The following is an 84,375-nucleotide window of genomic DNA, read 5'->3' on the forward strand; positions in this document are numbered from 1 at the left end:
ACGTTCTGGTAGTAAGCTCCATCAAGTGATTCAACTACTGTCTCGCCCTGAAGGGGCCACCATTTTACAGGTTGCAGAGCAGACGGGCTGGCAGCAACACACCATTCGAGGCACACTGTCTGGTGTGTTGAAAAAACGACTGGGCTTAGTTGTCGAATCTACGAAACTGGAGGGGGTGGGACGGGTTTACAGGATTATTTCTGAAGTAGAGGCTTCATAATTTGCCTTGTAGAATTAATGTCAGAGAGGGGGAGTTTACTGCCTACTGGCTATCAAGCTAACCAATGGCCACTGGATGCTATCCCGCCTTAACCGCTCAACCCAAGCTACATTAGGAAAGCTGAATGCTTGGTACCCACGATTTTTTGATGCATTGGCGCTTTTGCAAAAGGGAAATCTGGATTGGCTGGAGGGTCGCGGTGTTGTTGCTATGCATCGAGACTATGGTGGGCCATGGCATGAGCATCAGCCTCGTTTTGTTTCTACGAATCAAAAACTGTTGAGTTTTGCCAAGCAGCAAGAAGTTATGCGGGTTTTCTGCTTTGAGATATCTCGGTCAGGCTGGTATTTAAAAACCTTGGGTTGAGCAAAAATTCATCTCGATGGCTCCAATTGGCTTCAGGATAACTGGAGCTTCTATACTTCGGCTTTATTCTGGTAGCTCTCCCAGTATTCCAGTTCCTTGTCATTTAAGCGGTAATATTTCTTCAGTTTTTCGGGCGAGAGGGTGGCAATATCCTCTTCAATCAACTTCTTAATGTTTTTTCGATAAATTGACTTTACTCTCGGTGAAAGAAGGGCATCAATGCTTTTCTCTATAGGCCGTTCGGGGTGACTGATCACAAGTCTCATGACTCGGTTATGAATAGAGAATGAGGTAGTTGATGTGATGAATACTCCAGTATTAGATGGATCCTCCACCAGTATATAACGGCTTCCCTTGGTGTTTCCTTGGCGCACAATAAGACCCAGTTTTACAAGTCGGTGGAGCCAGCGTTGCAGAGTCCGTTTTGGCAGATCAGGATAGAGAGCCTGAATTTTTTTCAGTGTTAGTGGCCTGGTGGTTTCTCGAAATGTATCGAGAAGCTGTTCCAGACTATGGCTGTGGTGGCGAACAGTGTAGTCATTTGTAAGGCTGATATTCATGTGGCGCAATTCCCCGATAATTGCGCCACTGCTGGTCGAAGACCAATTTCAGACGACAGTTATTTGTTTTTGGCAGAATTCTGAGCAAGTTTCTTGTTGGGTTTTATAGAAGCCAATCACTTAGAGATTTTAGCAAAAGTCAACCAGGTTGACGCGCTGGTTGACTTTTCTAATCCGGCTGTAACCGTTGTCGTTACAGGCTTTCTTGAATTTTTGGCACCTAAAGTGTCAACCAGAGTCAACCCCGATTTTTGCTCTGTCACTAGTGTTATTTCGCGCGTCTGCACCCCCGCAAACCACAAGTGTGCCAGGGGCCCCCGGCGCAGCGCGGCCATGTGCCGGGGGAATAGGCTTTGAGCTAATACACGGCAGTCTGCCCCAGAGAGGCGGATGACATGTTGAACCAGACATTGGGGCTGCTGTCCGGGCAACGCTTCATCTGAAAGCCACAGGTGAGGGCAGCTGCGATGAAGGTACCGTTACTGACATACCTCTGGATGCTGTGCTCAGCATGATGCTTCATGCGATAACTGTGTGCTTCTTCATTGATTGACGGTAACGGTTCAATGCATCTTAACCATATCATTGTCTCCCTGTAGCTCTCGATGGCTTGGCAAAGTGCTTCGCGCCTCTCGGCAAGCTTGTGGTGATACTCTTCCCAGGTTCGGCTGTCCGAGTTGTATTTGGTGAGAAAGCCGGTATCCGTGAGTGTTGGGTAGTCTGCCATCACAGACTCAAGGCTGGCTCTAATGACTTTATTTTCCTGATTTACGTTCATCATAATCCCTCCCTGGGATGCACTGATCAGTTTGTTAGCTCTGATTGAGAGCGTTCATGGTTTGTCATCAGTCTTCGCGTCATCACTCACCCTTTCCTTTAAGGGAAAGGGGGTGAGTGATGACGCTTCAGTAAGGCTTGTGATGACGAATGATGACGTTTTGAAGACGATAATAATGACGGGTGATGACACTGGCCGGTTTTTTGGGACCCATGTGACGGTAAAGCCACATGACAGGTACCACAAATAATAATGATGAATGATGACGCTCTCATATCTCGTTGTCCTGTGTCTTCAGGTAAACATAGGGTGGCTGGAGCTGAATTTGGCCATGCTCCACCAGCGCCTCTTTAATACGAGTGAAGTTGTTACGGGTTTTGAGCGGCTTGTCTTTTCCTACACACGCATTACGCCAGTCATCAATGCGCACCCGGGCACCCTCGGGGGAATATTCTGCGTCAGAGAGTTTTGCCTGGTGTTGGTCGTAAAGCTGTTCCAGCTCTTCCAGGCAACCGCGTTGGGTTTTGCCGATGCGCTTGCCAGAGTCCGTCTCCAGTTTTGCTGCCACTGGTTTCAAAACGCAGCTACTTTCGTGTTCGCCGTCCTCATTGATGTCGGGCAGCTGGATGGTTATCAGTTCAAACGATTGCGGAGCTGGCTCCTGGGTATCTTTCATTTTGTGGGTGGTCAGAGTCAGAACATCATCGGTGCGCTTCAGGGCGTACTCAGCATCCAGTGCCCCTTTTAAGGCAGAGTTGCCTCTAGCCCGGTTCTGGGTGGAAACGCCGGTATGGTGCACAACATGAACACAGCAGCTCCACAGCTTGCGAAAGTGCTGATCAAGGTGGGCAATAAACCGGTTCATATCCTGCGTGTTGTTTTCATCGCCGGGGCCAAAGTTGCGGGCCAGGGTATCGATGACCAGCAGCACTGGTTTTGGGCCATCCCCCACCTGCGCTTCAATGCTTTGGCAAATTTGTATGGCCTGTGTGGTTTCCATCAGGCGGGCTGAGTGGGCACTGATATATATGGGCGATGTGCCAAGTTGCGTGTTGTTGGCAATCTCCCAGGCTTTAAAGCGACGAGCCAGACCATTGTGGCCTTCTCCGGCCAGATAAAAGACCGGCCCAGAACACCTAATCGCGTGCCCATGCAACAGGCAATATCAATAGTCAGAAAGGATTTGCCCGTCCCGGGTTCTCCAAAGAGCATGGAAAGGCTGTTGGTTTCCAGAAAACCTTTGACCAGCCAGTCCACCGGGCGCACGTTGCTGAGTAGCTCTCCGATCGAGAGGAAGGGAAACCCCGGCGTAATCGGACTCGCTTCTATGACTGTGTACTTTTGTTGCTTCAGCCAGGCTGGAATATCCAGACCTTCAGCAATGGCATCGGCAGCATCCCACTTGGTGGGGAGATCGTCGGGAAGTACCAGGATGCGCGCAGCTTTGGCCCCGGCCTTCACAATGGCTTGGGCAGCGCGTTCCGCATAGGTCTTGCCGGGATCATCATTGTCGGGCCACAGAGTGACCATTTTACCGGTCAGAGGAGACCAGTCTGTTTTCTCAACAGGTGCCTGGGCACCACCCATTGCGGTGGTTGTGGGTATGCCAGACTGTTGCAAAGCTTCTGCGCACTTTTCTCCTTCCACCAGCAATACATGATCAGCGTGTTTAATCTCAGGTTGTTGAAACAATGGACGAGGGGAGGGCATTCTGGTTTTACGCGTTTTTACATCCCAAGGCCGAAACTCTTTTCCGTGTGGTGTGTCATATCGGTACAGGCAAGCTAACAGTTTGTCCTCGCCATCAGCGTATCGCCATGTTTGTGAAGGTGCTCCCAGTTCATCTATGGGAGCAGATCTCTTTGTGTTCTGTACTTGTTGCGGTTGGGTTGCTTCCCCCAGCCAGTGCTCACACCACCTAAGCACTTCGGGAAAATCTTCCGGGAGGTTCATATTCTGGCTGTGGGCAATTAACTGAAAAAGGTCTCCACTGTCATTGGTCGAAAAATCATTCCAGCAGCCTGCATGTTCACCATCCAAAGTGATTTTGAGACTTTGGCCCCGTTCGCCGTTCAAACTTCCAACCTGAAAATGCCCACTCCTGATGCACCCTTCAGGAAAGAGAGTGGAGAGCAGGGGCACTAATCGGCTCAGTAGGTCCCGGTTAATGACATCACGGGATTGGCGTTTTTGCATGGTAGCAGTCTGTGGAGCTGCATCGTTGAAGTCCTGCCATGAACTGGATGTCGCAGCTTCGCTGTTCATTGGGCTGTCGCCTGTTTGGGCGCTGGGATCTTCACTCATTATTAAGGTGCGCTTCGGCTGGACTTATTACTGTTTTGATTACTGTGCAGAATCTCATGGGCAGTTACTCGGCCATTGGTAACCTCTTCAATGGCGATAATCTGATCGGCAGGAATTCGGCCGCGACGTTTCCAGTTATTGATGGCTTGTGGTGAAACTTTGAGAACACGTGCCAGTCGTGCAGGTCCACCAGCCAATAGGCAGGCTTGTTCCAGAGCATCCATGTCAACAAATCCTTTATGAAAATAATTAATGTTTGATTGTTTTTAGTAAACCTAAGGTTTATTGTTTTGACAATAGTTTGAAAAAATTAGTTATTCAGGGAGTGAAATGTATGCAGGAGCTTAGAGATCGTCTGGTTGAAGCTGTCAAATCATCCGGCTTGTCCCAGCGGGCAATTGCTGATGAGGTTGAAGTGTCGGCCCAGGCTGTTACCCGCTGGCTTAAATCTGGAAAAATCAGTAAGGAGAATTTGATTGCTCTGGCCAGTGTTACGGGAGTGTCTTTGTCCTGGTTGTTAGGGCAGCAGGATGAGCTTCTGGAAAAGACCTCGTCATCCCTTTTATCTCACGACATTGGTAGGCACCCCACACTGGCTTTGCCTGCTGTTGGCATGGATCAGCTCGGTGATTTTGTGGCTGCAGATTACCACCCTCAGTTTACCGGGAATGCTCCCTACTATTATGCGATAAACCAGGTTGACCCTTCAGTGAAAGCCTTTGCTACAGCTGTTGAGGGTGAATCCATGATCAGCTCAAAACCAGGCCTGGTTACTTTCCTGCCAGGCTGGACTTTGATTGTTACTCCCAATATGACTCCGCGTTCTGGCGATTTTGTCGTTGCTCTGGTTGGAGATTCCAAACAAGGAATCTTCAGGCAGTATGTCAAGGATGGTCACTGCGTTTGGCTGAAGCCTCTGAATACTCAATACCAAATGATTGAATGCACCGAAGAGGTATTGGTTTGTGGTGTCGTTCAGGATGTCCATATGCGGGGTCGATTTCATAATGCTTTTTTCTGAACAAAAAAATAAACAATAGGTTGACATTTCCTGTCTTCTTGTTTTCTATAAATAAACCAAAAGTTTATTTTGTGATTCACAGGGAGTGTGAAAATGGTACCCAGAGGACACTACATTGCTCATATTGAGAAGGTCGTGAGGTGGAGGTATCAGACATCTTCAGTAGAACGATTGATCTTGACCTGGCGGATTGATAAAGGATTATGGCCATGGAAAGGACAAACAATCACGAGCCAGCACACATTACACAGCAACAGGGATTTGTACCTCACGGGGAAAGCACAGAATAAGCTTCAGGCTATAGAGGAATGTATGCTGAATTCTGGGAAAAGCTGGCTGCGTTTTTTTGATATCTCCTGTCGTATCACTGTTAGCCTCACAACCGATGCAGCTGGAATTGCTCACAATAAAATCTGGTACTGCAAACCTCTTATAAATGACACTGCAACCACCAATACAGACTGGCTTTCTCAGGGAAATCGAGCCTTCATAACACTCCCCAAAACAACGGATAAGGAGAGTGTTTGTGCCTGAGAAAGACAATACCTCAGCCTCTGGCTCAATGATTCGCACACTGGCGGGCTTGCCCCGCTTAACAAACCCACAGCTCCATAAACTCTGGCGGGATCTTTACAACAAGGAGCCTCCCAAAATTGCCCGGCCCCACCTGATTAGACTATTGGCCTGGCGTATGCAGGAAATCAAGCATGGAGGGCTGGATGCGGAAACCAGAAGTCGCCTGAAAAAAGATCTGGCCATATTTCAAAGAAGAGGGCGTGTACCGGGGAATATCCTTAAACCCAAGGTCGGTGTGCGTTTTGAGCGACTCTGGCGGGGGGAGAGATACTGTGTCGTCGTGCAGGAAAATGGTTTCGAGTGGGAGGGGCGGTTATACCGAAGTTTGTCTGCGGTCGCCAAGGAGATAACGGGTAAGTCGGCAATTTCCGGACCACGTTTCTTTGGACTGGAAGGGGCAGGTTATGAAAAGAAACGATAACAGTTTTATGGGAAAGGGCTTTGATGCCAAGGGGCCTGTACGATGTGCTGTCTATACCAGAAAGTCCACCGAGGAAGGGCTGGATCAGGAATTTAACTCCCTTGATGCTCAGCGAGAATCAGGCGAGTCCTATATTCATGCACATAAGGGAGAAGGCTGGATTCTTGTGCCCGAGGCTTACGATGATGGTGGTTTCTCTGGTGGCAATACTGAGAGGCCAGGTTTGAAACGTTTGCTGGTGGATATCGAGGCAGGAAAGATTGATGTTATTGTGGTTTACAAGGTCGATAGGCTCACGAGGAGTCTAACTGATTTTGCGCAGCTGGTCGAAGTTCTTGATCGAAAAGGCGTGTCGTTTGTATCAGTGACCCAGCACTTTAATACGCGAGATAGTATGGGGCGGCTGACGCTCAATATCCTTTTGACCTTTGCCCAATTTGAGCGGGAAGTCATTGGCGAGAGAATACGAGATAAGTTTTCTCTGTCCAAGAAAAAAGGCAAGTTTATGGGAGGTCATGTCCCGACCGGATATTATGTCAGTGACCGTAAACTTTATCCTGATCCACACTATGCTCCGATCATAAGAGAGATCTTTGAGCTCTACCTGAAAAATCATTCTCTCACAGCCACTTGCCGGATATTGGCGGAAAAGGGCTATCGAACTCCGAGTCGTACTACTCGGGCGGGAGACCAATTTGGAGGGAACCCCTTTTCAATCAAGGTTATTCGCTATGCCTTGCGCAATCGTGTCTATCTCGGAGAAGTTCCTCACAAAGGGCAGTGGTATCCGGGTGAGCATGACCCTTTAATTTCTCAGGAGCTCTGGGATCAGGTCAGTGCCATCTGGCAGCGCTCAAGTCTTGAGAAGAGTCGGGATACGCGTGCCCAGACATCAGGAAGCCCTCTGGCTGGTCGTATTTTTGGTCCGGATGGTGCTGCTCTGGTGCCTTCATCCACCCGCCGACGAGGGCGTTGTTATCGCTATCTGGTCAGTAGTACAGCACAGCGTCATGGGTATAAAAATGCGCCCGTGCCGCCTATAGCGGCTGGACGCATTGAAGAGATCGTGTTGAGTGGCATGGGTAATTTGCTCAAAGCTCCTGAATATGTGGTGGAAGTTGAACGCTTGCTGCGAATGCATGTTCCAGATGCTATGCCATCTCGAGAGGAGCTATGCCAGTTGTTAAATAACATGGGAGAAGTTTGGGAGCATCTTTTCCCGAATGAGCGTAAACGCCTGTTTGAGTTATTGGTAGAGCGGGTAAATGTCAGTATGGAGGACATCACCATACAGTATCGGCTCAACGGTTTACATTCGGTGCTGGCGGATATTCATCGGCCAGAAACAGCGGAGGGTTGGTTATGAGTGTGGAGATTAAGGAAGGCATCCGACTGCATCACGTAGAAGAAAAAGACATACTTGAAGTGCGAATACCTGTTCGGTGGCACAGGCTCAAGGGGCGTAAGACGCTTTCTGTGCCCGGCTGTCTCTATCGTGACAAGGCGGAGCCATCTGTGAAGGATGCTTTGGTGCATGCGCATCGCTGTCAGCGACGGCTGCTTAATGGGGAAGCCACCAGCATACTTGCACTTTCCAAGCAGGAGAAAGTTGATAAAAGTCAGTTGTCAAAGGTTATGAGATTGACCTCTTTGGTCCCGGATATCCAAAAAGATATTTTGCACGGGCAGGGGCGGTGGCCCCTGACACTCCAACAGATTATGAAGCCTTTCCCGTTGGAATGGCATAAGCAGCGGTCACATTTTAAAGCTCTGCTTGAGTGTTCAGGGTGATCCAGATTCGCAACCCCATACCAGTGGCCTTGGTGGCGGACAACCTCAAAGCCGGATACTGGGCTGACACCTTCTGGCCTACTGACTGCTTTTCTAATTTGCTCACTTAAGCTCATGACAATTGAAGAAGAATGCTTGGCCCTTCATACATGCAAGTTTATGCCTCCTGATGGTGTCTATATCGAACAGGAGGAATATGAAGATGGTAAACATTGTTGGTGGCTTGTGATTTATCGAGAAGCCACGGAGGAAGATCTGGAAAATAACCATTATCTGGATATGGTCGGTGACACTATTTGGAGCACAACTGTTGAAGTAGCGTTTTGCCCCTACTGTGGCGAATGGTTGTTACCTGAAAAGTCGGGTGTGGACTCTGTAAATCCATCACACGAGGATTTCAGTGGGTGGCATGCGGTGAGGTCATAGATGAGAGTTCTTTTCTGCAGCTCTCCCTCTGCTTTTTTGACGTGAAATGGTAATGGTGAGACCCTTGAGGTGACGTTTCTGGATAGGTAAAGGGGATTACCATGCACCATGGATCGTTATCACTTCCAACTGCTCGAAAACTGCAATATTTGCGACAACGAATAAAAGAAGCAGGAATTCCTCCAAGCAAGCTTGATGAAAACCTGATTATTGGTACCTGGAATATTCGTGAGTTTGGAAAATCTCCTCGCAGAGATGATGCGATACATCTCATTGCTGAAATTATGGGGCAATTCGATGTTCTGGCTATTACGGAGCTGAGAGATAATCTTGAAGATCTGGAGCGAGTTAGAAAACTGCTCGGCCCCTACTACAAAGTTGTTTTTTCAGACTACCGGAATGACGCTGCCGGTTTTCAGGAGCGTATAGCATATCTCTATGACAAGCGAGCTGTTGAATTTACGGGACTGGCTGCAGAAGCAGATCCCATGCGAGTTAAGGGGATAGATGGAGAGTACCAGCAGGTTTCACCGGATTGGTGGCGCTCACCTTATATGGCTTCGTTTCGTGCCGGGAATTTCGATTTTGTTATGCTTACAGCCCATATTCGCTGGAGTGGGGGAGTTAGAGCCAGAGCAAAGGCACTAAAGCAGTTAGCGGATTGGGTTGAAGAGCGCAGGTCTTCAGAGTTTCTGGTTGACCGTGATTTTATTGTTCTGGGTGATTTCAATATTCCCAGCCGAAGAAGTAGCGCTTACAAGGCCATTACCAGTGGTAGCCTGCAAATTCCACCAGCACTTCTCAGTGTTCAGGGAACAAATCTCACTGAAAAGGCGACCTATGATCAAATCCTTCATAGCCCGACACGTTATGAGAGGTTCACTGGAAAGGGGGGAGTGATTCGCTTTTATAAGGAGTCACATAAAGAACTGTACCCTGATCTCTCTCTGGGAAAATTCAAAAATCAGCTGAGTGATCACTTGCCCCTATGGTTGGAAGTTGACACCTGGATTGATGATGAACTCCTGGAAAAAGTACTACTCCAGGATGAGTGAGAAGGGATCTCTGCAGGTCTTCTAACCTGTTCCACAAGTAAAAAACGAACCGGAATTTACTGTCGTTTATCGCTTCTGTAACTGACTGGATTTAAAACAGAAAAGAGGGGAAAGGTTTTATAGTTATTTCCCTGTTTTTAGAGCATAGAGTCGGCAGTAGTGGCGATATTGCTAAAAAAGGGGAGAAATATTCAAAGTGATACTTCCCTGTTAATCGCGAAAAGTCCGCACCAGAGCGGTTGGTTTAATGGAGCTGGTGGATTAACAGATACGTTTCTGAAGAGAAAGTGGCAGGCCACGAGAGAATCGAACTCCCAACCCCCGGTTTTGGAGACCGGTGCTCTACCAATTGAGCTAGTGGCCTGCAGAAGACGGTGTAATTTATACCCCAGAGAGTTTTGGAAGTCTATGTTCTTTAAAGATTTTTTTGGTTTATAGCGAAGCCTGGCCCTTATTTTCCTTGCTTCATTTATATAGGAGCAGAGAGGAGAAGATTCTTTAAGAAAATGTAACCTGGGCTCTTGACACTGAAACGTCATATCCATAATATTCGCCACGCATTCCGGCACTGCTCTGCTTGTTCAGTTGCTGGTTGATGTGGGGCCTTAGCTCAGCTGGGAGAGCGCAACACTGGCAGTGTTGAGGTCAGCGGTTCGATCCCGCTAGGCTCCACCAAATTTTCTTCGAAAGTCTTTTGAAGAAAATCATTGCGTCCCGTTCGTCTAGTGGCCTAGGACACTGCCCTTTCACGGCAGTAACAGGGGTTCGAGTCCCCTACGGGATGCCATTTTTAAGCTTAATAAGCTCTGTTTTGTTGCGGGAATAGCTCAGTTGGTAGAGCACAACCTTGCCAAGGTTGGGGTCGCGAGTTCGAGTCTCGTTTCCCGCTCCAAATTAAAAAGCCCTGATCGAAAGATCGGGGCTTTTTGCATTCTGATTATCAATTTCTGTTTTTCTTTCTTTTGTAACAATCAGTTACTTTAAACATTTTCCTTTTTCTGAACGGAACCGGGTGTAGTCCATGCTGTCCAAGCCGGTATGCTTTGCAATACCCACCAAATTAAAATCCTGTTTCTAAAAGGGAAAGTTCTTCTTTCAGCACTTTTGCTTGTGGCAATTGTCTGCTCGTGTCCGTTGGCTAATGCTCAGGATGAAAAACCTGGTCACATAGTGAACGCCTCCGGAACTTATATTCGTACCGGTAACGGCTATATCTATGCGGCCAATGTGCAGCCGGCAGCAGCAGTGGCGAATATTCTGAGTAATGGAACGATTGGTGCCATCCGGGGCGTGGTTGTTTCAACTTTTGTGTTGAGTATGGCTTCTGCCATTCCCCAGGCTCATCTGGCAATAGCTGCCAAATACCTTTGGCAATATCGCATGGTGGCTTATTACTGGGATTATTATCTCAATACCATTGTTGAAAGCTGGAATTTCAGAACGAACAGAGTGGGTCATATGCCGGTCTACCTGTCCTCCCGTCAGATTGATGAGCAGGTTCTGATTCACTGGCTCTATCCTCTGGACGATGAAAAGCCGGTCCAGCTGGAAGTTACCCTAATGCCGGTTGAACCTCCTGATAAGAGAGAGCAGGGGGAATACTCTCCAACAGAAAAGGCACTTCAGGCGCTGGTTGACAGATTGCGCGCACGTAAGGCTCTGCGTATGAAGGTCTGGCTAGATGAACAAAACCTGCAGATTGCCCTGCAGGAGAATGATGGTCGCTGGTTCTACAGAGCAGTTCCTCGGCCTGCAAAGGTTCTTTTAGAAGAAGCTGTTCGGAACTGGGAGGGACGTCCGCAAATGCCGGTTGCCTCTTCGCTGTTAACACCCAGTTCTTTGCAGTACGTTGCCGACAGTCTGGTATGTCAGGAAAGTCTTCGAGATGGATGGCGTTCTTCGGCTGTCAGCGTGGCCGAGTCGGTTGCCAATTCCCTGTTTGAGGTGGCCAGAACGGAAGATGGCTCCTGTGACTATCTGGCAGTCTCTGATATGAGTTCCAAGGTGATGGGCTTTGCCGGGTATCAGCATCTTCGTACCGGAGTCAGCTGCGGTGTAGCACCGCTGCTGCTTTCACGCTATACAAATTCAGGCTATCAGGATCTGCTCTCCAGTAAAGCTCATAACAGCATGCTGCCAGCCTGGGCCAGCACTTTGTTTTTCCGTATTCTGGAGGAAGGGCTTGCCATAGGCACCCGCTCTGCAGCGGATTATTTCTGGAATACCTATGCGCCGTCTGATAATCCTTTGAACCTTGCAGCAAAGTGGGGAACTCAGCAAGGCGAAGATGTTATCCCGTCAACAGAGCCGGAACCCCTGACCATCAAGGTTCTTTCACAAGCCAGGGAACATGCGCCCAAGGCGTTAACAGTGGTTGCGCCTATAAATGAGGAAGTAAAATTCTCATCTCCCATGTGTGTCTGGAAAATATCTCCTCAGTAAGCTCCTGCCCACTCTTTTGAAACGTAAAGATCAGTTAGGATGTCTTGGTTTCAGGAATCTTGTTTATAAGATTCCTGGCTCTGGCTGTTTATAATGAAAATGCCCTTCGTATTTTCTTTTTTCGGTGTGGGCATTTCCCGCTTATGGCTGTTTGGCAAGGATTGTCATCTGATGACTACTGCATCTTTAATCTTCTTCTCTATCAGCGTTCTCTGTATTTTGTTTGCCTCGGGCATCTCGTGGCGACTCGCATCAATATTCACCCGGAACCGGATTCAGGCAGAAGAACGGGATCGGGGGCAGAACCGCATTCAACAGCTTGTTGTGGCAGAACAGCAGGTGAGTGTTTTATCGGATACCAGCAGTCAGCTGAAAAAGCAGCTTGGCGAGCTGGAAGGTAAGCTCAGTGTTCGCGAGAAAACCCTGGAAGAGCGCACGGTTGCTCTGGTCGCAGCAAAGAAAGAGCTGGAAGCTGCGGCCGACAAACTGAAGCTGCTCGAACAGTCTGAGCAGCGGCTGGGCCAACAGTTTGAAAATCTCGCCAATAAAATCTTTGAACAAAAGGCCAGCCGTTTTTCTGAACAGAATAAAGAAGCTGTTGCCAGTATGCTGAGCCCATTCAAACAGCAGTTGTCTGATTTCCGCCAGCAGGTTTCCCAGGCCTATGACAATGAAGCCCAGCAGCGTCGTTCATTGAAAGATGAAATATCCGGCCTCAAAGAGCTCAACCAGCGCATGAGTCAGGAAGCGTTGAATCTGACCAGGGCGTTAAAAGGTGAGAAGAAAACCCAGGGCAACTGGGGAGAGCTGGTTCTGGACAGAGTGCTTCAGGAATCCGGTTTGCGTGAAGGGCATGAATATATCAGGCAGGTTTCCCTGCGTAATGAGAGCGGGGAACGCCAGCAGCCTGATGTCATTGTGCATCTGCCCGATGGCAAGGATGTTATTATTGATTCCAAGGTGTCCCTTATCGATTACAGTCGTTCCGTTGAGGCAGATAATGACGCTGACCGTGAACGAGCCATGGCTGTCCATGTGCAGTGTCTGCGCCAGCATATTCGGGGATTAAGTGATAAGAGTTATGAGAACCTTGAGGGTTTGCGCACGCTGGATTATGTACTGATGTTTATTCCGGTGGAAGCGGCATTTTATGCAGCCATTGAGCATCAGCCCAAACTGTTCCAGGAAGCACTTGATAACAACATAATGCTGGTCAGCCCTACCAATCTTCTTGTTACCCTGCGCACGATTGAGAATATCTGGCGTTATGAACACCAGAACCGCAATGCTCAGTTGATTGCAGATAAGGCCGCTTCTCTATACGACAAACTGCGTGGGTTTACCGAAGATATGCAAAAGCTGGGGCTGCAGCTTGAGACTGTGCGTAAGTCGTATGATGGCGCTATGAACAAGTTCGCTTCAGGCCGAGGCAATGCTGTACGCCAGGCTCAACAATTTGTTGAACTGGGTGTCAAAGTGAAAAAGCAAATGGCAGCAGATTTGCTCGATCGAGCAAATACTGAAGTAAACGTGTTGGAAAATGCTGAAAAACAGCAGTGAAATTCGATCATGTGATTGTCGCAGGTAAAGTAGGTGTAAACACCTAGCTTGTGTTGATACTTATCAATATTCTCTTTGCGCAGAGGAGTAAAGTCGAAACCAGACATCAGGGGGGAGAGCGATAATAAGAAAGCAGGCTAGGCCAACGTTCACAGAAACCGATGTCACCGCAGAATAACCGCATCAGGGAATAAAACAACAACCGGGATGAATCAAATAACCATCCGATCAAGCCAGCGTCATGAGGGGGATGCTGGCGTTTTTTTATCCATTATTCCCACCGCATTAATTATTCTTTAATTGTCTAAAAAACGTCACCTTTTCATCTCTTGCATTCGTTTCAGGCCTCTATTCTTGACCTGACAAATTCGGCAGGAGTTCCTTTATGTCAGAAAAAAAAAGACAGTCCGAGCAGCCGGTTATTCTGGTAACCGGAGGTGTCAGGGGAATTGGCCAGGGGGTTGCCCGATACCTTCTTAAGGAAGGGTACCGGGTCGTCATCATGGATTGCCTGCGGGAAGAGGGTGAAAAACTGGCCCGCAGTCTGGCATGTGATGGCGATATTCGTTTTATCCGGGGGGATGTCAGTGATGAACACCAGGTTCAGAAGGGAATCAGCCGGATAGGCAACTGGTTTGGTCGGCTTGATGGGGTTGTGAATAATGCAGCAATTGCTGAGCCGTATAGCGGGCCGTTCGAATATCTTGCTCTTGAGGACTGGCAGCACTATCTCAATATCAATCTGACCGGTGCCTTCCTGGTCTGTCGTGAGTCGGTTGAACTACTGCGTCAGAGTAAGGGAGCCATCGTCAATGTTGCATCAACGCGCTGGCTACAGTCAGAACCACAGTGCGAAGCTTATGCCGCCAGCAAGGGAGGGCTGGTAGCACTCACTCATGCCCTGGCCATAACATTCTCCGGACAGGTACGTGTCAACTGCATAAGTCCTGGCTGGATCGAAGTCAGCCACCTGCGTGGCGATGAAGGTATGAAACCTGTACATCTGACCGAAACCTGCCACAACCAGCATCCTGCCGGAAGAGTAGGGCAGGTCAGGGATGTCGCCGGTATGGTGGAGTTCCTGCTTTCAGATAAAAGTGGATTTATCACCGGTCAGAACTTTGTAGTTGACGGTGGAATGACACGAAAAATGGTTTATGAATAATTCTTTTTGCGAGCCGGAGGGGTAGGCCTCCGGCTCATTAGAAATCCTACTGCTCCTGTAAAATGGCTCGAAAACCTTCCATATCAAACTCGTCAAGACAATTTGCCAGCCGAAGCGCAATACCACAGAACTCTTTGTTTGCCCGTAATTTCAAAACATAAGACTGCAGTCCTTCAACATCACCAAGGTCAAGCATCTCCATAATGATCTGTCGTTCACTCTCAGGAAGAGGGGTTTCTTTAACCGGTGGGGAATCTGACTGTTGATCAGGCTGAACTTCCTGCGGCTTTTCAGGATGAACATTAAGCAGGGTATAGATGGTTTCAAACAGACGGCTGAGGTTGCAGGGCTTAGCCAGGAAAGCCTTAAAGCCGGAAGACAGAACCTTGCGTACCTGCTCTGGGAATACACTGGCAGATACCGCCACAGCCGGGATATCTTTCAGAGGGTTGTCAGCCTTCAGCGCTTCAATAAATTCGTAACCGTTCATAACCGGCATACGCAGGTCGGCCAGAATCATATCCACTTTATTTTCATGAAGAACTTCAAGTGCGAGCTTGCCATTCTGGGCCGACAGTGTTTTGAATCCCCCCAGTGTCAGCCACTGGGTCATAACATCACGGTTTGATTCCCGGTCATCAATCACCAGAACTGTGGGCGGATTTTCCAGTTGCAGTGGAATGAGTTGAAACTCTCTGGTTTCACTTTGCTCTTCTATGGATTCTGCTTCTTCACAGGGTAGAATAACGGTGAAACAGCTGCCTTCTCCCTCGTGGCTTGTGGCTGTGACTTGTCCACCGAGCTTGGACACAATGCGCTGGGTAATGGATAAACCGAGACCGGTTCCCTCAACAGCATGGTGTTGTTCAAGTCGTTCAAAAGGCCGAAAGATGCTATCCAGTTTTTCCCGTGGTATTCCTGCTCCCGTATCTCTGACTGTGAAGTGCAGATGACCATCAACAAGTGAAACATTGAGAGTTATCTCCCCCTGTCTGGTAAATTTCACGGCATTGTTAAGAAGGTTGATCAGGATCTGGCGGAGTCGCGTGGCATCATTTTTGATATAACCTGGCAGGTCGTCTGTTGTATGCAGGGCGAAAACCAGATCTTTTCCAGAAGCCAGTGGTGAAATAACTGATTCGACTTCACTCAGCAGTCGATAGAGAGCCATGGGCTTTAACTGCATTTCCAGTTGCCCGCTTTCGATTTTGGCCATATCCAGCACATCATTAATCACTGCCAGCAGGTGGTCACTGCACTGCTTCAGTGAGTGAAGGTTGCGGGCTGCCTGACCAGAGAGAGACAGCTCATGGGATAGCAGCTGGGCATAGCCAAGAATGCCATTAAGTGGAGTACGCATTTCATGGCTGACATTGGCGAGGAAGGTGCTCTTGGCAACATTGGCTTCTTCAGCCTTGATTTTTTGTTCCAGAAGGGCCTGCTCGGTCTTTACTGCTTCGCTCACATCAAGGGCGACGCCGGTAAATATTTTGTCCTCGCTGCCTTCAATCGGGTCAACCTGTGTGTGAACTTCTATGGTGATCTCCTTTCCGGAGTCAAACTTGCGATAGCCAAACCGGATACACCGTGATTCCATGGCTGTTATGGATTGCATGATGCTGTCATGGTGGTGCTTCTGATCTTTCTCGATAATATTATTAATAAATTTTTGACTTTCCGGTAAGCGGCTGTCTTCGGGTAGCCCAAGTAATTTATGAAACTGCTGACTCGAAAAGACAAAGATCATCTGACCATCTGGCTTGATGTGGGTCTGGTAAATACCACCCGGTATTGTGTTGATGATCTTATCCAGCCGTTTTGATGTATTGAGAAGGTTCTTCTCCAGCCGCTGTTCGTGGGTAACATCAATAAAGAAACCAGCACGCAGAATGGTGCCATCGGGCTCTGTTCGAAATGGCCGTGAATCCCCCCTGATCCATTTCACCTGACCGGTCGGTGTGATAATTCTCCATACTACATGCATCATGCCGTTGTAACGGAATGAATTTTCCAGTCTTGTTGAAAGCATGTCCCTGTCATCAGGGTGGGCATAATCCAGGATCAGGCGGCTGTTTGCCTGAAGCTCTTCAATTGGCCGCTCAAACAGGTTAGCTGCGGCCTCGCTCATAAACGGGTAGGTCCAGACGCCAGTGTTATTGTTGCGTTTGACAAGGTAAACACACCCGGGCACCACTTTGAGAATATCCCTGAGCATCTGTCTGGCTTCTGTGACATCGCCCTCAAGCTGCCTGCGGGATTTTTCCAGATCTTTTTCCCGGGTGACATTCATGCAGACACCAACCCGGATAATGCTTCCGTCTGAGAGAGTCGAGAAATGTTTGGACTGCCCCCTTAGCCAGATAATGGTGTTTTCATCCGGGCAGGTACGCCAGGTGTGATCCCAGTCTTTGTGATAGGGAATGGTGTCATCCAGACTTTTTTGCATTCCCGGAATATCTTCCGGATAGAAACGGGCCCACATGGTGCTGCCATCTTCAAGCATGGTCTCACGGGTAATACCGAGAATATCTTTGACGGCTTCGGATAAGTACAGGAACGAAATTTCACCATTTGGGTGGTGCCTGGCCTGGAAAACAATACCGGGCACAACATCAATCATCTTCTGGCGGGTTTCTTCGCTGAGCTGCAGAGCGTGCCTCTGATAGGAGAGCGCCTCTTCCAGCCGATGCTCCTTGGTGGTGTCTGTGATTATGCCGGTCCATAAGCAGCTGCCATTGTTGAGTTTTACTGGCGACTTGGATTCATCCTTGATCCACTTTAACTGGCCACTGGGTGTACGTATTCGCCATGTTTCACACCATGGGGTCAGAGTACGCATATTCTCACTGAGTTTATTAAGAACCTGATCACAGTCTTCTGGGAGTGAGTATTTCCATAACAGATCTGCATCCTGCATAAGTTCTTTTGGGGAGCACTCCAGCAGGGCCCGGCTGCCTTCACTGGCATAATCGAAGAAGCACTGGCCATCAGGAAACTGGCGGTACTGGTAGAGCATACCAGGCACCAGATCTGCGACTTCCTTGAGTGTGTGTTCTTTGGTGACGTCGGTGATGTAGCCATCCCAGGTATAACTTCCATCCTCCACTTGTGTAGGTGGACGGCACTCTGATTTGATCCAGATGATTTTTCCATCAGGGTGGCAGACCCGCCATTCGAAACACCAGGGGGTCAGGTCCTGAATATTTTTCTCCATTTTTTTAAGAATCACCGGCCTGTCCTCGGGGTGCATCACCTTCCAGGTGATTTCACCATCGGCCATAAGTTCTTTGGGTGTGTAGCCAAAGATTTCCTTTACCCCGGGGCTGACAAAGTCAAAATAACTTTTGCCTTCAGGCGTCAAGCGATAACGATAGACAAAGCCTCTGAGTGCATTGACGACTTCTTTGGCAATTGAAGGCAACGTTGTCGCTCTGCTCTTGGGCAGGCATTGAAAGATCCCTGACCAGGTCAGTCCGCCATCATCATGTTCGGCGGTAATAACCGCCAGCCCTTTGATATGCCGTGTGTAGCCACCGCCTAATTGAATATTCCATTTTGCCTGCCAGGGGATGTGTTTTTTCCTTGCCTCTTCCATTGCAGCAAAAACATTTCTGCGTTCATCGCGGTTGCACTGGAACCAGAGGGTTCGGTGATCACTCATAATCGAGTCGGATGGCAGGTCAAACAGGGAAAGCGTATCACCATCCAGTTGGGTAAAGTGGCCGGTCCCTTCGGGTGTGGTGCGATAGCAAAACGAGACGCCGGGAAGATTGGCCAGCAACTGAAGTAAGGCATCCTGGTTTGCATTAGCAAAACACCCGCTCATGACTGATCCCTTAAGTTTTAGTGTGGGGCTGTATTCAGGCGTCTAAAGAATAGGTGCTTCGCTTGAGATTGCATGAGCTTGCTTTCCCGGCTTGCAAAACTGCTGGGGTGAACAATAGTTACTCCGGTTTATTTATTTGCTCAGGAATGCTTCGTGCTGACCTTTACGGTTATTGCTCAGCCTGATGATGCCAGTCTTATTGACTCTGTTCTGGTTGTGCCCGAGCAGGGTGGAGATATTGGGCGCAGTGAAAATTGTGAAATTCTTCTACCCGACAATAGTCGTGAAATATCGCGGCGTCATGCAGAGCTGACCAACCATGGGGGCAGCTATTTTATTCGTGACTGGAGCAGTAATGGATTAAAAGTCAACGAGGAAACAATGAGCCGGGGTGTTGAAGGGCAGCAACTGTTAAGGGATGGCGATATTGTTTCACTTGGCAAATACCGGCTTCTGGTCAGTCAGCCTGACAACAAGCCTAAAACCCAGGCTGCGGCCAGCCATGATGCTGCTTATGAAGGGCAGTTAGAGCCCCAGTTCTCTCAGGAAAATGGAATAAGTCCGAAAACAGAGAAAGAGGCTCCCGTGACTATTCCTGGCGAATACTCTCCTCTGGATAATGAACTGTCCTCATCGACCACAAATCCTCCCCTGCTAACAGAAGCCGTTGATATGGAATCCAAACCTGGTCGACTTTATGCCTCTAGTGAAATGTCTTCGCCGCCGTATTCGTCTGCAGCTTGTTCAATGGGGTCGTCAGGCTTATCCCCTGGAGAGTTGTTATCTCCTGAGTCCATGAGTTCAACCAGCCCTGTCCAGGAATACCGGCTTCAGTCTCAGCCTGGTTTCCAGGCCGCTTCCAGTGAAGGTCTGGCAGGGATTAATGCCCTTGCCGATGAAATTCTTAAGGAGTTTGATCCCGATCATCTGCAACATATCCTGCGGCCCTGGCGCAAAAGGTTTCTGCACCGAGCCTCCTGGTGGACCCTCTACCGCCGTTATCACCAGCAGCTGCAGCGCACAGGAGAACTACATGTTCGTTTGCGCGAGTGGAGTCTTCGTGCTGGTGGACTGGGACGTGGTGGCTCCTGATGTTGAAGTCATCACCTGTCCATAGAGGTGTAATGTCGCTTATGTTACCTCTTGTATTGATACTTTCTCTTGCAATGGGGGGCTGCAGTTTCTTTGGGGGAGACAAGAAGAAAGCTGGTGATGATGAAACACCTGTTCTGTCTGGAATTGTTGCCTTAACGGTACGGGTTGCAGATTTTGTCAATCCCGATATTTATGGCCGCCCCTGTCCTGTTGAAGTCCGACTTTATGAGGTTGAGGACTGCCAGACCTTCCGTCAGCAGCGCTTTCTGGATTTATATAACCAGGCTGACCGTTTTCTTGGAGCACAACTTCTGAAAACCCATGAGCTTTACTCACTGAAGCCTGGCCAGACCCTGAATATGAATCTCCCGATTATTAAAGGAACCAAGTGTCTGGCGGCACTGGCTGGCTACAGCCAGTTCCGGGATGGCTCACCAACGTCCACCCTTGCCATCAGCGGTTCAGAGAATGTCAGGTTAACCCTGGAGGGTTTACGGGTTGTGCTGGTGCGGAGTGATTAGCGGTGTCTGACCACAATATTGTCTGGCTGGAAGGGATGTTTATCACTCCCCAGCATTTCCAGCAGCATGACCGGTATTTTCACTCTCATGTGCGGGACTGGATAACAAGCTGCTTTGGCGATATCTGGGGCCTGAAAAAGCTGGAAATTGATCAGGAACAGTACAGGGTCGGGCGTTTGCGAATCATGTCGGTATCGGGCGTTTTTCAGGATGGTACTCCCTTTCATTCTGATCAGGAGCTGTCATTGCAGATTCCCGCTGGAACGGTCAACAAGAAAGTTTATCTTGCCTTGCCTTTATACCGCCCAGCACAGGTGAATGTGGCCAGAAATGCTCCGCCGACTGTCCGTCATACAAGTTATGCGGCCGATGTCATTGATGAGGCATCTGGTGACAATGATATTGTTCAGGTTGAACACTCCCGCCTGAACCTGTCCCTCCACCTGGAGGGAAGCCAGCTGACTGCCTATACGCTTCTGCCGGTTATTCATGTCCGTGAACTGCACAGTGACGGATCGTTGATCATAGACGGAAGCTTTATTCCTCCGGCTCTGGATATTGCCGTATCGCCGGTTCTTCAGGAGCAGCTGTCCGAGCTGACAGCCTTGATGACACAGCGTTCCCGGCAGTGCTGCCAAAGGTTGCAGGGGGGAGCCGATGCCGAGAGCCGGCAGATGCGGGTACTGGATCTCTTCTGGCTACAGACTCTGAATCGCTGGCTGCCCTGGTTTGGCACTGTCGCCAGAGATGCCGGTATGTCAGCCGGAGCCATGTTTCGTGAACTTGGCATGTGTCTTGGAGATCTTCTGGCACTGTTATCGGAACCTCTGCCGGAGTTACCCTATTTCGATCACAGTAATCCAGGTCCCTCTGTCTCTGTGCTGTTTCGCAGCCTGCGCCGGGTACTCAGTAGTGTCGCGGATGACAGGGTTGTAGTGATTAACTGGGATAACACTGAGTTTGCTAACCGTCGTCTTATGCTTCTGGAAGATCCAGATCCTGAGCGCATGCAGTCAGGTCGTATTGTGCTGGGGGTTCAGTCCAGTCTGGGTGTTGTCGCCACAGGGCAAAGGTTTGTCAATGCCAGCAAGCTGGCTGGCAAGCGTCGTATAGATACTCTGGTCTGCAGTGCCCTTCCAGGAATACGTATGCTGCAGCTGCCGATGGCACCCGGCGAGCTGCAGCCAAAGCAGGATGTTGTCTATTTCGAAGTTAATCGCAGTGATCCCCTGTGGCAGGAGCTGATTTCCAATGGCGACCAGCTGGTTATTCATATCGATGAACGGCTGCCGGATGTGGAGCTGACGCTCTACGTAATTCGTGGCGGAGAGAGTATCTGATGCCGGATGATGACGTTACTCTGGTTGTTGAAGGGTATGGCAGCAGAGCCCATGTTGTCAGTGATGGCTACAGCCAGGGGAGACAGGGAGAGGCTGTTGCCGGCATGGCGGCTCTTGATGGTGCCGGTCAGGAGAATGCACTGTTGCGCCTGGGGGCAGATCTGTTGGCACTGCTGGCTATGATCCCGCGCCTGGGAATGCCTTCGGATGTCACTGCTCTTCGGGAGCATGTACAAAACAAACTGACACAATTACGCACGGAAGGTGCGTTTCTGGCCTGTCACCCCTGGGCGCTCGAGCAGTGTGGGCCGCTGTTCTGCCTTGTTCTGGATGAGGCCATTTTACGAACCCGCTGGGGACAGAAATCAGGCTGGGCCAATGATACCCTGCTAAGCCGTCTCTACGGTGGCCGTAATGGGGGTGAGCTGTTCTACCAGTTACTGGGGCAGGCCCAGATGCAGCCGGAAAATCTTGCAGAATTTCTCGAGCTGCAATACATCATGCTGAAGCTTGGTTTTGAAGGACGATTCCATGACCAGCCTGGTGCCCGTGAAGAGATCTGTTTCCAACTGCATCGTACCCTGCAGCGGGTTGCTCTGCGGCAGCCCCTTGAGTGCCTTCATATGCCTGCAGTCAGGGTAAGGCACCGGCTGAGTCGTTTTCGTTTTGGTCTGGTCAACAGCATGACTTTGGTTGTGATTCTGGCGATGACCCTGATTGCCGGGTATCGCTACTTCGGCCAGATGCATACCCAGATCATGGCGATTGAGCAGACTCTGGCGGGTGAAAAATTATGAATCCGTTGCAGCTGGTTCTAATTATTGTCAGTGGTGGTGTCGGTGCGCTTGGACTGCTGTGGTTACTGTTAAGACAGTTTGGCTGGTGGTCGGTGTCCCTGTTCCTGGCCATTATGATTGCCGTCGTGGTTGTTGCCCTGATACGCCGGACATGGAAAACAAGGCAGTCAACCAAGAAAGCTTCAGACGATGCATCGGCTGACAAAGAGTTTGAGGGCCAGTTTTACCGGCTGCGGGAAAAGCAGATAATGGCGGCTCTGAACTCCATGTATTCCCTGTTGCAGACCCGCTACAGGGCCGAAGCCTACAGAATGCCACTTTATCTGATGATCGGGCCTGAGGGAGGAGGCAAATCCTCGCTCCTTAAATCCTTTGGCCTGCTGCGGGTCAGGACGCAGGAACTGGAAGAGGCTTCAGAATATCTGCAGGTTTGGTGCAGTGAAAACCTGGCAGTTATTAAACTCTGGGGGCGGCTCTATGAACAGACCGGTGGTGAACATGATGAACGGTTATGGCATCAGGCTTTAAGGCGGCTCCTTAAAGAACGACCTAGGCGTGCGTTGAATGGTGTTCTGGTGGCACTGCCTGTGACGATTTTAACCGAACCGGCCGGTGAAGCCCGTGAACTGCAGGTAGACAGCCTCCGTCGTCGGCTTCATGAAACTGTTCAGACCCTGGGCCAGTCTTTACCAACCTACGTAACCGTTACCCAGTGTGACCGTCTGGTTGGGTTTTCCGGAGCCTTCCATAAACCTTTCTCCGGAGAAATTGAGCAGAGCCTCGGTGCCTTGACAGAAGGAAACGAACTTAGCCGCCAGTATCGACGGGACTGGTTTGAACGCTCATGGGAGGTTTTGCGAAGCAAGGTGCAGCAGCGTATTACTTTGGCGTTGCATGAAGAAAATGAAAACACAAACAAAATTGATATTGTCATTCTTTCATGGCAGCTACAGCTACTGGGCCCCAAGTTAGATGAATTGTTAGGTAGTGTATTTCGCCATTATCCCCTGGGCGCAGCTGTCTGCTTGAGGGGGTACTTTCTTACCGGGCACGGTGGAGGGTCTCCGAGTGAAGACCTCTTATTACGCTATCTCTGCAATCGTTATGGTTTCTCAGGAAGCAGCCAGCCATCGCCAGTCAGTAATTCCCTGAATTTTTTCAGTCGCGGTTTCGTTCCTTCTATTCTTTTGCCGGATGCCGGTCTGGCGGGTGTGAATCAGTACCGGGTATGGAGGTGGCGGGTGCTGTGCAGCAGCTGGTTGGTTATCAGTGCTCTGCTTATTGTTTTTTCAGGAGTCTGGCTCTACAGCAATGTCAGATACATGGAAAAGCAGGGCAAGATCATGCTGACGACTTGGCGAACACTGGAGAGTGCACCACCGGATCAAAGCAGTTTTATCGGGCGGGTGAAGTGGTACCAGTCGCTGGATGAAGTGATTCAGGAGTACGAGAAACCGGGGCCGTGGTACATAGTTTCCTCTTTGATGAGAGGAGGGACTGGAGAAAAACTTCGAAATGCCTGGCGTGACCAGTTGCTTCAGGGATTGCAGCCGCTCCTGCTGAAGGAGCTTGAGCAGGCAGTTATTAAGTCACGAATGATGCAGCGAAGGGATCGTACGGTTCTCTATGTACAGCTGTACTTTGCCCTGACCGGGCGACGTTCTCTGTCACCAAATAATGATACCCGGCTTTTTATTGTTCGTGAGTTGTTGGGTGACAACGCCAACAGGAGAAATTTGCTGGAAGCCTTTGATCATCAGCTGCAGGTCATGATCAGCAACCCCAGCGACCCGGCCAGTCGCAGCAGTGACTTTCTGGAATTTATGAAAAATACCTGGGCCCGGGGCGGTGACAGTTATGTGTTGCTTTATAACTTGGCAGATATTCTTGGTTTCAAGAATGTTCCTTTGTCTCAGATATTCAGCAGCCCTGTGATTAATACCTTCCGTATTGAGCCTTCACTGGTTGAGCATGGTTTTCCTTCCAAATACACAATGAAAGCAGCAAACCGTATGGAGTTCCGTGCGGACAGCTACATCATAAAAATCTTCCTCGGTATCAGGCAGGCTCTTTTCCACCCGCAGTTTCCAGATGTGCATGATGCAGAGAAGAAACAGATTCTGCAGTCGGCAAGGGAGTTCTATTTTCTTGAGTATGCTGAGTTCTGGCAGAAACTGCTCTCTTCCATTGCTCTTCTTCCTGTTAATACCCATGAGCAGCTGGCGAAAACATTGCTGCATTTTTCGTCTTCGGTGAATTCCCCCCTGGCCTCGCTGGTCAACACCGTGGTCAGCAATACCCAGTTTGAAACTGAAAGCTCAAATAATGCTGAGGATGCCGACTCTACACCTCAGGGTGCAGATATTAAGAAACCGGATAAGAAGGCAGCAATCAAACAGGTCAGCTCCCTGGCAAAGGCGAAAAAAGAAGATATTTATAATCCTACCTGGGAACAGAAAGAAGAGGTCACCGATCAGTTTTCCATCTACCAGCAGCTTCAATCCCCCAATGAGCAGGAAGGTGTCAGTGCCGTCACATCCCGTGTTGCCCAGCTGTTTGATACCCTGCGTCCGGCACTGTTCGGTGTGGACTCGAATGGGCAAGCATTTGCTTTGATGGCAGATCTTGCTGAAGGAAAAAACGACTTTTTCACTGATCTGGAAGCTGTTATCGAAACACTGCCGGAAGATCCCCGCCGGATAATGAAGAACCTTAATGATGTCACCCTGAAGATTTTGCTGGCCAGTGCAGCCAGTGAAATTGACAGACATTGGCAACGGGATGTTATGCCCCTGTGGCGTTCGACCATGGTTGATTATTACCCTGTCAAGAGCAGTAGTCACAAGGATGCAGATCCCGCTGCCGTTGAGAACTTGCTTGCCACAGGAGGGGTGATCGACCGGTTTTTCAACAAGTACCTGGCTCCATTCTCTTCGACCAACAGTGTCGGGCTGACACCAAGACCGGTTAAAGGGCAGATGCTGCCGCTCAATCACACCATATGGGAACAGCTCAGTATTGTTCAGGATATCCGCAAGGTACTGTTTGCCAAGGACAACCGCGTCAGTATCGATATGGCATTGCGTATTGTCACCATGAGCCCGGAAGTCACCCGGCTTCGTCTTGAAAGCGACAGTGGTGTTTTAACAAGCCTGCACGGACCATCACTTTGGCAGACTTTCCACTGGGATGGTATGGGGGCGACCGATGCACTTCTGACACTGAGCTATTACAGCGACGATTTGCTGCTCGCCGAGCAGGAATGGAAAGGCCCCTGGAGGTGGATGCGTATGCTTCAGTCTGGAGTCAGCAAACCCCGAGAACTTGGTGAGTTTGAGCTGAAATTCAAGGCCAGGGAATACCAGGCTGAAATAATAGCCCGGCTGCCCGGGGCGACCCGTGTCGGATTGATTTTTAACAAACTGAATCTACCGGAACAGTTGCAATGAGCAGGTATCAGCTGTCGGGCCCGGTTTTCGGTCGTTTTACCAGGGAAGTCAGGGATACTCTCACCGGATGTCGTCTGGTTATGAAGGGCCCTTTTTCTCCTTCCCCTCTTGAAGAGCGGTTTGCCCATGAGAGCAAGGTTTTGTCGCAACTGAACATTGAGGGAGTTGTGGGTTTACGCAACTGCCTCCGGGCTCCCAGGCGCTGTTGGTTGATCATGGATCGCCTGCCTGGCAACTCCCTTGATAAGGTATCAATCGCTCCCGAGCGTGCAGGCTGGCTGATAGCCAGGATCGCGCGATTACTCGCTCTGTGTCATCAAAAGAGCTGGGTTCATGGTGATATTTGCCCGGGAAATATTCAGGTAAATGGACGAAAGGTCTGGCTGCTGGATTTTGGTGCCGCGCTTCCACTCGGAAAGAGATATCCGGTTAAACGGCAGATGCGGCCGGTCTGGAGCAGTCCAACCCTGATAAATGGTTCCGGGAAAGTTTCTACAGGTGATGATGTCTACAGCCTTATGCTGCTGGGATGCTCTCTGCTTTCAGGCTCCCGGCGAGCCTGTCCCAAAGTGCATTCCGGTTGCCGCTGGCAGCGCCCTGGGCGTTTGAGCAGACGGCAGTGGCGTTTTATCTCTCAGGGGCTTGAACGTCCAGAGACTATCCATATACACGATCTCGTTACTCAGGCATTGGGTTGGTAAGGATCATCGACTTCCGTGAGCTATATTGATCGCTTTTTCAATAAAAACCAGATAGCGCTCGTCCGCCTTTAAACCATCCGGGAGAATAGCGGCCAGGTTAACGGCCCCTGCAATTGCATGACAGTAAAGAAAGGGAGGCGGAGATATCACGGGAGTGCCTGGTGCAGTCATACTGCCACCAGTCCAGAATACAGCCTGGGCAACCCACCCTGGTGCCGTCTGAAGTTCTGCTTTATTAGCGGCACGTTCAGCATCACGGCGATTTTTTTCGGTGGGATTGATATACCACTCTTTAGCCGTAGCCAGCGCGACTTTCTCTGCTGGTACACAGTCATCAATGATTTCCTGGATACATTGAATTGCCCAGCCAATTCCTTCACGAGGGGGAAGGCCATGGGCCATGAACATCACAAGATCAGCAAAGTTCTTCTCAGCGTTAAGTTCACCAATCAGCTGTTCGGGAGTAGGGTTATTCTCCAACAGAGTTTCAACCTCAGGTGATGGCTGATAACGTTGGGTGATGTCCTGCGCGGTTAAATAGGGAAGTTTGGAGTACATATCGGCTTCACATTCAGTCAACAGAACCTAATTAATTTTGGCAATGGCACCTTGAATCTGCACCATTGCTCCGGCCTTCACCTCGGTCATGGCCTGGCCATTCAGAGAGGCCAGAGCTCCTGAGACTTCAACCTTTCCAGATCCCTTCACCGTTGTCATAACTGAACTGAGTTCTGCTGTTGTCTGTCCTTTGACAGTGACCTGTGGTGCGCTGATTTCGATACTGGCAGGTCCGATACTGATCTTGCTGCCACCGACTTTCAGTTCAATGCTGGTCTGCCCTTCAATACTGATTTGTGGGGAAGTCAGTTTCAGGCTTTTCTTGGCATCATATTTCCCATCAGTACCGGCTTCCAGGCTGAGAGCCTGGCTGGCCTTACCGGTCCAGTCGGCACTGGATTCAAGGGTCATGGCATCGGTGGACTTGATGTCCAGAGTCTTGTCAATGGTGAGGGTCATTTTATCCTTACCGCTCCAGGTGCACTCTCCGGTTACCTCTAGAATGTCGTTTGCTTCTACCGTACGGGTGTAGTCATTGCGAACCAGAGTTGTCATATCCTTTTGTGCCTGAAGATAAAACAGCTCCTTGTCTTTGTTATCATCAATACGAATCTCCGAAGCCATATCACTGCCACCTTCGGCAGTGCTGCGTGACAACAGGCCGCTGGTGGCAGGACTCGGGTCAGGTATCTTGAGTTTGCCGTTGTAGAGGCATCCTGTGACGACTGGCTGGTTTGGGTCACCCTCCAGAAAACCAACCAACACCTCCTGACCAACTCTGGGCAGGGTATGGCAGCCGAAACCATCACCGGCCAGGGGTTGTACGACACGCAGCCAGCAACTGGAGTGATCATCAGGGTTATCCTCCCTGTCCCAGTGAAAGCGCACCATAATCCGGCCTTCGGCATCGGTATGGGTTTCACTGTTATCAGGTCCGGTTACCTGAGCAGTCTGAAGACCGTAAACCCTGACAGGTCTGGCGGGTTTGGGACGATATGGCCACTCTTCAGGCTGGCAGGTGAAGGTGTTTAGGTACTCGTAACCTTTCTGGGTTTCGGTGTTAAGAATTTCATGCTTGACAGACAGCAGCAGATAGTCCCGCACCTGACTGCGGTCAGGGTGGCGTGACAGGCGGAAGCGGCCTCCTGCGTGCATCTCTGGCTCAGCTGATTCTCCAGTGACCTGCAGGTATTCACTGTCGTGTGATTCCATCCAGTAACGGGCCTGATCAGTTGCCATATTTCTGTCACGGCCATGGCCCGAATAGCGAAATGCCTCCAGCTGCATACTGGTCTTCCAGTTGTGGCGGCTGTTAATGGCATTGCTGGTAATGGTCTGGGCCTGTTCATCCTGATAGCTGCCGGTACTGCCCGACTTGGGCTGGAGCTGTAGCTGGGGCTGCCAGCGGGTCAGGGCATTTTCGAGATCCGTTGCATCCCGGTAGTACTCCAGATCATCGCAGCACTTGGTAAATGACTGGTTGCTGTCACCAATAATCAGCCGGTGATGCCCATCTTCATGCTGGAAGTACCAGTGCTGCCCCTCCTCCCGGGTAAGGCGGTTGATAAAGTCGTAGTCTGTTTCATTGTATTGCACGCAGTACTCACGCTCGGCCGGCGTACCATTGAGGTTGAACTTGCATTCACCACTTAAACCATGTTCCTGCAGCAGGGCGGAGATGATGTCTTTACTGCTTTTGGTCTGAAAAATACGACAGTTGTCTCTTAGATTAAGAAGCTCCAGCCATGGGCGAAGAATGACCCGGAAGGTCTGGATATTTCCACTTTCCTTTCCATGCATCTGGGTTATGGAGGCCACGATTCCATGGAAGCTGCGGACATTATGGCGATTGCTCTGAAGCCCCGGTCTATAGTTAACCGTCATCGGTTGACCCAGCAGTTCCGGAACACCGGGTTGGTCATGGAGCACGTCGGCCTGAATAACAAATGGGCGGCAGACAGCTTCTTCAACAACCAGCCGGCTAAGCAGCCATTGCTTGCCATCATCGGATGTTGCGGTGAGCGGCCGTATATCCGGGGTCAGTGATCCTGCTGTGTTCGCCATATCAATCAAGCCGGTTTGGTGATGACTGAAGCGAGAGCATAGATGAGCCTGCAGAAATTAACGTCCTGCTTTGCCTGTTTAATGAGTGTGGTTATTTTCGCTGGTCTGATAATCCTGGCGGGCTGTTCATCAAAACCAAAGGTTGTACTGCCTGAGTCTCTGCTGGAAGAACAGTTGGAATCTGTGCCACTGGTTTTCCCCGGCTTTCCTGTTGCCAGTCATTCCCTGGATACCAAAGAATCCCCTCGGGAATCCTGGCGGAGCTGGATTCAGTGGTTGAATGAATTTCCCCTGCCGTCACCGGTTGCTCCGGTTCCTCTGGTTGAGATTGATCAGCAGTCATTGCACAAGGCTGGGGCCGTGTGGATTCCATGGTTGAAGGGAAAAGCCGATCAGGGTGATATCACCGCGCAGGTGGTAATGGGACTTATGCGACAGCAGGGTGGTTTTGCCGAGATCAATAGAAAAGATGGCATTCATTGGCTGGACAAGGCGGCCTCTGGCGGTAACTCTTTTGCAGCCTGGCAGAGAGCACTGACCATGTTACACGACCAGAATCATAAAGATGCTGTCCAGCTGGATAAGCTGTTGAACCAGGCCGTACAGGAAAAGAATGGCTATGCGGAACTGGTACTGGCGCGTTTGTACCGTGATGGAAACAGGCTGGTGCAGGATGTGGTCAATTCTGAAAAGTGGTACCGGAAGGTCTTGCAGCAATCTTCTAACAAAGCACTGCAAAACAATTCTCGCCTCAATATTGGCCTGATTGAATGGTTTGGTATTGGCAGGAAAAGAAATACGCTGGCAGCAGTGAAAGAGTGGAAGCAGTCGGCAGAAGCCGGTGATGCAAGAGGAGCACTGTTAGCCGCACTTGGGCAAAGTGATGGAGAGAGTGAAGCGTTGCTTAAGCAAGCGGCCAGTGCCGGAATCTCTCTGGCGTTTAACCAGTTTGGCCTGATGAACTGGAAACAGGAAAACTACCTGCCGGCAGCATCTCTGTTTGACAAAGGACATCAGAAAGGAGACCTGCTGGCTTCCTATAACCTGTCAGTAGCCTTTTATTCCGGGAATGGGCGACCCCCCAATTTTCATAAGGCGCTGGTCATGATGTCTGAACCTGCTGCCCGGGGCGACAGAAATGCGCGACGGCTGCAGGGTTTCCTTTACTGGCAGGGGCCTGGGCCGGTTGCTGTTTCATACACCAAGGCTCGCAAGGCTTTTACAGATGCGGCGGATCAGGGTGACCTGTATAGCTATTACGCTCTGGGGCTTATGGCTGCCATCGGACAGGGCGAACCAAGAGATCTGGTAACGGCCTGGGCCAACCTTGCTGTTGTCGCCGCCTGGGGTGTTCCGGAAGCCGCAACACTCAGGGATATTGTGGTTGGCAAAATGACTGACCAGGAACAGGCTGTGGCCAGAAAACGTGCCCAGACCTTATTTGATAACTGCAAGACGAAGGCTGTCTATCTGGATGTAGACCGACAGTCGTCGCCTGTTAAAGCAACTCTGGTAAAGACTCAAAGCTGATCTATGCTCTTCTGGCCTGATGATATCGGATAGGTAACCCGGGTTGGACAGAGCATGTCCCAAGTGTCTCTGGAGTACTTTCTTACACCTTTCAGGCTGTGCAAGTTGTAAAACAACCGGAGATGCTGGCTCTTCATGTTCCTGCAGCCGTTAGTGATCGACAGTATTTTGCGCCCCTGTTCTGACAAGTATCAGGCAGGAAGTGATTTACGTCTGGATCGCAGCCGGTTTCGCCCACTTCGCAATCAGTACAACGTTGCCCGCACAGGTTTCCGTCAACTGCTTCAACAGCCCGATGCCAGCGAACGCGACCAACTGGTGAAAACCAATACCCAGAACTGGGAATCACTGTCGGAAAATCTGGTCGAAATCCTGACCCGCGATACCAAGGATCTGGAGCTGGTGTCGTGGCTCTGTGAATGCCAGCTGTTCAGCAAGACTCCCTGGCAATGTCTTTTAACTGCACTGAAAACCCTTTCCAGAATTATTGAGCTTTACTGGCAGGACTGTCATCCGGGGGGCATATCTGAAACAGAAGGGCGTGATGTCCCTGATATAACTCGGCGTGTCGCAGTCCTGAAAACACTTTTTGGTGAGGGAGGAGATAGTGGTCTGCTGGTTATGCCTTCCCGCCTTTGCCCTCTGATTGGTGAAACAACTCTGGGCGACTGCATGGCGGCAGACCGGCGGGGGGATTCCCTGACCCTGAAGAGTGAGCTGATAACTCTTCTGCCACAGGAAGCCGATACCCTGAAGCGGCGGATACAGACACTGTTTGATATGCGTCGAACAGTAAAAGAGATTGATGGGCGGCTGGCTGATGTCTGTGAGGGAAACTGGATCGCCGGATGCCAACCCTTGCTGGATATTATCGAGACAGTTATTCGCTGGCTTGATTTTATCTGTGCCGAAGAGATCAATGACTGGCCAAAGGATCAGTCAGAACAGGGTGCCAGTGATAGCTATGCCGGGAGTGACACGGCAGAACAGGTTGTGACCGATGAAGTTCCTGAAGCTGCCGAGAGCAATGGTAATGGCAATAATTCTGTCACTGAAGAAGCTGAACAATGGAATATCGGTGCCCGGCAGACAATCAGCAGCACCGGCGCTGTCGGCAGCCGGCTCGAAGCATACCGTTTACTGCAACAGCTGGCTGATTATTTTCGTACTGCAGAACCCCATAGCCCGGTTACCTGTCTGCTTGACAGAGCAGTGACCTGGGGACAGATGTCTCTGGAAGAGTTAATGAAAGAACTGCTTTCCGGACATCAACGTGCCTTGGATCGGGTCAGCGATCTGACCGGATTGCTGGCAACCAGTGCCCGCCTGCCAGATATATCACGGTCGATGGGAAATGGTTCCCCATCTGGTTTCTCCAAACCACCGTCAACATTCCCCCTGGGGGATATGGACGCGACCCCGCCTTCAGAAAAGGCCACTGAAACAGACAGTTCCCAGACCCAGTCATCAATTTCAACTGCTGATATGTCGGATGTCGGTAGTGCAGATCAGGCAGAGGATGATCAAGAAACTGAGTCCGCTTCATCGGGTGGATTCTCTCAACAACTGATGTAGGAGATATTGCATGGCCAGCCTTTATATGCGCATTGGCACCGAAGAGGTGAAAGGGGCAGCCACGGCTGATTACACCGGTGGCGATGATATGAGCAAACAGGGATGGTTTGCCATCAAGAGTTTCTCTTGGGGCGCTGTCCGTTCAGTGGGCATGGACATCGGTAATGGCATGAACCAGGACTCCGGCATGGTGGCCATGAATGAGCTTTCAGTCACCAAAGAGGTCTGCGGTGCTTCGGAAAGCCTGCTCTCTTCCCTTTATATGCCTGGTGATGAAGGGAAAACAATTGATCTGATCTGCACCAAGCCTGACCGATCCGGTGAAGGTTCACAGGTATATCTGCAGGTCAAACTGGAGAAGGCACGACTGGTGTCTTATAGCGTCAGTGGCAGTGATGGTGGCACGCCTTTCGAGAGTTTGGCTATCGCCTATAACACCATCAAGATCAAGCACTGGCATGAAGCGGAAGGTGGCAAGCTTGAGCCAGGAGGCCTGGTTGCATACGACCTGCCTACCGGAAAAGTCATCTCCGGCAAGAAATAACGGAGGGTTCTAGCAATGGCTGTCAGTTCTCAACATAAAAGGGTTCGCAAGAATCGCGTCAGTATAACCTACGATGTCGAGACTAACGGTGCCCTGGAAACCAAGGAGTTGCCTTTCGTCGTGGGCGTTATCGGCGACTTTGCCGGCTCCAAACCGGAAGATCAGCGCCAGCCCCTGGAGGACAGGGAGTTTACCCAGATTGATAAGGATAACTTCAATGAAGTGATGGGCAGGATTGGGCCGGAGTTGAGCGTCAAGGTTGACAACAAGTTGGCGAAAGAGGGAGAGCAGAGTGATCTGCAGGTGGATCTCAAGTTCAACACCATGAAGGATTTTGAACCTGAGCAGATCGTTCAGCAGGTTGACCCTCTTCGCAAACTTCTTGATACCCGTAATCAACTCAAAGTTCTGCTCAGCAAGGCGGATCGTTCTCGGGATCTGGAGAAACTGCTGCAGGATATCCTGCAAAACAACGATGCTCTCGGGGATCTTTCCAAAGAGCTGGGAATTGAAGTGCCTGAGAAAGAGGGTGACTGACTATGGCAGAAGCGAAAGAGCAGGCGGCCGGTGAAGCTGGTGCAGCTGAGGAAGTTGGCTTTTTGGACCAGGCCATTGCTGCAACCAGTTACACCCCACCTGATGCAACCAAGGAGATGCTGTCTGCTTTTACAGAGCAGGCACTGGAGGGCTCTGTTGTCTGGGATCGTAATCTGACCCAGACCATAGAGTCTGCCGTGGCTGCCATTGATGCCCAGATTTCACAACAGTTGTCGGCTATTATGCACGCAGATGATTTCCGGGAACTTGAGGGAAGCTGGCGCGGACTGAACAAACTGGTGAAAGAGTCCGAGACCGGTTCAGACCTTAAAATCAGGGTTTTTGACGTCGGCAGGGAGGAGCTTCTGGATCAGTTCGAGAGTGCTCCGGCCATCGATCGCAGCCTGTTCTTCAATAAGTATTACCAGCATGAGTTTGGTACCGCAGGGGGGGAGCCGTATGGTGCCTTGATAGGAGATTTCTACTTCAGCCACGACGAGGAAGATGTCGCCCTGTTGCGATATCTTGGCGAGGTCTGCGCGTCCAGTCACTGTCCCTTTATTACCGGAACCAGCCCGAAGGTTTTTGAATACAGTGATTACCAGATGTTCAATGAGGGTCGGCCTGTGGCTGCCGGCTTCGATGCACCGGCCTACGCCAGCTGGAATGCCTTCCGGGGCTCTGAGGACTCACGTTATATCTGCATGACCCTGCCCAAGACCCTGGCACGACTGCCCTACGGAAAGGCAACCTCACCTGTTAAATCATTCGATTTTGAAGAGTTTCAACTGGATGCAGCAGGTGATCCAATTCCCGGCAGTCAGGATGATTTTGTCTGGAGTAACGCGGCTTGGGCCATGGGACTGAACCTGACCCGTGCCTTTACTCGTTTCGGATGGTGTACCGCCATTCGAGGGAAAGAGAATGGCGGTATGGTCGAGAACCTGCCCAATTTCCTCTATACATCGGAAGCCGGGGATCGTATCCAGCAGTGTCCTACAGAGGTGAATCTGACCGATGAGCGGGAGAAAGAGCTGAGTGATCTCGGGTTCCTGCCTCTGGTGCATTATAAGAATTCCAATTATGCGGTTTTTATGGGTGCGCAGACTATCCAGAAACCAAAGACGTATACGGATCCTTCCGCTACGGCAAACGCGGCTATTTCTGCGCGACTACCCTACATAATGGCAAGCAGCCGGATAGCCCATTACCTGAAAGTGATGGGCAGGGATCAGATCGGCTCTCATAAAACACCGGAAGATGTTCAGAAATATCTGTCGACGTGGATGGGCCAGTATGTCAATGCCAATGCTCTGGGAGATGAAGCAAGAGCAACCCATCCGCTACGGGAAGCCAAAATCAGTGTTGTTGAACAGCCCGGTCGGCCCGGCAGCTATTCCGCTGTCGCTTATATGCGCCCGTGGCTGCAGATGGAAGAACTGACCACATCCCTGCGTATGGTCGCGGAAATTCCGGGTTAAGCTCGGAATGTCCGCCGCCCAGCAATACAGGGATACCACTGACTGTGATGACAGAGCCCGTGTCACTATAGAGCGACTCATAGCTGAAATCGATGAGCTGGTCAGTGCCCAGCTGGATGCCATCCTGGTGCACCCTGTGCTTCAGGATCTTCATGGGCGCTGGCTGGCACTCTGGTCGCTGGTGGATCTCCATCTGGATCACCGTCTGGTTCTTCTTAAGATTATTAACTGCCAATGGGATGAGTTAGCTGAAGAATTAAACCGCTCGGTGGATATCGAGAGTTCCTGGCTCTATGACAGGGTCGGGCGCAGGGAATTGAATACTCCTGGTGGATTGCCCTTTGGCCTTCTGTTGGCGGATTACCTGCCTTCCTCTGATCCGGGAGGTTTGCTGACCCATGGTGATGATCTTTACACCCTGCAGCTTCTGGCAGCAGTGGGAGCCACGGCTCTTTGTCCCGTGGTGGTTTCGGTAGACGATGGTTTTATGGGAAGCCGGGATGATCGAATGCTGGCTTCGTTGCAGAGACTGGAGCGGGTGATGGCCAGTGATGATTTTGTCAGCTGGCAACTGTTGCGTCGTTTGGGAGAGTCTGCTTTTTTGGGGGTGGCTTGGCCCATGCTTCTTTACCACCACGAGCAGGAACGTTTGTGTCGGGGTTTTTGTTATCGCTCACAGGATGCTCAAAGCGGTTATCTGCGTGTGGGAGCTGCCTGGGCTTTTGTCTGCATTGTTATGAGGGAATTTGACCGGTGTCGCTGGTTTGGATTTCTGCGTAACTGCGAGCCAGGTATTGAAGGTGGTGGCCATGTCAGTGGAGGCACGGGAACGGCCAGCAGTAATTTATTTAACCGGGCAGTGGCCAGTATCCGTCTGGGAGAGTATCTGGAGAACTGCTATCACGGCCTGGGCTTTCTTTCGCCAGGGACAACGTACCTGTCGGATAGCCTCTCTTTCCACACCAATAACTCGGTTATGCAGTGTGGTTCGGGAACCGATGAGCAGATTCATGGCCTTCTTCAAAGTACCCTGATCGGCTGTCGTTTTGCCCACTATCTTAAGGTGCTGGTCAGAGACCGGATCGGATCATTTGATACTGTCGGTGATTGCGAACGTTATCTGAGTCGCTGGCTGCAGAAGTATGTCAGTGATGTTGATTATGGTGAAGACAGTATTATGGCGCGGTTTCCTCTCAAGCATGCCCAGGTACGTCTTGAGGCGGATAGTCGGCATCCCGGCCGTTATCGCTGTGTCGTCTACCTGCAGCCACAATATCAGTATGATCAGATGGATTCTGAAATCGTACTGCACACGGATCTGGCAACGGATGCCGTGGGAGGTCAGGTATGAGTGAAAGCCTTATGCAGGCCTTTGCCGGGAATTTTGTCCAGGTATCCGGCGACAGTGTTCGTAACTCCGTCGTTATGGCTCTGCTGATGCTTTTAGGTTCACGTCCGCAGGATCGTTTTGGTCTGCAGCTGCATCCTGATCTTGAGTACACCATTCTGGGATTCGGGGTGAATGATCTCCACCAGCTTCGCAATAACCGTCAGGTTGAGAGTTACTGTGAAGATCTTGCCCAGAAGATTCAGAACTTCGATTGCCGCCTTTCAGGGGTCACGGTAAAACCGGATAAAAGCGAAGAAGCGGGCAGAGATACCCTGCGGTTATTGATCACGGCCCGTCTTGCCGATCATGATGATGTGATTGGTCTGTCAACGGATATCCGCCTGATTGATGGTAATTGTGAGATCAGGGAGACAGGTGGTGACTGACTCTCTGTTGCAGTATTACAGCCGTGAACTGGAATTTATCCGTCGCAGAGCCAGACAATTTTCGGAAGCACATCCGGGAACAGCAAGCCGATTGGGTATGGCCGGCGAGCATATCGCCGATCCCCATATGGAACGGCTGTTGGAAAGTGTGGCTTTTCTCAATGCCAGACTGGAGATGAAGCTGGATGACAGCTATCCGCAGCTGGCGGAAAGCCTGTTGAAGATTATGTTTCCTCACTATCTGCGCAGCTTCCCCTCGATGGGGCTGGCTCATATCTCTCCGGATAAAACACTCAAGCAGATTTCCCATTTGCCAGCAGGCACCCGTCTGGAAGCTCGGGGTGAAGATGGCTCGCTTGTGTTCACTACGGCGTGGGACATGCAGTTAACACCCTTGTCTGTGACTTTCGCTGAGTTAAAACAGGCTCCCCTGGATTTCTCTCCCAAGGTTTCAGCTTCGGCCATGCTTCATCTGCGGCTGTGTGCGGCAGATACAGATCTTCATCTGGCAACCCTGGGGCTGGACTCTCTCTCGTTTCACTTTGATGGTGAACCGGCAATACGAAGGGCTTTGAATGATCTGGTTCACGGTCAGCTGGCCGGAATCATTATAAGCGGCAGTGGTGCAGGCGAGGGGCGTTACCTGCCGGTTGAGAAGCTGGCACCGGTGGGTGGGAGCAGGTATTTGCTGCCAAAACCAGCTGTGAGTTTTGGTGGTTATCAGCAGTTAATGGAGGTGATGGCTTTTCCTGATCCTTTTCTTGGTTTTACCTTAAACGGTTTAAAAAATCTGATTACCACCATGGACTGTCAGGAACTGAATGTTTACCTGCTGCTCAGGGAGGCTCCCCCGGAATTTTCACGCTCGGTTTCTGCACAGCGCTTTCGCACCGGATGTGTGCCAGTTGTGAATCTGTTCAAGTGCCAGGCGGAGCCCCTGATTCTGAATTACGGTCGTATGCGCGATAAGGTGATTCCTGATGCCCAGGCCGGGGATACCCTGGAAGTGTGGTCTATCGAGAAAGTGACGGATCTGACTCACCATGATCATAAAGTTGTTCCGCCCCTTTACGGACATAACTTCAATGCCAGCGAAACAGGATTGTATTGGCTTGATGTTGGTGGCCGTGATCCGAGGGGAACATTTCATACCTATCTTTCGATCTCAGATGTGAACTACAACCCGCTGGTGGATGACCGCCGCGTCTTTGCCATTGATACCTGGTGCAGCAATGGCAATCGTCCACGTGCACTGGCATCGGGTACTCATCTGGAGTGTATAGACAATATTGAACTGCCGGGTATTGTTAGACTTATGGACAGTCCGACACCCAGAAGATTGTCACCGCAGGGGTATGAAGCCGCCTGGGCATTGCTTTCACATTTGCAGCTGAATTATGAGGGGCTGTTTGCTTCAAATTCCCCGGAACAGAGCATGCGTTTGTTGATCAGGCTCTATATGAGGGGACAGTGTCCGGATGGCAATGCCTGGATTGAGGCCATTCGAACAATTGCGGTCGAACCGGTAACCGCCCCTGTCTATCTTGGTGGAAGGCACTGTTTGAGTCGGGGGCGAAGAGTTCTGATTACCCTTGACCCGGAGCCGCTAAGAGAAACGTCCTTTCAACTGTTTATTCAGACTCTCGATCAACTGGCTGCAAGCTACGCCAGCTTTGACAGTTTTCTTCAGGTTGCTGTTGTTCTGCAGGGCCAGCACGGAGTTCACACCCAATGTCATCGGCATCAGGCCCGGCAGGCCGGACTGTAATCAACCGGCTGCAGTCAAAGCCTCACGGCTTTGAACTGCCACAGGTTTTCAGAATTTTCCGGCGGCTGGAAAAGTATGTGGACTGGCCGGTTGAAATTGATATCACCGTCAGCCCAATGCCACGTTACTCTCATTATGAAATCCTCAGTGTAACCCGGCACCACTGTGGGTGGAGAGTCGAATGCCGTGCTCCGGCACTCACTGGGTCTCGTGGTGTGTTGCCATTCTATCTTCGCGATACGGCCCTGGCTTTGGAGATAGAGAATGGTGACCGAGCCATGGCTGATTTTTTCTCCATGTTTGAGGCACCGTGGCTGAGTCGTCTGGCAAGAGGCTGCAGCAAGTATGATCTGTGTGCCCTGAATGAAGAACCCAGAAGAGGCTATGAGCATCATGGTGTTCATGTTTCGACTCTGCTTGAGAAGCTCTTACCTCAGGCCCGCATGGGAGTTTATACAAGAACGGATCTGCTGCGATATACCTGCCTGATGGGACGATGGCACCGCCATCTTGAAGGTTTGCGTGCTGTCCTCAGTGACTATTTCCAGCTGAAAGTCGTTGTCAGGGCTGCAACACCGAGACGACACCGGCTGGCAGAAAATTCCCTGGTAAAACTCGGTGCGACTGGCGTTAACAATGAACTCGGGCATGCCATGCTGCTGGGGAGTGGTGGTTACTTAGACAGCTGGCGGATTGATATTTTGCTCATGCCTGTGAACAACAGAGAGCTGATGGATATTCTGAATAATCCCAGCCTGATCAGAGCAGTCAGCCATATAACCGGCCTTTATTTGGGAGATGGTACGCCATCGACAGTTTATGTCATGGCACACCGACGTTTTCTTCATACCCCTCCCATCAGTAGTAAAACGCTGTTTGCTCAACTGGGTCAGTCTTTCTGCCTGGCACCTGAGAGGCATCCTGACGGTGTCGTGCGAATTCGTATGTGTGTGTAATTCCGGAGAATTGTTATGGTCATGGTCAATCTCAAAAATCTTGTCTCACGACTTGATATGTCAGTGAGAAAAGCACTGGAGGCTGCTGCGGGGAGTGCCATGGCCCGAGGGCATCACGATATCGAGATTGAGCACTGGTTTCAGTCCATGCTGTCAGAAAAGAACAAAGAGCTGGGGCAGGTCATTGATGAGATGCGCCTGGACAGAAGCCGTATTGGTGATGATCTGCAATATCGCATTAATGGTTTTCGGACAGGGAATGATCGCCAGCCGGGTTTATCAACAGCTCTAGTTCAACTAGCTGAAAGTGCATGGCTGCTGGCCTCTATTGATTATCGGCGTAACTCGATAACAGCCATTGACCTGCTACTGGCAGAATTGGAGCGCGAAACCACCAAGCTGGGCGGTGAATCTCTCTCAAGGGAGTTTGAAAACATATCGGTAGAAGGGCTGAAGAAACTTGCGGGCCAGGTAACATCTCAGGTCGCAGGTGAAGGCGGTGCTGCCGGTGAAGCGGGCGCTGATATTCCAACTGAGGGAGGCGCTCTTGATAAATACACCATTAACCTCACTGCTCAGGCCCGTGAAGGCAAGCTTGATCCTGTGATCGGACGTCATGGTGAGATTCGCAAAGCGATTGATATTCTCTGTCGTCGCCGACAGAACAACCCGTTGCTTGTTGGTGACCCGGGAACGGGCAAAACGGCCATTGTTGAAGGCCTGGCCCAGGCCATTGTGGCTGGTGAAGTTCCTGATCGCTTGAAAGGTGTGCAGCTAAGGACACTTGATCTGGCTCTGCTGCAAGCGGGAGCAAGTATTAAGGGGGAATTTGAAAATCGCTTAAAGGATGTTATCCGGGAAGTTCAGCAGGGTGTTGAACCGGTTATTGTTTTTATAGATGAAGCGCACACTTTGATTGGTGCCGGCGGAGCAAGTGGCCAGCATGATGCAGCCAACCTATTAAAACCCGCCCTGGCGCGTGGGGAGTTCCGGACAGTGGCAGCAACCACCTGGGCAGAATATCACCAGTATATGGAAAAAGATCAGGCTTTGGCCCGCCGCTTCCAGACCGTCAGAGTCAGCGAACCGACATCTGACGACTGTGTGCAGATATTGCGTGGGCTGACGAATTCCCTGGAAAGCCATCACGGTATCCGGGTGCTGGAAGAAGCCATGACATCTGCTGTGAATCTGACTATCCGCTATCTGCCCTCACGACGGTTGCCGGATAAGGCTATCAGTGTTCTGGACACAGCCTGTTCCCGCGTGGCACTGGCCCGTCATGCCCGGCCGGAAAGGATTGAAGAGCTGGAGCAGGAAATACGGCGTTTGGAGCAGGAGGTTCAGTCCCGAGGAAGAGAAGCTCTGATTATTGAGGAAACAGGGGAGAAACTTCCAGCTTTGAACAGCCGTCTTGAAGAAGTTCGTGCAACGCTGGAAAGCCTTAGAGAGCAATGGGAGACCGAGCAAAAGCTGGTTGCCGAGATGACGGAACTACAGGAGACCCTGGATGGTCAGTACTCCGAAGGGTTGGGAAAAGTTGATGAAGAAGTAAAAAATCGATATCTGGCCTGTCGTGAGGAACTCAATAAATGCCAGGGTGATCAGGGCCTGATGACCGCCGTTGTTTCTGAAGAGGTGATTGCAGATGTGCTGGCTTCATGGACCGGTATCCCCCTGGGCAATATTGTTTCAGATGAAATGACCCGGTTGCGAACACTGGAAGACCGGCTGGCCGAGCGGGTGATTGGCCAGAAACACGCCTTGTCAGCTCTTGGGGAAAGTCTGCGGGTAGCGCGGGCGGGTCTGACTGATCCCAACAAACCTATCGGTGTACTGTTTTTTTGTGGACCAAGTGGTACCGGGAAAACAGAAACTGGTCTGGCTTTAGCAGATATCCTGTTCAGTGGTGAACAGGATCTGGTCACCATAAATATGTCAGAGTTCAAGGAAGAGCATAAGGTATCCATGCTTCTGGGCGCTCCTGCAGGTTATGTTGGTTATGGTGAGGGCGGTGTGTTAACGGAAGCGGTGCGCAGAAATCCCTACTGCATTCTGATGCTGGATGAGTTTGAGAAAGCTCACCCGGGTGTGCATGATATTTTCTACCGCATCTTTGATAAAGGTCGGATCAGTGACAGCGAGGGCAGGGAAGTCGATTTCCGAAATACTCTGATTATTCTGACATCCAATGCCGCTGCCCAGGATATCTCAGAAGCCTGCGAAGGTGATGAGGAAAGTGTCTGGCCCCAGACCCGTGAGCTTCTATCTCAAATCCGGCCAACTCTGGAGCAGTACTTTAAACCGGCTTTTCTGGGACGTATTGAAACGATTCCCTATTATCCCCTGACCCGTGATCAACTGAAAAAGATTGGTGATATGGCTCTTAACAAACTGGAGAAGCGGGTAGTTGAGCATTATGGTGCCAGCTTTTCCTGCGATGACTCTGTGGTCGAACATCTTGTTGATCTGTGTGATGATCCCAATATCGGTGCCCGGGCAATTGAACATGCCATTAACCGGGTTCTGTTGCCAAATCTGGCTCAGACATGTATTGCCCGCCTTGGGGAGAGAGAGGAGATTAACAATATTACTGTGCACTGGAATGATGTTGTTGGGGCTGTATCAGAAATACAGTAGGGTTCTTCCCATCTTGGGACATATGAATGACCTGAGATGGGAACATGTAAACTCTAATTGAGTGACTGCCTGCGCGCTTCAACCCAGCTGAGTTCAGGGTTTTCAGTAATACGATCTTCAATTTTCTGGAAGGCATTGATCTCTTCATCTGTCATAAAGTGCAAACAGTCACCCCCAAGGAACCACAGCAGATCCCTTGGCACCAGAGGCGTAAGTTGGGGATGGTTGCCAATAAAACTGAACAGCCAATTTTGTGCCAGGTACTGACCATCTGCAGGATTGCTGTCAAGCTCTTTGATGGCGGCTTTTAGACTATCCACTAACTCTTTCTGCTGCTCTTCCTGAACAATTTTTGCCAGCTCTTCAGGTAAGCGCTTGGCAAACTCGTCCAAAAGCATGCGATTAAATGAGAAAAAGTCACTCTTGTCGTTTTCTTTGCTGTTAGAGGCAGACATGGCAATATCCCTGAAAATCGGCACAAACTAGACAAGCCTGGGTATATGGTCAAGGGATTTTTTATCAGTTAGCGGATATCACACTCTATTTTCGGGATTAATTCCTATAAAATCCGTTTTTTGTAATCGAAATATTCTGCAATGGAGTGCAATGACCAAAGCACTGACAATCCGCAAGCTTCGTAAAACTTACGACAATGGCCATGAGGCTCTCAAAGGCATTGATCTCTCGGTAGAGCCCGGTGATTTTTTTGCCTTGCTCGGTCCGAATGGTGCCGGTAAATCGACCACTATTGGTATTATCTCCTCACTGGTTAATAAATCAGCCGGGCATGTTGATATCTTCGGTTATGATATTGATCATGATCTTGTGGCTGCCAAGTGCCATCTTGGTGTTGTTCCCCAGGAATTTAATTTCAACCAGTTTGAAAAGGTTCAGGATGTTGTCGTCACCCAGGCGGGTTATTACGGTATCCATCACCGAGAAGCACGAAGGAACTCTGAGTCGTATCTGAAGCAGCTGGGTTTATGGGATAAGCGTGATACGCAATCCCGCATGCTGTCCGGTGGTATGAAACGGCGGTTAATGATCGCGAGAGCATTAATACACCAACCACGTCTGTTGATTCTGGATGAACCGACAGCGGGTGTTGATATTGAACTTCGCCGTACTCTCTGGGATTTTATCAGTGAGATTAACAGTCAGGGGACAACAGTCATCCTGACAACGCATTACCTGGAAGAAGCCGAGCAGATGTGTAGCAATATCGCCATTATTGATGATGGCTCTATTATCGAAAACACCAGCATGAAACAGTTGCTGCGCAAGCTTGATAAAGAGAGTTTCTTCCTTGATACCCGGCAGGTACTCCCTGAGCAGTCCATTTTTGCAGGATATGATGTTCGTCGTGTTGATGAACATACCCTTGAGGTTGAGGTGGGTAAAACCCAGGGATTGAATGGGTTGTTCCTGCAGTTGAATGAGCAGCAGATTGATGTTGTCAGCATGCGCAACAAATCTAATCGGTTAGAAGAGTTGTTTGTTGGTATGACCAATAAAGATAAGTAACCGCTTTAAACAGCCATAAGCGGATAATTAGAATTCGATTGAGTGTTTCAAGACCATGGGTTTGCAACAGAATTGGATAGCCTTCTGTACCATTTTTTTTAAAGAGGTCAGACGCTTTATGCGGATCTGGCCCCAGACACTTTTGCCACCGGCAATTACCATGTCACTGTATTTTGTGATTTTTGGCAGTGTTATCGGTTCCCGAATCGGAACGATGGGAGGTTTCGATTATATGACCTTTGTTGTTCCTGGTCTGGTGATGATGTCGGTGATTACCAACAGTTACAGCAATGTCTCATCCAGCTTTTACAGCAATAAATTTCAGAAGAGTGTGGAAGAGCTGCTGGTTTCTCCGGTACCGAACTGGATTATTCTGGCGGGTTACGTACTGGGCGGCGTCGCACGTGGTTTGATGACAGCTTGTATTGTTATTGCTTTGTCGCTGTTTTTTGTTGATTTCCAGGTTTACAGCCTGCTGGCAACGATTCTGGCCGTGCTGCTGACATCGCTGATGTTTGCCCTTGGCGGATTTTTGAATGCGCTGTTTGCACGCAGTTTCGATGATGTCTCTATAATTCCTACATTTGTTCTAACGCCGTTAACTTATCTTGGCGGGGTGTTTTATTCAGTGAAGGTCCTGCCAGACTTCTGGCGGGGCGTTTCCCAGGCCAACCCCATTCTGTATCAGGTCAATGCCTTCCGTTATGGCATGCTTGGTTACAGTGGCGTAGTGGATCTGGATATCGCTTTCAGCATTATGGCTATAGCTGTCGCTGTTCTTTTTGTTGTGTGTCTGCATCTGCTGAACACAGGTAAGGGTTTGAGAAGTTAAGATGAGTAATACCGTAAACGATTCCCCGCTGGGCCAGCATAGCGAATATATCAGCCAGTACGATGCGGGGCTGCTGTTCCCGATTCCCCGGGTGCCGAAGTGGGAAGCCCTGGGTCTGGATGGAAGCAACCTGCCATTTAGTGGCTCTGATACCTGGAATGCCCTTGAGCTGTCCTGGCTGGACAGTAAGGGCAAGCCGGTGGTGATGGCTGGTGTTTTTATCCTGCCAGCCGGTTCTCCCAACATTATTGAGTCCAAGTCCTTCAAGTTATATCTGAACTCTTTTAATCAGACTCGTTTCAATGATGCTTCTGCAGTCAGGGATACCATGACCCGTGATCTTTCGGTTGCTGCTGGTGCACCTGTTCGGGTTGAGCTGCAAACCCTGCCTGAACTGGAAAGCAACGGTATACAGGCTGTTCAGGGAGATTGTATTGATGGACTGGATGTGGCCATTGATACTTATACGCTTGAACCAGCTTTTTTACAGGCAGATTCTGGGAGTATCGTAACCGAGACTCTCTGTACTCACCTGCTGAAATCCAACTGTCCGGTCACTGGCCAGCCTGACTGGGGAACTCTGGTGATTGAATACACCGGTCCGAAACTGGATCATGAAGGTTTGCTGAAATATATCTGTTCCTTCCGTCAGCATCAGGATTTTCATGAGCAGTGTGTGGAAAGGATTTTTATGGATCTGAAACGCATCTGCGGCCTTGATAAGCTGACGGTTTATGCCCGCTATGTTCGTCGTGGAGGCCTTGATATTAACCCCTGGCGCAGTGATTGCGGTGGTGAGGCGGTTAATACCCGTCTGGCAAGACAGTAAGTATCCATGTTCAGAAAGGGGAAGGTGCTTAGGCACCTTTTTCTCTGCCTGATAAAACAAAGCGGTACTGCGCTCTATTCAGGAGTATATGTATAGAGCTATGATGCCCTCAAATAAGAATAGAAGTGGAGTGATGTAGTGGATGCTATCGAATTATTAATGACCAGAGTATCCGTTCCTGTCTTAACCGAGCCTGGACCATCAGATTGTGAAATTGATGTTCTGATCCAGGCTGCCTGCCGGGCCCCAGATCACGCTCGTCTGCAACCCTGGCGATTTATCAAAATCACCGGTGAGAGACGTCATGATCTGGGGGAGCTTCTGGTAAAGGCTGCACTGGCTCGCGGAGATAACCTGACTGAAGGTCAGGCAGACAGATTACGCAAAACCCCGCTGAGAGCTCCTGTACTCCTGCTACCCGTTCTGGTTTTCACAGAACATCCCAAAGTCCCTGAAGCTGAGCAGCTGCTTTCTCTGGGAGCCGCTGTGGGTAATATTCTCAATACGGCACATATCCTGGAGATTGGAGCCATGTGGCGTACCGGGCTGGTAAGTTATGAGCCCGTACTGGCAGAAGAGCTGGGACTGGCCAACAATGAAAAGCTTTATGGCTTTATCTATCTTGGTACGCCGGCTGCCGAGATGAAGTCTGTTCCCGAGGTTGATCCTGCCTATTTCCTTTCTGACTGGTAGAGAATGTCCAAATTGCTGTGGACGATTTGGAGAGATCAGAGGCGACAAGGATTGTTGCCTGACCTGAAGTTTACTGGCCCGATACCCGGCAACCGTCAAGCCGTTGTCTTACCTGCCTCAATCCTCTTTTTAACTGGCCAATAGGCAGTTTTTTAGTTCCTCAAAGAATAATGAAGCGAGATAAGATTCCTAAAAGTTGCGTCTCTCTCCTTTGGTGAACTTTATGCTTGAAACAATAGGGCAGTTGTAACTGCTTGTTTTTGATTGAGTTCAGGTCAGGAGGCAAAGGATGAGCGCTCTCAGGGATGTACTTGGCGCACTGGGTGGAGATCATCACCTGCTTGGGAAACTGCAGGATGGTGTCAGTATTGGTCAGTTCAAGCATGTCGATCAGGATTTGCTTGAGAGCATATATGCACTGGCTTTTAATCTCTACCAGGCAGGTGACTATGAGAAGGCCCGTCAGGTGTTTCTCTATCTTTCCTTCCATGATCATACTGATGCCCGTTTTCTCAGTGGCTTTGGTGCCAGCTGCTTTCGCACCGGTAACTTGGAACAGGCTGGAATGGTTCTGAAAAGTGCTGTTGAAATGGATGCCTTAGACCCAGGTCCAGCCCTGAATCTTGCCCATACCTATGACGCCCTTGGACAACCTGAACAAGCTCGTGATGCTTTGCTTCAGGTGATGGCCAGATCAGCCAAAAGCAGTGAGTACAAACCTCTGGCACAGATCGCCAGCAATATGATGGATAGACTGGCTCCGCCAGCGGGAGAGTAACATGCCGGGTGGTGATGTAAGCGGAGCTGGCCGTAACCAGCACATTCATAGACACGAGCAAATGCAGAGGACATTGGAAACGGAAGCTCTGCAAAAGCAGGTTGGTGCCGGGGTTATCGGTAGTGGTAACAGTTTTAGTTATTACCAGGCTCCTAATCAGACTGTTGCCGGTGATTCCAGAATCATGCCACTGGCTCAGCCTCAGCCTGGTGCTATTGATACTCTGGGAACCATGAATATTAACGATATTCTCGCCCAGTTGAATGGCCTGAAAGCGGAGTCTGATGAGCGAATTACAGAAACCCAGACCCAGGCAACCCTGGCAAGCAGGGAAAAAAGAGAAACCCAGCGAGAGAAGAAAATCAGCCAACTCCAGGAGCAGTTAGATCAGGGGGCGAATGATAAGAAGGATAAATGCGCTACAGCAAAAATTGTTATTGGCGCATTGCTTGGTCCAATAGGTATTCCATTGATAGTTGCCGGAGCTCTAGATAAGAAGGCAGTCAGTGCAACCAATGCTGCTCATGACAAGGTGCTGCATCATCATTTTGGCCCACATATGGAGGCCGTTAACAGCTTTGAAAAAGAGTATGCCAAAGACAGCGTTAAGGATTCACTGCTTGGGCAGCCAATGGACCAGAGAAAGCACCAGGCCAAACTCGATGAATTAAAGGCTTCCGGGGCCATTGATCAGGAACTTCATGCCGATTTGAGTCAGATGGTTGCTGGGGGTGCTCCACCGGATGCTATTCATGACAGAATCTTGCTGGATGCCATTGAAGCCTACGTCGATGCTGATATCCCGCCTTTGCAGGAAATAGACAACAACCTCGATAAACAAATCCAGGCCATGTCAGCGGATGATGTTGATGACAGCATAGACTCAGTTAAAAGTGATTTGAGTGAGGCGAAGAAGATGGCTGCCAGTGGTGATGCTGATGACTTTAATCTGTTCCTTGCTCAACTGGCCAGGGTACTGGAAGAACAGGACGAGAGTATGAAGAAGGTCAAGGAAGATCTCTCAGAAGCAAATACCACTATTATTGGTGCTGCACAAAACCAGCACTCTATTCTTAGCCAGTCGAAACCGACTGTTTAATTTGGTAAGAATCAAAAAGGGCCCGAAGGGCCCTTTTTGATATCACTCAATCCAGTTGATCACATGCTCTTCCCAGTCTTCCTCTGGAACCCGGATATCCTGGATAACCCGATCCTTTACGGAAATCCCTGCCAGGTGAACGGTTTCATCGGTACCGGACACCAGGGGGTGCCAGTCGGGAAGGTCTTGTCCTTCCGAGATTAACCGGTAGGCACAGGTTGAAGGCAGCCAGTGAAACTCCGGCACATGTTCAGGCTTGAGCCAGATACAGTTAGGAACCTTCTCATTGCGTGTTTCGTAGATTGTGCAGCGACAGTTATCTTCCTTCAGATAGTGGCAGACCAGATCTGTGTAATACACATCACCGGTTTCATCATCTTCCAGTTTTTGCAGACAGCAGCGGGCACAGCCGTCGCAGAGTGATTCCCACTCCTGGCGGGTCATCTGTTCGAGGGTTTTGGTTTGCCAGAATGGCTTGGAATCAGGCAGTTGTGACATTCGTGATCGAAATCTATTGAGGATCGTTAAAACAGAGCAGTTCATCCGGGAGGGTGATCATATAGTCATCCTTTTCCTCGGGTACCGGCATCTGCAGATAATAGCCCTGGCTGGTGATTTTGCTGAGAACTTTCTCGGCATCGATATGAGCCAGTGGCTTTTCAGGTGTCAGGAGCATATCCATCACATGAACAGGGTGTCCCATAAGCTGTTTCAGCTCTGCAGGCACTGCCTCTATACCGGTCTGTTTGTTGATATAGAGAAACAGACCAGCCTTGCGTTCGGTCTTATATACGGAAACCACCATTTTCATGATGAACTGCTCCACTGATTTTGTGTTATTAAAGAGGGCTGCCTTGGTCGTTCAGGTGTTCCACCAGCGGTTCCAACACCTCTTTTCTGCGCCAGCCATTGATGCTTTCCGGAAGATCAAACTTCTCGTTTGCCAGCCAGCCCCTGACCAGTTTCCCTGTATAGGGCTTGGAAGGAATCAACTCCTGCATCAGGCCCAGTTCAGAAGCACGATTGCGACAGAACTTCTTGATTTTCTCCACAAACGGCTGAACTCTTTTGGGCAGGGGGCCTGCCGGTACGGCGGGCCAGTCGTCCTGAGGAACAGCCTGCCCCTTGCGAATCTGCTGCAGGATCAGATCACCGTGCTGACGTATAACCTGGGGTTTCATAGTCTTGATACGGCGCAGACCTTGAGTGCTGTCAGGCTGATGGCGGGCCAGATCCCACAGGGCGCCGGCTGGAGCCAGACGGTTTCGGGACAGGTTGTCCGCCCTTGCCTGAGTTTCTCGCCAATGGCAGAGAGACTTCAAAACCGCCAGTTGCTGAGGGCGCAGTTGCCAGGCGAGTTTGACATTTCTCCAGGCCTGTTCGGGATCGGTATCTGTACCAACAGATGTAATCTGTCGCTGGCAATCCTCTGCATGCCATTGGGTAAAGCCTTTATCTTCCAGGGTTTGTACCAGCAGCGGATAGGCCTTTCCCAGATAGAAAACATCCAGGGCCGCATAATCTATCTGTGAAGAGGTGAGTGGCCGGGCCAGCCAGTCGGACCGGGTTTCCCCCTTTGGAACATCAATCTGCAGCAATTCTGCAATCAATCGCTGGTAACCCATGCTGAAACCCAGGCCGGCATAGGCAGCGGCAATCTGGGTATCGAAAACCGAGACGGGTAACTCACCCAGCAGATAACGAAACAGTTCCAGATCCTCACCCATGGCATGCATGACTTTAACAATGCCTGGGTTGGCAAGAACGGCTCTCAGTGGCTCCCACTCTGAGAGAGATACAGGGTCAAGCAGCCAGACATCATCGGCAATACCAACCTGTATAAGGCCAGGCTCAGGCCAGAAGGTTTTCGTCCTGACAAACTCCGTATCCAGAGTTAGCCAGCTGTGTTGCTGCCAGATGTTTGCAGCCTCGACAAGCTGGCTATTTTCCGTCAGCCAGTGAATACGGGGTTGGGGCATGCAGGCTCCGTTTGGGTAAAACCCTGATTATACGGTGTAGAGCCAGGTTGTTCTATTCGGACGTTTGGTATTTGGAAGTGATACCTCAAAGAAAAAATCCTTTTATCTTTGAGGTGGGGTGTTTTATCAAGAATTGTTGACTTTGCCAGTGCCATCGGCTTTACCACCTGGATGGAGGTCAGGTGTGCTACTGGGTGGCACCTCGTCACCAACAACTGGCGAGGCACTGTTAGGTGGTTGGACATTGCTGCTTGATAAACAGTCATGATCGGGATTTTGCCCCTCCGGAATACGAAGATGTGATCCGCATTTCCATTGAATATCACTGCTTGAAGGTGTACTGGAAGAATCAGCTACTGATGTCTGATTAGCTGGGGGTTGGGTGGTAGTAGAATTATTAGGTAATTCATTTGCACGGGCACTGTAATGTTGAAATGCAGCTGTTGCAGTCCCCCCAATCACAAGGCCGGCTAAAAGCGTTTTGGGATATTCATAAGCCAACTTGCCAAAAGGAGATAAAGCTGTAACTATAGCTCCTCCCATCAGCGTGGAATCTGCCAGAGGAATGAACGGTATTCCACCTGCGTAGGCTCCAACCCCCATTCCGCCAGAAGCTAAACCCAACACTGTTACAGTGGCCGGATGGAAGGCAGCTCTAATTAATCTGCGAGTTTCCCGACCAAATTTTCCTTTTCGGTGAGGGACAAGAGTATTGTTTCGTGCTTTGTCAGTGAAAAACTGGCTGGTTTCACCAAACCAGGGGCGGTTGGCTTTCAAGGTTTGGTAGGATGTGATCAGAGTATTGAGTGGCATGTGTTTTAGCTGATCTGGTTCAGCCAGTACTTCCAGAGCTGCCATCAGGCTCGGAACAAACTCATGTTGGTCAGGAAGGGCTTTAAGGGTTGCAGGATCAACGAATACAGAGTCTCTCTCCAAATTATCCACTTTCTCATTATAGACAAAAGGGCTTTTACCTAATTCTTTAAGTGTGACTATAAGATCATTATACGGTGATATTTCGATATTCAATTGTCTCTCAGCCAGAACCATCCCTGATGCAATCCGGTTTAGAAGGTGTTCTTTAAGCTCTGCTGCGAGCTCTTTGGCAGGATCATGCTGGAATGGATAAAGCGACACTTCGTACTCATAAGAGGAGACGATCCTGTAATCCATAATATGCCAGACATTATCACCAAGCAGAAAGGCTCCAAAAGTCTTTGGGGCTCCCGGTGATAGCTTCGCAAGGAGCATATGGAGCCTGTCTCTCGTTCTCGAATAGCGGAGCAGGGTTCTTTGGGTGGAAGGGGCAGGAAATGAAAAGTCAGGATCAAGCTCATGGGCGCTTTCTGATATCCAGCCATTATCATGTTTGCTGGCTTGTTCTGGTGTCTGTCTGATCATAGTTTGAGAGCTGGGGGCAGTTTGTTCCTTACCCTTATTTTTAACTTGGTAGGCTAGACAAGTTAATGCAGCAATCAGATCAATCCGTTCGAGCATGTTTGTAAACACTGTCTTTGGATCCGACATATCAGGTATTTTTGTAGAAAGTGAAGATGTCGCTGTTCGTTCAGTCCCATCTTCATGGTTTATGACGAGATTAACAGTATCTAGTTTGATAAAAGCATACATATCACTGGATCTTGAAACATTTGCTGCAGCTTCAGCCAGTGAGCCGTGGAAATATGGAATAAGCTCAAACACAAGTTCTGAGCTAGCAGTCTGTTTGATCTGAACAAAAACGGAGTGGTCAGAAAGCAGGAAGGGCAGTGAGCGAATGAGTTCAGGAATGTCTGGATCTGTAACAAAACGAAGACTGTGATCTTCGTCAAGCTGCTTTTCAGTAGGAACAAGATAAACGCGTTCAACCGTTTTCTTGGCTTTTAGTAAGTGGGTAGGCAAGTGATGGGTGTCAGTGGATATTGCTTTATTTTTAGGATCGTAAACAGTGGCTTTTTCAAGAACAAGCTTGTTTTTGTCCGGTAGTGTAAAAAAGCCGATCTTTTCAGCACCCTGCTTTAGGGCTTCCTCTGTACTGTCAGAGCTGTGTAATTTTGTGACAAGCAGAGTGATGACAGATCCAAGGTCTACAGATTGATTCTTTGCTTCCTCTTCGGTGCTTTCCAATGAACAAAGAGTCAGTGGATGTGAAGCTTTGATGACAGAAACTTCGTCGTCATTGGCATAGGAATTATCTTCTGTCAGCCATTGCAATACATATTCATGCTCAGGTTCACCTGAAGCTGCACGGGCTTTTCGAGACTTTCTAGTTGATTTTTTTAGAGATGTTGACTGAAACTGTATTCCAGCTTTTACAGGCTCTTCATCCTCACTATTCGGCTGGGGTGTTAGGGTATATTCGACCCCGTCTAATAATGTCTTTCCTGCAAAGGTAAAGACAGAGGTTTTCATTTGCCCATCTTCTGTGGGCAGGGATAATCGCAGTAAGGATTCAAAGCTTGTCGGGGGAGTATCTTCTTCAGCTTGGAATGTTGTCTTTGCTTCGTATGTGCGGTTTCCGGGGCTTGCTACATCTACGATGCGTATCGACCCTGTTCCAGTATCTGCTTGTGCAGTGATACTGTTCATCAAGAGCAATGCCATAAGAATGAAGGCAAAGGCTTGACTAAAAAAACGTCGATTCATTGTGGATTCCCCCATCTTTCGATGAAGCAGATGAGTTTATGATTTTTGAGACTGGTAAAGACCGAAGTGGAAGTCTGTGTTATATCGTTCGATGAGTAGCCATAAGATAAAGGACTCCGTTTGTTGGCAAGGTGTAGAAATCGGATATCAGTTTAAGTGCTATTTGGTTATGCGCAAGAAGTCGTCTTTTTTGAATATATTCAGATATTCATTTCAGCATGACCTTAATACGTCAATAGACGTTTAATTTGTGGAGATGAATGTTTCACTAAGGATCGGTGTCAACTTCTCTGGGCTTATAGATATCTGTCTTGATACGGTGTGTATCCTCAATACCTATATAGTGATTTCACCAAGCCAGACATCATGTTTATTGCACATGCTTAAGGCATAGAGTGAACCGCTGTAGGTGCCGAGAATAAACTCTGAAACGGGAATTGTGTCCTTTTCCGGGTTGAATATCCGGTCAAATAGCAGGTTGAAATTTTTATCCAGCAACTGATGTTTAACGATATAGTGCTCCCAGGGTTTCATTTCATGGGGGGTGGTCACGGTGATCTTCAGGTTATCCCCTGTTCTGGCTGTCGATATCCTTGGAAGATGGGTTTGGGCTTTGTGGCTCCAGCGGCCAGGGTTGGCTTCGGTAAAGTAGATTTTTCCTGCCAGCTCGGTGGCCGGGATATCGCCCCTGACAGTTGATGGCAGATAAATAAGGCCGGCAGCACTTCCTGCCAAACCGGCTTTGAGTAGGTTTCGTCTATTCATTTTGTCACCTGTTTCTGGTGGTTTATGCAGTTAGGCACAACTACGAATCCCTGCATGGCTGTTCCTGAAGTATGGTTCGAGTAGTCAAAAAATGACTTTCGCGATTGATAAACAATGAGGTAAATATGGCTCAATCTGTACACGGCCACAAAGTCATGAATATGGTTATCGAGTCTGGTCGCAGCTGGCCTCGTGCTGAACTGCTGGAAGCACTGGCTGAAACCTTTGGTGCAGATGCCGAGTACCGCACCTGTTCTGTTGAAGGATTTAGCGCTGATCAGCTGATTGACCTGCTGCTCGGCAAGGGCAAGATGGTTGAAACTGCGGAAGGTATTTCTGTGATTGCTTCTAAGATGTGCAATCACCACTGATTTTTTGGCCGGGTAAGGGGTGTCACCTTGCCCGGTTTCTACATCATATCTGTTCCCGCCAGTCTGTCACTGAGAACCGGGTAACGCTCAAGATCCGGTAATTCATAGTGCCACCATTCAAATGGATGGCAGATAAACCCGGCTGTGTGCATCAGCCCGGCAAGAACCAGTCGATTGTTTAGAGCTTCTGCTTCAATCTCAAGATTATTGTGATGAGCCAGTTCTCCGAAGTCATCAAACCCCGTTCCCATTTCCAGCAGCTCACCTGAATTCATTCTTTCCAGCGTCAGGTCAACGGCTATTCCTCGGCAGTGATTGCGTGGCCCGTTATCCGGGGGGGAAATGTAGCGGGCGTCAGGGTGAAACCCCCAGAGTTTCTGTTGTGCTTCTAGGGGGCGAAAAACATCCCAGATATGCAGGCGGTAACCGAGTTTGCGAGCACCAAGAACAGCTTTCTCCAGGTTGTTAAATGCATCTCTGTGCAGACAGGCCAGAGCCTTCCTGTAAACCTGCTGACCGGTAAAGTTGTTGGTACCAGCCAGTCGCAGATCAATCGTCCAATCTTCATGGTCAGGTGAGAGTTGAACCAGTGATTCCAGCATGAGTCCGTGGCTTCCTGTCAGTTATTGCAATTAATCTTAGGTTAACTTCATGATGCGGGGCCATTGAGGCTAAGTAAGAGTTATCTCTGGGAGAAAAAACCTGTATCAGGCGGTGAGCTTTGTCCAATTTCCATAATATCCCCACAGATAGGCCGGGAGAGTGAAGAGAGTTCAAGCTGCCAGATACTGTGGCAGCTGGGACACTTCAGGGTGATGGTGCCCAGCTTCTGCCTGGAAAGCTGGGCCATGGGAATCTCAAGATGGCCGCTGCAACCGTAGTGGCATGGCCAGCTTATGGTTTGATTGTCACAGGCTGCTTCAAAGTACATCCCGTCGTGATAGAAACCATCGAATCTTGGTCCGCTCATTATTGCTCCGGGAGGCGATCTCTCAGGGCGTTCAGGCGGTTAATATGTGCCGGCGCGAGACGAAATCCGGTGATTTCTATTCGGGCCAGCACATGCTCGTATTCATCTTCCAGTCTCTGCTGGCATGACACTGTCAGTGGTTCGGGTCGGCAGGTACTTGCATAGCTTTCAATCCGGCTGACAGCAGCTTCCATTTCGCTCCAGCTGGCGAATGCTTCCTTGGAATGATATGGCTCATATTTGAAGGGGTAGTGGGAACAGCCAGCTATTGTGGCAGTCAGACTCAGGACAGTAAGGGGGCGGAATCCTTTCCAGAACATTGCATACCTCTCTGGTACATCATCAAACCCTGTCGTGCGGGGCATTACTAAAGAGTGTAGCCGTGGGAAGCCCGGGGTTGTTGGGTTTTAGAGTCAAAGCATTGTCACTTGTTTAACTGTTTTCGCAGCTTCATATTCAGTAATTCGACACCCAGAGAGAATGCCATGGCGAAGTAGATGTACCCCTTGGGAATATGGAAGGAGAGGCCGTCTGCAATCAATGAAACCCCGATCAGAATAAGAAAGCTCAGGGCCAGCATTTTTAGAGTCGGATTACGGTCAACAAAGTCACCAACAGGCCCTGAAGCAAACATCATAATCATTACCGCCAGTACAATGGCCAGAATCATGACAGGCAGGTGTTCAGCCATACCAACGGCGGTAATAACAGAGTCCAGTGAAAAGATAATATCAAGCAGGCCAATCTGGATAATTGTGATCAGGAAGCCAGATGTGGCTTTGGGCTTGTCAGTCTCGTGATGATCTTCGAATGAGGCGTGGATTTCATGGGTGCTTTTAGCAAGTAGAAACAGGCCTCCTCCAAATAGAATGATATCTCGGCCCGAAACCTCATGATCGAAGACGGTAAACAGCGTCCCTGTCAGCCCAATAACCCAGGCAATGGAAATCAGCAGTAGTATTCGTGTTCCCATAGCCAGCAAAAGACCGATATTGCGGGCTTTCTGACGCTGATGCTCGGGAAGGCGACCAGCAAGAATGCTGATGAAGATTATATTGTCGATTCCCAGGACAACTTCGAGAGCTGTCAGGGTTAGCAGGGAGGCCCATGCCTGAGGATCGCTCAGCCATTCCATGTATTTTCAGACCCTAAAAAGAAACGCCACACCCTAAAGGGTAGTGGCGTTCCGGGTAACCAGTTTAATTCTGGGTTATTTGGCTGGGTAATCCCGCTTGGCAGGCCCTGTGTAGAGCTGGCGAGGACGGCCAATACGATAGCTATGGCTGATCATCTCATGCCAGTGAGCAATCCAGCCGGGAGTGCGGCCTGTGGCAAAGATAACGGTGAACATCTCAACAGGAATACCCAGTGCTTTCAGGATAATGCCGGAGTAGAAGTCCACATTGGGATACAGCTTGCGCTCAACAAAGTATTCATCTTCAAGAGCGATCTGCTCCAGGCGCTTGGCAATCCTGAGCAGAGGATCATTGATACCAAGCTCTCCCAGAACTTCATCACAGGTCTGCTTCATAACCTTCGCGCGTGGGTCGAAGTTTTTGTAGACCCGGTGACCGAAGCCCATCAGACGGAAGGGATCATCCTTATCTTTGGCTCGCTTGATAAAGGTATCGATATGTTTCTCGTTACCAATTTCCTCAAGCATCTTCAGTACGGCCTCATTGGCACCACCGTGAGCAGGGCCCCACAGGGCAGCGATACCGGATGCAATACAGGCAAACGGATTGGCACCACTGGAACCTGCCAGCCTTACGGTTGATGTAGAGGCATTCTGCTCATGGTCAGCATGGAGCAGGAAGATGCGATCCATGGCCTTGGCCAGTACCGGGTTGACCTTGTACTCCTCGCAGGGAGTAGCAAACATCATATGCAGGAAGTTACCGCCGTAGGACAGCTCATTGCGTGGATAAACAAATGGCTGACCAACAGAGTACTTGTAGGCCATGGCTGCCAGGGTCGGCATCTTGGAAATCAGCCTGTGGGCAGTAATCTCACGGTGTCGTTCGTTATTGATGTCCAACGAGTCGTGATAGAACGAGGAGAGCGCACCAACCAGGCCGCACATAATGGCCATAGGATGAGCATCACGGCGGAAACCTTTCAGGAATGAAATGATCTGCTCATGCACCATGGTGTGATGCAGGATGGTATTTGAGAACTTCTCCCGTGCATCGGCATCGGGCAGCTCTCCATAAAGCAGCAGATAGCAGACTTCAAGGAAGTCAGAATGTTCTGCAAGTTGTTCTATCGGATAACCCCGATGTAAAAGGACACCTTTATCGCCATCTATATAAGTGATGGCAGATTCACAGGCAGCTGTGGAAACAAACCCAGGGTCGTATGTGAATATTCCATTGCTGGTGAGTTTTTGAACGTCAATGACGTCGGGTCCAAGAGTTCCGCTGTGAACCGGCAGTTCCAGTGACAGGTCACTACCTTCTATGGTTAGCCGCGCAAGCTTCTCAGCCATGGGCCCTCCTGCTTATGTAGTTACTTTTTTATCGTATTTTCGATTGTCAGTGGTGGGAGTTGAAAAGCCGTGTTATTAACTGTTAATAAAATTATCCGACTTTGCTTATGCTGGGTGTGCTCACACTATAGAGAGATTAACTTTTTTGTCAAACAGCACGGCAGCAGGAAAAAACAGGAGTCATCCTGTGAATTAAAACAGTGGAATAAGTTTTTCAAAAGCAAAATCACAACACACTTTTAATTCCATTTTTTGCTCACTTTAAATCAATTGCAGCAACCGGCAGATTGTTTTCTGAACACTTGCCGCAGTGGTTACCCTATGTCGTTGTAATTAAAAACCGAAATGGCTATACTGCCGCCCGAAAGATGGTGATTGTTGGTGCGTATGCTGGGAGTGTCGAGCCGACAGTGTGATCTCAATCGAGAGAGCTTTTTTGCACAATTCTAAGAGCCTGTTCGGGCCACAGGGTGTCAAACCGTGAATAGTAAGAGACCCGTCAATCTTGATTTGACAACAATAAGGTTGCCCCTGCCTGCATTAACCTCGATTCTGCACCGCATTTCGGGTGTTATTCTTTTTGTAGGCATTGCATTCCTTTTATATGGGCTGGATTTATCTCTGAGTTCTCATCGGGGGTATCAGCAGATTGTGGGATATCTGCATTCACCTCTGGCCAAGTTTATAGCCTGGGGGCTTCTTACCGCTCTCGGGTATCATTTCATTGCCGGAATCAAGCACCTGCTGATGGATGCAGGTTATGCAGAAGATAAAGAGTCTGGTCGTGTCGCTTCCGTTATTACCTTGGTGCTGGCAACTGCATTCAGTGCTCTTGCAGGGGGGTGGGTATGGTAACCAATATAACAAGCCTTACCCGCAGCGGGTTACGCGACTGGATGGTGCAACGGCTGTCAGCCATTATTCTTGCTGTTTACACCGTGTTTATGCTCGCCTGGCTGGTTCTTCAGCCTGATGTGGGCTATCAGGCCTGGCGAGAGCTGTTTGATCAGACATGGATGCGTGTCTTTAGTCTACTTACCCTGTTTTCTCTTGGTGCCCATGCCTGGGTTGGTATGTGGACGATTTCCGGTGATTACTTAAATGAACGTGCCCTTGGCTCCAAGGCGCTGGCAATTCGCTTTTTATTCCAGCTGGTCTGCGCAATCGTCATGTTCAGTTATATGGTCTGGGGTGTTCAGATTCTCTGGGGGCTATAAGGAATGTCAAAAATTCGCACGTTGACGTTTGATGCGATTGTTATTGGTGGGGGAGGGGCCGGCATGCGTGCGGCCCTGCAGCTGACAGAAGCCGGTATCAGTACTGCCTGTATTACGAAAGTCTTTCCAACCCGTTCTCATACAGTTTCTGCTCAGGGTGGTATCACCTGTGCTATCGCCAGCGATGATCCCAATGATGACTGGCGCTGGCATATGTACGACACCGTCAAAGGTTCGGACTATATCGGAGATCAGGATGCCATCGAGTATATGTGCTCAGTTGGCCCCCAGGCAGTCTATGAACTTGATCATATGGGCTTGCCTTTCTCCCGAACTGAAGCGGGTCGTATTTACCAGCGTCCTTTCGGTGGTCAGTCCAAAAATTTTGGTGAGGGTGGTCAGGCTGCCCGCACCTGTGCTGCTGCCGACCGAACCGGTCACGCACTTCTTCATACTCTTTATCAGGGTAACCTCAAGGGTGGAACAACTTTCCTGAATGAGTGGTATGCCGTTGACCTGGTGAAGAATCAGGCCGGTCAGGTAGCCGGTGTGATTGCTATCTGTATCGAAACCGGTGAAGTGGTTTATGTCAAAGCCAAGGCAACCGTTATGGCCACCGGTGGAGCAGGGCGTATCTATGCTTCTACAACCAATGCTTTGATCAATACCGGAGATGGTGTTGGTATGGCACTGCGTGCCGGCTACATGGCCCAGGATATGGAGATGTGGCAGTTCCATCCCACCGGTATTCACGGTGCCGGTGTGCTGGTAACAGAAGGTTGTCGTGGCGAGGGTGGCTATCTGATTAATGCAGATGGTGAGCGCTTTATGGAGCGTTATGCACCGAATGCCAAAGATCTTGCTGGCCGGGATGTAGTGGCTCGCTCCATGATTATTGAAATTATGGAGGGTCGGGGTGCCGGTCCAAATAAAGATCATGTACTGCTGAAACTTGATCACCTGGGCGAAGAGACACTGTTGCTGCGATTGCCGGGTATCTGTGAACTGTCGAAAACTTTCGCCCATGTTGATCCGGTGAAAGAGCCTGTACCTGTTGTTCCGACCTGTCACTATATGATGGGGGGGATTCCCACCAATATTGGTGGTCAGGCACTGTCACAGAATGCAGCAGGTCAAGAGGAAGTTGTTGAAGGTCTTTACGCCTGTGGTGAAGCTGCCTGTGTGTCCGTTCATGGTGCCAACCGTCTGGGTGGCAACTCTCTCCTTGATCTTGTGGTATTTGGCCGTGCTGCAGGTATCCAGATTGAGAAGAGTTTGAATGAAGGTTTCGACTCTGTTGATGCCAGTGACTCAGATATTGATGCCGCCATGACTCGACTCAACCGCCTCAACAGCTCAACTGCTGGGGAGAAGGTGGCAGATGTTCGCAGGGATCTGCAGAGCATCATGCAGCTCCACTTTGGTGTGTTCCGGGAAGAGACTTCCATGCAGGAAGGTCTGCAGAAACTGGATGAGCTGAAAGGGCGTTTGGAGAAAACTCATCTGGCCGACAAGAGCCAGGCATTCAATACCGCACGTATTGAAGCCCTAGAGCTGGATAATCTCTATGAAGTGGCTTATGCAACAGCTGTTTCTGCCTTTGAGCGTAAGGAATCCCGTGGTGCGCATGCCCGGAATGATTACCAGGAACGGGATGATGAGAACTGGCTGAAGCACTCTCTTTACTTCCCGAATGAGAAGCGGGTTGGCAAGCGTGACGTTAACTTTGCGCCCAAAACCATGGAGGCCTTCCCTCCGAAGGCTCGAACTTACTAGGGTTAAGGAGGGAGAACGATTATGAGTTTAAAGGTAAGCGTTTACCGCTATAACCCTGAGAAAGACAAAGCACCATGGATGCAGGACTTTGATGTCGAGGTTCCTGAAGGCAAAGATCTGATGGTGCTGGATGTTCTGGCCCTGATCAAAGAGCAGGATGACAGTCTGGTTTACCGCCGTTCGTGTCGGGAAGGTGTTTGTGGTTCTGACGGAATGAATATCAGTGGAACCAATAACCTGGCCTGTATTACCCCGTTATCGGAAGCAGCGCCTAACGGCAAGCTGGTGCTGCGTCCACTACCTGGGTTGCCGGTGATTCGTGATCTGGTGGTCGATATGTCTCTTTTCTACAAACAGTATGAAAAGATCCGTCCCTACCTGATTAACGATACCGCACCGCCGGCCATTGAACGTCTGCAGTCTCCGGAAGAGCGGGAAAAACTGGATGGTCTGTATGAGTGCATTCTGTGCGCCTGTTGCTCAACATCCTGCCCGTCTTTCTGGTGGAATCCGGACAAGTTTATTGGACCTGCAGGTTTGCTTCAGGCTTATCGGTTCCTGGCGGACAGTAGGGATACTGCCACTGAAGAGCGACTATCGGATCTCGATGACCCATTCAGTGTGTTCCGTTGCCGGGGAATTATGAACTGCGTCAATGTTTGTCCTAAAGGATTGAATCCAACAAGGGCGATTGGGCATATAAGAAATATGCTTCTGGCGAGTGGGACCTAGTAAAAAGTGATGGTGTCAGGTTGAGTCTGGCACCTGATTTAGGACACATACCGTTGATATGTGCAGTTTGAACAGGATGCATATGTTTTCAGGCACTTAACAGGTGATTTTGCCTGTTGTAAATGCCTATAATGAAACACTGTTTATCGCGGGTTAATGACTTTAAAAGAGGATGACCCGCGTGGTGTAAAGGTCATACCGGTATCTGGTTAAGAACTGATCAGTGCGGTGAGGCTGGAACGAGACAAAACTAGCAATAAGGGACGCTGGAACTCTTTAATTCCTCTTCCCGAACAGCCATGAGCGAGAAAATTTCTTTATTGTCACCTTAGGGGCAATAAAGAAATTTCCATGGTAGATAACACAACCTCAGCGGAACATTTTACCTTTTGGGAAAGTTCTGCTCACCTGAAACAGAGAAGCCGTCGTTTTAAGGGGCAGGTGACGAGGAGTTTATCCTCGTGGTTGATAATCGTTATGAGTCTCGAAAGGTTTAACCAACAGGGGCAGCCGGATACAATCTGGACTATCTGTCGGAGCCGGTATTTAACATGAGCATCCTTTTGTTTGTATCAGTTGAATACCTGTACAGTCATCCGCTGGATAGCGTCCCGAACTTCTGGGGTGAAAGTGACTATGCAGGATAGTGTTATGCAGCGGATGTGGCAGACTGCCCATCTATCAGGGGGTAACGCTGCATACGTAGAAGGGCTTTATGAGCTTTATCTGCGTGATCCTAATGGCGTGCCTGAGCAATGGCGCGACTACTTTGCCGGGTTGCCCCAATTGAAGGGTGTCCACACCGGTGATGTTCCACATTCAACTGTTCGAGAAACCTTTGTACACCTGGCTCGTAACCGCAATAGACAGCAGCCGGTTGCTCCGAGCGCTGTCAGCAGCGAGCATGAAAAAAAGCAGGTTCTGGTCCTGCGTCTTATTAATGCCTATCGAGTCCGTGGGCATCAGAAAGCCCAGCTTGATCCTTTAGAACTGATGGTTCGCAGTGATGTTCCTGATTTGCATCTTGAGCATCACGGTCTGACTGAAGCCGATGTTGATATTCCGTTTCAGACTGGTTCCCTTTTCTTTGGCCGTGAAGAGGCCACTCTTGGTGAAATCCGCGATCTGCTTGAAGCCACTTACTGCGGCTCAATCGGTGCGGAATTTATGCATATTGTCGATACCGAGCAGCGTCGCTGGTTCCAGCAGAAACTCGAAAGTGTACGCAGCAAGCCTTCCATGAGCGTTGATGCCCGCATGCATGTGCTGGAGCGTCTTACTGCTGCAGAAGGTTTGGAAAAATACCTGGGCACCAAGTATCCAGGAACCAAGCGCTTTGGTCTGGAAGGTGGCGAATCACTAATTCCGATGCTGGACGAAATGATCCAGCGGGCAGGTAGCGGTGAAACCAAGGAAGTGGTTATTGGTATGGCCCACCGTGGCCGCCTCAATGTACTGGTTAATACCCTCGGAAAAAATCCTGGCGAACTGTTTGATGAGTTTGAAGGGAAGATCAAACTCCATACCGAGAATGGCTCCGGTGATGTGAAATATCACCAGGGTTTCTCTTCCAATGTTATGACCCCCGGTGGTGAAATTCATCTTGCCCTGGCCTTTAACCCGTCTCACCTGGAAATTGTCAGCCCGGTGGTAGAGGGTTCTGTGCGTGCCCGGCAGGACCGACGTGAAGATATTCACCGTGACCAGGTTATGCCTATCTCGATTCATGGAGATGCTGCTTTTGCCGGTCAGGGTGTGGTTATGGAAACATTCCAGCTTTCCCAGACCCGGGCTTATGGAACTGGTGGCACTATCCATATTGTGATCAACAACCAGGTTGGTTTTACCACCAGTAAGCCTGAAGATGCCCGCTCCACCGAATATTGCACCGATGTTGCCAAGCTGGTGGATGCCCCCATTCTGCACGTCAATGGTGATGATCCTGAAGCGGTGGTTTTTGCTACCAAACTGGCAGTAGATTATCGAAAAGAATTCAAGCGTGATGTTGTCATTGACCTGGTCTGTTATCGCAGACGTGGTCATAACGAGGCTGATGAGCCATCTTCTACCCAGCCACTGATGTACAGTCAGATCAAGGTTCAGGATACAACCCGCACTCTGTATGCCAGTCATCTGGTTGAGCAGGGGGTTATGAGCCCTGAACAGTCTGAAGATATGGTTGAGGATTATCGCAACAACCTCGAGACAGGGCAGCATGTGGCCAAGAGCCTTGTGCGGGAACCCAATACCAAACTGTATGTTGACTGGTCCCCTTATGTGAACCACAAGTGGACGGCCCGTCACGATACCCGTGTTGCTGTTGGGGTTCTGCAGGAGCTGGGTCAGAAAATGTGTGAAGTTCCGGAAGGATTCGCACTCCAGCGCCAGGTTGGTAAAATCTATGATGACCGTCGCAAGATGGCGGCGGGTGCACTACCAATCAACTGGGGTATGGGTGAGCTGCTGGCTTATGCAACATTGTTGATGGAAGGTCATCCGGTTCGTTTAACAGGCCAGGACGTTGGCCGGGGTACTTTCTCTCATCGTCATGCTGTGTTGCATAACCAGAAAGACGCTTCCACCTATGTACCTTTGAGCCAGCTCTCTGAAGAGCAGCCTAAGATCCAGATTTATGACTCGGTTCTTTCTGAAGAGGCGGTACTGGCTTTTGAATATGGCTATGCCACAACCCGCCCTAAGTCTCTGGTTATCTGGGAGGCGCAGTTTGGTGATTTTGCCAATGGTGCACAGGTGGTGATTGACCAGTTTATTACCAGTGGTGAGTCAAAGTGGGGACGGCTGTGTGGTTTGACCATGCTGCTGCCACACGGATATGAAGGGCAGGGGCCGGAACATTCATCAGCACGTCTGGAAAGATTCCTGCAGCTTTGCGCCGAACATAATATCCAGGTCTGTGTACCAACAACACCGGCACAGGTTTTCCATATGATGCGCCGCCAGGTGTTGCGACCTTTGCGTAAACCGCTAGTAGTGTTCTCGCCCAAGAGTCTGCTTCGCCATAAGCAGGCGGTATCGACTCTGGAACAGCTGGCCGACGGTTCCTTCCAGACGGTAATCCCGGAAATAGATGAACAGGATGTAGCAAAAGTCACCCGTCTGGTTCTCTGCAGCGGAAAAGTTTATTACGATCTGCTTAACAAGCGTCGTGAACACAATCTCGGCCATATCGCTATTATCCGCATAGAGCAGCTCTACCCCTTCCCGGAGGATGATCTGCAGGATGTGCTGTTTGCCTACAAGAACCTGAAGTCAGTTGTCTGGTGTCAGGAAGAGCCGATGAATCAGGGCGCCTGGTACTGCAGTCAGCATCATATGCATAAGGTGATAGCGAGCCGTACTAACAACAAACTCACACTACAATATGCCGGTCGTGAAGCATCTGCAGCACCAGCCTGCGGGTATATGTCCATGCATGTTGATCAGCAGAACAAACTGGTCAGCGATGCACTGGGTATCGAATAAGCAGGCAAAATCCGGAGCGCAAGGAAACAGATAAATATGGCCACAGAAATAAAAGCCCCTGCATTTCCCGAATCCGTTGCTGACGGCACGATTGCCGCATGGCACAAAAAACCGGGTGAAAGCTGTAAACGTGATGAACTGCTTGCGGATATTGAAACGGACAAAGTGGTGCTGGAAATTGTTGCACCCGCGGATGGTGTGATCACTGATATTGTTAAAGGTGAAGGTGAAACGGTTCTCAGTGAAGAACTGATTGGCCACTTCAGAGCTGGTGAAGTAGCAGCTGCCGCACCAGCGAAAGCTGCCCCAGTGCAGCAGACTGCGGCTAAACCTGCATCAGAGGCAGTATTGAGCCCTGCGGCCAGAAAGGCTGCTGATGAGCATGGAATTAATCCTGCTGATATCACCGGCACTGGTAAAGATGGCCGTATCACCAAGGAAGATGTGCTTGCCTTTGCCAAGAGCAAGCCTGTGGTAGCAGAAGTGCCTGTTGTTGAGGAGTCAGCTCCTGCTGTTGCCAAACCTTCAGCGTCAACTCCGGCACCTTCTGCCCCGATATTTGATGGTGAACGTGTAGAGAAACGTGTTCCCATGACGCGCCTGCGGGCCAAGGTTGCAGAACGCCTGGTTCAGGCTCAGCAGACTGCGGCTATGTTGACCACATTCAATGAAGTCAACATGAAGCCCATTATGGCCCTGCGGGCGCAATATAAAGATCAATTTGAAAAGCGACATGAAACCAAGCTCGGGTTTATGTCGTTCTTTGTCAAAGCTGCCGTGGAGGCCCTGAGAAGGCAGCCGGTAGTAAACGCATCTATTGATGGCAATGATATTGTTTATCATGGCTATCAGGATATTGGAGTGGCGGTCTCCAGTGACCGTGGTCTGGTGGTTCCGGTATTGCGCAATGCTGAAGATATGAGTCTTGCCGATATTGAATCGACCATTCGGGACTACGGTGGCAAAGCCCGTGACGGCAAACTTTCCATAGACGAAATGACCGGTGGCACTTTCACTATTTCCAATGGTGGGGTGTTTGGTTCCCTTCTATCAACGCCGATTCTGAATCCTCCCCAGGCAGCCATACTGGGTATGCACAAAATTCAGGAACGGCCGATGGCGGTGAACGGAGAGGTTGTGATTCTGCCGATGATGTATCTGGCACTCTCTTATGATCACCGTCTTCTGGATGGAAAGGAAGCTGTTACATTTCTTGTCACTATGAAAGAACTGCTGGAAGACCCGGCGCGTATGCTGCTGGATATTTAATTGCTGATATTTTCATAAACTGCCCTGGGCGAGGAATGCCGTTAAAGAGCAGCTTTATGGTGAAGGGCTGAACCCGGAACCGGAGTGGGACTAAGGGATGGGTGCAGACCTTCAAAAGAAAATTGCAGCCGATTTATGTTTTATTGGAATCTGACATGACTGATAAATTTGACGTAGTAGTAATCGGAGCAGGACCTGCAGGATATGTGTGTGCTATTCGTGCAGCGCAGCTGGGCCTGAAAACAGCTTGTGTGGAGAAATGGGTCGACAGTAAAGGTAAGGCACTTCTTGGTGGTACCTGTCTGAATGTAGGCTGTATTCCTTCCAAGGCACTGCTGGACAGCTCGCACAAATACTATGAAACCCAGAAGCATTTCAAAGAGCACGGTATCAAGGTTGGCAGCGTTGAAGTAGATGTTCCTGCCATGCTGGCTCGCAAAAATAAAATTGTTAAGAAGCTGACCACTGGCGTAAACGGTCTGTTCAAGGCTAATGGCGTAACTCTGGTTCAGGGTACGGCCAAGGTGCTGGCTGGCAAGCAGGTTGAAGTGACAGACCAGAATGGTTCCGTATCGACTCTGAGTGCTGATAATGTGGTTATTGCCACCGGTTCCCAGCCTATCAATATCCCACCAACGCCACTTGATGGTGATATGGTGGTTGACTCTACAGGTGCCCTGGAATTCACAGAAGTACCCAAGCGTCTGGGTGTAATCGGTGCCGGTGTTATCGGTCTGGAGCTGGGCAGCGTCTGGTCCCGTCTGGGTGCAGACGTCACCGTTCTGGAAGCGCAGGACAAGTTCCTGGCTCTGGCAGATCAGCAGATTGCCCGTGAAGGTGCCAAAATCTTCAAGAAGCAGAAGCTTGATATTCGTCTGGGTGCCCGTGTTGTCGGTTCTGATAAGGGTGATAAAGACATCACCGTCAAGTATCTGGAACAGGGGAGTGATGAAGAGCAGACAATCACCTTTGACAAGCTGATTGTTGCTGTTGGCCGCCGTCCTTATACCCATAACCTGCTGGCACAGGATTCCGGCATTAACATGGATGAACGTGGCTTTATCTTTGTTGATGAACACTGTCGCACAGATGTTCCAGGCGTTTTCGCTATTGGTGATGTTGTTCGTGGTCCAATGCTTGCGCACAAGGGCTCTGAAGAGGGTGTTATGGTTGCTGAGCTGATTGCTGATCAGAAGGCTCAGGTGAACTATGATCTGGTTCCTTCTGTTATTTACACCCATCCGGAAATTGCCTGGGTTGGTAAGACAGAAGAAGAACTCAAGGCCAGTGGTGAAGAGTACAAGGTTGGTACTTTCCCGTTCATGGCCAGTGGTCGTGCCCTGGCAGCTAACGACACTGACGGTATGGTGAAGGTGATTGCTGATAAGGCGACGGATCGTATCCTCGGTGTGCACGTGATTGGCCCAAGCGCTGCTGAATTGGTTCAGCAGGGTGTGATTGCCATGGAGTTTGCTTCCAGTGCCGAAGACCTGGCTTTGACCATGTTCTCCCATCCGACTGTCAGTGAAGCACTTCATGAAGCTGCCCTGGCTGTTGATGGCCATGCTATTCATATTCCTAACAAAAAATAATATTCTCCCTTCTTCAAAAATTAGAAAACTGCGCCCGGTTCATTATTTATTCGAGCCGGGTTAGCCAAGAGGAGGTAGACAGGACGTGAGGGATTATGTCCTGTCAATAATGATAAAGGTGCGCTGCGGCGCAAAAACAGGGTATTTGAATGAATCTGCACGAATATCAGGGCAAGCAATTATTTGCCGCCTATGGCCTGCCGGTATCTACCGGTTATGCCTGTGATACGCCTGATGAAGCTGTTGAAGCCGCTGATAAGATTGGGGGGGACTCCTGGGTGGTAAAAGCCCAGGTTCATGCTGGTGGAAGAGGTAAAGCTGGTGGCGTCAAGCTGGTTAAGAGCCGTGATGAGATCCGTGCTTTTGCAGAACAGTGGCTGGGGCAGCGTCTTGTGACTTACCAGACTGATGAGCGCGGTCAGCCTGTCAGCAAGATTCTGGTAGAAAGTTGCACTGATATTGCCAGTGAGCTGTATTTGGGGGCTGTGGTTGATCGTTCTTCCCGTCGCATTGTCTTTATGGCCTCCACTGAGGGGGGCGTGGAAATCGAGAAGGTTGCCCACGAAACACCAGAAAAAATTCTTAAGGCTGAGATTGACCCGCTTGTCGGTGCCCAGCCTTTCCAGGGGCGTGACCTGGCTTTCCGCCTTGGACTTGATCCCAGCCAGGTTAAGCAATTTACCAAGATTTTTCTGGGGCTGGCCAAGCTGTTCCAGGAATGCGACCTTGCTCTCCTTGAAATCAACCCTCTGGTTATCACTCCTGAAGGTGACCTGCACTGCCTGGATGCCAAGATCAATATTGACTCCAATGCTCTCTACCGGCAGTCCAAATTGAAAGTAATGCATGACCCAAGCCAGGAAGATGCCCGTGAAGCGCATGCTGCGCAGTGGGAGCTGAACTACGTTGCCCTTGATGGCAATATCGGTTGTATGGTCAACGGTGCCGGTCTGGCTATGGGTACCATGGATATTATCAAACTTCATGGTGGTGACCCGGCCAACTTCCTTGATGTGGGTGGTGGTGCTACCCGTGAGCGTGTTACCGAAGCCTTCAAAATTATTCTGTCTGACGACAGTGTTCAGGCCGTTCTGGTCAATATCTTCGGTGGTATTGTTCGCTGTGACCTGATTGCCGAAGGCATCATTGGCGCAGTGAAGGACGTTGGAGTGAAAGTTCCGGTCGTGGTTCGTCTTGAAGGAAACAATGCCGACAAGGGCTCCAAACTTCTGGCCGACAGTGGTCTCGATATTATTGCGGCAGGCAGCCTGACAGAAGCTGCGCAGCAGGTGGTTAAGGCAGCGGAGGGCCAGGCATGAGCATCCTGATCGATAAGAATACCAAGGTGATCTGCCAGGGCTTTACTGGTTCCCAGGGTACTTTCCACTCTGAACAGGCGATTGATTACGGCACTCAGGTTGTGGGTGGCGTGACACCGGGTAAAGGCGGCCAGACTCATCTCGGGTTACCGGTATTTAACACAGTCGCTGAGGCGGTTGAGAAAACCGGTGCAACAGCCAGTGTGATTTATGTACCGGCTCCTTTCTGTAAAGACTCCATTCTGGAAGCAGCTTTTGCCGGTGTTGAGCTGGTTGTTTGTATCACTGAGGGCATTCCTACGCTGGATATGCTGGAAGCCAAGGTGAAGTGTGATGAGCTGGGTGTGAAACTGATCGGCCCGAACTGCCCCGGAGTGATTACCCCAGGGGAGTGCAAGATCGGTATTATGCCTGGTCATATTCACAAGCCTGGCAAGGTGGGTATTGTTTCCCGCTCTGGTACTCTGACGTATGAAGCCGTTAAGCAGACTACAGATTTTGGCTTTGGTCAGTCCACCTGCGTGGGTATTGGTGGTGATCCGATTCCCGGCTCCAACTTTATCGATATTCTGTCGGAGTTTGAAAAGGATTCGGCTACAGAAGCCATCGTAATGATCGGTGAGATTGGCGGTACCGCTGAAGAAGAGGCAGCAGCCTACATCAAGGATCATGTGACCAAGCCTGTTGTATCTTATATCGCTGGTGTTACTGCACCTGCCGGAAAGCGGATGGGGCATGCCGGCGCCATTATCGCAGGTGGCAAGGGAACAGCTGATGAAAAATTTGTTGCCCTTGAGGGTGCGGGTGTAAAAACGGTTCGCAGTCTTGCCGATATTGGTGAAGCCCTTAAGGAAGTTACGGGCTGGTAATTCTCTCGATCCTTTGAAAAAGGCAGCTTTAAAGCTGCCTTTTTTTTACATCGGTACCCACATAAATGTTATTGAGTAAGGTAAGGGTTCTCCCAGCCTACTACTTTCTGGATTCGGCGACTTCTCTCTATCTCCCACCAGCTAGGCTGGTATATTTTGTTCCAGCTCTGGAATAGCTGCTTCTCCGGTTTGCTGAGTTTGAAGCCATAGCGGTTGGCCATATAGAGGTAGGTGCGGGCAATCATGCCCCGTTTCAGCTCTGGTGGTTCGGCGCGACGGCGCTTGAAATTAACTTTGAAGTCACATTGGCCATACATATCGGCGGTATCAGGTAATACAGTGAAGCTGTAATTGGAACGATCACCATTTACCTCACCAATAGTAGGAGCCAGGTTGTACAGGTCGGCCTCCATAACTGCGAAAGTTTTGTTTTTCTTACAGTTCTTTCTCCCTCCTTCCTGCCAGCACTGTAACTGGTGACCAAATACCCAGGCTGGCACAATATGCTCCCACTCAATTCGATTTGCTCTCCGCTCCTGCTTGCGAACCTGGTAACCACAGCTATCCAGGTCTGGAGTCAGTTTCTTGTCCCCTGAGTACTTACAGCCACAGTAGAAGGTTATTTTTCTGTCTTTATAGATCAATGCAGCCTGTTTTTTGGCGGAGGTGAAATTTCTGGGGGCTTCGCGGGCTTCCAGTACAGAAATGTTTAGGCAAAGAAGAATTATCGCAATAGCGACGTTTAACTGCTTGGGATTCATAGGTGAGTGGGGTAAGAAATCAGAGAGTTATGATTATTCACCTTTAAAAGTAAAAGTCACACAGCGTATTTATGCGTACTGATTCAGGCAATTTTTCCAAGAGATGCCCTGTATAAATTTCATACATGGTTGCTGCAGTGGTTTGCCGAATAAATACCTGCGATTCGCTGATTAAATGGTGTTTAATTTTGTTCGAATGAACATATACTCGGCCTTGCGGACACAAAGAAACAATAATCTGCCACTTGTGGTAGTGATGCTGATTTAATAATCAGGGGGTCTTATGCTGGTAGGTGTGCCAAAGGAAATTAAAAACCACGAATACCGTGTTGGTCTGACTCCGGCTTCAGTTCAGGAGCTGATACATCATGGTCATCAGGTTCTGGTTGAAAAGAATGCGGGTCATTCCATTGGTTTTACTGATGAGCTTTACGAAAGGGCGGGAGCAGTTATTGCCGAAACTGCCGCTGAGGTTTTTCAGCGTGCTGAAATGATCGTTAAAGTGAAAGAGCCTCAGACTGTTGAACGGGCCATGTTACGTGAAGGTCAGGTACTGTTTACCTATCTGCACCTTGCTCCTGATGAGCCCCAGACCCGTGAGCTGATGCAGTCTGGAGCAACCTGCATTGCTTATGAAACTGTTACAGATGACCATGGCCGCCTGCCTCTGCTGGCACCTATGTCTGAGGTAGCAGGTCGTATGTCTATCCAGGCGGGTGCACATTGTCTGGAAAAATACAAAGGTGGCCGTGGTGTACTGTTAGGTGGTGTTCCTGGTGTTGAGCCTGGTCATGTTGTCATTATCGGTGGTGGTGTGGTTGGTGAGAATGCTGCAGCAATGGCTGTAGGTATGGGCGCTGACGTAACTATCCTCGACCGCTCTGTGGATGTTCTCCGTCGTCTGGATGCCCGTTTCGGTAACCGCATCCAGACTCAGTTCTCAACCAAATCAGCTCTGGAAGAGCTGGCTCTCAATGCCGATATGCTGGTCGGTGCCGTTCTGATTCCTGGCGCATCAGCCCCCAAACTGGTGACACGTGAGCTTATTTCTCAAATGAAGCCAGGTTCTGCCATTGTCGATGTTGCAATTGACCAGGGTGGATGTTGTGAGACCTCACGCCCTACGACTCATGCTGATCCTATCTATATGGTTGATGGAGTCGTCCACTACTGTGTTGCCAATATGCCTGGAGCCGTGGCACGGACATCTACGCTGGCATTGAATAATGCCACTCTGCCTTATGCTCTGGCGCTTGCAGATAAGGGCGCTGGCCAGGCTCTGCGTGATGATCCTCACTTGTTGAATGGCCTTAATGTTTGTCAGGGCAAGATTACCTGCAAGGAAGTCTCTGAAGCCCGTGATATTCCTTATACCGACCCCGCTTCTCTTATAATGGATATCTAACTTTATCTCCCCAGTATTTCCGGCAGGGTTAACTCTGCCGGAACCTCTTCTCTGTCACCTCCATTCATCTTTATCTCGCCCGACTAAGTACGTTCGTTGTGTTTTATGCGGATGGAGAAATTGTGTTCAATTACCTAAAGTACGGCCTGAATTTTGCGGAATGTTGACTGGTATGAATCAGGACGCTGTGATTGCGCCCCCGGGGCCTTCGAAGTACTTCTTGAAGCGGGCACTTCGTCCGTTTTCTCTAAGCGTAGCGCTGGTAACTTGTGGTCTGGGGATAGCCTTGGCAGCAAAGACCGGAGATGGAAATACATTTCGTGCCACTCTGGTGATGATGGCAGGAATCCTGCTGCAGTCTGCGGTGAACTTTTTTAATGATTATGCGGATCTGTCTTTCTGGAAGGGAAGAACGGATAAGTATGCCCAGACAATTACCGGTTTGATTAAGCGCAATACTCGCATTGCTGTAATTATCACTGCCATTGCCGTAGTCATGGGAATGATTCTGGTCAACCAGTCTGGATGGCAGCTGCTGGTACTGGGTGTTATCGGAATCGCCGGTGGCTATTTCTACACAGGGGCACCTGTCAATTACAAGAACCGTGGCCTTGGCGTGTTAGGCGTATTCCTCTTTACCGGGATATTGATGGTTGCCGGGGCCTATGTAGCCGTTGCCGGTCGCTGGTCCTGGGAAGTCTGTCTTTATTCTATTCCAGTCAGTATGATTTCCAGTATGCTGCTGCTGGCAAATGAGCTGCGTGATGTCGATGAAGATATCAAAAATCATATCGCTACCTTTACCGCGCGGGTGGGCTTTGATCTGGGCAAGAGCACTTATATCGGCCTGGGTTTCCTGGTTATACTGGTAACCTTTATGATGATCTTTACCGGAGTACTGGAATCGCCGTTCTGGCTGCTGCCATCCCTGTTAGCCTTCCGCAGCCCTGTTGTCATGTTGCTGCGTACCAGCAGTAGGGGACATCGTCGTTGGCTTTCCCGTCTGCCTCCACTGACCGGACGTTTCTTTGTTGTTTATGGCGTTGGCTTTATGCTGGCTCTCTAGGCTCTGTTAGCATCAGTGGCTATGGTGGCTTTCGCCACTGACCCAGCTATCAATAGCTTCCCATAACTCCCAAGTATGATGAAGCAGGCTGATTTCATTATGGTAACGAGAAATCAGCCCAAGCCAACCTTCGTGTTGATGACCATATTCCCGATATAACTCCACGAGATTAAGTAGGAGAGATGTTGAGACAAACCCGGTATGCGCAGCGGCTGGGTGATGGGTTGCCTCAAGAAGATCGTGATAATAATTCAGGTAGATATACTTTCCCAAACGGGTTTGATGCAGGTGAGACATCCCTTCAAGTGTATGCAGCGCCAGGGGCAGAGTATTCAGGGCGATTCCGATAATATCTCTATGGGCAATACTCTCAGCCGTCTCGCTGATATGGTTGATGATTTCATAGATATGCCAGGCTGATACAACGCTATCCCCTGCGGTGTATTTGCTTCCATTAAAATAGCTCCAGCTGGCTGAAGGCAGGGTTTTTCCAGGATCGATTCCAAGCCCGGGCCAGTCTCTTCCAAGATAACCAGCTTCAGCTACCAGTCTGTTCTGGATTCCCAGGATATCTTTGGCAATTTTGTGGTCGACGGAGATGCTTTTTTGGATTTTGCCTGATAGGGTCATCCATCCCACTTGCCAGTCCAATGAGGTGATTTCCCACTGGTCATCCTTATCAATATCTATGGATACAGCAGTTGATGCGGACGATGAATCTGTACATTGAAAATCAATATCTTCCTTGGTAAACCCCAGTGGTTGTAGTGCATTGATCGCAACGCTTTTAAGCACAGAGCAGGATGGCCGTAAATGGCTGTCTAAAGGCGTTAACCAGGAATACCGTCCTTCTGGTCCTTTTAAGTTGATAGTCAGGTGGTTTTGAGAATTTCGCTCAATCTGAAATGACTTGTCATTAAGTTCAGGATAAAGTTCTAAATCATCGCAAAGCGCCATTGTTGATAGAACTAATGCGGTCAGAGACATCAAGGGATTAAAAATGAATCTGTAAAATGTTTTGTAGTGATATTTGGATGGTGTTTTTATTCGATTTACCACAGTAAATCCCGCTATTATTGAGAATTGTCCTCAATTTCTAGCAGATATCACTGAGTATTCCAGAAATGTCAGGTGAATAAATGTGAAGGCGCGGCCGGAAGTCCAGCCGCATGAACAGGATTAGTTTTTTTCAGGAATAGCGTGGCTTTCTATGTCGAAAAGTTTGTCAGCAGTTTCTGGCATGGAGCCGGATAGAGGGGTAATTCCACGGCCGCTATGGATCAGGCGTAGAGTGGAATATTTGTCCATAGTTGCAATTTCTGAATCAGGTCCTTCCCGAATAATGCTTGGTTTGATAAACAGCATCAGGTTTTGCTTCTCAACAATATCTTTCTTGTTGGTGAAGAAACGGCCTAGCAGTGGTATATCACCAAGTAAAGGAACTTTCTCTGTTCCTTTAGTGGTGATATCGCGCAGAATTCCTCCCAGCACAATCGTTTCGTGATTATCGACCACTATCGTTGTTTTTATTTTTCTCTGGTTTGTAATTGGATCGCCGCTGGCACCACTGACGGCTTCGGTCAGGTTTGAAAGTTCCTGTTCGATTTCCAGTCTCAGTGTATTTCCATCACCGATATGCGGAGTTACTTTCAGGGTTAGACCAACTGGTTTGCGCTCGGTGGTATTGAATGGGTTTTTCCCAGAACTTGCATCACTGGAGTAAGAGCCAGTAGTAAACGGAACCTCCTGACCAACAACCAGTTCTGCTTCTTCATTATCCAGTGTCATCAGGTTGGGGGTCGACATCAGGTTAACGTTCTGACGGGAGCTGAGTGCATTAACAATAACCCCGAAGTTGCTGTTTCTCAGCAAAACCTGTCCAAAGTTTAGCTTGGAAAGGTCTTGAGCCGCTCCGACTACCGATATAGCGTCAGTAACACCTTCAGAGCCTCTTTGGCCGGTAGGGTTTTTACCCTGGAATCCCCACTGGAACCCGAGGGCTTCCTTGATATCACCTTTTACTTCAACAACGGCTGCTTCAATCAAAACCTGGGCCCGACGCACATCCAGCTGTCGTACAAGGTTCTCAAGTTCCTTCAAAGTGTCCGGATCTGCAATCATAACCAGAGCATTGGTTGATTCATCAGCCTTGATAAATGTATCACTACCAAGCCCTTTGCTTTTGAAGGAAGCGGGCTTATTGGCTGTTTGCGGATTCGGTCGGTTACTGGAATTTCGAGGTTTTGGTGTTGAAGATGAGCCCGACTTGTTCTCCTGGCTATCATCCTGGATTGTTTGTGATGCTTCATTCAAAATCTCGGCAAGATTCTTGGCATCAGCATGACGAAGGAAAATCACCCGGGTTGAGGACTTGCGAATACCTTCCTTATCCAGTGTCTGTACCAGTTTTCTGACCCGGGAGCGCTTATTGGCATTACCTTTGATAACCAGGCGGTTGCTGCGCTCATCGGCAATCACCTGCATACCGCTGGGCAGGTGGCCTTTTCCTGTAGATAGAGTGTCCTGGATTATTTTAGCGACATCACCCACCCAGGCATGCTCTAGGGCCAGAACTTCATAATCATTATCACTGGCGTTATCAAGCTCCCGGACGAGCTTGGTGATACGGTCAACATTATCTTTTTGGTCGCTGATAACAACAGCATTACCTGAGGCTGAAGCTGCTGCATGACCATATTGGGCTATGAGCGGACGGACAATAGGAATAACTTCAACGGCTGAGACGCTGTGAAGATCAATAACCCTTGTAACCATGGTGGCTTTGGCCGGCTTGTCCTTTCCCTCAAAGGTCGAGCTGGTGGTTTTCGCAGTTGTGCTTGGAATAATACTGCGAACCTTGCCCTTGGGAATAACGGCATAGCCATTGGCGCTCAGAACTTCCAGGAAAATATCGTAGATCTGGTCTTTGGTCATAGGGCGCGATGAAATCACACTGACCGTATTCCCCCCCTTGATCCGGGGGTCGATAACGAAGCTTTCACCGGTAATAGTCGCGATCTGGGCAATAAACTCCCGGATATCTGCATTCTGCTGGTTGAGGGTCCAGCGTTTTTCTTCCGGTTTGGCTGGCTTTTTCTCTGCCGGGGCTGCAACCTGTACTTCGGGTTGCTCAGGTATAAACTGCTCCTCATGATTATCCGCCCAGATTGAAGTCGGTAACCATGAAATCGTCAGAGCAAGTAGAACGCTCCTGCCCCCTGTCCACCTGAGAGATTGTAATCTGCGCATCGTCATCAGTGTGCTAACCCATGAATTCTTTGTATTTATCGACAAGTTTTGAATTTCCTTGCCCGCTTCAGACTATTCATCAAGACGCTGGCGCAGGTCGTCCATTCTCCAGTCCAGCTGCGAGGCGGCATTCTGGGATGCTTCATTGACCGGTCCCGGGGGGAGTTTAGTCGTGCTTGCTGCTGAAGGTGGTGGAGGTGAGTAGAGCTCAACACCTTGATTACTGCTGACTTCAGGAAAAACCAGTTTCTGAAGTTTGCCGTTGTAACTGATCACTACGTGGTGTGGGTGGACGCTGTCCAGTTGTGCGCCTCCGGGGATATAGTCCCCAACCAGATAGAGGTGATCCTGACCGTCACCGCCCTGGATAATTGCACTCGAAGGAACCTCGCCATCGCCGGCCAGAGCTCCTCTCAAAGTGAGGTTCAAGTTGGATTTCGGGATGTTAGCTGTCCGGTTGAGGGTCGGTTTGTCATCAGCCTCGCCAAACAGAAACTTGTAATCCCTGAGGGCAATCATCTTTTTGGGAGGTTCTGAGCTTTGGGTGACATGCTCGGGTGGCTCTGTCATCAGATCATCAATGATGCGCACCAGGTGCATAGCAAGGGAGACAAGCAGTCCGAGGCACAGCAGGATAAAGATAACCTGACGGTGGTGCTTGACGAGCCATTGTTTGCCTGTGACAAGTGTTTCGTTATTCATCTTTATTAAGAAGCTCAGGCTGCCATGCTACAAAGATAAACAGCAATGTTAAATGAAGATAACTGCCGGTTTTTTAGGTCGCCAGACCGACGGGGTATCCCCATTAATCAGGTTTTTTGTTGTTTTTGTCCCCAGTCCTAACTGCAGAATAGGAAGGAAATGGTAAAAAAAACAGCCTGCTTATCTCGTTTTGCTCCCATAATTACCAATACGAACAATAATTAGTAAAAACTGTCATAACTATGACCTCAAAATTATGACCCAAGGGAAGAGCGCACCGAAAACAAAGACAGCGCTTTAGCCAGAAGAGTTCAGGAGCACCAGATTGAGTACACCGACCATGACTATGCCTGCGGAATCGGATGCCCCGGTTGCGCTCCTGCCATTTCCATTTGCCAACCGGCACCAGGTGATTCTGACTGAGGAAGATGGTCAGCCTGTGCTGCTTAGTCATGGGCGGCCCAGTCCTGAAATTCTGTCTGAGGTACGACGTTTTGCCGGGCGAGCTCTGGAATACCGGCTGATGGATCAGGAGGCTTTTTCTGAGCTGATGACCCAGTGTTACCACCAGAACAGTGCCGATGCGTTACAACATGTTGCCGGCATTGGCGATGACCCTGACCTTTCCAGCCTCGCCGACGCTGTACCTGAAACGGAAGACCTGCTGGAACAGTCCGATGATGCCCCGGTGATCCGTCTAATCAACGCTCTTTTGACGGAAGCCATTAAAGAGGGTGCCTCCGATATTCATATCGAAACCTTTGAAAGCCGTCTCGTTGCCCGGTTTCGTGTTGATGGGGTTCTGAGGGAGATACTCAGCCTGAAACGGGCTCTGGCGGCACTTCTTGTTTCCCGTATCAAGGTTATGGGCCGGATGGATATTGCCGAGAAACGGATTCCACAGGATGGTCGGATCTCCCTGCGGGTTGCCGGAAAAGAGGTGGATGTCCGGGTATCAACACTGCCATCCAGCAACGGTGAGCGGGTTGTATTGCGTCTTCTGGATAAGGCTGCAGGCCGCCTACATCTTGAGCATCTGGGTATGCCCACTACTAATATGGAGCGGATTCGTAATATGTTGTCCCAGCCCCATGGCATTATTCTGGTCACCGGGCCAACTGGCTCCGGTAAGACCACCACGCTTTATGCCGGTTTGTCATCCCTGAACGATGCCAGTCGTAATATTCTTACCGTTGAAGACCCCATCGAATATAACCTTGAAGGTATTGGTCAGACCCAGGTTAACACCAAAGTGGATATGACCTTTGCCCGTGGGCTTCGGGCCATCCTGCGTCAGGACCCGGATGTGGTGATGGTGGGGGAGATCCGCGATACCGAAACAGCCGAAATTGCCGTTCAGGCGTCATTGACCGGCCACCTTGTGCTTTCAACCCTGCACACCAACACAGCCGTAGGTGCCATTACCCGTTTGCAGGATATGGGGGTCGAGCCGTTTCTGCTGTCATCAAGTTTGGTTGGTGTGATGGCTCAACGTCTGGTGCGGTTGCTCTGCGATAACTGTAAGGAAGGTTATACCGCAGATGAGGTGGAATGTCGCCAGCTGGGCGTTGATCCATCCAATCCTCCAACCCTCTACCACGCTCGGGGATGCAGCGAGTGCAAGAATAATGGCTACCGGGGACGTACCGGTATCTATGAAGTGATTCAGATTGATGAGCTGGTGCGGCGAATGATCCATCGTAATGATGGTGAGCAGGATATTGTTGCCTATGTTCGCGAAACAACACCGGGCATCAGGGATGATGGGATGCGCAAGGTGCTTGATGGAGCGACCACTCTGGAAGAAGTGCTACGCGTAACCCAGGACGACTGATTCTATGGCAGCTTTTGAATATACCGCACTGGATGAAGCAGGCAAGCAGCAGCGAGGCACGCTGGAGGCTGACAGCCCCCGACAGATCCGTCAGATGCTGCGGGACAAAAGCTGGACTCCGCTCAGTGTCGATACTGTATCCGAACAGAAGAATAAAAACAGTACTGTTATACGCGGTCTGGGGCAAGGCCTGTCGGCATCACAATTAGCACTGATTACCAGGCAGTTGGCAACTCTGATCCATGCTGCCATGCCGGTTGAGGAAGCGTTACAGGCAGTTGCTGCCCAGCAGGAAAACCGGCGACTGAGAAATATTGTTCTGGCCATTCGTTCCCGTGTTCTTGAGGGGCATACCCTGGCCAACAGTATGGATGCCTTTCCTGGCCACTTTCCCCAGATGTATCGCGCCACTGTGGCAGCCGGTGAACATGCGGGCTATCTCGATAAGGTTTTAAACCGGCTGGCAGATTATACCGAGCAGAGAATGCAGTCCCGGCAGAAAGTGCAGCTGGCACTTCTCTATCCCATGATCCTGATGCTGGCTGCGGTTGGTATTGTCAGCTTCCTGCTGGGGTATGTGGTTCCGGATGTTATCAAGGTCTTTATCGATGGTGGCCAGGAACTGCCTCTGATTACTGAACTGCTGATAATGGCCAGTAATGGTTTCCAGACATGGTGGCCATACCTTCTTCTCTCCGTAATTATTGCTGTGGTCACTGTTCAGTATTTGCTTAAGAAGCCAGCTATCCGGCTTCAGTGGCACAGGCGTATTCTTGGATTGCCGATTGTAGGCCGCTTCAGTCGGGCACTGAATACATCCCAGTTTGCCAGCACCCTGAGTATTTTGACCCGCAGTGGTGTCTCACTGGTGGATGCTTTGGCGATTGCCTCACAGGTTGTTGGTAATGATGCCATGAGGGAGGCCGTTATAGTTGTGGCACGCAAGGTCAGTGAAGGAGCCAGTCTGAACAAGGCGCTGAAGGAAACCGACCTGTTTCCGCCCCTGATGCTACATATGATTGCCAGCGGTGAGGCAACCGGTGAGCTGGATAATATGCTGGAAAGGACAGCTAATAATCAGCAGATGGAGCTGGAGAACCGGATTGCTATGCTGGTTGGATTGTTTGAACCGCTGATGCTGGTGGTTATGGGGGGTGTTGTTCTGCTGATCGTTCTGGCCATTCTGCTGCCAATCCTGAATATGAACACCCTAATCAGTTAATGAACAAACAGCCATAAGCGGGAAATACCCACCCCGAAAAATGAAAATGTGATGGGTATTTCCATGGTTAAGAATATAAAAGAGATCGGAGGAGTGGGCTTATGAGAAAACAAAATCCTATCAGAGGTAAGCAGACCGGTTTTACCCTGATTGAGATCATGGTGGTTGTAGTCATCCTTGGAGTGCTGGCTGCCCTGGTTGTACCCAATATTATGAGTCGGCCGGATCAGGCCAAGGTGACTGTTGCCCAGGCTGATATCAAGGCCATCGCCAGTGCCCTGGAGATGTACCGCCTTGATAACGGTTTTTACCCCAGTACTGAACAGGGGCTGGAAGCTTTGGTCAAGGAGCCTGTAGGAAATCCTGAACCACGGAACTGGAACCCTGATGGGTATCTGAAAAAGATTCCCCAGGATCCCTGGAGTAACGCTTACCAATACGAGCAGCCAGGCAGTCATAACCAGAGCAGTTATGACCTCTACTCACTGGGTGCAGATGGACGTATCGGCGGTGATGGCTTTAATGCCGATATTGGCAACTGGGAAGAGTAATGGCTGCAGGGGGCAGGGCGCGTTACTTATCACGTTATAAAGGTTTTACTCTGATCGAAATTCTGGTGGTGGTTTTAATTATCGGAATTATGATTGGTGTAGCGCTTATTGTTCCCAATGTTGGTGGTGCCCTGCAGAAGGTAAAGGATGAGGCATTCCGCTTCCAGGTGCTGGTAGAACAGGCCCGCGAAAGGGCTTTGATTGAAGATAGGGAGATTGGACTTTCCCTGACCCGCAAAGGTTACCGCTGGTGGCAGTGGTCTCAGGATGATGAGAAGTGGAAGCTTCTCGATGAGGCCAGCTTCAGGGAGTATAAGCTGACTGAGGATGTTGTCCTCAATGACAATTCCAAAAACTCAAGAAACAGGTCACTTGTTCAAGATGAACAGAGTGACAGTCCAACACTGATATTTTACACAGATACCCAAATGACCCCCTTTTTCCTGGAGTTCTCTCTGAAGGGAGACAATCAGAGAGCGGTGCAGCTGGAGAGTGATGGCATTGGACCAGTTCTCTCACTTTAAGCGCCGAAAGTGCAGGAAAGTCGCGGGGTTTACTCTCCTGGAGATACTTGTTGCTCTGGCAATTTTTGCTCTGGCTGCATCTGTCTTGCTGGTGACAGATGGACGGGCCATTCGTCAAACTGCCAGGGTACAGGATAAAGTCATGGCCTCCTGGCTGGCTGATCTGGAATTAAATAAATACTACGTTGAAAATGCCTGGCCTGATCCGGGAAAGCGTTCCAGTACTGCGTCTCTATCCGGAAGAGAGTGGTACCTGCGCAGCATTGTTTCCGTTACATCGCAGGATGGTTTACGCCGGGTTGAAATCGGTGTGTTCCCTGGTGGAGCAACTCCATCTGATAAGGCCGTTCCACTTTACCGGTTAACCGGTTATGTACGGAGGCCTCCTGAATGATAAGACGGGCTTCCCTGCAAGGCTTTACCCTGCTTGAGCTGTTGATAGCAATAGCGATTTTTGCTCTGCTGTCAGCCGGATGTTACCGAATTTTTAAAGCCGTAACCTCTACCAAGGAGGTGACAGAAGCTATTTGGGAGTATACCGGTGAGGTGCAGAAGGCCTTTCTGATCATACAGAAAGACTTCTTCCAGGTGGCTATCCGTCCTGTTCGTAATGAGTTGGGTGATCGTGAGCCTGCTGTCCAATCGGAGAATGGCAGAATTACTTTTACCCGTCATGGCTGGCGAAACTTTACCAATGATCCCCGCAGTGAGTTGCAAAGAGTTCAGTACCTGTTTGATGGTGGACGGTTGCTGAAACACTACTGGCAGACCCTTGATCGGGCACCTGATACGCCGTTTAAAGAACAGGTTGTTCTGGAGGATGTTCAGAACTTTTCAGTGAAATTCCGGGATGCTAAAAGGCGCTGGCATACCAGCTGGCCTCCTGCCAGCGATAAACAGTCAGAGCGGGTCAGAATGGTTCCCTCTGCTATTGAGATCACACTTGTCCATGAATCTCTGGGAACCCTGCAGCAGCTGATTCCCGGGCCAACATTCAAACCGTCCGAAAAAAAATCTGAGGCTAACTCTAAAGGGGGAAAATCGGATAGCAAGGGGAAGCCACCCAACTCCAGTCAGAGTGAGCAGTGGAGATCGAGAGGTGGGGATGATGAATAGAACCCCTTGTATGGTATCTCATCAGCGTGGAGTTGCCCTGATTTTCGTGATGGTAATCTTCGCCCTGGTCACGGTGATGGCCAGCAGAATTATTACCAACCTGCATCTGAATACAGAGAAAAATGCCCGCCACCTGCAGTATCTGCAGGCCAGACACTATGCTCTGGGGGCTGAAAACTATATTGCTGCTCTTCTGGAAGAAGATGCGGTTAAAGACAAGCAGGAAAATCGCCAGATTGATCATTGGAATGAGCCGTGGGCAGCCGATGAGCTGAACCTGGAAACAGAAGACGGTGATATCACTATTCTCACTCTGGATGATCAGGGGCGCTTCAACCTCAACCTGCTGGCAGGTAAGGATAATAAAGAAAAACTGAAAATGCTGGAAAGGCTGCTGGTGGCTCATAATATTGATGCCCGCCTTGCCTATCGCATCAGGGACTGGGTTGATGAAAACCAGGATGCACTACCCGGCGGGGCGGAAGATAACAACTACCTGCTGCTGACCCCTCCTTACAGAACCGGAGATACATTGCTGGCGTCGGTGTCCGAACTCAGGCTGATGGAGATTCTGTCACTGGATGACTTTAACAAGCTGGTTCCTTTGGTTTCCGTCCTGCCAGATGAAACTGCCGGAATTAATATGAATACAGTGTCAGCAGGTGTCTTGAGAGCATTGAATGAGCGTATCAGTGAGGCCGATGCCAAGGGATTTGTGAACTCCCGTCCAAAGGATGGCTATGCTGAGTTGAAGGAAGTGAAGGATCTTCCGTTGCTAAAGAATAAGCTCTCCAAGCAGGTGGAAGGATTTCTGGCCTTGAAGAGCAGTTATTACAGTGTTTACACCAGGGCTAGATACCGCGATATCACCTATTACCTGCATAGCCGGCTGGTGAGAAATGCAGAAGGTAAGGTCACAGTTATCAGTCGTGAAGTGGGCGTTTTTCCACGATGGGTGCAGGAACTGCGTGAATCAGTGAGGTAATAATGAAAACACAACTGGTTGTACGGATAGCGCCGGATGCCAGCCTGTCCTCAACAGATTTCATGCTGGAATGGGTGTATGCCAGTAGGGAAGCCACATGTGTCGGGCCAATCTTAACCGGCACATTGAGTGAGCTGTCAGCCTGGCGGGCAACCCAGACCCTGAATGAACAGGATCTCCCCATTTTTCTTATCGTTCCAGGGTGTCTGGCAGCATCATTCAGGATGCATCTGAATGATAATCAGCGTAAGCACTGGCAACAGGCACTGCCTTTTTTGCTTGAAGAGAAACTTGCCTTTGACCTTGAAAGCCAGTTTTTGGTGTCGGCACTGGACTCTTCTGGTGATTCTACCCGCAGCAGCTGTATCAGTCATAAGGCAATAAAACAGCTGATTGAGTTATTTGTTTCCGCTGGAGCTGATCCGCAGAAAGTGATTGCTGAAACCCAGTTCTTTAAGGGAGAACAGGGTGTTCTCAGCATTTGGCTGGAGGGTGACCATGCCCTTCTGGCCAAGGGGAACGGGTATGGGCAGTTGCTGGATATTGAAGCCTTGCCAGTTATTATTCCCGGTTTGCTCGAGGATGAACCGACACCGGCAATGGAAGGTGTTGAAGACCCTGAGGAAGAAGATTCGCTCTCACAGGATAATGATCTGGTGACATCAGTACGGATTTATACTGGGCCGGGTGATGAGCAGACATTCCAGGAAATCATTCAGATAGCAGAAAAAAATGTTCCGGTTGAAAGGGTGGCCAGGGACAACCAGTCACTGTTTTTTGATGTGATTCCTGCTATCTCTGAAAAAATTAAGAAAAGAACCTTGCTGGATTTCCGTACCGGAGCCTACAAATGCGCCCGCCGGGCCAGCAGGCGCCTGCGTCAATGGAAACCGGTTGCGATTGCAGCAAGTCTCTGGCTGGGTGTGGAACTGGTATTTAATGTCAGCAGTGGATTCTATTTTGAGCATCGGGCTGATGTGCTGCGGGCGGAGAATCTGGCGACTTATCAGCAACTACGACCAGGTGATAAAACCGTGGTCGATGTTCGTGACCGGTTAACCAAATTCCTGCGCAGCGCCAGCAGCCAGAAAAGTGAAGCCGTTTTTCTCGATATCTTACAAACCATCTCCAAAGTGACTGATGGTGAGACTGGTAAAACCATTACTCCCCGCAATATGGATTTTAATGAAGCCAACGGTCGGCTTTCCCTTGATGTGCAGGCTACCAACTTTGATATTTTGAACCGTTATCTGGATGAGTTACGGGCAGCGGGGCTGAATGCACGGATGGAAACCGGTAATCAGGATACCCAGGGAATTTCAGCCCGCCTGACAGTGAGGAAAGCCTGATGAATGCCATAATGAATCGACTTTCCCCATACTTGGATATGGCCAGGCAGCGTTTTGATCAGCTTGCGGAAAAAGATCAGAAGGCTTTGATGGCTCTGGCAGCGTTTCTGGTGATTGTGATGTTCTGGCTGCTGATCTGGAGACCGCTGGATCAATGGGCTGACCGAGAGTATGACGAACTGGTACTTGAGCGGGAAACCCAGGAGTTTATTGCAGCCAACTACGAACGTACCCGGTCTTTGGTGAAAAACCAGAGTGCCGCTCCCAAGAAGGATGCCGCCGCGGTTATTGCCAGCAGCGGACGTAAGGCCGGGTTAGAGCTGGCCAGAGTTCAGCCTGCGCGGCAGGGGGTTTCCATCTGGATTGACGAGGCACCTTATCAGAAACTGCTGGGCTGGTTGATAGAGCTTCATAATAAAGAGAATCTGGAAGTACGGCAGATTCGTGTTGAGAGGACTGATCAGGACGGTATGGTCAAAGCGTTTCTCCGGTTGTCGCGCTAAAACGAAGTTTCATTAAAAAAGGGCCTGTTAAGGCCCT

Annotated in this window: 76 protein-coding genes, 4 tRNA genes and 1 pseudogene; 58 read left to right on the forward strand and 23 right to left on the reverse strand. The window is 49.8% G+C overall.

What is annotated here, in order from left to right:
- Both M3P05_RS14175 and M3P05_RS14180 read left to right on the forward strand, forming a co-directional pair.
- The coding region (locus tag M3P05_RS14175) for a DUF3489 domain-containing protein (protein WP_249700408.1) at nucleotides 1-220 on the forward strand (220 nt) is incomplete at its 5' end.
- 75 nt (nucleotides 221-295) lie between these two features.
- A complete protein-coding gene (locus M3P05_RS14180; RefSeq protein ID WP_249700409.1) occupies nucleotides 296-586 on the forward strand; it encodes a hypothetical protein in 291 nt (96 codons plus the stop codon).
- A gap of 50 nt (nucleotides 587-636) precedes the next feature.
- Here the strand turns inward: M3P05_RS14180 and M3P05_RS14185 are convergent, their stop codons facing one another.
- The 4 genes and pseudogenes from M3P05_RS14185 to M3P05_RS14205 form a co-directional block, all read right to left on the reverse strand.
- Nucleotides 637-1,146, reverse strand: coding sequence for a hypothetical protein (locus M3P05_RS14185; RefSeq protein WP_249700411.1), 510 nt, complete (start codon nucleotides 1,144-1,146; stop codon nucleotides 637-639).
- 358 nt (nucleotides 1,147-1,504) lie between these two features.
- Nucleotides 1,505-1,927 carry a hypothetical protein gene (locus M3P05_RS14190; protein ID WP_249700412.1) on the reverse strand — a complete coding sequence of 141 codons (423 nt, stop codon included), beginning with the start codon at nucleotides 1,925-1,927 and terminating at the stop codon, nucleotides 1,505-1,507.
- A 268-nt stretch (nucleotides 1,928-2,195) separates the two neighbouring features.
- Nucleotides 2,196-4,228 (reverse strand): annotated as a pseudogene (locus M3P05_RS21260) (AAA family ATPase).
- A 2-nt stretch (nucleotides 4,229-4,230) separates the two neighbouring features.
- Nucleotides 4,231-4,452, reverse strand: a complete 222-nt coding sequence (locus M3P05_RS14205; RefSeq protein WP_249700414.1) for a transcriptional regulator — start codon at nucleotides 4,450-4,452, stop codon at nucleotides 4,231-4,233.
- A 110-nt stretch (nucleotides 4,453-4,562) separates the two neighbouring features.
- Between M3P05_RS14205 and M3P05_RS14210 the strand changes: the two genes are divergently transcribed.
- From M3P05_RS14210 to M3P05_RS14240, 7 genes are all read left to right on the forward strand, one after another.
- Nucleotides 4,563-5,249 carry a LexA family protein gene (locus M3P05_RS14210; RefSeq protein ID WP_249700415.1) on the forward strand — a complete coding sequence of 229 codons (687 nt, stop codon included), beginning with the start codon at nucleotides 4,563-4,565 and terminating at the stop codon, nucleotides 5,247-5,249.
- Nucleotides 5,250-5,561: 312 nt separating this feature from the next.
- Nucleotides 5,562-5,783, forward strand: coding sequence for a hypothetical protein (locus M3P05_RS14215; RefSeq protein WP_249700416.1), 222 nt, complete (start codon nucleotides 5,562-5,564; stop codon nucleotides 5,781-5,783).
- Nucleotides 5,776-6,246 (forward strand): DUF2924 domain-containing protein, encoded by a 471-nt coding sequence (locus M3P05_RS14220; protein WP_249700417.1) that lies wholly within the window; start codon nucleotides 5,776-5,778, stop codon nucleotides 6,244-6,246. The genes M3P05_RS14215 and M3P05_RS14220 overlap by 8 nt, the downstream gene beginning before the upstream one ends.
- A complete protein-coding gene (locus tag M3P05_RS14225) occupies nucleotides 6,230-7,612 on the forward strand; it encodes a recombinase family protein (protein ID WP_249700418.1) in 1,383 nt (460 codons plus the stop codon). The genes M3P05_RS14220 and M3P05_RS14225 overlap by 17 nt, the downstream gene beginning before the upstream one ends.
- Nucleotides 7,609-8,037, forward strand: a complete 429-nt coding sequence (locus M3P05_RS14230; protein ID WP_249700419.1) for a hypothetical protein — start codon at nucleotides 7,609-7,611, stop codon at nucleotides 8,035-8,037. Before M3P05_RS14225 ends, M3P05_RS14230 begins: the two co-directional genes overlap by 4 nt.
- A 135-nt stretch (nucleotides 8,038-8,172) precedes the next feature.
- The gene (locus M3P05_RS14235; RefSeq protein ID WP_249700421.1) at nucleotides 8,173-8,463 is read left to right on the forward strand and encodes a hypothetical protein; all 291 of its coding nucleotides are present in this window, start codon (nucleotides 8,173-8,175) and stop codon (nucleotides 8,461-8,463) included.
- A gap of 101 nt (nucleotides 8,464-8,564) precedes the next feature.
- Nucleotides 8,565-9,518: an endonuclease/exonuclease/phosphatase family protein gene (locus M3P05_RS14240; RefSeq protein WP_249700422.1), complete on the forward strand. Its 954-nt coding sequence runs from the start codon at nucleotides 8,565-8,567 to the stop codon at nucleotides 9,516-9,518.
- 288 nt (nucleotides 9,519-9,806) lie between these two features.
- Here the strand turns inward: M3P05_RS14240 and M3P05_RS14245 are convergent.
- Nucleotides 9,807-9,882, reverse strand: a tRNA-Trp gene (locus M3P05_RS14245).
- 235 nt (nucleotides 9,883-10,117) lie between these two features.
- On the opposite strand from M3P05_RS14245, the gene M3P05_RS14250 reads away from it, so the two are divergent.
- From M3P05_RS14250 to M3P05_RS14275, 6 genes are all read left to right on the forward strand, one after another.
- Nucleotides 10,118-10,193 (forward strand) — tRNA-Ala (locus tag M3P05_RS14250).
- A gap of 36 nt (nucleotides 10,194-10,229) precedes the next feature.
- Nucleotides 10,230-10,305, forward strand: a tRNA-Glu gene (locus M3P05_RS14255).
- 29 nt (nucleotides 10,306-10,334) lie between these two features.
- Nucleotides 10,335-10,410, forward strand: a tRNA-Gly gene (locus M3P05_RS14260).
- Between the two features lie 278 nt (nucleotides 10,411-10,688).
- Entirely contained in the window at nucleotides 10,689-11,960 is a 1,272-nt protein-coding gene (locus M3P05_RS14265) for a hypothetical protein (protein WP_249700423.1), read from the forward strand.
- A gap of 171 nt (nucleotides 11,961-12,131) precedes the next feature.
- On the forward strand, nucleotides 12,132-13,520 hold the full coding sequence (gene rmuC / locus M3P05_RS14270) for a DNA recombination protein RmuC (protein ID WP_249700424.1): 1,389 nt from the start codon (nucleotides 12,132-12,134) through the stop codon (nucleotides 13,518-13,520).
- Between the two features lie 385 nt (nucleotides 13,521-13,905).
- Nucleotides 13,906-14,685, forward strand: a complete 780-nt coding sequence (locus M3P05_RS14275) for an SDR family oxidoreductase (RefSeq protein WP_249700425.1) — start codon at nucleotides 13,906-13,908, stop codon at nucleotides 14,683-14,685.
- A 46-nt stretch (nucleotides 14,686-14,731) separates the two neighbouring features.
- Here the strand turns inward: M3P05_RS14275 and M3P05_RS14280 are convergent, their stop codons facing one another.
- Complete coding sequence (locus tag M3P05_RS14280) at nucleotides 14,732-18,511, reverse strand: PAS domain-containing protein (protein WP_249700426.1); 3,780 nt, start codon at nucleotides 18,509-18,511, stop codon at nucleotides 14,732-14,734.
- 153 nt (nucleotides 18,512-18,664) lie between these two features.
- Here M3P05_RS14280 and M3P05_RS14285 point away from each other — a divergent pair, with 153 nt between their 5' ends.
- Genes M3P05_RS14285 through M3P05_RS14310 form a run of 6 tightly spaced genes read left to right on the forward strand, consistent with a single transcriptional unit; the run spans nucleotide 18,665 to nucleotide 26,414 of the window.
- Nucleotides 18,665-19,603, forward strand: a complete 939-nt coding sequence (locus M3P05_RS14285) for an FHA domain-containing protein (protein WP_249700427.1) — start codon at nucleotides 18,665-18,667, stop codon at nucleotides 19,601-19,603.
- Nucleotides 19,603-20,127, forward strand: coding sequence for a type VI secretion system lipoprotein TssJ (gene tssJ, locus M3P05_RS14290; RefSeq protein ID WP_249700428.1), 525 nt, complete (start codon nucleotides 19,603-19,605; stop codon nucleotides 20,125-20,127). Before M3P05_RS14285 ends, tssJ begins: the two co-directional genes overlap by 1 nt.
- Before the next feature lie 2 nt (nucleotides 20,128-20,129).
- Nucleotides 20,130-21,467, forward strand: coding sequence for a type VI secretion system baseplate subunit TssK (gene tssK / locus M3P05_RS14295; RefSeq protein WP_249700429.1), 1,338 nt, complete (start codon nucleotides 20,130-20,132; stop codon nucleotides 21,465-21,467).
- Nucleotides 21,467-22,264, forward strand: coding sequence for a type IVB secretion system protein IcmH/DotU (icmH, locus tag M3P05_RS14300; RefSeq protein WP_249700430.1), 798 nt, complete (start codon nucleotides 21,467-21,469; stop codon nucleotides 22,262-22,264). The genes tssK and icmH overlap by 1 nt, the downstream gene beginning before the upstream one ends.
- Entirely contained in the window at nucleotides 22,261-25,713 is a 3,453-nt protein-coding gene (gene tssM, locus M3P05_RS14305) for a type VI secretion system membrane subunit TssM (RefSeq protein WP_249700431.1), read from the forward strand. The genes icmH and tssM overlap by 4 nt, the downstream gene beginning before the upstream one ends.
- Nucleotides 25,710-26,414: a protein kinase domain-containing protein gene (locus M3P05_RS14310; protein WP_249700432.1), complete on the forward strand. Its 705-nt coding sequence runs from the start codon at nucleotides 25,710-25,712 to the stop codon at nucleotides 26,412-26,414. The genes tssM and M3P05_RS14310 overlap by 4 nt, the downstream gene beginning before the upstream one ends.
- A gap of 3 nt (nucleotides 26,415-26,417) precedes the next feature.
- Here the strand turns inward: M3P05_RS14310 and M3P05_RS14315 are convergent, their stop codons facing one another.
- A complete protein-coding gene (locus tag M3P05_RS14315; protein WP_249700434.1) occupies nucleotides 26,418-26,972 on the reverse strand; it encodes a DUF6931 family protein in 555 nt (184 codons plus the stop codon).
- Between the two features lie 27 nt (nucleotides 26,973-26,999).
- On the reverse strand, nucleotides 27,000-29,036 hold the full coding sequence (locus M3P05_RS14320) for a type VI secretion system Vgr family protein (protein WP_249700436.1): 2,037 nt from the start codon (nucleotides 29,034-29,036) through the stop codon (nucleotides 27,000-27,002).
- 42 nt (nucleotides 29,037-29,078) lie between these two features.
- Here M3P05_RS14320 and M3P05_RS14325 point away from each other — a divergent pair, with 42 nt between their 5' ends.
- The 10 genes from M3P05_RS14325 to tssH all read left to right on the forward strand — a co-directional run bounded on the left by M3P05_RS14325 (nucleotide 29,079) and on the right by tssH (nucleotide 41,843).
- On the forward strand, nucleotides 29,079-30,566 hold the full coding sequence (locus tag M3P05_RS14325) for a tetratricopeptide repeat protein (RefSeq protein WP_249700438.1): 1,488 nt from the start codon (nucleotides 29,079-29,081) through the stop codon (nucleotides 30,564-30,566).
- Nucleotides 30,567-30,701: 135 nt separating this feature from the next.
- Nucleotides 30,702-32,141: a type VI secretion system protein TssA gene (locus M3P05_RS14330; RefSeq protein WP_249700440.1), complete on the forward strand. Its 1,440-nt coding sequence runs from the start codon at nucleotides 30,702-30,704 to the stop codon at nucleotides 32,139-32,141.
- 10 nt (nucleotides 32,142-32,151) lie between these two features.
- Nucleotides 32,152-32,685: an Hcp family type VI secretion system effector gene (locus M3P05_RS14335; protein ID WP_249700442.1), complete on the forward strand. Its 534-nt coding sequence runs from the start codon at nucleotides 32,152-32,154 to the stop codon at nucleotides 32,683-32,685.
- Nucleotides 32,686-32,700: 15 nt separating this feature from the next.
- Nucleotides 32,701-33,222: a type VI secretion system contractile sheath small subunit gene (gene tssB, locus M3P05_RS14340; RefSeq protein WP_249700444.1), complete on the forward strand. Its 522-nt coding sequence runs from the start codon at nucleotides 32,701-32,703 to the stop codon at nucleotides 33,220-33,222.
- Nucleotides 33,223-33,224: 2 nt separating this feature from the next.
- Nucleotides 33,225-34,703: a type VI secretion system contractile sheath large subunit gene (gene tssC, locus M3P05_RS14345; protein ID WP_249700446.1), complete on the forward strand. Its 1,479-nt coding sequence runs from the start codon at nucleotides 33,225-33,227 to the stop codon at nucleotides 34,701-34,703.
- A gap of 7 nt (nucleotides 34,704-34,710) precedes the next feature.
- Nucleotides 34,711-36,054 carry a type VI secretion system contractile sheath domain-containing protein gene (locus M3P05_RS14350; RefSeq protein WP_249700448.1) on the forward strand — a complete coding sequence of 448 codons (1,344 nt, stop codon included), beginning with the start codon at nucleotides 34,711-34,713 and terminating at the stop codon, nucleotides 36,052-36,054.
- The gene (locus M3P05_RS14355) at nucleotides 36,051-36,479 is read left to right on the forward strand and encodes a GPW/gp25 family protein (protein WP_249700450.1); all 429 of its coding nucleotides are present in this window, start codon (nucleotides 36,051-36,053) and stop codon (nucleotides 36,477-36,479) included. Before M3P05_RS14350 ends, M3P05_RS14355 begins: the two co-directional genes overlap by 4 nt.
- A complete protein-coding gene (gene tssF / locus M3P05_RS14360; protein WP_249700452.1) occupies nucleotides 36,472-38,247 on the forward strand; it encodes a type VI secretion system baseplate subunit TssF in 1,776 nt (591 codons plus the stop codon). The genes M3P05_RS14355 and tssF overlap by 8 nt, the downstream gene beginning before the upstream one ends.
- A complete protein-coding gene (locus tag M3P05_RS14365) occupies nucleotides 38,211-39,203 on the forward strand; it encodes a type VI secretion system baseplate subunit TssG (RefSeq protein WP_249700455.1) in 993 nt (330 codons plus the stop codon). The genes tssF and M3P05_RS14365 overlap by 37 nt, the downstream gene beginning before the upstream one ends.
- 15 nt (nucleotides 39,204-39,218) lie before the next feature.
- Nucleotides 39,219-41,843 (forward strand): type VI secretion system ATPase TssH, encoded by a 2,625-nt coding sequence (tssH, locus tag M3P05_RS14370; protein ID WP_249700457.1) that lies wholly within the window; start codon nucleotides 39,219-39,221, stop codon nucleotides 41,841-41,843.
- 53 nt (nucleotides 41,844-41,896) lie between these two features.
- Here the strand turns inward: tssH and M3P05_RS14375 are convergent, their stop codons facing one another.
- On the reverse strand, nucleotides 41,897-42,298 hold the full coding sequence (locus tag M3P05_RS14375) for a PA2817 family protein (RefSeq protein ID WP_249700459.1): 402 nt from the start codon (nucleotides 42,296-42,298) through the stop codon (nucleotides 41,897-41,899).
- 151 nt (nucleotides 42,299-42,449) lie between these two features.
- On the opposite strand from M3P05_RS14375, the gene M3P05_RS14380 reads away from it, so the two are divergent.
- The 6 genes from M3P05_RS14380 to M3P05_RS14405 all read left to right on the forward strand — a co-directional run bounded on the left by M3P05_RS14380 (nucleotide 42,450) and on the right by M3P05_RS14405 (nucleotide 47,598).
- Nucleotides 42,450-43,367 carry an ABC transporter ATP-binding protein gene (locus M3P05_RS14380; protein WP_249700460.1) on the forward strand — a complete coding sequence of 306 codons (918 nt, stop codon included), beginning with the start codon at nucleotides 42,450-42,452 and terminating at the stop codon, nucleotides 43,365-43,367.
- Between the two features lie 55 nt (nucleotides 43,368-43,422).
- Entirely contained in the window at nucleotides 43,423-44,199 is a 777-nt protein-coding gene (locus M3P05_RS14385; protein ID WP_249700462.1) for an ABC transporter permease, read from the forward strand.
- A 1-nt stretch (nucleotide 44,200) separates the two neighbouring features.
- Complete coding sequence (queF, locus tag M3P05_RS14390) at nucleotides 44,201-45,028, forward strand: NADPH-dependent 7-cyano-7-deazaguanine reductase QueF (protein WP_249700464.1); 828 nt, start codon at nucleotides 44,201-44,203, stop codon at nucleotides 45,026-45,028.
- Between the two features lie 138 nt (nucleotides 45,029-45,166).
- Nucleotides 45,167-45,721, forward strand: a complete 555-nt coding sequence (locus tag M3P05_RS14395) for a nitroreductase family protein (RefSeq protein WP_249700465.1) — start codon at nucleotides 45,167-45,169, stop codon at nucleotides 45,719-45,721.
- A gap of 289 nt (nucleotides 45,722-46,010) precedes the next feature.
- The gene (locus tag M3P05_RS14400) at nucleotides 46,011-46,499 is read left to right on the forward strand and encodes a tetratricopeptide repeat protein (protein ID WP_249700467.1); all 489 of its coding nucleotides are present in this window, start codon (nucleotides 46,011-46,013) and stop codon (nucleotides 46,497-46,499) included.
- Between the two features lies 1 nt (nucleotide 46,500).
- Nucleotides 46,501-47,598: a hypothetical protein gene (locus M3P05_RS14405; RefSeq protein WP_249700469.1), complete on the forward strand. Its 1,098-nt coding sequence runs from the start codon at nucleotides 46,501-46,503 to the stop codon at nucleotides 47,596-47,598.
- A 42-nt stretch (nucleotides 47,599-47,640) separates the two neighbouring features.
- On the opposite strand, the gene M3P05_RS14410 is transcribed toward M3P05_RS14405, so the two are convergent.
- The 5 genes from M3P05_RS14410 to M3P05_RS14430 form a co-directional block, all read right to left on the reverse strand.
- Complete coding sequence (locus M3P05_RS14410; protein ID WP_249700470.1) at nucleotides 47,641-48,096, reverse strand: YcgN family cysteine cluster protein; 456 nt, start codon at nucleotides 48,094-48,096, stop codon at nucleotides 47,641-47,643.
- Nucleotides 48,097-48,109: 13 nt separating this feature from the next.
- A complete protein-coding gene (locus M3P05_RS14415; protein WP_249700472.1) occupies nucleotides 48,110-48,409 on the reverse strand; it encodes a YcgL domain-containing protein in 300 nt (99 codons plus the stop codon).
- Nucleotides 48,410-48,437: 28 nt separating this feature from the next.
- Nucleotides 48,438-49,577, reverse strand: a complete 1,140-nt coding sequence (rnd, locus tag M3P05_RS14420) for a ribonuclease D (RefSeq protein WP_249700474.1) — start codon at nucleotides 49,575-49,577, stop codon at nucleotides 48,438-48,440.
- Nucleotides 49,578-49,703: 126 nt separating this feature from the next.
- Entirely contained in the window at nucleotides 49,704-52,220 is a 2,517-nt protein-coding gene (locus M3P05_RS14425; RefSeq protein ID WP_249700475.1) for a hypothetical protein, read from the reverse strand.
- Between the two features lie 336 nt (nucleotides 52,221-52,556).
- Nucleotides 52,557-52,985 (reverse strand): desulfoferrodoxin family protein, encoded by a 429-nt coding sequence (locus M3P05_RS14430; protein WP_249700478.1) that lies wholly within the window; start codon nucleotides 52,983-52,985, stop codon nucleotides 52,557-52,559.
- Between the two features lie 125 nt (nucleotides 52,986-53,110).
- On the opposite strand from M3P05_RS14430, the gene M3P05_RS14435 reads away from it, so the two are divergent.
- Nucleotides 53,111-53,356, forward strand: coding sequence for a YecH family metal-binding protein (locus M3P05_RS14435; protein ID WP_249700480.1), 246 nt, complete (start codon nucleotides 53,111-53,113; stop codon nucleotides 53,354-53,356).
- Between the two features lie 38 nt (nucleotides 53,357-53,394).
- Here M3P05_RS14435 and ddpX read toward each other — a convergent pair whose 3' ends face one another.
- The 5 genes from ddpX to gltA form a co-directional block, all read right to left on the reverse strand.
- Entirely contained in the window at nucleotides 53,395-53,958 is a 564-nt protein-coding gene (gene ddpX, locus M3P05_RS14440) for a D-alanyl-D-alanine dipeptidase (protein ID WP_249700482.1), read from the reverse strand.
- Nucleotides 53,959-54,038: 80 nt separating this feature from the next.
- Entirely contained in the window at nucleotides 54,039-54,326 is a 288-nt protein-coding gene (locus M3P05_RS14445; RefSeq protein WP_249700484.1) for a hypothetical protein, read from the reverse strand.
- Entirely contained in the window at nucleotides 54,326-54,646 is a 321-nt protein-coding gene (locus M3P05_RS14450) for a hypothetical protein (protein ID WP_249700486.1), read from the reverse strand. The genes M3P05_RS14445 and M3P05_RS14450 overlap by 1 nt, the downstream gene beginning before the upstream one ends.
- Nucleotides 54,647-54,750: 104 nt before the next feature.
- The gene (locus tag M3P05_RS14455) at nucleotides 54,751-55,461 is read right to left on the reverse strand and encodes a TerC family protein (RefSeq protein ID WP_249700488.1); all 711 of its coding nucleotides are present in this window, start codon (nucleotides 55,459-55,461) and stop codon (nucleotides 54,751-54,753) included.
- A gap of 75 nt (nucleotides 55,462-55,536) precedes the next feature.
- Nucleotides 55,537-56,814, reverse strand: coding sequence for a citrate synthase (gltA, locus tag M3P05_RS14460; RefSeq protein WP_249700490.1), 1,278 nt, complete (start codon nucleotides 56,812-56,814; stop codon nucleotides 55,537-55,539).
- A 480-nt stretch (nucleotides 56,815-57,294) separates the two neighbouring features.
- On the opposite strand from gltA, the gene sdhC reads away from it, so the two are divergent.
- The 9 genes from sdhC (at nucleotide 57,295) to sucD (ending at nucleotide 69,071) form a co-directional block, all read left to right on the forward strand.
- Nucleotides 57,295-57,669, forward strand: a complete 375-nt coding sequence (gene sdhC, locus M3P05_RS14465) for a succinate dehydrogenase, cytochrome b556 subunit (protein WP_249700492.1) — start codon at nucleotides 57,295-57,297, stop codon at nucleotides 57,667-57,669.
- The gene (gene sdhD, locus M3P05_RS14470; protein ID WP_249700495.1) at nucleotides 57,663-58,031 is read left to right on the forward strand and encodes a succinate dehydrogenase, hydrophobic membrane anchor protein; all 369 of its coding nucleotides are present in this window, start codon (nucleotides 57,663-57,665) and stop codon (nucleotides 58,029-58,031) included. Before sdhC ends, sdhD begins: the two co-directional genes overlap by 7 nt.
- Nucleotides 58,032-58,034: 3 nt before the next feature.
- Nucleotides 58,035-59,807 (forward strand): succinate dehydrogenase flavoprotein subunit, encoded by a 1,773-nt coding sequence (sdhA, locus tag M3P05_RS14475; RefSeq protein WP_249700497.1) that lies wholly within the window; start codon nucleotides 58,035-58,037, stop codon nucleotides 59,805-59,807.
- Between the two features lie 21 nt (nucleotides 59,808-59,828).
- The gene (locus M3P05_RS14480; RefSeq protein WP_249700499.1) at nucleotides 59,829-60,539 is read left to right on the forward strand and encodes a succinate dehydrogenase iron-sulfur subunit; all 711 of its coding nucleotides are present in this window, start codon (nucleotides 59,829-59,831) and stop codon (nucleotides 60,537-60,539) included.
- 636 nt (nucleotides 60,540-61,175) lie between these two features.
- Nucleotides 61,176-64,022 carry a 2-oxoglutarate dehydrogenase E1 component gene (locus M3P05_RS14485; RefSeq protein ID WP_249700501.1) on the forward strand — a complete coding sequence of 949 codons (2,847 nt, stop codon included), beginning with the start codon at nucleotides 61,176-61,178 and terminating at the stop codon, nucleotides 64,020-64,022.
- 36 nt (nucleotides 64,023-64,058) lie between these two features.
- Entirely contained in the window at nucleotides 64,059-65,291 is a 1,233-nt protein-coding gene (gene odhB, locus M3P05_RS14490) for a 2-oxoglutarate dehydrogenase complex dihydrolipoyllysine-residue succinyltransferase (protein WP_249700503.1), read from the forward strand.
- A gap of 155 nt (nucleotides 65,292-65,446) precedes the next feature.
- The gene (lpdA, locus tag M3P05_RS14495) at nucleotides 65,447-66,883 is read left to right on the forward strand and encodes a dihydrolipoyl dehydrogenase (RefSeq protein ID WP_249700504.1); all 1,437 of its coding nucleotides are present in this window, start codon (nucleotides 65,447-65,449) and stop codon (nucleotides 66,881-66,883) included.
- Between the two features lie 149 nt (nucleotides 66,884-67,032).
- The gene (sucC, locus tag M3P05_RS14500) at nucleotides 67,033-68,202 is read left to right on the forward strand and encodes an ADP-forming succinate--CoA ligase subunit beta (protein WP_249700506.1); all 1,170 of its coding nucleotides are present in this window, start codon (nucleotides 67,033-67,035) and stop codon (nucleotides 68,200-68,202) included.
- On the forward strand, nucleotides 68,199-69,071 hold the full coding sequence (gene sucD, locus M3P05_RS14505; RefSeq protein WP_249700508.1) for a succinate--CoA ligase subunit alpha: 873 nt from the start codon (nucleotides 68,199-68,201) through the stop codon (nucleotides 69,069-69,071). The genes sucC and sucD overlap by 4 nt, the downstream gene beginning before the upstream one ends.
- 68 nt (nucleotides 69,072-69,139) lie before the next feature.
- Here the strand turns inward: sucD and M3P05_RS14510 are convergent, their stop codons facing one another.
- Nucleotides 69,140-69,832: an endonuclease gene (locus M3P05_RS14510; protein WP_249700510.1), complete on the reverse strand. Its 693-nt coding sequence runs from the start codon at nucleotides 69,830-69,832 to the stop codon at nucleotides 69,140-69,142.
- A 283-nt stretch (nucleotides 69,833-70,115) separates the two neighbouring features.
- On the opposite strand from M3P05_RS14510, the gene ald reads away from it, so the two are divergent.
- Both ald and M3P05_RS14520 read left to right on the forward strand, forming a co-directional pair.
- Nucleotides 70,116-71,237 carry an alanine dehydrogenase gene (ald, locus tag M3P05_RS14515; RefSeq protein ID WP_249700512.1) on the forward strand — a complete coding sequence of 374 codons (1,122 nt, stop codon included), beginning with the start codon at nucleotides 70,116-70,118 and terminating at the stop codon, nucleotides 71,235-71,237.
- A 172-nt stretch (nucleotides 71,238-71,409) separates the two neighbouring features.
- Nucleotides 71,410-72,303: a prenyltransferase gene (locus M3P05_RS14520; RefSeq protein WP_249700514.1), complete on the forward strand. Its 894-nt coding sequence runs from the start codon at nucleotides 71,410-71,412 to the stop codon at nucleotides 72,301-72,303.
- Between the two features lie 12 nt (nucleotides 72,304-72,315).
- Here M3P05_RS14520 and M3P05_RS14525 read toward each other — a convergent pair whose 3' ends face one another.
- From M3P05_RS14525 to M3P05_RS14535, 3 genes are all read right to left on the reverse strand, one after another.
- On the reverse strand, nucleotides 72,316-73,290 hold the full coding sequence (locus tag M3P05_RS14525) for a hypothetical protein (protein ID WP_249700517.1): 975 nt from the start codon (nucleotides 73,288-73,290) through the stop codon (nucleotides 72,316-72,318).
- Nucleotides 73,291-73,482: 192 nt separating this feature from the next.
- Entirely contained in the window at nucleotides 73,483-75,558 is a 2,076-nt protein-coding gene (gene gspD / locus M3P05_RS14530; protein WP_249700518.1) for a type II secretion system secretin GspD, read from the reverse strand.
- Nucleotides 75,559-75,624: 66 nt separating this feature from the next.
- On the reverse strand, nucleotides 75,625-76,254 hold the full coding sequence (locus M3P05_RS14535; RefSeq protein ID WP_249700520.1) for a type II secretion system protein N: 630 nt from the start codon (nucleotides 76,252-76,254) through the stop codon (nucleotides 75,625-75,627).
- Nucleotides 76,255-76,594: 340 nt separating this feature from the next.
- Here M3P05_RS14535 and gspE point away from each other — a divergent pair, with 340 nt between their 5' ends.
- The 9 genes from gspE to gspM all read left to right on the forward strand — a co-directional run bounded on the left by gspE (nucleotide 76,595) and on the right by gspM (nucleotide 84,338).
- Nucleotides 76,595-78,088, forward strand: a complete 1,494-nt coding sequence (gspE, locus tag M3P05_RS14540; RefSeq protein ID WP_249700538.1) for a type II secretion system ATPase GspE — start codon at nucleotides 76,595-76,597, stop codon at nucleotides 78,086-78,088.
- A gap of 4 nt (nucleotides 78,089-78,092) precedes the next feature.
- Nucleotides 78,093-79,310: a type II secretion system inner membrane protein GspF gene (gene gspF / locus M3P05_RS14545; protein ID WP_249700522.1), complete on the forward strand. Its 1,218-nt coding sequence runs from the start codon at nucleotides 78,093-78,095 to the stop codon at nucleotides 79,308-79,310.
- A 101-nt stretch (nucleotides 79,311-79,411) separates the two neighbouring features.
- The gene (gspG, locus tag M3P05_RS14550) at nucleotides 79,412-79,861 is read left to right on the forward strand and encodes a type II secretion system major pseudopilin GspG (protein WP_249700523.1); all 450 of its coding nucleotides are present in this window, start codon (nucleotides 79,412-79,414) and stop codon (nucleotides 79,859-79,861) included.
- Nucleotides 79,861-80,385, forward strand: coding sequence for a type II secretion system minor pseudopilin GspH (gene gspH, locus M3P05_RS14555; protein ID WP_249700525.1), 525 nt, complete (start codon nucleotides 79,861-79,863; stop codon nucleotides 80,383-80,385). Before gspG ends, gspH begins: the two co-directional genes overlap by 1 nt.
- The gene (gene gspI, locus M3P05_RS14560; RefSeq protein ID WP_249700527.1) at nucleotides 80,357-80,779 is read left to right on the forward strand and encodes a type II secretion system minor pseudopilin GspI; all 423 of its coding nucleotides are present in this window, start codon (nucleotides 80,357-80,359) and stop codon (nucleotides 80,777-80,779) included. The genes gspH and gspI overlap by 29 nt, the downstream gene beginning before the upstream one ends.
- Nucleotides 80,776-81,501, forward strand: a complete 726-nt coding sequence (gspJ, locus tag M3P05_RS14565) for a type II secretion system minor pseudopilin GspJ (RefSeq protein WP_249700528.1) — start codon at nucleotides 80,776-80,778, stop codon at nucleotides 81,499-81,501. Before gspI ends, gspJ begins: the two co-directional genes overlap by 4 nt.
- Nucleotides 81,491-82,486, forward strand: coding sequence for a type II secretion system minor pseudopilin GspK (gspK, locus tag M3P05_RS14570; protein WP_249700530.1), 996 nt, complete (start codon nucleotides 81,491-81,493; stop codon nucleotides 82,484-82,486). Before gspJ ends, gspK begins: the two co-directional genes overlap by 11 nt.
- A gap of 2 nt (nucleotides 82,487-82,488) precedes the next feature.
- Nucleotides 82,489-83,835 (forward strand): type II secretion system protein GspL, encoded by a 1,347-nt coding sequence (gspL, locus tag M3P05_RS14575; protein WP_249700532.1) that lies wholly within the window; start codon nucleotides 82,489-82,491, stop codon nucleotides 83,833-83,835.
- Nucleotides 83,836-83,846: 11 nt separating this feature from the next.
- A complete protein-coding gene (gene gspM, locus M3P05_RS14580; RefSeq protein WP_249700534.1) occupies nucleotides 83,847-84,338 on the forward strand; it encodes a type II secretion system protein GspM in 492 nt (163 codons plus the stop codon).
- Nucleotides 84,339-84,375: the final 37 nt, after the last annotated feature.

Source organism: Parendozoicomonas callyspongiae (assembly GCF_023502345.1).
Classification (GTDB): domain Bacteria; phylum Pseudomonadota; class Gammaproteobacteria; order Pseudomonadales; family Endozoicomonadaceae; genus Sansalvadorimonas; species Sansalvadorimonas callyspongiae.

Coding starts and splice junctions, on each gene's coding strand:
- tssM (WP_249700431.1), top strand. CDS start 22,261: ATGAATCCGTTGCAGCTGGTTCTAATTATTGTCAGTGGTGGTGTCGGT.
- M3P05_RS14325 (WP_249700438.1), top strand. CDS start 29,079: ATGAGCCTGCAGAAATTAACGTCCTGCTTTGCCTGTTTAATGAGTGTG.
- tssJ (WP_249700428.1), top strand. CDS start 19,603: ATGTTGAAGTCATCACCTGTCCATAGAGGTGTAATGTCGCTTATGTTA.
- M3P05_RS14190 (WP_249700412.1), bottom strand. CDS start 1,927: ATGATGAACGTAAATCAGGAAAATAAAGTCATTAGAGCCAGCCTTGAG.
- gspG (WP_249700523.1), top strand. CDS start 79,412: ATGAGAAAACAAAATCCTATCAGAGGTAAGCAGACCGGTTTTACCCTG.
- sucD (WP_249700508.1), top strand. CDS start 68,199: ATGAGCATCCTGATCGATAAGAATACCAAGGTGATCTGCCAGGGCTTT.
- rmuC (WP_249700424.1), top strand. CDS start 12,132: ATGACTACTGCATCTTTAATCTTCTTCTCTATCAGCGTTCTCTGTATT.
- M3P05_RS14415 (WP_249700472.1), bottom strand. CDS start 48,409: ATGAAAATGGTGGTTTCCGTATATAAGACCGAACGCAAGGCTGGTCTG.
- M3P05_RS14455 (WP_249700488.1), bottom strand. CDS start 55,461: ATGGAATGGCTGAGCGATCCTCAGGCATGGGCCTCCCTGCTAACCCTG.
- M3P05_RS14480 (WP_249700499.1), top strand. CDS start 59,829: ATGAGTTTAAAGGTAAGCGTTTACCGCTATAACCCTGAGAAAGACAAA.
- rnd (WP_249700474.1), bottom strand. CDS start 49,577: ATGCCCCAACCCCGTATTCACTGGCTGACGGAAAATAGCCAGCTTGTC.
- icmH (WP_249700430.1), top strand. CDS start 21,467: ATGCCGGATGATGACGTTACTCTGGTTGTTGAAGGGTATGGCAGCAGA.
- ddpX (WP_249700482.1), bottom strand. CDS start 53,958: ATGCTGGAATCACTGGTTCAACTCTCACCTGACCATGAAGATTGGACG.
- M3P05_RS14355 (WP_249700450.1), top strand. CDS start 36,051: ATGAGTGAAAGCCTTATGCAGGCCTTTGCCGGGAATTTTGTCCAGGTA.
- gspF (WP_249700522.1), top strand. CDS start 78,093: ATGGCAGCTTTTGAATATACCGCACTGGATGAAGCAGGCAAGCAGCAG.
- lpdA (WP_249700504.1), top strand. CDS start 65,447: ATGACTGATAAATTTGACGTAGTAGTAATCGGAGCAGGACCTGCAGGA.
- M3P05_RS14205 (WP_249700414.1), bottom strand. CDS start 4,452: ATGGATGCTCTGGAACAAGCCTGCCTATTGGCTGGTGGACCTGCACGA.
- M3P05_RS14215 (WP_249700416.1), top strand. CDS start 5,562: ATGCTGAATTCTGGGAAAAGCTGGCTGCGTTTTTTTGATATCTCCTGT.
- M3P05_RS14240 (WP_249700422.1), top strand. CDS start 8,565: ATGCACCATGGATCGTTATCACTTCCAACTGCTCGAAAACTGCAATAT.
- M3P05_RS14445 (WP_249700484.1), bottom strand. CDS start 54,326: ATGAGCGGACCAAGATTCGATGGTTTCTATCACGACGGGATGTACTTT.
- M3P05_RS14225 (WP_249700418.1), top strand. CDS start 6,230: ATGAAAAGAAACGATAACAGTTTTATGGGAAAGGGCTTTGATGCCAAG.
- M3P05_RS14385 (WP_249700462.1), top strand. CDS start 43,423: ATGGGTTTGCAACAGAATTGGATAGCCTTCTGTACCATTTTTTTTAAA.
- M3P05_RS14375 (WP_249700459.1), bottom strand. CDS start 42,298: ATGTCTGCCTCTAACAGCAAAGAAAACGACAAGAGTGACTTTTTCTCA.
- gspI (WP_249700527.1), top strand. CDS start 80,357: ATGGCATTGGACCAGTTCTCTCACTTTAAGCGCCGAAAGTGCAGGAAA.
- M3P05_RS14520 (WP_249700514.1), top strand. CDS start 71,410: ATGAATCAGGACGCTGTGATTGCGCCCCCGGGGCCTTCGAAGTACTTC.
- sucC (WP_249700506.1), top strand. CDS start 67,033: ATGAATCTGCACGAATATCAGGGCAAGCAATTATTTGCCGCCTATGGC.
- queF (WP_249700464.1), top strand. CDS start 44,201: ATGAGTAATACCGTAAACGATTCCCCGCTGGGCCAGCATAGCGAATAT.
- M3P05_RS14310 (WP_249700432.1), top strand. CDS start 25,710: ATGAGCAGGTATCAGCTGTCGGGCCCGGTTTTCGGTCGTTTTACCAGG.
- M3P05_RS14210 (WP_249700415.1), top strand. CDS start 4,563: ATGCAGGAGCTTAGAGATCGTCTGGTTGAAGCTGTCAAATCATCCGGC.
- M3P05_RS14275 (WP_249700425.1), top strand. CDS start 13,906: ATGTCAGAAAAAAAAAGACAGTCCGAGCAGCCGGTTATTCTGGTAACC.
- odhB (WP_249700503.1), top strand. CDS start 64,059: ATGGCCACAGAAATAAAAGCCCCTGCATTTCCCGAATCCGTTGCTGAC.
- M3P05_RS14350 (WP_249700448.1), top strand. CDS start 34,711: ATGTCCGCCGCCCAGCAATACAGGGATACCACTGACTGTGATGACAGA.
- M3P05_RS14510 (WP_249700510.1), bottom strand. CDS start 69,832: ATGAATCCCAAGCAGTTAAACGTCGCTATTGCGATAATTCTTCTTTGC.
- sdhD (WP_249700495.1), top strand. CDS start 57,663: ATGGTAACCAATATAACAAGCCTTACCCGCAGCGGGTTACGCGACTGG.
- M3P05_RS14430 (WP_249700478.1), bottom strand. CDS start 52,985: ATGAATAGACGAAACCTACTCAAAGCCGGTTTGGCAGGAAGTGCTGCC.
- gspK (WP_249700530.1), top strand. CDS start 81,491: ATGATGAATAGAACCCCTTGTATGGTATCTCATCAGCGTGGAGTTGCC.
- M3P05_RS14485 (WP_249700501.1), top strand. CDS start 61,176: ATGCAGGATAGTGTTATGCAGCGGATGTGGCAGACTGCCCATCTATCA.
- M3P05_RS14535 (WP_249700520.1), bottom strand. CDS start 76,254: ATGAATAACGAAACACTTGTCACAGGCAAACAATGGCTCGTCAAGCAC.
- tssB (WP_249700444.1), top strand. CDS start 32,701: ATGGCTGTCAGTTCTCAACATAAAAGGGTTCGCAAGAATCGCGTCAGT.
- M3P05_RS14315 (WP_249700434.1), bottom strand. CDS start 26,972: ATGTACTCCAAACTTCCCTATTTAACCGCGCAGGACATCACCCAACGT.
- M3P05_RS14425 (WP_249700475.1), bottom strand. CDS start 52,220: ATGAATCGACGTTTTTTTAGTCAAGCCTTTGCCTTCATTCTTATGGCA.
- gspE (WP_249700538.1), top strand. CDS start 76,595: ATGACTATGCCTGCGGAATCGGATGCCCCGGTTGCGCTCCTGCCATTT.
- tssH (WP_249700457.1), top strand. CDS start 39,219: ATGGTCATGGTCAATCTCAAAAATCTTGTCTCACGACTTGATATGTCA.
- M3P05_RS14335 (WP_249700442.1), top strand. CDS start 32,152: ATGGCCAGCCTTTATATGCGCATTGGCACCGAAGAGGTGAAAGGGGCA.
- M3P05_RS14330 (WP_249700440.1), top strand. CDS start 30,702: ATGTTCCTGCAGCCGTTAGTGATCGACAGTATTTTGCGCCCCTGTTCT.
- M3P05_RS14180 (WP_249700409.1), top strand. CDS start 296: ATGCTATCCCGCCTTAACCGCTCAACCCAAGCTACATTAGGAAAGCTG.
- M3P05_RS14405 (WP_249700469.1), top strand. CDS start 46,501: ATGCCGGGTGGTGATGTAAGCGGAGCTGGCCGTAACCAGCACATTCAT.
- gspH (WP_249700525.1), top strand. CDS start 79,861: ATGGCTGCAGGGGGCAGGGCGCGTTACTTATCACGTTATAAAGGTTTT.
- gspJ (WP_249700528.1), top strand. CDS start 80,776: ATGATAAGACGGGCTTCCCTGCAAGGCTTTACCCTGCTTGAGCTGTTG.
- sdhA (WP_249700497.1), top strand. CDS start 58,035: ATGTCAAAAATTCGCACGTTGACGTTTGATGCGATTGTTATTGGTGGG.
- gspM (WP_249700534.1), top strand. CDS start 83,847: ATGAATCGACTTTCCCCATACTTGGATATGGCCAGGCAGCGTTTTGAT.
- tssC (WP_249700446.1), top strand. CDS start 33,225: ATGGCAGAAGCGAAAGAGCAGGCGGCCGGTGAAGCTGGTGCAGCTGAG.
- M3P05_RS14365 (WP_249700455.1), top strand. CDS start 38,211: ATGTCATCGGCATCAGGCCCGGCAGGCCGGACTGTAATCAACCGGCTG.
- M3P05_RS14450 (WP_249700486.1), bottom strand. CDS start 54,646: ATGTTCTGGAAAGGATTCCGCCCCCTTACTGTCCTGAGTCTGACTGCC.
- M3P05_RS14230 (WP_249700419.1), top strand. CDS start 7,609: ATGAGTGTGGAGATTAAGGAAGGCATCCGACTGCATCACGTAGAAGAA.
- M3P05_RS14380 (WP_249700460.1), top strand. CDS start 42,450: ATGACCAAAGCACTGACAATCCGCAAGCTTCGTAAAACTTACGACAAT.
- gltA (WP_249700490.1), bottom strand. CDS start 56,814: ATGGCTGAGAAGCTTGCGCGGCTAACCATAGAAGGTAGTGACCTGTCA.
- M3P05_RS14435 (WP_249700480.1), top strand. CDS start 53,111: ATGGCTCAATCTGTACACGGCCACAAAGTCATGAATATGGTTATCGAG.
- M3P05_RS14185 (WP_249700411.1), bottom strand. CDS start 1,146: ATGAATATCAGCCTTACAAATGACTACACTGTTCGCCACCACAGCCAT.
- M3P05_RS14410 (WP_249700470.1), bottom strand. CDS start 48,096: ATGTCACAACTGCCTGATTCCAAGCCATTCTGGCAAACCAAAACCCTC.
- M3P05_RS14400 (WP_249700467.1), top strand. CDS start 46,011: ATGAGCGCTCTCAGGGATGTACTTGGCGCACTGGGTGGAGATCATCAC.
- gspD (WP_249700518.1), bottom strand. CDS start 75,558: ATGACGATGCGCAGATTACAATCTCTCAGGTGGACAGGGGGCAGGAGC.
- M3P05_RS14280 (WP_249700426.1), bottom strand. CDS start 18,511: ATGAGCGGGTGTTTTGCTAATGCAAACCAGGATGCCTTACTTCAGTTG.
- gspL (WP_249700532.1), top strand. CDS start 82,489: ATGAAAACACAACTGGTTGTACGGATAGCGCCGGATGCCAGCCTGTCC.
- M3P05_RS14525 (WP_249700517.1), bottom strand. CDS start 73,290: ATGTCTCTGACCGCATTAGTTCTATCAACAATGGCGCTTTGCGATGAT.
- ald (WP_249700512.1), top strand. CDS start 70,116: ATGCTGGTAGGTGTGCCAAAGGAAATTAAAAACCACGAATACCGTGTT.
- M3P05_RS14320 (WP_249700436.1), bottom strand. CDS start 29,036: ATGGCGAACACAGCAGGATCACTGACCCCGGATATACGGCCGCTCACC.